This is a genomic window from Lysobacter olei, from assembly GCF_054777355.1.
Map to the genome: position 1 here is coordinate 54,711 of NZ_BAAHAT010000005.1, position 112,613 is coordinate 167,323.

The window sequence follows — 112,613 nt, forward strand, 5'->3', positions numbered from 1 at the left end:
CGCTGGTGACCAACGTGAAGGCCGCCATGCGCGCGCGCCTGGAAAAGCTGGAGTGGATGGGCCCGGCCACCAAGACCGAGGCCATGGCCAAGCTGGAAAACTTCGGTCTGAAGATCGGCCACCCCGAGAAGTGGCGTGACTACAGCAGCCTGGCCATCGCCAATGGCGACGTGTTCGGCAATGCACAGCGCTCGCGCCAGTTCGAGTGGGACTACCGCCGCGCGCGCATCGGCCAGCCGGTGGACAAGGCCGAGTGGGGCATGACCCCGCAGACGGTCAACGCCTACTACTCGTCGGTGAAGAACGAGATCGTGTTCCCGGCCGCCATCCTGCAGCCGCCGTTCTTCGACCCGAAGGCCGACCCGGCGGTGAACTACGGTGGCATCGGTGGCGTGATCGGCCACGAAATCATCCACGGCTTCGACGACCAGGGCCGCAAGTCCGATGGCAAGGGCGTGCTGCGCGACTGGTGGACCGCCGAGGACGCCGCGCGCTTCGAAGCGCAGGCCACCAAGCTGGGCGCGCAGTACGAGGCCTATCCGTTCCCGCAGTTGCCAGGCATGCACATCAACGGCCGCGTCTCGATGGGCGAAAACATCGGTGACCTGGGTGGCCTGACCATCGCGCTGGAAGCCTACCGCCGCTCGCTGGGTGGCCAGCCGGCCCCGGTGATCGATGGCTTCACGGGCGAGCAGCGCATCTTCATGGGCTGGTCGCAGGTGTGGCGCACCTTGTGGCGCGACGATGCGCTGCGTCAGCAGCTGGTCAACGGCACGCACTCGCCGGGTCACATCCGTGCGTTTGCGCCGCTGCGCAACATTGACGCGTGGTACGAGGCGTTTGGCATCACGCAGGCCGACCCGCTGTGGGTGGCCCCGAAGGACCGCGTGCGCATCTGGTGATGCGCGGGCGGTGACCGGCGAGGGGCCGCGAAAGCGGCCCCTTTGCTTTGGTGAGGTGGGTGACGCCGCAAAGTGGGCAGCCCAGCGAAGCGGCTGGACGCGCCGTTGACGCGGGCTTGGCTACGGTGGAGTCCGTTCGAGGCTGTGGTGGAGCCACCTTGGAAACCCCTTGGGATTGCATGGTCGTCGGTGCCGGCCCCGCCGGTCTGTCGGCCGCGCTGTACCTGGCCCGCTACCGGCGGCGCGTACTGGTGCTGCACGATGGCAAGGCCCGTGCCGCCCGCATTCCGTTGACGCACAACGTTCCTGGCTTTCCCGATGGCATTGCAGGCCCGGCCTTGCTTGAGCGCATGGCCGAGCACGCGGCCCGCTATGGCGCGGTGCTACGGCAGGCCGAAGTCGTGCGCGTGGAGCGGACCGACGGGCACTTCGTGCTGCATACGGCCGATGGCGACATGGTCGCAGGCGCCGCCCTCATCCTGGCAACCGGCCTGTGCCTCAACCAGATCCCGCTGCCCGACGCGGTGCATGAGGCCGCCATCCGCGCCAACGTGCTGCGATATTGCCCCGTGTGCGATGGATACGAGCACATCGACCGGCGCATCGCGGTGATCGGTTGCGATGCCAACGGCGCGGACGAGGCGCTGTTCCTTCGCCAGTACACCCCACATCTGACCCTGTTGCCCCGGGCCAAGGCCGAGTTGTCCGCGGCACGTCGCGCCGAGCTCGCCGCGGCGGGCATCCAGGTGGAGGACCGACCCGTGGCGCGCTACGCCCCGCACGCCGAGGGTTTCGACATTCACCTGGAAGGCGAAGCCACACCGATCGCGTTCGACGTGGTGTATCCGGCGCTCGGCGTCCGACAACGGACCGAACTCGCCGCGCAGTTGGGCGTGGCACTGGGCGAGGCCGGATGCGTGGCCGCGACCTCACCGTTGGGCACGGACGTGCCCGGCCTGTACTGCGCCGGCGATATCGTCGAAGGCCTGGACCAGATCAGCGTGGCCATGGGGCACGGCGCCGTCGCGGCGACCCGGGCGCACAATTGGCTGCGGGATCAGCCCGCGCGGGCCATGCACTGCCGATAGCGCTTTTCCACGCGCTGGGCGAACCATTCCGTGGTCAGGCGGCGGGTGATCTTGGGGCTGTGCAGGCGGATGCGCGGCATCATCGCGCGCGGAAGCGGCTTGCCGGTCTGGCGTTCGGCCATGGCGAAAACGCCCTTGTACAACTCCGTGTCCTCAAAGCGCAGGGCATGCCCCAGCTTCAGCGCGCGCCGGATCGCGGCATCGTCCAGGCCCAGCACGGGCGTCAGCGTGCGCGCCGCCAGTTCCGTTTGACCTGCTTCGTCGCGGCCCTGGCCGTGCGCGATCACGTCGCCATCCAGATCGAGCGGAATGCCACTGGCGATGCTGAGCGCGTTCTGGAACGCCGCGTTTCGGCTCGCGTAGAGCCCGGCGTTGAAGTCGGCGAATCGGTATCGCAGGTGCGGGTAGGAAGTCTCGTACGCCAGCAAGTGGGCAATGCCGAAGTACACGCCACCGCGGCGGCTGAACACCTCATCCCGGATCGAGCCCGTCATGGTGTAGGGGTAGGGCCGGGCATCGGCAAATGCTTCGGCAAACGCAATGCTCACCTGCATCGCGCCGCCGGTGCGCACCGGGTTGGCACGACCTAGCAGGCGGTTGCCGAGCGGCACCTTCGCGATCAGGCCCTCGTACAGCTGGCTGAGGTCCTGTTCGGTCCGGACCGCGGCCAAGTGCTCCGAGTAGGGACGACCGTCGGGCGCATCCATGGCCAGCGCCGCGGCCACGACGAAGCGCGGTACGCCCACGCTGGCAGCGCGGTCTTCGATCTCCTTGCGCGCGATGCGGGCGAGCCCAGGCACCGCGGGGTCGGCGTTGTAGCCGGTCTCCTGCTCGATCACCGCGAGCGCCGCGCACAGGTTGGGTGGCACCGGCCGGATGCCCAGTGAGGTGAAAGCCACCTGGATGTCCTGCGCCCAGCCGGCGCGGTCACGCAGGGTCACTGGCAGCAACCGGTTCACCTGCGCGCGGATCTCGGCGGGTGTGGCTTGCGGCTCGGGTTTGGAGCAGGAGGCCAGCCCGAACAGGCTGGCCAACAGGAGGAGGGGTGCGAAACGACGGACATGCATGCGCGCAACGTACCGGTCCGGGCAAAGGAATGCATCGAAGCGGCGTCCCGCTCACCTGCGACCGGCCTGGACTTGCCGATGCCGATGCCGATGCCGATGCCCAAGGGCTTCCACGGGCGGCTACATCACCGCCAGCGCCTGATTGGTGAAATGCCCCGGGAACTCCTCCGCGATCTGCACCTTGCGCTCGATCGACTCCAGGATGGTGGTCGCGAAATTCACCCCGGCCATGTCGCTGCACGACTGCAGGTTGCCCGGACTGAACACGTTCACCTCGAGGATGGTGTCGCCGATGATGTCGATGCCCACCAGGAACATGCCGTCGGCCAGCAGCTTGGGCCGGATCAGTTCCGCCACGCGCAGTTCGCGCTCGGTGATCTTCACCGGCACGGCCTTGCCCCCGGCGTGGATGTTGCTGCGGATGTCGTCCTTGGAGCTGACGCGGCGCATGGCGGCGTACTTGCCGTCCACGCACAGCGGTCGGCCGTTCATGAGGAAGAAGCGGATGTCGCCCTTTTCAGCTTCCTTCACGTACGACTGGGCGATGACGTAGCCGTCGCGGCTGATGGCATCGATCATCTGGTTGAGGTTGGCCGCCGTCTTGGCGTTCACCAGGAAGACGCCCTGTCCGCCCGAGCCCTGCAGCGGCTTCAGGACAACCTTGCCGCCGTGTTTCTTCGCGAACTTCTTGATGTCGTCTGGCATGCGGGTGATGAGCGTTTCGGCGCGCACCTCACGCGGGAACGACTGGAAGTACAGCTTGTTCATCGCATGCGATAGCGAGTCCGGGTCGTTCAGTACCAGCACGCCGCGCTCGATGGCGCGCCGCCCGAACTGGATGCCGGCGTCCTGGGCCCACGGCCGTTCGCTGGCATCGCGCGAGGGGTCGTTGCGCAGCATCAGGACGTCGATGTCGTCGATGTCGATCAGGCGGGTCCTCTTCGAGGCGGCCTGCATGTCCTTGAAGAATTTCTCGAGCGTCCGCGTCTTTGTCTTTGCGGCGGGCACAAAGCGGGCGTGAACCCGAAGCGCGTCATCCGGACTCAGCACGAAATCGCCGGGCGTGATGTAGCAGACGTCGTGGCCACGCCGCGAGGCCTCGTAGGCCAGCACCGTGGTGGTAAAGCGGGGATATTCGTCCTTGATGGTGTTGACGAAAAAGGCAACAAGCATGGCGGTCAGCCTCTCAGCAGGTCGATGAAGGGGATGCCCTCGGCAATCCTGGCGATGCGCGCCTGGCTGTCGGGGCGGGAAAGGAACTGGGGCACCACCAGGGGTGCGCGGAGGATGCCGCGCGCGCGCAGGTCGTCGACGATTGGGACGTGCCGAGGCGCGATCTTTCCGCACCAGAAGGGCGTCAGGTCCTGGGCCTTGCTCACCAGGTCGAACACCTCGGACATGCCGCGCAGGTAGATCGCATCCTTGGTCAGGCCGCCCGAGCGGTGCACCCGCGTGGCGATGGAAAAGGCGGTCTGCGGCTGGAAGCCATGGCGATCGCGCAGCAGGCGCCACGTGTCGATGAACTCGGCGCCCTCCAGCATGGCGTGCACCGCCACGACGCGCGCGGCCAGCAGGCGCATGCGTGCGCGCGTCAGCCCGCCCGCGGCGTACTCGGCGAACACGCCCAGCCCCTCCTGGATGCCCTCATAGGCCGCAAGGCCATTGCCGAACACCTGCAAGCCCTGCTGCCGTCCGTTGACACAGGTCAGCACGTGAACGCTGACCTCATGTTGCAGCAGCGCATCAAGGCGCGTGGCGGGCATGCGCGTGGCGCTTGAAATGAGCAGCGTGGTGCCGGAGACCATCAAGCCCGGCCCAAGGTCGTCGCGGACCTCGACCTGCGCACCGAATGCCGGTGCCGTTTGCTGGTATGCGCGCACCAGCGCCTCCGCGGCCTCCTTGATGCGCGGCGGGCCAATCATGGTCGGGTTGGTGGCGCGGTCTTCGGTGACGCCTTCCAGCACCGCTTCGGCCAGCTGCAGCAATGCCTTGTCTACTCCGCCGTAGAGCATGAGCGACGCGTGCCGGAACTCGGCGGTGTTGCGCGCGCGCAGTAATGTCAGTTGCAGGTCAAGCTCGTGCTGCTTCTCGCGGAAGACGGACTCCAGTACCGGGTCCTCGACCGCCCGCAGGTCGATCGAATACACGGCACGCTTGGCTTCGTCGACGTCTACCGAAAGCGGGCGATATCGGAACACGGGTGGCGTCCGTCCCTTGTCCGCCATGAAACCCGCGAATGCATCGCTGCTGTTGATCGGCGAAACCCCCAGCAGGAAGTCGAACGAGCGGCTGATGGCGTCGAGCGCCTCGTCCGCGGCCAAGGCGGCATCGTCGAAGGAACTTCGACCGAGTGAACGCGGGTGGGGCGCCGGTGCGCCCGTGGCTGCGATGAACGCGGCGAACGCTTTGAGCAGGGCATCGAACACCGCCGATTCCAGCATCTGGAACAGTTGCGGGTACTTCCGTTGACTGTGCGGCACCCGATAGACCTGCGGCACGCCCAGCGACAGGTGCGCCGTACCCGAATGACGCTCGAGCACCGCTGCCACCCCGGGTTCGACAACGGGGGATTCGACCGACTCGATCTTCGCCAACCGATCGTCCAAGCATAGGGTCGCCAGCGATTCCGCTAGCGCGAGGGATGCCGCGTGGCCGGCTTCACCGGGTGAGGTACCCACCAGGAACCGGAATCGCTCCAGCCGCGGGCTGTCTTCCTCGATGCGCTCATCCGCCGGCAGGTCGTACAGCGACACCAGCAGGGAGGCGGGAAAGGCAGCTTCGGACCATGTCAGCAACGCGTCCAGCCTGCCCATGGCGTCGGCATCGTTCGCCGGATCCCCGTTCCAGATCAGGCCCGCGGGGCTGATCGAGGCCAGCCGCAGCGCCAGCCCGCCTGCATCGGCGACTTTCCGATGAAGCACCGCGAAGGGTAGTGGACGGTCCAGGTGCAACCGGACGCCCGTGGTTTCCAGGCGGTAGGCTTCCGCACCGGGGAACTGTGGCGCGAAAGCCGGCGTCTGGCGGCGGACGGGGACGTCATGCATGGCCCAGCAACAGCCTGCGGCTGGTATCGGCCACGTGGGTGATCAGGTGCCGCATTGCGGCCACCGCTTCGCGGTCCGGCTGGCCCGTCCATTCGTCCATGAAGAACTTCTTGAATTCGACGGCGATGGCGCAGCCAACGCCCGGATAGTGCTGGTGCACGAAGCGCGTTAACGCACCCTTGCCCTGGAAGGCCACGTTCTCGCGCACATCCAGTCGCCGCCCCAGGAAGTCGAACTCCCGCATGGCTTCCATCACGGGGTCAAGCAGCCACGTCCAGTCCTCACGCGGCATGGAGAACGTGCCGATGTTGATGTCCGGTGCCTGCGCCGCTGGGGTGGGCGGCTCGGCCGGGCCGCCGCGTCGGTGGTTGTAGCTGTGCACGTCCAGCAGTACGAACGGTCCGCGGGAAGCCAGCTCATCCAGCATCTGGCGCATCATGGCGTAGAACGCGCGATGGTAACGAAGCGAGTCCTCGATCAGCGCCGACGTCGGTGGTTGTCGCCACACGTCCATGCCCCAGGACTGTTCCGGTGTGGCATAAACGGCTTCATCTTCGCCACGATTGAGGTCGCACTCAAAGCGCGACAGATTGGCAATGACGTGCGTGGGTACATCCCGCACCGCTTCGCCGGTGTACGGGTCTTCCTCGCGCAACCTGTCGGCATCATCCAGCGCCATGGCGGCACGTACCGCATCGCGCAGGCCGTGTCCGTCATGGATGGCCGTGGCGACAACACAGTCATCACTGCGTCGCACGTGCCACCACGGGACATGGTTGGAGGAAATGTCGGCCGTCATCACTATCATGAGCAGGGGAATCCACTGCCACGCTAGTGGGCGCCGCGTGCACGCCAGGTCTACGGAACAGTGTCATTCAGCCGTGATTGGGCCCCGCATTCACCGCGTCTTCGCATCGCTACCCGAACATGGAGTCGTCGTAAGGCCATTCATTTCCCATGCGCAGTTCCCCCGACCACTCGAACGACCCAGAGCCAAACTCGATCAAGGTCCGCGTCTTCCTGTTTGACAGCGAAGGCACGGACCGGGAAGTGACGTTGTCGGAGGTGCGCGTCGATACGTTGACCGAGCGCCAACTGCTGTGGGTCGACGTGGATGCGGCCGATGATTGCGACGCGGATGGCGTGGTCCGGCAGGTGGTCGACCAACTGCAGCTCGGCCCCGAAGCGGGCGACGTCCTGTGCGCATTGGACGGCCGCGCCGATTTGACCAGTTTCGGCGACTGGTTCCTGGCGCAGGCAGTGGCGGTGGAACACGAGGGTGGCCTGCGCTTCAAGGGACGTGGCTTGGCCATCGCATGTGGCGACAATCGCGTGGTCAGCCTGCATCGCGGTCCGCTGCGATTCCTGGAGGAGCTTCGCGGCCGCGAGCGGGCGGATACCCGTCTGGGCACGCTGAGCGCGGAGAGCTTCACCGCATCCTTGCTGGGTTGGCTGGTGGACAGCTACCTGCATGCGGTGACCGACTTCGAGGCCGCGGTGGATCGCCTCGAGGTCTCGGTGCTTTCGGCCCGGGCGCCGCGCGAATGCCTAGGTGACCTTGCCGCGCTGCGGCGGGGCGCCTCGCGGTTGCGGCGGATGCTGGCGCCGCATCGCCATGTCTTCGGCGCCATGGCGCGCCCGGACTTCCGCCCCGACGAAGGGGGGTTGGCGGACAAGCACTTCCGTGCGCTGGAGCAACGCTTCGAGCGGGCCATGGATGCCGTCGAGAATGCCCGCGACCTGGTCGTAGGAAGCTTCGAACTGTTCGCCACCCGGAGCGCGGAGCGCACCAACGACACCATGCGCACGCTGACGTTCGTGACGGTGCTGCTCGGCACCTTGTCGGTGGTGGCCGGCACGCTGGGCATGAACTTTGCTGCTCCGTTCTTTGACACGGGCGGGCGGGGATTCTGGCTGGCGTTTGCCGGGATGCTCGTGCTGGCGGCCGTGGCGCTGGTGGTCGCCCGGTGGCGGCGCTGGATCTGACGGACGCCAGTCGCTGAACGCCCGGTGTTGGCCGTCTGCGGCCACGCATGCCGTCGCGTCCGGTTTGACCCGCGTCAGGGCGCGCGAACGGCCACAGTCGCATGCTGCCAATGTGGCATGGCGAATGACAGGAGGATGCGATGGAGTTTCACGTGCATTTGGAGGGCGCCAGGCCTGACCTGCGCGCCATCGAGGCCGCCGTGCTCGGCACTGACCCGGCCGCACTCGTTGACCTGGATGCCACGGGCGAAACCTTGCGCGTGGCAGGCGCTTTCACAGGCGTGGAAGTGCTGATGCTGCTGCGTCAGGCCGGCTGTCCGGTCTCGCCACCCCAGGTGGAGCAGTTGCCTTCGATCTGCTGCGGCGGTTGCAGCGGCTAAAAGGACTACAGGGGGCGCACCCGCGCGTCCGGGCGGATGGACGCCTGGGTGGATTGCGCTGCAGACCCTTCAAAATCGGCCCGATCGCTAGTCGCTAAATGCCGACCGCCGACCGCCGACCGCCGACCGCTTTGCTTCAGTGCGCGGATGGTGATGCGTGCATGGCCGCGTTGAGCTGGTCGATCACCACGATCCAGTCGGCATCATCTACACGCTCCTCGCGCAGCAGTTGCGCTTGGGCGGGCGTCCAGATGGGGGCTTCTTCCAGCCGTACGCCATCCGGCAACGGGGCATGGGTGGCGAGGAACTGGCGGATGTCCGCATCGCTGTTGGGCAGCCCCAACTGTGCGAACAGCTCGGAAAAGGGGTGGACGGGATGTTCCATTGGGGGCTCCGTGCCGCGTTGGCGGGGTCAACGGATCCCAGCATACCGCCGAACGGATCAAGGCCGCATCAGCATCCTGCGCGATGCGGCCTTGCCGGGGAAAAGGTGCCGCATCCTTGCGGCTAGGTCGTCCTTCTTCGGGTCAGGGTGGCGCCGGGGGCGCTCAGGCAGCCTGTTGTTGCGCGGACGGCGCACCGACCAGGTGGCCGTACAGGTCCTTCGGGTCATCCAGTGCCGGGATGATCCCGGCATCGACGCCCAGACCCAGCTCCCGCGCGCAGTCGCGCAGCAGGCGCAGGGCCGAATAGTCTTCCAGCGCGAAACCGACCGAATCGAACACCGTGGTCTCGGTGGCATCGCGGCGGCCGTCGGCCTGCCCGGTCAGCACGCGCCAGAACTCGGTCACGGCAAAGTCGGCCGGGAGGTGCTGCAGGTCGCCTTCGATGCGGGTCTGCGGCTCAAACTCGACGAACACGCGCGAGCGTTGCAGCACGCCCGGGTGCAGTTCGGTCTTGCCGGGGCAGTCGCCGCCCACGCCATTCACGTGCATGCCCGGCGCCAGCATCTCGGGCGTCAGGATGGTGGCGTTGGTCTTGTCGGCGGTGACGGTGGTGACGATGTCCGCGCCGCGTACCGCTTCGCCGATGCTGCTGCAGTGGGTTACGCGCAGGGCGGGCGCGGCGGCCTGCAGGTGCGCGGTGAGCTTGGCGGTGGCGTCGGCATCCACGTCGTACAGCCGCACCTGTTCGACGCCCAGCAGGTAATGGAACGCCAGCGCCTGGAATTCGCTCTGCGCGCCGTTGCCGACCAGTGCCATCACCTTGCTGTCCGGGCGGGCGAGGCACTTGGCGGCCATCACCGAGGTGCCGGCGGTGCGCATCGCCGTGGTCAACGTCAGCTCGCTGAGCAGGGTCGGCATGCCGGTGGCCACGTCGGCCAGTACGCCGAAGGCCATCACGGTGGGAAGACCCTCGCGGGTGTTCTTGGGGTGGCCGTTGACGTACTTGAAGCTGTACTCGGTGGCGTCGGAGACCGGCATCAGCTCGATCACGCCCACGTCGGAGTGCGACGCCAGACGCGCGCACTTCTCGAAGTCCGGCCAGCGGCGGAAGTCGGCTTCGAGGTAGTCGACCATCCGCGCCAGCACCTGCGGGAGACCGTGCGTGGCGACAATGCGGGCGACATCGCGGGTGGTCAGCAGGGTGGTCATGGCGGTTCTCCGACCCAAGGGCGAGGGCGCATTGTGCGGAGGTCCTTGTCAGTACAAAACAGCATAAATGGCAGATAAGTGTCAGGAAGCTGGCAAAATGACATGGTTGCCTGCCATTATTCGCAAATGGACGATCTCGACCACCGGCTCATCGCCAAGCTGCGGCACAACGCACGCCTGTCCATCGCAGAACTCGCGCAGGGGTTGGGTGTGTCCCGCGGTACCGTCACCAACCGCATCGCGCGGCTGGAGCGCGACGGGATCATCGTCGGCTACACCCTGCGGCTGCGCCCGGATGCAGCGCCCGACGAGATCCACGCTTGGACCGGCATCGCCGTCGAGGGCAACCAGCAGGGCGTGATCCGCGCGCTACTGGGCGAGCCCGGCGTCGCGGCACTCCACGACACCAACGGCCGCTGGGACCTGCTGGCCGAATTGCGCGTGGGCTCGCTGGCGGAACTGTCGGCGGCGCTGGAGCGGATCCGGCGGATCAAGGGCGTCAGTGCGACCGAGACCAGCATCCACCTGCACAGCTTTCGCGGCTGACGGTCAGGGGCAGCGCACGCGCACCATGCCGTGCTCAAGGTCGCGCAGATGGCGCCCGTCTGCCGAGAGGGCAAAACGGTACACCGCCTGCCGCGTTTCGCCCTCGCCAGTGACGCGGGCGTTGATGCCCAGCGTGTCGCCGTCTACCTGGACCTGCTCGATGGGTCCGCTGCTCTCGTGGAACTGGATGCGGGCGTCGGATAGCACGAGGCGGCTTTCGTGGCCGGGCTGGGCGCACGCTTTGTCATCGAGGGCGTAAGTGCCCTGGAAACGGGGCGGCACGCCGGTGCTGGACGGCGGCCCCGGCGGGGAAGGCGGGTCAGAGACGGGCGGCGTCGCGGGCGGTGGCGGCGTGTCGCTCCCGGGCGCTCCTGGCGAGGGCGGGGCGGACGCTTCGGGTGCGACCGGCGTCGATCGCTCCTCGGAGGCGGGTTCGGTCGGGATCGGTGTATCCGGCTGCGCCGAACAGCCGGCAAGCGCCACGAAGGCCATGAGGGTCAACACGCGCGTCATGAGGATCTCCGGTTCGGGAGGCCTTACCGTGGCCGGACAGGCGTGAGCCTGGAGTCGACGGCTTGGGTCCGGCGCCCGTACCGGGCCGCGCGCACCGCCCGGCATCCCGCTCCCGGTTCAATTGCGGTTTGGGCTGGCGTCGTATGCTTGAATTCTCCAGACCCCATGACCCGGAGACAGCCATGGCCACCGGTTGGGCCGGCGACGGCGCCGTGCAGGACCAGATCGACGCGACCATCAAGGACGCCATCCAGCGGGCGCGTCGCCAGTTGCCGCAGGGGCCGGGACGCGAACGCTGCGAGGAGTGCGACGCGGTGATCCCGGAGGCACGCCGCAAGGCGATGCCCGGGGTGCGTCTGTGCGTGCCCTGCCAGGAGGCGCACGACCAGGAAGAAGCGGGCTTCAGCGGCTACAACCGCCGCGGCAGCAAGGACAGCCAACTGCGATAAAGTCCCGCTGCGCGGCGCGTGCCCGCAGGGGTATTCTGGCGCGCGCCACGGCACCGGTGGCCCCCGACCTCTTGCAGGATGCATGCGATGAACCTGGCGCTGTTCGATTTCGACGGAACGATCACGGTCAATGACACGTTCACCGCGTTCCTGCCGCATGCCCTGTCGCGGCGCCACATCCTGCTCGGCCGGATCGTGCTGGCGCCGGTGGTGGCGGGCTACAAGCTCGGCATCGTGTCCGCCCCCTTGATTCGTACCCTGGTCAGCGCATTCGCCTTCCGAGGCAAGGACGAGGCGACGGTGCGCGCGGCGGGCGAGCTTTACGCACGCGAGCACTTGCATCGTTTCGTGCGGCCGCAGGCGCTGGAGCGCATCCAGTGGCACAAGGCGCGTGGCGACCGGGTGGTGGTGGTCTCGTGTTCGCTCGATGTGTACCTCGCGGCGTGGTGCCGCATGCACGGCCTGGAACTGATCTGCAACGAGCTGGAAGCCAAGGGCGGCCGCCTGACGGGGCGCCTGCGCGAAGGCGATCGCGGCCCGTTCAAGTCGCAGCTGATCCTGGACCGCTACCGCCTGGGCGAATACGCCGACGTCTATGCCTACGGCGATACGCATGAGGACGAGGCCATGCTCGACCTGGCCAACCGCCGGTTCTATCGCTGGGAAGAGCTGCCGGCCTGAGCCCGCCAACCCGGTCAGCCGTTCGTCGCCCCATTTGCGGTCGATCAAGTCGCGGCGGCCCGGGTCGGGTAACGTTGCGCCACGACGTCCAGACGGAGGTGCGGCATGAAAGCGAATGTGGGTGGCATGGACAAGCTGGTGCGGATCGTGATCGGCGTGGCGCTCATTGCGTGGGCGGCCACCGGTGGCCCCGTGTGGGCCTGGATTGGCGTGGTGCCCTTGCTGACAGGTGTCTTCAACTTCTGCCCGCTGTATGCGCTGCTTGGCATGAACACCTGCAAGGCCCGGTCATAGCTTTGAAGCAGGGGAGGTCGGCCGGCGGCGCTGAGGGGCGCCGCCGGCCAGTTAATTGCGCATCCGCAGGGCGCGCGGAAGCGTGTCCGCGCAGTCGGCGGCGAGCTTCAGTGTGGCCAGGTCGTCGGCGCGGGTGACACCGCGGGTGAGGATGGCCAGGGGCAGTCCGGCCTCGCGTGCCATGCGGGCAAAGCGGTAGCCCGAATAGACCATCAACGATGAGCCCACCACGAGCATGGCATCGGCGTTGGCCAAGGCCTGCTGCGCGGCGCTCACCCGGTCGCGCGGCACGTTTTCGCCGTAGAACACCACGTCCGGCTTGAGCAGGCCGCCGCAGGCCTCGCAATCGGGCACGCGGAATCGATGGAAGTCGGCAAGCTCCAGGTCAGCATCGCCATCGGGCGCCGTGGCCGCCGTGAGGTGGCGCCAGTTGGGGTTGTGCCCGTCGAGCCGTCTTTGCAGCCGTTCGCGTGGCGTGCGTTCCCTGCAGTCCAGGCATACCACTTCGTCCAGACGCCCATGCAGGTCGACGACCTCCGCGCTGCCGGCGCGCTGGTGCAGGCCATCGACGTTCTGCGTGACCAGCGCACGTATGCCGCCTTCCGCCTGCCAGTGCGCGAGGGCGAGGTGCGTGGCGTTGGGCCGGGCGTCGGCAATATGCGGCCAGCCGATGAAACTTCGCGCCCAGTAGCGCGCCCGCGTCAGGGGATCCTGCACGAAGGCCTGGTAAGTGACCGGCGGCTTGCGCTTCCACGCACCATCCTCGTCCCGGTAATCGGGAATGCCCGAGCCGGTGCTGCAGCCCGCGCCGGTAAGCACGAACACGTTGCGGTGCTGGTCCATCCAGGCGGCCAACTGGTGCGCGGGATCGAGGGGGGCAGGGGCGGGCGTTGCCATGGCGTCATGCTACGTTGCAAACCTCGTGGGTGAGTGACGGCGGAGGCAAACGCGTGCGATCGATGTGGTTGGGGTTGTGCCTGCTGGCGGCGCCCTTGGCGGCGGCGCCCAAGCCGGACACCGTGGTCGTGCTGGTGCGGCACGCGGAAAAGATGTCCGATGGTTCGCGCGATCCATTGCTCACCGAGGTGGGCTGGCACCGTGCGCGGGCGCTGGTGGACCGGGTGGCCGACCTGCCCATCGCGGCGGTTTACGCCACGCCGTTCCGGCGCACACAGCTGACCGCGTGGCCCGTCGCCAAGGCACGCGGGCTGACGATCACCGTGCGACCGGCGGGGGAGCCCGCGGCGTCGCTTGCCGACGTGCTGCGCACCCGCCATGTGGGCCAGCAGGTGCTGGTGGTGGGGCATAGCAACACGCTGCCTGATCTGGCGCGGGCGCTGGGTGCGCAGGGCGTGGCGGACATGGACGAAAGCGAATACGACCGTGCCATGATCGTCGTCATCCCGGCCCAGGGCGAGGTACGGCTGCGACAGGAGCGGTGGCCGGTGCCATGAGGCCCGCTTCGCGCTAGGGTAAGGACGACACCGAAGGAGCCCGAAGCATGTGGGAGCACCTGACCGCCGTGCGTGACCTGGGACGGGTCCACGACATTGCCTCGATCCTGGTGCATTACGGTTTTGGCGACCTGGTCCGCCGATTGGGATTGGGTGCCGTGGTGGCGCGCGCCGGCAAGGTGCTGCCCCTGGCGCAGTTGTCGGAATCGGCCGCGCTGCCGGCGCCGGTGCGGGTGCGGCGCGCACTGGAGGACATGGGCCCGACGTTCGTGAAGTTGGGGCAGGTGCTGGCCACCCGCGTCGACCTGTTCCCGCCCGACTGGATAAACGAATTCGGCAAGCTGCACAGCCAGGCCCCCGCGGTGCCGTACGACGCGATCCACGCGCAACTCGTGGAGGACTTGGGCGGCGCGCCGGACGACGTGTTCCGCCAGTTCGACACCACGCCGATGGCGGCTGCATCCATTGCCCAGGTGCACCGCGCCACGCTCAAGGATGGCCGCCAGGTGGTGGTCAAGGTGCGTCGGCCGGGAATCCGTCCGGTCATCGAAGCGGATCTGCGGCTGCTGCATCGTGCGGCGCACTTGTTTGAAGCGCAGTTCCCCGAGTGGCGACAGTTCCAGCCCGTGGGCGTGGTCAAGCAGTTCCGGCAATCGTTGATGCTGGAGTTGGACCTGGCGGCGGAATGTCGGCACGCCGAGCGCATCGCTGCCAATTTCGAAGGCCATCCCGAGATCGTGGTGCCGCCGGTGCACTGGGATTTCACCAGCGAGCGCGTCAACGTGCAGGACTTTATCGACGGCATCCCGGTGGCGGATACCGCGGCGCTGGATGCGGCGGGCGTGGATCGCAAGCTGATCGCGCGCCGTGGCGCGCAGACCATCCTGAAGATGGTGCTGGAAGACGGGTTCTTCCACGCGGACCCGCACCCGGGCAACGTCTTCGTGCTGCCGGACTCGCGCATCGCGGTGATCGATTACGGCATGGTGGGCCGGCTGTCGACGGCGCGCCGCGACCAGATTGTGTCGCTGCTGCGCGGGTTGGTGGACCACGACGCCGATCGCGTCAGCGATGTGCTGCTGGAATGGACGGGCCAGTCCGAGGCCGACGAGGGGCAGCTGACGCAGGATATCGATGCCTTCGTCGACCGGTACCACGGTGTGCGCCTGGGAGACCTGGACCTCGCCGCGATGCTGCTGGAAGTCACGGCGCTGTTGCGTACGCACAAGCTGGCATTGCCCTCGGAGCTGGCGCTGCTGGTCAAGGTGTTCATCACGCTGGAAGGGCTGGGGCGCAAGCTCGACCCCGATTTCGACATGGCCAAGGAGGCCGCGCCCTTCCTCCGCGCCGTCATGTTCGGGCGCTATCGCCCTCGCGCAGTGGCGCGGCAGGGCTGGCATGTGCTGGGCGATACGGCGCGCTTCCTCGCGGGGTTGCCGCGCGACCTGCAGCGCATCGTCAGGGTGGTGCGCGGCGGCAAGCTCAAGGTCCATATCGACATCGACCACCTCAAGGAATTCAGTGCCCAGATCGACCACTCCGCCAACCGGCTGACGGTGGGCGTGGTCCTGGCCGCGTTGATCGTGGGCTCGTCCATCACGTTGACGGTGGAAGGGGGGCCGACCCTGCTTGGGTTGCCAGTGTTTGGCCTGGTGGGCTTCCTGGGTGCCGCGGTCGCCGGGGCGTGGCTGGTGTATTCGATCTGGCGGAGTGGCGGGGGGCGCTGAGCGTCGGTCGTGTGCGTGGACAAACGCACCGAGCCGCGTGATCGACGAGGTCAGTGAGTGACTGGAAAAAAGGACGCCCGGGCAAGCCGGGCGTCTTCTGAAGGGCCGGGGCATGGCCCCGCGTCATGGCAGTGCGATCAGTCCAGTGCCTCCAGCACCAGGATGGTCGCCAGGATGGCCGGCAGGATGGCCGGGGTGCCGCGGCGGTAGGTGCCGTAGCGGTAGGCCCCGTAGTAGCCATCGTCGTACCCGCGACGGAAACCCTGGCGGAAGTAGTGCCGGTAGGCGTCGTACGGCACGTAGTAGCCGTAATAGCCGTAGCTCGCATCCGAATACGCGTAGGAACTGCGGTAATCGGGACGCCAGCCATCCATGCGGTCGGCGCGGCCAGCCCAGTAGCCCTCTTCGTAGCCATGGCGCACCGCGTCACGCAGCAGGTCGGCGCCGTAACGATTGGTGTCGTAGCGGTAGCCGCTGAAGTAATAGCGGTAGCTGACAGGGGTGTAGAAGAACGGTTCGTTGTAGTAGTCCCAACGCCGCGTGCTGTAGCGGTGGTAATGGTCGCGCGAACGGCGGATGTAGTCGTTCTGGTAGCGGTATTGCGACGTGCGACGCTGGTCACGCAGGGTGCGGCTGTACTGTTCGGCGCGACGATCGTTTTCGCGCTGGGAGCGGCGGTAATCCTCCGCCTGGCGTCGCTGGGTCTCGATCAGACGGCGCTGCTGCTGGTCCGACAGGCGCTGGTCGACGCGCTCGCGGCGGGCTTCTGCACGGCGTTCGCGGTCGTCGGCGTCACGACGCTCCTGGGCCACGCGATCCAGATCGCGCCACGCCGGGTTGCGGTCATTGTCCTGGCGGACCACGCGGTCCTGCGGGCGACGCTTATCCTCTAAGGTGCGATCAGGTCGCGAGTCTTGCCCTTCCTGTCGTTCACGCCGGGACTCGGCGCGACGCTGCTGCGCGGCACGCTCGCGCTCCGCGAACTCACGCTGCTGCTGCTCCATCGCGCGCGCACGCTCGGCCCGCTCGCGTTCCTGCGCTCGCCCACGCTCCTGCGCCTGCTCGGCGCGGGCACGCTCATTGCGCTCGCGTTGCTCACGGTCAGCCTGCTCGCGACCCTGTTGGGCCACGCGCTCGGACCAACGCTGCTCGCGCTGGGCATCGCGGCCCTCGCGTACGGACTGCTGCTGCCAGCGGCGTCCGCTTTCGCTGGGTTCCGGGCCTGATTGCCGCTGCGACTCGGCACGCGGTCCGCGGGCGCCGCGTTCTGCGGCTGGGCGCGGCTCGGCGCGGCGCCCACGCGCCTGCTCGCGGGACTCCCTGGCTTGGCCAGGGGCGGGGCCGCGGTCTTCCTTCCGGTCCTCATCCCGTGCGCGACGGCCTTCGCCGCGTCGGGGTTGCTCGTTCTTGTCGTCGCCTTGCGCCTGCTGCGCGCCTGCGGGCGCCGCCATGGCAAGCAAGGTGCCGATCACCACCGCGAGAAGCATTCGCTGGCCGTAACCGTTCATTGTGTCTCTCCAGGATGGGTCACGGACCGCCCGCGCCCCTGATGTGCAGTTGGCGTGAAGACGCATGAACGGGCACTGACGTCAGCCGGGTCCTGCCAGCGGCGTGAAGAAAAGGTTCAGCTGGCGGTTGGCGTTTGGACAGGAAGGCGCCTGCACTCACACGCGCGGGTGTCAGTTGCCCCTGGCATGGACGCGGTCGCCGTCGGCGAGTGCACGATCCGGATGCACGACCACGATATCCCCGGCCTTGAGGCCCCGGCGGATCTCCGTCCACCCTTCGCCCTGCAGGCCCGTGGTGATCGGCGTGCGTCGTGCCTTTCCTTGCTCGATGCGGAACACGGCGGCGTCATTGTCATGGAAGAACACCGCGCTTGCGGGAATACGCAGGGTGTCGCGTGATTCGCGCAACACGAAGCGCGCATTGACGCGGTAAGCCTCGCCGAGCTGCTGCCACTGCGTGTGTGGACTGGTGATGTCCACGATCACCCACACACGCTGTTCCTCCACGCCCAGTGCGGAAACCTTGGTGAACCCACCGGGCTCGATACGACGCACGCGGCCCTGCAGGGGTTGGGTTTCGCCCCAGCGCACCAGCTCAACGTGCATGCCGGGGCGCAGTCGGACGGCATCGGACGACAGCACGTCCACTTCAATTTCCAGTCCGTCCGGGTCACCGATTTCCAGCAGCGGCTCGCCGGGGTTCACGGGGCGGGCACTCTCGTAGTGCCGGCGCAGCACCACGCCCGCGACGGGGGCGGTGAGTCGCAGCACGGCGTTGCCGCGCTCCCCGCTGCCATGGGCGAGTACGGCTTGTGCGGCGCTCAACTCGTGCTGCGCCGTGGCCTCAAGAAAGCGGGCGCTGCTGGCTGTGCGCTCGGCTTGCTCGGCGGCCACGCGGGCCTGTTCCGCAGTGGCAGCGGCCACCATCTGGTCGCGCTTGAGGCGCTGCAGTCGCTCGGCATCGGCCCGCGCCTGTCGCGCCTGCGCGGTTGCGGCAGCCGCGACTTCGCGGGCGGCGGCCGTTCGCGTGCGCGCGGCCGCGATGCGCGCCTGGGCCTCGGCGCGGGCGCGGGCATCCAGCGCAGGCGCGGTCAGCGGCTCCAGCGTCACCAGGGTTTGTCCGGGCTGCACCGCATCGCCCGGCTCAAGCTCAAGGCGCCGGGCGGTGGCGGCGATAGGCGCGGTGATCACGAAGCGGTCGCGCAAGCGGGTGCGGCCCTCGGCCTCGACCAGGTCGCGCACCGTGCCGGGGGCTACCCGTGCCGTATCCACCAACGCCGGTTTGGGCCACAGCAGCAGCGTCACGAGGGCGCCCACGACCAGCAAAGCCAGCAACCAACGAAGCAGACGGGCGCGAGTGGATACCGGCATCGAGGGATCATTCCTTGGTCTTCAGGGCCGCCACGAGGTCCAGACGATCCAGGCGGCGGCGCACCAGTGCCCCAGATAGTACCGTTGCGGCGAGCACGACGAGCCCGGCAAAGGCCAGTCCGGTCGCGCTGGGCGCAACCGGGATGCGAAACAGGTCGGATTGCAGGCCGCGCGCGAGCAGCGCGACCATGCCAACGCCCAGGATGAATCCCGGCAACAGGGCCATCACCGCCAGTGCGCCGAGTTCGCCCAGCAGCAGGCCGCGCACTTCCGCCCGCGTGTAGCCCAGCACCCGCAGGCTGGCGAGTTCGCGCCCGCGTTCGGCCAGGGTGATGCGGGCGGCGTTGTAGACCACGCCCACCGCGACGGCGCCGGCCAGCAGGGTGATGGCAAAAGTGAACGTGGACAGGCTGCGCGCCATGGTGTCGCGGAAACTTTGCACCATGGCCGTGCGGTCGGTGACGGACGCCACGCGGGGACGCCGCCGTAGCTCGGCCAGCACCGCCTCGCGATGCCGCGCATCCACCGACAACCAGGCGCCGGAGGCGACGTCTCCTTCGTTCAGCAGGGTATTGAGATAGGCATGCTGCGCGTAGGCACCGACGCCCAGGTATTCCTTGATGGTGCCAGCCACGGGCACCGACAGCGTCCGCCGGTGGCCTTCAAGGAACTGCACCTGCAAGGTGTCGCCAGCCCGGACCTGCAGCATCTCGGCAAGGTAGTCGGTCAGCAGCAGGCCTGCGCGTGGCAATGGCACCGGCTCGATCCGCGCGTCCAGCACGCGTTTGAGGTCGCCCTGCGCAGGCAGGCCCTGGATCGCGGTGCGGTACGTGCGGTGCCCGTGGCGCAGCGTGACGGCCGCCATCCGGAACGGCTCCACCGCCCGCACACCGGGCAGCGCGGCCAGTTCGGTGGCCGCCCGGCGGCCCGCCGGCTCGCTGAAACCCACGGCGAAGTCATCGCGCTGGGCGAAGCCGAACTGCACGTCGATCACGTGTTCGATCGACGAAGGCATGGCCCGCGACATGACCAGGATGCCGCAGGCCATGCCGATGCCCAGTACCGACAGCAGGGTGCGCAGGGGACGTCGCTCGAGGTTGCGCAGCACCATGCGGGCCGCCGGGTCCAGCAGCCGGCCGAGGCCCAGGCGCTCCATCAGCAGCGGGCGGAAGATCGCGGGCGCCTCCGGCCGCATGGCTTCCGCCGGCGCAAGGCGATGCACGCGCGCAAGTGCGGCAAACGTACCCAGTGCGCCGGCACTGACGGCGAACGCCATCGCCATCACCAGCAAGGAGGGATCCAGCGACCAGGTCAGGTAGGGGAATCGGTAGTATTCGCGGTAGATGTTGGCAATGGCGTGGCCGAACCAGGTGCCCAGCGCGAGGCCAGGCACGACCCCCACCGCGGCCATCATCAGCACCAGCTGCCCGTAGTGCACGGCGACCTGCAGGCGGGTGTAGCCAAAGGCCTTGAGCAGCGCCACCTGCTCGCGTTGCGAGGCCACCAGCCGCCCCAGCACCACGTTCAGCAGGAACGCAGTGACGCCAAGGAAGATGCCGGTGAACATCCGCGCCATCATCTGCAACTGGCGCAACTCCTCGTCCAGGAAGCGGTGCGACGGCTGCAGGTCGCGTCCGGAAGCTCCCGTGCCGCCGTACGGGGCGAGCAGTGGGTCGATGGCATCGATCACGTCGGCCACGCGCGCGCCCGGCTGGACCGTGACCACCAGGCTGTTGAAAGCGCCATCCATGTCGAAGGCCCGGGCGAGCGAGGCATGCGGCATCCACAGCACCGCGAAGCGCTCGAAATCCGGGAACACATCGCCGGGTTTCATCTGGTAAATGAACTCGGGGGAAAGCCCGATGCCAGAGATCTTCAGCTCCTGCCGGCGGCCGTTGAGGATCGCGACCAGCCGGTCCCCCTCGTGCAGTCCGTGGGCTTCGGCAAAGGCTTCGCCCACCACGGCCTCGTCGGGTTGGCTGGGCAGCCGGCCCGAACGCAGGTAAAGCCGGTTGAGTCCGCCGTGGCCCGCGGCGGGCAGCGAAATGAGTTCGGCGTTGATCGGGCCGGTGAACCCCGTGAGCTCGAGCGGCGCGAAACCCAGCACGCGTGCTTCCACGGTGCGCACACCGGGCAGGGCGCGCACCGTCTCCACCAGCGGCAACGGTGCGCGCTTGGCTTGGGCGAAGACGTCGGCAAAGCCGTACTCGGCGTAAAACAGCGCCCGCGTGCGGGACAGCGCGTTGTAGTTGCCCAGCGTCATCACCATGGTGCCGATGCCACCGACCATGACCAGCGCGATCGCCAGCACCTGGCCCCGCAGCTGCAGGAATTCCCTCAGCAGCTTGCGGTGCAGGGCACTCACCAGCGCAACCCCGAGGCCGGCTCGCGGTGGGCGTTGCGCTCCTGGCTGATGACGCGGCCATCGCTGAGGCGGATGACGCGGTCGGCCATGTGCGCGATGACCTCGTTGTGGGTGATGACCACCGTCAACGCGCCGGTCTCATGGTTGATCCGCTCCAGCGCCTGCAGCACCAGGATGCCGGTAGCCGAGTCGAGCGCGCCGGTGGGCTCGTCGCACAGCAACACCGCGGGCCGCTTGGCGATGGCGCGGGCGATGGCCACGCGCTGCTGCTCGCCGCCCGAGAGCTGCGCGGGGAAGTGGTCCATGCGCTCCTTCAACCCCACCAGCGCCAGTGCCTCTTCGGGCGCCATCGGCTGCTCGGCAATCTCGGTGACCAGCGCCACGTTCTCGCGTGCGGTCAGGCTGGGGATGAGGTTGTAGAACTGGAAGACGAATCCGACATGCTCCCGGCGGAATCGCGTCAGCACGGCCTCATCGGCGCCGGTGAGCGGGTGGCCCTCGCACTCGACCTCCCCACTGGTGGGCGCGTCCAGCCCGCCGAGAATGTTCAGGAGCGTGGACTTGCCGCTGCCGGAGGCTCCCAGCAGCACCACGAATTCGCCGGGGTAGAGGTCCAGGTCGATACCGCGCAAGGCATGCACGTCCACGTCGCCCATGCGATAGACCTTGGTCAGTCCGCGCGCGCGGAACACCGGGGCTGGTGAGTCCAAGGGGGCAGGGGCCGTGACCATGGCCCTACTGTACGGCCTCAGCTGTCGGCTTGGGTGCGCTTCAGCTCGTCGACCATGGCCTGCCGCATCAGGAACTTCTGCACCTTGCCGGTCACCGTCATTGGGAAGCTGTCCACGAAGCGGATATAGCGCGGGATCTTGTAGTGGGCGATGCGGCCCCGGCAGAACGCGCGGATCTGCTCCGCATCGCAGGTCGCGCCTTCGGCCAGACGGACCCAGGCACAGGTTTCCTCGCCGAATTTGGCATCGGGCACGCCGAACACCTGCACGTCGGCGATGGCGGGGTGGGTGTAGAGGAACTCCTCCACCTCGCGCGGGTAGATGTTCTCGCCGCCGCGGATCAGCATGTCCTTGACCCGCCCGACGATGCGGCAATAGCCGTCGGCGTCGAGGGTGGCGAGGTCGCCGGTGTGCATCCAGCCCTCGGCGTCGATGGCCTCGGCGGTGCGTTCGGGTTCGTTCCAGTAGCCCTGCATCACCGAGTAGCCGCGGGTGCACAGCTCGCCGGTGGTGCCGCGTGGCACGGTGCGGCCTTCGCCGTCGACGATGCGCACCTCCACGTGCGGGTGCACGCGGCCCACCGAGTCCACGCGCCGGTCGAGCGGATCGTTGCGCGTGGTCTGGAAGCTGGCCGGGCTGGTCTCGGTCATGCCGTAGGTGATGGTGATCTCCGACAGGTGCATGGCCTCGACCACGCGCTTCATCACCTCGATGGGGCAGTTGGAGCCTGCCATGATCCCGGTGCGCAGCGAGGACAGGTCGAACTCGGCAAAGCGCGGGTGCTCGAGTTCGGCAATGAACATGGTAGGCACGCCGTGCAGGCCCGTGCAGCGCTCGGCCTGCACCGTCTCCAGCGTGACCAGCGGGTCGAAGCCTTCGCCAGGGATCACCATGCACGCGCCGTGGGTCACGCAAGCCAGGTTGCCCAGCACCATGCCGAAGCAGTGGTAGAACGGCACCGGAATGCACAGCTTGTCCTGCTCGGTAAGGCTCATGGCATCGCCGATGAAGAAGCCGTTGTTGACGATGTTGCGATGGGTGAGGGTCGAGCCCTTGGGCGAGCCGGTGGTGCCGGAAGTGAACTGGATGTTGACGGCGTCGTTGGGCGACAGTGTGGCGGCCACCTCGCGCATGCGGGCGAGGGCGGCGGCGTCCTGGCACGCGGCGATCTCGTCGAAAGCGTGGGTGCCGGGCACCGATTCGCCGTCGCCCATGACCAGCACGTGGCGCAGGTCGGGCAGGGCGGCGGCATGCAATGCGCCGGGCGTGGACGTATCCAACTCCGGCGCCAGCTCGCGCAACATGCCGACGTAGTCCGAGGTCTTGAAGCGGCGCGGCAGCACCAGGGCCTTGCAGCCCACGTGGCGCAGCGCGAACGCCAACTCGTGGGTGCGGTAGGCCGGGTTGATGTTGACCAGCACCAGGCCGGCGCGCGGCGCGGCAAACTGCAGCAGCACCCATTCGGCCCGGTTCAGTGACCAGATGCCGATGCGGTCGCCGGGCGCCAGTCCCAGTTGCAGCAGGCCGGCTGCCAGGCGGTCCACGGCGGCATCCAATGCGGCGTAGTCCATGCGCACCTGCTGCGGGGGCACGACCAGTGCCGGCTGCCGTGGCCAAGTGCGGGCCACGCGCGCGAGCATGTCGCCGACGGTTTCCTCGATGAGCGGGACGCTGCGGTCACCAATGACGTGGCTGAGGCCAGGGTCGGGGAGCGTGCTCATCGTGTCAGGATAGCCGTGCCTGCAGGCCCGGCACGATGCGCCTTTGGTATCGAAAGCGGTCCCGGCCGCGGTCGTCCACTCAGGCAGCGACGTGTGAGTGGACGTCACTGTCGCAACAGCGAAGGCGGGCTCGTGTCTGTGGCGGTGTCGAAGCGCGCGAGTGGCGTCTCGTCAGGGCAGCGCTTGTCCGGGAAGCCGAACTCGCCGCGCAGCGCACGACCGCAATCGGCCAGCGCCTCGAACGCCGCGCCCGGCTGCATGCACTGGTTGTCGAAGGCGCGACCGAACGCATCGCGCCGGCGGGCGAAGTCCTCGCCGCACTTGCGCGCCACGCGGATGCGGTCGAGGTCTTCCTGGGCGGCGTTGGTGCCGGACAGCCCGTACTGGCGCAACTCTGCCTGGTCGAGAAGCAGCAAGTTGCGCGCCGGGATGGTCATCATGCGGTCGGCCAGGTCCGCACCCACGCCATTGCGCGACAGGTAGTCACGCAACTGCTGGGTAATGTCGCGCAGCTCGTCATTGAGTTCCACGCGGGTGGTGGCCGTGGACTTCAGTCGCATCAAACGGTGGATGCCCACCTTGCCGGCAATGGAGCGGGTGTCCCCCGCGGCCAGCACCAGCACGCAGGCGCTGTGGCACAGCGAGCCCTCGCGCACCCAGATCGACCAGCGCGATTCGGCGATCTGGTCGCCCACGCGGATCGCCTCCTCGACCTGGCCGCCAGCCGAGTCGATGTCGAGTACCCGGTTGCGGATCTCCATGCGGTCCGCAATCTCGGTGACGCGCGCCATCAGCGCCGTGAAGCCGGCGTCGATCTTGCCCCGGTAGCGCAGGCGCACCATGCCGGCCTCGCGGCACTCGGACAGCACGTCGACCAGGTTGAAGAACTCGAGCGCGCCGATGCGCTCGCCGTCGCCTTGCTGGTCGTAGTCGTAGTGGCAACTGACGCGGGCGGTGCCACTGTCTAACGTGGCGGGCGGCCAGTAGGTGAAGTCCGGCGTGGCCGGAGCCGGGGTTGTGGCGCGCAGGCCGGCGACCGGGGCTGCACTGCGGTCCTCACCGAGCGTGACCACCGGCGCCTGAACGGATGGCTCCGCGGTTGGCGCAGAGCCCGAGCACCCCGCCACGCAGGTGGTGAATGCCGTCGCCAACAGCAGCGGTAGCCAAGGTTTTGTCATGAAACACGCGACGCGGGGAATGGCGTCATTATTCTCCATGAAACGGCCTTAACCTACGCCTTCAGGACGCGCCTTGGCTAGACCGTCACGACTAACGAATAACATCGTCGCCATACGTTTTTGCATGGTGGTATCTGCGTGACAGTTCCCGCACCCAACGCGTCGCGTCCCGCCATGCCGCGCGCGATCGTGGCGCTGGGGCTGGTCAGCCTGTTCACCGACATGGGCTCTGAAGTGGTGCACAGCCTGCTGCCGGTACTGCTGGCCGGCAGCCTGGGCGCCAGCGCGCTGGTCATTGGCCTGATCGAGGGCACGGCCGAGGCCCTGGTGCTGGTGACCAAGGTGTTTTCAGGTTACATCAGCGACGCCGTCGGTCGGCGCAAGCCGCTGGTGCTGTTGGGTTACGGGCTCGCGGCGGCTGTGAAACCGCTGTTTCCGCTGGCCGATTCAGTGACCACCGTGACGACGGCGCGGCTGCTGGACCGCTTCGGCAAGGGCATTCGCGGCGCCCCCCGCGACGCGCTGGTCAGCGACCTGGTGCCGCGCGAAATCCGCGGGGCCGCCTTCGGGCTGCGGCAATCGATGGACACCGTGGGTGCATTCCTGGGGCCTCTGCTCGCGGTGCTCCTCATGCACGTGTTCGCCAATGACATCCAGACCGTGCTGTGGTTCGCGGTGGTGCCGGGGGTGGTCGCAGTCTTGCTGCTGCTCAAGGTGCCGGAGCCCGCGGATGGCACACGCAGTCCGACGCGCCTGCCGCTCACCCGCGAGGGGCTGGCGCACCTTGGTCGGCCATTCTGGTGGCTGGTCATGCTGGGGTTGGTGGTGGCACTGGCCCGGTTCAGCGAAGCCTTCCTGGTGTTGCGCGCGACCGATCGCGGGCTGCCAGTGGCGTGGGTGCCGATGGTGTTGGTGGTGATGAGTGCCGTGTATGCGCTCACGGCGTACCCTGCGGGCCTTCTGTCGGACCGACTGTCGCGCACGACTCTCCTTGCCCTGGGAATGGCCGTGCTGGCGGTGGCCGACATCGCGCTAGCGGTGTCCGATGGATTGGGTCTGCTATTCGTCGGCATCGCCCTGTGGGGGCTGCACATGGGGCTGACCCAAGGCATCCTCGCCAGCCTGGTGGCGGACGTGGCGCCGGCGGCGTATCGCGGCACGGCCTTCGGGGTGTTCAACCTGGTGTCGGGCGGCGGCCTGCTGATCGCCAGCGCCGCGGCGGGCGGGCTCTGGGACCTGCAAGGGCCGCCGGCGGCCTTCTGGATGGGCGCGGTGGTGGCCAGTATCGCAGCGCTGGCCACGCCGGCCCTGGCGCGCGCCATGAAACCGTCATCTGCCTGACCTAGCGTGCATCGGGATGAACATCCTGATGCTCTCGGACGTCTACTTCCCCCGCGTCAACGGGGTTTCCACGTCGATCCGCACCTTTGCCCAGGCACTCGTGCGCATGGGGCATTCAGTGACCCTGGTCGCGCCGGACTACGGTCCGGGCAGCGGGCAAGACCACCACGACGACGACGGCAGCTTCGAGATCATTCGCCTGCCCGCCCGGGTCATCTTCTTCGACCCCGAGGACCGACTGATCAAGGGCCGTGCGCTGGCAGACATCACCCGCCGGCTTGCCATGCGTGACTGGGACGTGATCCACGTGCACACCCCGTTCCGAGCCCACCAGCTCGGCGTGCGGCTCGCACGGCTGACCAGCGTGTCCGTGGTGGAGACATACCACACCTATTTTGAGGAGTACGTGGGTCACTACCTGCCGTGGCTGCCCGCCGGCCTGGCCCGATGGGGTGCGCGACGTGCGTCGCGGTACCTGTGCCACGGCGTGGACCACCTAATCGTGCCGAGCGCGCAGATGGAGGAGGTGCTGCAGCGCTATGGCATCAGCACGCCGCGCACGGTGATTCCGACCGGGATCGACCTGGCGGAATTCGCCGGTGGCGAGGGTGCGCGATTCCGTGACGCCCATGGCATCGACCACGATGTGCCGACGCTGGTGACCGTGAGCCGCCTGTCGCTGGAAAAGAACATCGGTTTCCTGATCCGGGTGGTGAGTCGACTGGTTCCGGAGTTTCCCGGGCTGCAGTTCCTGATCGCGGGGGAGGGGCCGGACGCCGGACGGCTGCGCCAGTTGGTGGCCGCGCTGGAATTGCAGGACAACGTGCGCTTCTTCGGCAACCTGGACCGCCGCACGTCGCTGCTGGACGCCTACCGCGCCGGCGACGTGTTCGTGTTTGCTTCGCCGACCGAGACCCAGGGGCTGGTGCTGATCGAGGCGATGGCGCTGGGCACGCCGATCGTGTCCACCGCGGTGATGGGTACGGCCACGGTGTTGCGCGATGCGCGGAGCGCGCGTGTCAGTGACGAGGACGAAGCCGCGTTCGCCGAGCATGTCGCCACGTTGCTGCGCGCGCCCGACGTGCGGCGCGCGCTGGCCGATGCCGGACCGTTGGACGCTCGCGCCTGGAGCACGGACGCCCTGATGACGCGCGTGGTGGACCTCTACGCCTCAGTGGCCCGGCCGTTGCCCGCGTTGGCGTAGCGGCATCCCCCGTGCGGGGGTGGGCAATGATGTCCTCCCGGGGACCCATTGCCCCGTTTGAATCAACAAAGACGACCGGCCGATGCCGCCGTGCCCCTCCTCCCCCCATGGCACGCGACGTCCGCCGGCGTCTTTTTCTGTGCGCGAGGGGAGCGTCGCGGTTATGGTGGCGACATCCGGCCCGGGAGGGGCGCCTTCGGCACATGCCGGGTTGCCGTGGGTGCGGAAGCCACCCACCAGTCACGTCACCCATGACTCCAGCCAAGCAGGGAAACTCGCCGGCGCGCGTGCTGTTCGCCAGCCTGATCGGTACCACCATCGAGTTCTTCGATTTCTACATCTACGCGACCGCCGCGGTCCTGGTGTTCCCCAAGCTGTTCTTCCCGGCGGGCGACCCGGCCACGGCGACGCTGCAATCGCTGGCCACGTTTGCACTGGCGTTCTTCGCGCGGCCGATCGGTTCGGCGGTGTTCGGGCATTTCGGTGACCGCATCGGGCGCAAGGCAACGCTGGTGGCGGCGCTGTTGACCATGGGGTTGTCCACGGTGGCGATCGGTTTGCTGCCCACGTATGCCAGCATCGGACTGGTCGCGCCGGCGCTGCTCGCATTGTGTCGCTTCGGCCAAGGGCTGGGGCTGGGCGGCGAGTGGGGCGGAGCGGTGTTGCTGGCCACCGAGAACGCACCGCCGGGCAAGCGCGCGTGGTACGGCATGTTCCCGCAGCTGGGCGCGCCGCTGGGCTTCTTCATGGCCACGGGCATCTTCCTGCTGCTGGGCGCAGTGATGGACGATGCCCAGTTCTTCGCGTGGGGGTGGCGCATCCCCTTTGTGGGCAGCGCGGTGCTGGTGTTCGTCGGCTTGTGGATACGTCTGCGCCTGACCGAGACGCCCGACTTCCAGCGCGTGCTGGACCGAGAAGAGCGGGTGCGGTTGCCCATGCTGGAAGTGCTGGCCTCTCACCCGCGCGCGTTGCTCGCAGGTACATTCGGGGCGATGGCGACGTTCGTGCAGTTCTACCTGATGACGGTGTTCGCGCTCAGCTGGGGCACGTCGAAGCTGGGCTATTCACGCGAGCAGTTCCTCTGGCTGCAGATGGTGGGCGTGGTCTTCTTTGCCCTGACCATTCCCGTGTCCGCGCTGTATGCCGACCGGGTGGGTGCGCGGCGCGCGATGCTGCTGGCGACGGCGGGCATCCTGGTATTCGGCCTGCTGTTCGCGCCGTTGTTCGTGGCCGGCAGCGTCTGGAGCACGTTGCTGTTCCTGTCGCTGGGGCTGGCGCTGATGGGCCTGACCTACGGGCCGGTGGGCACCATCCTGGCGGAGATGTTCCCGGCCGCGGTGCGCTACACCGGGGCGTCGCTGGCCTTCAACCTGGCGGGCATCTTCGGCGCCTCGCTCGCGCCGTACGTGGCGACGTGGTTGGCCGGGCGGTTCGGGCTGGCGTCCGTGGGGCTGTACCTGGCTGTGGCGTCGGTGCTGACGCTGCTGGCGTTGTTGGCCGTGCGGCCGGCGCGGGAGGGTCGAGGTGGAGGCTGGGGCGAAGGGATCGCACCAGTAGCAGGTGGAAATGGCGGCAGGGGCTGAGGCGGCTGAGGTGCCCGAGCTCAACGGGGCGCCTCCCCCGTATCGGCTGCGGCACTGGCCTTCGGCGGCGTAAAATACGCCCATGACCGTCAATATCGCCGCCTATCACTTCGCCACCGTGGACGACCCCGCGGCGCTGGCCGCGTCCGTCCGGGGTTGGGCCGAGGCGGGTGACCTACTGGGCACCGTGCTCGTAGCGCCCGAGGGCGTCAATGTGTTCCTCGCCGGCAGCGCGGAGGCCATCGAGGCGTTCCTCGTCCAATTGCGCGCCGATGCCCGCTTCGCCGACATCCTGGTCAAGTACAGTCACAGCGCCTCGCAGCCTTTCGCGCGGCTGAAGGTCAAGCTCAAGCGCGAAATCATCGCGTTCCGGCGCGACAACGCATCGCCATTGGTGGGGCGCGCACCGACCGTCACGCCCGAGGTGCTGGCGCGCTGGCTGGCGCAGGGCCATGACGACGGCGGCCGCCGCATCGTCATGCTCGACACGCGCAACCGCGAGGAATTCGAGTACGGCACCTTTGCCGGCGCGATGACGCTGCCCATCGACAATTTCACCGACCTGCCCGACGCGCTGGCCCCGCACCGCGATGGCCTGCGCGATGCCACCGTGGTCAGTTTCTGCACTGGCGGCATCCGCTGCGAGAAGGCGGCGCTGTGGATGCAGGCCGACGGCATGGACAACGTGTTGCAGCTGGACGGCGGCATCCTTGGCTATTTCGAGCAGGTGGGTGGCGCGCACTACGATGGCCGCTGCTTCGTGTTCGACGAGCGCGTGGCGCTTGACCCGCAATTGCTGCCGCTGGTGGATGCCGCGGCCTGAGGAGCAACCCATGATCCAACGTATTGATGCCGGTTCCCGCATGTCCGAGGCCGTGGTCCACAACGGCGTGGCGTACCTGGCCGGGCAGATTCCCGAGGATGCCACGCAGGACATCGAGGGCCAGACCCGTCAGGTGCTGGCGGAAATCGACGCATTGCTGGCCAAGGTGGGCAGCGACAAGAGCCGCCTGCTGCGGGCCGAGATCTTCCTGCGCGACATGACCGACTTCGCCGGCATGAATCGCGCTTGGGATACCTGGGTGGTGCCGGGGCATGCGCCGGCGCGGGCCACGGTGCAGGCGCACTTGGCCGACGCGGCGTGGAAGGTCGAGATCGTGGTGACCGCTGCAGTCGAGTGAACGAATCGCTGTTTGTTCGAAAGCTAGATTCGGCGGATCGTAGGGCAGCGGGCGACCGGCGATGGGTGCCAGTGCAGTGGCTAGCAAGGCGAGGACAGGCGGACCATCCGGCCCCGTCGTGGCCTGAGGGTAGGGTCTGCTCAGTCCCCGGGCAGGTTGCGTGACTGCAAGTAGGCCGCCGCCGCGCGACCCGCGCGCAATCCACTGGCATAGCACGCGGTAAGCAGGTAGCCACCGGTCGGCGCCTCCCAGTCGAGCATCTCACCGGCGCAGAACACGCCGGGGTGCTGCCGCAGCATCAGCCCGTCATCCAACGCTTCCAGGCGCACGCCGCCGGCGGTACTGATGGCTTCGGCCAGCGGACGTGGTTGGGTCAGCAGCAGCGGCAACCGCTTGATCGCGGTGGCGATGGCGTCGGGATCCTGCATGCCATCGCGGCCCAGCACCTCGTGCAGCAGCGCCGCCTTGGCACCAGTGATGCCGGCTTGTCGCCGCAGGTGTTCGCTGATGCTACGGCCCGCGCGCGGCTTGGCCAGGTCGCGCTTGAGTTGTTCCAGATCGCGGTTGGGCGCCAGGTCCAACCACAGACGTGCTTCGCCATTGACCGCGATGGCCTCGCGGAGCGGCGCTGACAACGCATAGATCAGGCTGCCCTCGATGCCGGTGGCCGTGAGCACGCACTCGCCCTGCAACGTGTGTTCAACGCCTTCTGCGTCGTGCCAGTGCGCGATCACCGGCTTGAGGGGCGCGCCCGCATGGCGTTGGGCGAGGTGCTCGCTCCAGCCCACGTCGAAGCCGCAGTTGGCGGGCTGCAGTGGCGCCACCTCCACGCCTTCCGCCGCCAGCACGGGTACCCAGGCGCCGTCCGAACCCAGTTCCGGCCAACTGCCGCCGCCCAGCGCCAGCACGGTGGCAGGCGCGGCGACGGCCAGCTCGCCATCGGGCGTGGCGAAGCGCAGCGCGCCGTCGTCGGTCCAACCCAACCAACGATGATGCACGTGGAAGCGCACGCCCTGTTCGCGCAGGCGACGGACCCAGCCACGGAGCAGCGGGGCGGCCTTGCGGTCCAGAGGAAACACGCGATCGGACGTGCCCACGTAGGTGTCCACGCCCAGCCCGCGTGCCCACGCGCGCAGCGCGTCGGCATCGAACTCGTCCAGCCATCGGCCCACCGCCTGCGCACGGCCGCGGTAGCGTCGGTCGAAGCCGGGGCGGGGCTCGGCGTGGGTGAGGTTGAGCCCGCCCTTGCCGGCAATCAGGAACTTGCGCCCCACCGAGCCCATGGCCTCGTACAGGTCGACCTCCACGCCAGCGGCGCGCGCCACTTCGGCCGCCATCAGGCCGGCGGGGCCGCCGCCGATGATCACCAGGCCGGGAGCGTTGTAGCGGGAGTCGGGCATGGTCGGGGCGCGCGGGTAGGCGCGCCATTATGCCGCGGAAGGCCCCGCGTGCCGTCCCTGGTATGCACCAGTGCGACTCCGTGGGTGCGGCCGGTGCGGTATCTTCGCCGGCTGGCACGACGCGCCCACTTCAAGGAATACGATCCGATGCGAACCCACCGCCTCGCCGCTTTGTTGGCCATCGCCCTGTGCGCCGCAGCCGTTCCCGCCTGGGCCGAACGCCCGGCCACGACCAGCGTGGCCGTGAGTGCCGGGCAGGGTGGGGCGGACGCGGTCAGCGCGACGGCATTGCCGGAACAGCTGCGTGACTTCGACGCCTACGTCGAACGCGTGCGCCAGCAGTTCAACGTCCCCGGCATCGCAGTGGCCGTCATCAAGGACGGCCAGGTCGTCCTGGAGCGCGGTTACGGCGTGCGCGAGATGGGCAAGGCCGCCACGGTCGACGAACACACCATGTTCGCCATCGCGTCCAACACCAAGGCCTTTACCGCGGCCTCGCTGTCGATCCTGGCCGACGAGGGCAAGCTGTCGCTGGACGACCGCGTCATCGACCACCTGCCGTGGTTCCGCATGGCCGACCCGTACGTGACCCACGAAATGCGCGTGCGCGACCTGCTGGCGCATCGCAGCGGCCTCGGCCTGGGCGCGGGCGATCTGCTGTACTGGCCCGGCACCGACTACACCACCGAGGAAGTCGCGCGGCGCCTGAAGGACGTGCCGCTGACCGGCAGCTTCCGCGGCCAGTACGCCTACGACAACATCCTGTACGGCGTGGCGCAGCTGGTGATCGAGAAGGCGAGCGGGCAGTCCTACGCGGACTTCCTGCAGACGCGCGTGTTCACGCCGCTGGGGATGGTCGAAACGCGCTACAACAGCGACCATCTCAAGCCCGGCGACAACGTCGCTACCGGTCACGCCAAGGCGGATTTCAAGGATCTTGAGCCGGTCGCACCGATGACCTGGCACAACGTGTCCGGTGCCGGCGGCCTGTATGCCAGCGTGCACGACCTGACCAAGTGGATGCGCGTGCAGCTCGATGGCGGCGTGATCTCTGGCGAAGGTGACAATGCCAAGCGGCTGTTCAGCGCCAAGCGGCAGAAGGCGATGTGGTCGGTGATCACGCCGATGAATATCGCCGAGGCGTCCGTGCCGGATCTGGCGGCGGCCAAGCCCAACTTCCTCGGTTACGGCGAGGGCTGGCAGTTGTCCGATTATCGGGGCCGCAAGCTGGTGTGGCACACCGGTGGCTGGCCGGGCATGGTCTCGCGCCTGACGCTGGTGCCCGAGCACAAGCTTGGCGTGGTGGTGCTGACCAGCGCCGAAGTGGGCGCTGCATTCAATGCGGTGACGATGCGCGCGCTGGACGCATTCCTTGATGCGCCCCGCACCGACTGGGTCGCGGCCTATGCTGCCGCGGTGGCCAAGGCCGAAGCCAAGGCAGACGAAAGCTGGCAGGCGCATGTGAAGGCGCGTGATACGCGCTCCAAGCCCTCATTGCACTTGGCCCGGTACGCCGGCACCTACCGCGACGCGTGGTACGGCGACGTGGCCATCGCGCAGGAGGGCGGCAAGCTGGTCATGCGCTTCGGTCGCACGAAATCGCTGGTGGGCACGCTGTCGCACTGGCAGCACGACACGTTCATCGTTCGCTGGAACGAGCGCTGGCTGAATGCCGATGCGTTCGTGACCTTCACCTTGGACGCCGACGGCAACGTGGCCGAGGCGCGCATCAAGGCCATCTCCCCGCAGACGGATTTCAGCTTCGATTTCCACGACCTGAAGCTGGTGCCGGTCAAGGCGGAGGCGGCCAAGGGCTGAACCCACGCGAGGGGAGGGGGCCGGGCTGCCCCGCCTTTCGCGAACTGCTTGGCGGGCACGTGCCCTCGCGGCACGTGCGATTGTCCGTTCTGACAGAACGCGTGGAGGCGCTTCGTCGCGTTACGGAGTCAATGCGGCTTTGCCGCGAGCAACTCCACCTCGAACACCAGCGAGGCGTTCGGCGGAATCACGCCGCCGGCGCCAGCGCGGCCATAGGCCATGTGCGACGGAATCAGCAGCGTGCGCTTGCCGCCCACGTGCATGCCCGCAACGCCGTCGTCCCAACCGCGGATCACGCGCCCGGCGCCGAGCAGGAAGGTGAATGGCTCGCCGCGGTCCACTGAGCTGTCGAATTTCTCGCCGCGCTTGTCGGGCCGGCGCTCGTCATACAGCCAGCCGGTGTAGTGCACGGTGACGTCGTTGCCGGACACGGCCACGGCGCCGCTGCCCACGCGCTGGTCGATGCGCTGCAACTCGGACACGGTGCCGCCCGGCGGCGGGCCGGGTTCGGTGCAGGCGGTAAGGGCAAGGCCCAGCAGGGCGGCGAGCAATGGGCGGATCAAAGTCATGCAGGGGAGCTCGATCAGGTGGGTCAACGTCCGGGCAACCGGCTGGGTTGGGGGGCGTGGCCGGTGGCAGGCTCGGAAATCGAAGGCGTGGTGTAGACCGTGCGGTGGCGGGGTAGAGGTTAGCCGGAAAGCGCGCAGGCAGTGCGCCTTGCCGTGGGCGTCAAACGGCAACTACCCTGCCGAAACGAAAAAACGGGGAAGTGCATGAGTTGGATTGGCATCGTGATCGTGGTGGTCTGCGTGTATCTGGCGCTGAAGGTGGCCGGGTTCGCGCTGAAGCTGCTGATGTGGGGCCTGGTGCTTTCGGGCCTCTATTGGTTCCTGGCCCCGATGCTGGGCTGGCCGGCGCTGGTCTAGCGCAGGACACGATCGATCGCGTCAGCGCGGCGGGTCAGGCCACCTCACCCGCGGCGTGCCCCGACGCCCACGCCCATTGGAAGTTGTAGCCGCCCAGCCAGCCGGTGACGTCCACCACTTCGCCGATGAAGTACAGCCCGGGCACCGCGCGTGACTGCATCGTGCTGGAGGAAAGGCCGTCGGTGTCCACCCCGCCCAAGGTCACCTCTGCCGTGCGGTAGCCCTCGGTGCCGCTGGCCACCAACGACCAGTGCTGCAGCACGTCTGCCATGGCACGCAATTCCGGCAGGTTGTATTGCTTCATCGGGCGGTTGACCACCCAGTGTTCGCACAGGCGTTGGGCGAAGCGCTTGGGCAGTGCGTCGCCTAGCACGGTCTTCAGTTCCGCGGCCGGGCGCTCGCGTTGCCAGCGCTGCAGCGTGTCCAGCGCATCCTGGCCCGGCAGCAGGTCCAGGTGAAGCTCATCCCCAGGCTGCCAGTACGACGATATCTGCAGGATTGCCGGGCCGCTGACGCCGCGGTGGGTCACCAGCATGAAGTTGCTGAAGCTCTGCCCGTTGCAGGTGGCGGTGACGGGCAATGCCACGCCGCTGAGGTCGGCCAGCCGCTCCTGGTGCTTGCCGCTGAGCGTGAGCGGCACCAGGCCCGCCCGGGTCGGCAGCACTTCGTGGCCGAACTGCCGCGCCAATTCGTAGCCAAAGCCACTCGCCCCCATGCTCGGGATCGACAGCCCGCCGCTGGCTACCACCAGCGATGTCGCGACAAACGCGCCGTGGGTGGTGTGCAGTCGGAAGGGCGCCTCGGCCGTCCCTTCCCCGTGCAGCACGCGCTCGATGCTGCAACTCGTCTCGATGCGCACGCCCGCGCTCGCACACTCGTCCAGCAGCATCTTCACGATGAGCTTGGAAGACTCGTCGCAGAACAGCTGGCCCAATTCTTTCTCGTGGTAGGCGATGCGGTGGCGCTCCACCATCTCGATGAAGTGCCATGGCGTGTAGCGCGCCAGTGCCGACTTGCAGAAGTGCCGGTTGGCTGACAGGTAGTTGGCCGGGGTCGTGCCGGTGTTGGTGAAATTGCAGCGCCCACCGCCCGACATCAGGATCTTCTTTCCCACGCGATTGGCATGGTCGATCACCAGCACGCGACGTCCGCGCTGCCCGGCGCTGATCGCGCACATCAGCCCGGCGGCGCCGGCGCCGATGATGATGACGTCGTAGTGCTGCATGCCCGTACGCTCGTCTGGCTCAGGCCATCTGCAGCCCGGACATCCCGCCCGCCGCCATGGCGGCTGACAGCATGCGGGCACGCGGTCGCAGCGCGACGTTGGTGCTCTCGCTCATCAGCTGCAGCTCACCGTCCTGGATCATGGCGGTCAGGCGCATGCTGCGTTCCAGCATCGCGCCGACGGCCTCGACGCTGGCGGCGTCGATGTCGATCACGCTGAGGTTCTTCAGCCGCCCCAGCCCAGCGGCGTTCTTGTCCCACCAGATGTCCGCGGCGCGGCCACCGTAGTTGACCACCAGCACCTGCTGCGAGCGGCCGCAGGCTTTGCGGATGCGCGACTCGTCCGGCTGGCCCAGGTCGATCCACAACTCGATGTCACCGGTGTAGTCGCGGCGCCACAGGTCCGGCTCATCATCGCTGCTCAGGCCCTTGCCGAACTCCAGCCGCTCGTCGGCGTTCAGGGCGAACGCGAGCAGCCGGACCATGAGGCGCTCGTCGGTTTCCGACGGATGTTGGGCGAGGGTCAGGTTGTGGGACGCGTAGTAGTGCCGGTCCATGTCGCTGACCTGCAGCTCGGCTTTGACGACGGTGGCCTTGAGTGCCATGGGAGCCTGCCGGCGGACGCCGGGAAAGAGAATCGGTCATTCTAGGCCATGCGCCCGCGTCCACCCGCCATCGATGGCCTTCCGGCCAGCCATATCCAGTTGCCCGAAGGCGCGTGGGAGACCGTGCTGGAGGCGCTGTGCGCGCTGTTTCCGGCGATTCCGGAGGCGACATGGCGCGATCGGTTCGCACGCGGGCGCGTGCTGGATGCCGCCGGTCACGCACTGGCGGCGGATGCGCCGTACAGGCTGGGGGCCGACATCCACTACTACCGGGAGGTGGTGGACGAACCGCGGATTCCGTTCGAGGAAGTCGTGCTTCACGTTGACGCGCACCTGGTGGTGGCCGACAAGCCGCATTTCCTGCCCGTGGCACCGGCCGGCCGCCACGTGCACGAGACCTTGCTGGGACGATTGATGCGGCGGCTCGACAATCCCCATCTGGTGCCGCTGCATCGACTGGACCGCGACACGGCTGGGCTGGTGCTGTTTTCGGCGAATCCGGGCTCGCGGGCGGTCTATCAGGCCCTGTTCCGTGACAAGCGGATCACCAAGGGCTACGAGGCGCTGGCGCCGGCGTTGCCCGGACTGGCGTTTCCGCGGGTGCATCACTCGCGGCTGGAAGCGGGCGAGCCGTTCTTCCGCATGCGCGAGGTGCCGGGCGCGGCCAACAGCGAAACGCACATCGACGTGGTCGAACGCAGTGAAGGCCTTTGGCGTTACTGGCTTGAGCCCATCACCGGGCGCAAACACCAGTTGCGTGTCCACATGGCGGCGTTGGGTGCCCCCATCGCCAACGACGCGACATACCCCGACGTGCGGCCCCAGCGCGAGGATGACTTCAGCCGGCCCCTGCAGCTGCTCGCGCGCACGCTGGAATTCGCCGATCCGATCGACGGGCGGACGCGACGCTTCGAAAGCGGCTTCCGGCTAGACCCACTCGCGTGAGGGCAGGGTGTAGCGGCGCTGCGGACGGCCCACCAGGTCGAGGAAACGGTTGAACACCGCATCGGCGTGCGCCTGCATCGGCGCGATGTGGGCGCGGGTGTGGGCGCGGATGGCCTCGGCATCCGTGGCGTGGCCATGCGCGGCCAGTTCCGCCAGGTAGGCGGGATTGGCCAGCCAGCGTTCGATGAGGGCCTGGTCCATCTCCAGGTGGAACTGGAAACCGTAGGCGTTGTCACCGTGGCGGAAGGCCTGCGGCTCGCAGTCGTCCGTGCGCGCGAGGTGCTTGGCGCCCGGGGGCACCTGGAAGCTGTAGCGGTGCCACTGGAACACCGGTGCCGCCTCGCCTAGGGGCGCCAGCACCGGATCGGCCTTGCCGGCGTCGGTGAGCTGCAGCCGGTGCCATCCGATTTCCGGCGTGGGGTGGCGTTGCACGGGCGCGCCCAGCACGTGCGCCAGCAACTGCGCGCCCAGGCAGATGCCGAGCACCGGGCGGCCCAGTTCCAGCATCCGCTCGATGGCGCGCATCTCCGTCAGCAGGTGGGCGCGGTGGGTGTGGTCTTCCACGTTCATCGGCCCGCCCAGCACGATCAGGCCGCGATAGCGGTCCACGTTGGGTTGGGTGTCCGGGTGCCGCTCGAAATTCTTGAAGCGGATGCGGTGCCCGCGCCGCCGGATCAGCGGGTCCAGCGTGCCCAGTGGCTCGGCGGCGACGTGTTGGAAAACGAGGAGGCGGGACATGGGGTCGGGCGTGGCGTACTGACGCCACTATGCCAAGTCCGCGGGTAGGGTTGGATAACGCCCGGTTGCTGGCTTATGCCAGATGGGCATGAGGGGCCGACAATGTCACCCCTTCGGCGCCATCGCAATCAGGACGATGGCGACAATGGCCAAGCCGATGGCAGCGCGGTTCCAGCGGCTGGTCTGCTCGCCAAACGCCAGCACGCCCACCATCGTGCCCAGCACGACCACGCCGATGTTCATCGCGGCGAACACCACCGACGGATTGTCGGGCAGTGCTTGGTGCGCGCGAACGTAGAACACGATGTTGCCGAAGTTCAGTACGCCCAGCAGCAGCCCGGCCGCGAGGTGGCGCAGGTCCAGTCGCGTCTCGCCACGCCAGTGACGGAACGCCTGCCACGCCAACATCAGCGCGAATGCGATGGCGAAGGCCACCTGCAGCGACGCCAGCGAAGGCGTGCCCGCCTGCGCGATGCGCTTGAGCAGCACGTCGACCACCGCGAAGCCCACCCAGACGCCCAGCAACAGACCCCAGCCGCCCTTGGCAGACGACTCGCGCCCCGGCCGCATGACGATCCCGGCCACGGCCAGCAACCCCAAGCCCAGACCGCCCAGGCGCAGACCATCCAAGCGCTCGCCAAACAGGGTGAACGCCGCCAGCAGGGACAGCAGCAGCGACAGCCGCTGGGCCACGTCGGTGCGCACGATGCCGGTGGCTTTAACCGAAGCCGCGAGCACCAGGAACAACGAGGGCAGCACGACCGCCAGCCCCAGCAGCGCCGCCCACGGCGCATCCGGTGCGCGCAGGCTGTCCAGCGAGGGCTGCAGCAGCCACGCGCACAAGGCGGTGGCGGCGAGATAGTTCCACGTGACCAGTTGGGCCACGTCCAGCCGGTGCCGCGGCGCCAGCTTGAGCAGCACGGAGACCAGCACGCTGCAGATCGCGCTGGCCAGGATCAGATGCATCGACGCCCCGCGGTCCAGCGGTCAGCCACGGGGGCGATCACGGCATCAGCGCGGCTTGAACGGCTTGCGGGGGCCTGCACCGTGCGGGCGACCGCCGGGGCGGCCGTCACGCGGACCCGCGCCGTGCGGGCGTCCCTCACGGGCACCGGCACCCTGCGGGCGCGGTCCACGCGGACGGAAGTCGTCTCCGTGCCCACCACGCGGGCGCTCGTCATGAGCGCGCGGCGGACGGCCCTCGTCGTGCCCACCGTGCTGCGCCTGGCGCCAGCCACCCTGACCCGGACGGCTGATGCGCAGTTGCTGGCCGGCCACGCGCACCTTCTTCAGGTGCTCCATGACCTCACGCGGCATGCCCTCGGGCAGGTCGATCAGGCTGTGGTCGTCGCGGATGTCGATGCGGCCGATGTAGCGGCTTTCCAGCTCGGCCTCGTTGGCGATGGCGCCGACGATGTTGCCCGGCTTGACCCCGTGCACGTGGCCGACCTCGATGCGGAAGGTCTCCATGCCCGCCTCGGCGGTGCGCGGCGCGTCGAATTCGCGCTCGTGGCGTGGGGCCGGTGCGGCGTCGCCGTGGTCGTCGAACATGGCCTCGCCGACGTTGGTCGGCGCGTGGTGCGTGGGCGGCGTGAACTGGCGCTCGGCGTGGCGCGGGGCGCGCTCGCGCTCGGCGAAAGCGCGGGGTTCGCGTGCCGGGCGCTCGTCGTGCTCGCGGAACTCGCGCTGCGGACGGGGGGCACGCTCGCGGTCACCGAACTCGCGCCCGCGCTGCTCGAACGGCGCCGCGCGCTCCGGTCGCGTCGGCGCGGCAAGCAGCAGCGGCGTGTCGCCCTGGAACAGCTTGGCCAGTGCCGCAGCGATTTCGATCGCCGGCACGTTCTTCTCGCGCTCATAGCGCTCGATCATTTCGCGGAACAGGCCAAGCTCGCTGCTCTCCAGCGCCTCGCCGATCTTGCCGAGGAAGCGGTTGACGCGCTGCTCGTTGACGGTCTCGATGCTCGGCAGCTCCATCGGCTCGATCGGCTGGCGGGTGGCGCGCTCAATCGCGCGCAACATGCCGCGCTCGCGCGGAGTCACGAACAGGATCGCCTCACCCTTGCGACCGGCACGACCGGTGCGGCCGATGCGGTGGACGTAACTCTCGGTGTCGTAGGGGATGTCGTAGTTCAGCACGTGGCTGATCCGCTCCACATCCAGCCCGCGGGCGGCCACGTCGGTAGCCACCAGCACGTCGATCTTGCCGTCCTTGAGGTTCTGGACGGTCTTCTCGCGCTGCGCCTGCTGCACGTCGCCGTTGATCGCCGCCGCGGACACACCGCGCGCCGACAGCTTCTCGGCCAACTCCTCGGTGCCCAACTTGGTGCGGGCGAACACGATCATCGCGTCGAACGGCTCCGCCTCGATGATGCGGGTGATGGCATCCAGCTTGTGTACGCCGCTGACCGACCAGTAACGCTGGCGGATGTTGGCCGCCGTGGTGGTCTTGGCCTTGATCGCGACCTCGACCGGGTCCTTCAGGTAGGTTTGGGCGATGCGCTTGATCGGCGCCGGCATGGTGGCCGAGAACAGCGCGACCTGGCGGGTCTCCGGGGTCTTCTTGAGGACGTTCTCGACGTCGTCGATGAAGCCCATGCGCAGCATCTCGTCCGCCTCGTCCAGCACGAGACAGCGCAGCTCGGACAGGTCCAGGGTGCCGCGGTCCAGGTGGTCGATGACGCGGCCCGGGGTGCCCACCACCACGTGCACGCCGCGCTTGAGCGCCTGCAACTGCGGGTAGTAGCTCTGGCCGCCGTAAATGGGCAGTACGTGGAAGCCCGGGAGGTTGACCGCGTACTTCTGGAAGGCCTCGGCCACCTGGATGGCCAGTTCGCGCGTCGGGGCGAGCACCAGAGCCTGCGGCTTGGTCTGCTTCGGCTCGATTTGCGCCAGCACCGGGAGGGCGAAGGCAGCGGTCTTGCCGGTGCCGGTCTGGGCCTGGCCGAGCACGTCGCGGCCTTGCAGCAGCGGCGGGATGGTCGCGGCCTGGATGGGCGAGGGCGTCTCGTAACCGACGTCGGACAGGGCCTTGAGCAGCGACTCGGGCAGGCCGAGGTCTGTGAACTTGACGGTGGGGGCGTCGGCGGAATTCGGGGATTCGGGCGTTGCGGGCGTCTCGGCGCTCATCGCATAAGTCTCGTTGGCGCCGGCGCAGCGCCGGTCGGGGATCGAACAGTTTACCTGTCTGCTGAACAGGGCGTGTTATTCGGCAGCCCGCGGCCGCGGACACGCCTGCTTCTGCAGACGGGCCCCGGCCGTTACGCCGGCCACGCAAAGGCCTGTGCAGCCGGGGTTTTGGCCTGCTGTGGGACACTGTGGGGCACGTATTTTCGACACCCGTCCCGCATGCGCCAGCTCCGTTTCGACAATGCCTTCCTGCGCGAACTGCCCGGTGACCCGGAGGTTGGCCCGCGCATCCGGCAGGTCGAAGGCGCCCTCTGGTCACGGGTGGCCCCCACTTCGGTGGCGGCCCCGGTGTTGCTCGCCCACTCGGCGGAAATGGCCGCTCGGCTGGGCTTCAGCGACGCCGATCTGGCTGATCCGGCGTTCGCCCGGGTCTTTGCCGGCAACGCGCTGTTGCCGGGCATGGACCCCTATGCCGCCAACTATGGCGGGCACCAGTTCGGCCACTGGGCGGGGCAGTTGGGCGATGGCCGTGCCATCACCCTGGGCGAGGCGCTCAATGACGCCGGGGAGCGCTGGGAACTGCAGCTCAAGGGCGCAGGCCCGACGCCCTACTCACGCACCGCTGACGGCCGTGCAGTGCTGCGTTCCTCCATCCGCGAATTCCTGTGCAGCGAGGCCATGCACCACCTGGGCGTGCCGACCACGCGCGCGCTGAGCCTGGTGGGCACCGGCGAGGGGGTGGTCCGCGACATGTTCTACGACGGCCATCCTGAGCTAGAGCCCGGCGCCATCGTGTGCCGGGTGGCGCCGTCGTTCATCCGCTTCGGCAACTTCGAGTTGCCGGCCTCGCGCGGCGATTTCGACCTGCTGCGGCGGCTGGCCGATTTCTGCATCCGCCGCGATTTCCCCGGGCTGCAGGGGCAGGGCGAGGCGCTCTACGCCGACTGGTTCGCGCAGGTGTGCGAGCGAACGGCCGTGCTGATGGCGCACTGGATGCGCGTGGGCTTCGTCCATGGGGTGATGAACACCGACAACATGTCCGTCCTGGGCCTGACCATTGACTACGGGCCGTACGGCTGGGTGGACGACTACGACCCCGACTGGACGCCCAACACCACCGACGCCCAGCGCCGGCGTTACCGCTTCGGCCAACAGCCGCAGGTCGCGTACTGGAACCTGGGGCGCCTCGCGGGCGCGCTGTCGCCGCTATTCGGTTCCACCGAGCCGCTGCAGGACGGACTCAAGCGCTACGTCGCGGCCTGGGACGCGGCCGAGCGCGATACCACCGCCCGCAAGCTGGGGCTGGTGGAAGCGCGCGACGAGGACATCGAGCTCATGCAGGACCTGCGCGTGCTGTTGAAGCAAGGCGAGGTGGACATGACCCTGTTCTTCCGCGGCCTGGCCGACGTAGACCCGGCCGCGCCAGCCTTGGCGCCGTTGCAGGAGACGTTCTACGACGACGCCAAACGCGGCGAGGTCGAGCCGGCGATGGTGGCCTGGTTGTCGCGTTGGGCGACCAGGGTGAAGGCCGACGCGTTGCCTCCGGCGGAACGTCGCGCCCGCATGAATGCCGCCAACCCGCGCTACGTCCTCCGCAACTACCTTGCCCAGCAGGCCATCGACCGGGCCACGCAGGGCGATGCATCAGGCGTGACCGAGCTGCTTGACGTGCTTCGCCACCCTTACGTGGACCAGCCGGGCCGCGCGCAGTTCGCTGCGAAGCGTCCTGAGTGGGCACGTACCCGTGCCGGCTGCTCGATGTTGTCCTGCAGTTCCTGAAACGCGGGGCTGTCCTTCCCGGGCCGCAGCCACGTCCTGAGAGACCGTCCCCCGGGACGCTTACACGCGATTCACCCCTTGCGCCGCATGCTCCGGTGGTCTGCCCCCGTGGCTTCCTGGACATCCGCCATGACTGGATTGCGTCCTTCAACGACCGGCTGGCGCCGGCTCCACCCCGGCCTGCTGGCCGTGCTGATGGCGACGTTGCCGCTGGTCGGATGCGTCACGCCTTCCAGCAACTACTCCGGCTACCCCGGTGACGGCTACGGCCAAGGCTATGGCAACGAGCGCGTTTTGGGCACCGTGCAGGAGTTAGACCTGCGGAGCAACCGGATCGTCCTCACGGCAGACGCCTATCGCTATGGCAGCGCCTCGTACGTGGACGTGTTCTTCGACCGTAGCACCCGCCTGTACTACCAGGGGCGCCAGGTCGACATGGCCGGGCTGGAGCGGGGTGACCGCATCAGTGTCGATGCCCAGCGCTCGGATGGCCGACTGTGGGCGCGCAGCATCGAGGTCGTGCACAACGTGCGCGACGGCCAGAATGGCAACTACTACGCAGGCGACCTGCGGGGGTCTGTTACCTATGTCGATACGCGTGCACGGGTGATCGAAATCACGCAAGGCGGGTATGCCGGTCGCCCTCAGCGGGTGCATTACGACGACCGCACCCGCGTGGAGTACCGCGGGCAATTCCTCCGGCCCGAGCAACTGGAGCGCGGTGACGTAATCCGCGTGCAGGCGCGGCCATCCGGAAACGACTGGTGGGCCGAGCAAATCTGGGTGGAAGTCGACGCGCGATCGCGCTGACGGTAACCATCGTTTAACGCGTACCGTCGCATGCTCGTAACCAAGCCGCCTTGCGGTGAACGCACGTCCGGGCACCGGGCTACCCCGGCGCGGGTCCGGCCGCGCAAAGGGACCTGCCATGAAGACCTGGATTCTCGTCGCCGACGAAGCCCGCGCCCGCTTGTTCGAAAGTGAGCGCATGGACGGCGAACTGCTGGAAGTCGCCGACTTCGTCCACCCCGACGCGCACCACGCCGATCGCGGCCACCGTGACCGCCTGCCCCGCGCCCAACAGAGCGTGGGTGGCGCCCGGCACGGCATCGAGCCGCGCACCTCATCCGAGGAGAAGATCGCCCGCGAGTTCGCCGCGGAGCTGTCGGATTTCCTCAATGAGGCCCGCGTGGCCCACCGCTACGACGAGCTCGTGCTGATGGCCGCGCCGGCGTTCCTTGGCTCGGTGCGGTCGGAACTGGACCCGCAGGTCGCCCGGATGGTGACCCATGCGCTGGACAAGCAGATCACCGACGCCAGCGTGGACCGCATCCGTGACGAGTTGCGCCACCTTCACTGACGGCTGACGCGGGGCAGGGCGCGCATCCCGGTACAATGCGCGCATGCCCCTGATCACCCTGCAGAACGTCGATTACAGCATTGGCGGCCCGTTGCTGCTCGACAATGTCGAGCTGTCCATTGAACCCGGCGAGCGCATTGCGCTGATCGGCCGTAACGGCGCGGGCAAGTCCACGCTGCTCAAGCTGCTGTCGGGCGACCTGCGCCCGGACGATGGCGAGGTGCGCGTGGAAGGCGGGGTGCGTGTCGCCAGGCTGGAGCAGGAGGTGCCCTCCGATGCTGGGGGCGATGTGTTCGACGTGGTCGCCGCCGGCATGGGCGAGCTGGGCCAGTGGCTGGCCGAATACCACCACCTGAGCCACGCCGACCAACTGGATACCGACAAGCTGGCGGCCGTGCAGGCGCGGATCGAAGCCGCCAATGGCTGGAGCGCCGACCAGCGCGTGGTCGAAACCTTGACCCGGCTGGAACTGGATGGCGAGCAGGCCTTCGCCGGCCTGTCGGGCGGCATGAAGCGCCGCGTGCTGCTGGCGCGTGCGCTGGTCTCCGCGCCCGACGTGCTGCTGCTGGACGAACCGACCAACCACCTCGACATCGAGGCCATCGACTGGCTGGAAGGCTTCCTCAAGGCCTGGCAGGGCGCGCTGGTGTTCATCACCCACGACCGCCGCTTCCTGCGCGCGCTGGCCACCCGCATCGTGGAGATCGACCGCGGCCAGGTCACCAGCTGGCCGGGCGACTGGGCCAACTACGAGCGCCGCCGCGAGGAACGGCTGAACGCGGAGGCGCAGGAGAACGCGCGCTTCGACAAGCTGCTGGCGCAGGAAGAGGTGTGGATCCGCCAGGGCATCAAGGCCCGCCGTGTGCGCGACGAAGGCCGCGTGCGCCGGCTCAAGGCCATGCGCGTGGAGCGCGCGCAGCGCCGCGAACAGCAGGGCAACGTGCGCATGGAAGTGGCGCAGGGCGAGTCCTCGGGCAAGAAGGTGGTCGAGGCCCGCAACGTGTCCTTCGACTACGGCGGCAAGCCGATGCTGAGGGCGCTGGACACCACCATCATGCGCGGCGACCGCATTGGCCTGATCGGCCCCAACGGCAGCGGCAAGACCACGCTGATCAAGGTGCTGCTGGGCGAACTGGCGCCGACATCGGGCGAGGTTCGCGTGGGCACCAACCTGCAGGTCGCGTACTTCGACCAGTACCGCTCCACGCTGCGCGAAGACTGGAATGCCCTGGAAAACGTGGCCGAAGGCCGCGACTTCGTCGAGATCAACGGCAAGCGCAAGCACGCCATCGGCTATCTGCAGGACTTCCTGTTCACGCCCGAGCGCGCCCGCGCGCCGATCACGCGGCTGTCCGGCGGCGAGCGCAACCGCCTGTTGCTGGCCAAGCTGTTCGCGCAGCCCTCCAACCTGCTGGTGATGGACGAACCGACCAACGACCTCGACGTGGAGACGCTGGAGCTGCTCGAAGAGCTGCTCGGCGAGTACGAAGGCACGCTGCTGCTGGTCAGCCACGACCGCGACTTCCTCGACAACGTGGTGACCTCCACGATGGTGATGGAGGGCGATGGCAAGGTAGGCGAGTACGTGGGCGGCTACAGCGACTGGCTGCGCCAGGCGGGCCCGACCCAGGCGCGCACGATCGGAGGCGCCAAGGCGCCGACCGGTGCACGTGTTGCAGCGGGCGACGTGCAGCCGGTTTCCGCTTCGACAGCAGTTGGGGCGGCTGCAGGCGATGCTTCTCCCGCTGCGACATCGCAGGCCGTGCCCGTGTCGGCGGGCAACGCGGCCGCACCGCCCAAGCGCAAGCTTAGCTACAAGGATGCGCGCGAGCTGGAGCAACTGCCCGCGCGCATCGAACAGCTCGAAGCCGAGCTGGAGGCGCTGACCACGCAGATGGGCGACCCCGCGTTCTTCCAGCGTGATGCGGCGACCGTGGCGACGCACACCGCACGTCTGGGCGAGACCCAGAAGTCCCTGGACGCGGCCTATGCGCGTTGGGCGGAACTGGACGGATGAGGCAGGGGTGATGCAACCGGGTGGCCAGTCCGGTGCGGGCAGGGCGGCGAAAGCGGCCCAGGCGCACCGTCTGTTCTTCGCCCTGATGCCCGACGACGCCACCCGTGAACACTTGCACGAGGCGGCGCAGCAGTTGAAGGCGACGCAACCCACGCGTGGACGGTGGGTCAATCCGCGGCGCTACCACCTCACGCTGCAGTTCCTTGGCGAATTCGACGGTTTGCCGACGGCGGTCGTGGCGCAGGCCCGCGCCGCCGCCGCCCGCGTACGCGCGGCTCCGTTCACCCTGTCGCTGGATCACGCCGGGAGCTTCCGCAACCGGGCGATTCCCTGGTGGCTCGGTCCCGGCGTGGACTCCCCGGGCTTGGGTGCCCTATGGCACGGACTGGGCGAGGCCCTGGCCGGTGCAGGCGTGCACGTGGCGGACGGGAAGGGATTCCGCCCCCATGTCACGATCGTGCGCGACGCCCGCACGGTGTTGCCCGCCACCGTGGTCACGCCCTCGATCGAGTGGCGTGTGGAGGCGTTCTCCCTGATGCATAGCGCACCAGAGGTCCAAGGGGCCTACACGTCGCTGGGCACGTGGCCGCTGGCGAGGTGAGGCTTCCAACGCGGGTTGCGCGGGCTTCAGCGCTGCCTGATGTTGAACCGCGGTGACTCGTCCAGATCACCCTCGGGGGTCAGTACCGCGTGGCTCCGACGGTCGCCATCCACCAGGACCGGGACCGGATCCTGGAACAGCGGGCGGCGCACGAACTGGATCTCCCAGCCAAAGCGCTCCAACTCGCTCAGGGTGAGCAACTGTGCCTCGTTGAGCTGCGTGCGCAGCAGGGATGCAGGCGCACTCGCCGTCCGCCGCCGCTCCTTGGTGCCGATGTCTGCCATTGGGGTTCTCCTCCTCTCCTGCAGTCACCTAACGCAGGGCGGGGGCAAGAGGGGACGTCCTTCGGCCGCGCCGCTCAGCGCGGGGCCTGGTCCACCCGCAGCACCGGATACAGGTTGAAGCGCCCGTCCCACGAGGAATGGCGTCGGGCGAAGAACTCCAGGCGTGCGGACGGACTGGCCGCAAACGACGGGTCCGCCTTGAGGCGGGCTTCGAACTCGGCCTTTACCCCCGGGTCCTTGAGCATCTCCCGGGCCACTTCCTCGGCCACGTAGTCCTCCATGTACTCCTTGCGCTCGAAGGCGTTGTTGAACCGACCCCAGGCGGCCATGGAGTCCGGGGCTTGCGGCTCCAGCAGTGCCATCAACAGCCGCGACTTGGGCTGGTTGATGGGCACGAACAACGCGCCGGCAGGAATGTCCATGCGCTCCGCGGCCCAGGCACCCTGGATCGTGAGCCGCTGTTGGCCCTCGACGGAGCCCTTGCCGGCCTCGGTGCTGGTGGCGCGGAACGCCTGCACCTGGGCTTGCGCGCTGACGGTGCCCACACGGCGGTAGGAGATGCCGTGGACGTCCAACTGGCGCGCCACTGCAGCAGCATGCGCGAGCGGCACTACATAACCGGCCCCCGGCGCCGGCACTTTCAGGGACGGCACGACCTCATCGCGCAGCGGCAGGCGCCAGATCTGCGGCTTGGTTTCGTCGTACCGGGTCATGAGCGCGCCCGACACCTCCGACGGCGTGCGGGTGTACGCATAGCCACGGTAGTCGATCGTGCGGGTCTTGTCGGTGGCCTTGTAATCCAGCGCGACCGGTTGCCCGGCGACGGCGGAGGCGCGGGCATCCGCAGCATGGGCTTCGCGTTGCCAGCGCCGGCCGTGCCGGGCGACCAGGTCCAGCACCGACAGTATGGTGTTGCGCGTGACCTTCACCCGGTGCGGGTACTCGCGCCAGGAATGGGTCTCCACCAGCATGCCCAGACGGTTGCGCTGCGCGATGTAGCTCTGCGAGAAGCGCGGCGGCGCCACGCCGTCAACGAAGCCCGAGGCCGGGTTGTCGTTCTCCTCGAATGACGGGTAGAACGGCAGCGGCAACGAGCCCTGCCTGGCCAGCGCGGCAATCACCCCGTCGCGCCATTCCAGGCCCGCCTTGCGCAGGCCCGCATCGCCGCCGTGCAACGGCTCGACCTGGATCGACACGTCGTGCTCGAACTTGGCGCCATCGGTGACATGCAGGTCCACGTAGGCGAGCGGGTCCCAACGGTTCACCAGCGCCAGCATCGCCCGCATTTCCGGCGTGTCGGCCTTCACGTAGTCGCGGTTGAGGTTGAGGTTCTGCGCGGTGGTCCGCCAGCCCATCTCCTCCGGCCCGCGCTGGTTGGGACGGTTCCAACGCGCGAACCGCTCGTGCCCGTCCACGTTGAACACCGGCACGAACAGCAGTACCTGCCGGTCCAGCACGCCCTTCCCGGTCTTGCCTTCCAGCAATTCCCGCAGCGCCAGGAAGCCGGCGTCCTTGCCGTCGATCTCGCCCGCATGGATGCCGCCTTGGATCAGGGTCACCGGCAGTCCCTTCTCCCGCGCAGCTTCCGGGGAGAAGGCGCCGGCCTTCGACACCACCAGCACCTGCATCGGCCGGCCCTCGGGTGTCGTGCCGAACGACTCACAGCGCACCGCGGCAGGGTAGGCGCGGGCAAATGCCTCGCACAGGCGGATCACTTCGTCGTAGCGGCCTGTGCGGACAAAGCCGGAGCGCTCGGAAAGCGTCACCAGGTCGGTAGTTTGGGGCGCTGCAGCGGCCGTCGCGGAGACGCAGGCAAGGAGGGCGGCGAGCAACGGCGAGGGCTTCATGCGGCGGGTCCATGGGAAAGGCAATCGCCGATGGTAAAGGGCGGGCGGAACGGGACCCCCTGCTGGAGGTCATGGCTGAGGGGCAGTCGGGCGGCAGAAGCCGGACGCCAACGGGGCCGCACAGGCGCGGATGCGGCCCATCGGCGCGCGTTGCCACGGAGAGGCCTGATACGGTCGATCACACTTGACCGGCCGAGGCCAACGGAAACATGAATGGGGCTGGGACGGGAATCGCCCCCCTCCAATGGGTTAGGCTTGGCCCCTTTGCACGAAACAGGGTCGTTTGATGTCGTCCACCACCAGCACCGTTGCCACCGCCGGCACCGGCCGCATGCCGCGGCAGATTCCCTACATCATCGGCAACGAAGGCTGCGAACGATTCAGCTTTTACGGGATGCGCAACATCCTGGTGCAGTTCCTGATCACCGGCCTGCTGTTGCAGCACATCACGGCGGGCAGCGAGCGTGAGTTGGCCGCCAAGGACCTGATGCATGAGTTCATGATCGGGGTCTACTTCTTCCCGCTGCTGGGCGGCTACCTGGCCGACCGCTTCTTCGGCAAGTACAACACGATCCTCTGGTTCAGCCTTATCTATTGCGCCGGTCACGCGTGCCTGGCCATTTTCGAGGAGAACCGCACGGGGTTCTTCACCGGGCTGGGCCTGATTGCGCTGGGCGCGGGCGGCATCAAGCCGCTGGTGGCCTCCTTCGTCGGTGACCAGTTTGACAAGTCCAACGAGAAGTTGGCGAAGGTCGTGTTCGACGCCTTCTACTGGATCATCAACTTCGGCTCGCTGTTCGCGTCGCTGCTGATGCCGCTGTTCCTCAAGAATTACGGTCCCAGCGTCGCGTTCGGCATCCCGGGCCTGCTGATGTTCGTTGCCACCTTCGTGCTGTGGCTGGGTCGCAAGAAGTACGTGATGGTGCCGCCGGCGCGCACGCGCGACCCGAATTCCTTTGGCAACGTGATCCGCACCGCGCTCAACACGCGCCGGGAAGGCGAGGGTGCGCCGGGGCGGGCGCTGGCCTTTGCCGGTGTCACTGTAGCCGTGGGCATGGTGCTGGGTTGGGCGTTGTCCTCGCTGGGGCTGGCCGCCTGGTGGCCGAAGGGCTTTGGTTTCGTCATCACCTTCTGCCTGGCGCTGGTGGTACTGGTGGCAGGTGTGGGGGGCGGCGCGTGGCTGCAGCTCGACCGCGCACGCGGCATTCATCCGGACGCCGCCATCGCCGGCGTGCGCAGCGTGCTGCGCCTGCTGGTGATCTTCGCGCTGGTCACGCCGTTCCACTCGCTGTTCGACCAGAAGGCCTCCACCTGGGTCATCCAGGGCAACGCGATGGCCAAGCCGGAGTGGTTCGTGGCCTCGCAGATGCAGGCGCTGAACCCGGCGCTGGTCATGATCCTCATCCCGTTCAACAACCTGGTGCTGTACCCGGCGCTGCGCCGCTTCGGCATGGAGCCGACCGCGCTGCGCCGCATGACTGCGGGCATCGCCTTCAGCGGCCTGGCGTGGATCGTGGTCGGCCTGATCCAGCTGAAGATGGACGGCGGTACGCCCATGTCCATCGTCTGGCAGGTGCTGCCGTACGCGCTGCTGACCTTTGGCGAGGTGCTGGTGTCGGCCACCGGGCTGGAGTTCGCCTACAGCCAGGCACCGCTGTCGATGAAGGGCGTGGTGATGAGCTTCTGGAACCTCACCACCACCATCGGCAACCTGTGGGTGCTGCTGTCCAACGCTGCCGTGCGCAACGACACGGTGACCGGGAGCATCGCGCAGACGGGGCTCAGCGAGACATCGTTCCTGATGTTCTTCTTCGCCGGCTTCGCGCTGGTGGCGGCGTTGGCCTTCGGCTGGTACGCGCGGCGCTATCCGCTGGTGGACAACTACCGCCCGGCGGCCTGACCGGATGCTGACGTTTGCCCTCATCGCGGTCACCGTCCTGGTGTCGTGGCTGGCCTTCGAACGGCCACGGTTGCTGGAGCGCCTGATCCTGTGGCCGCCGGCCATCGAGCGCAAGCACCAGTACGACCGGTTGCTGACCCACGGTTTCATCCACGCCGACTGGCAGCACCTGCTGTTCAACATGATCACCCTGTTCTTTTTCGGGCGGGTGATCGAACAGGTGGTCAGCGAGCTGATCGGCCCACTTGGGTTCGTGTTGTTCTACTTGTCGGCGATAGTCGTGGCGATCCTGCCCACGTACCTCCGGCACCGGCATGACGCGCGCTACCGCAGCCTCGGGGCGTCCGGCGCCGTGTCGGCGGTGCTCTTCGCGTTCGTTCTGCTGAATCCCTGGTCGCTGATCTTCGTGTTCTTCCTGCCGGTGCCGGCCATCCTGTATGCCGTCTTCTATGTCGGCTATTCCTTCTGGATGGATCGCCAGGGCACGGACAACGTCAACCACAGCGCGCACCTGTCGGGCGCGATCTACGGGGTCTTGTTCATGCTGTTGATGGAACCGCGTGTCATCGCGGTGTTCATGGAGCGGTTATTCAACCCTGCGTTCCTGCGCTGACCGAGGCGCTGCACGCCGTGGTCACCCGTGGGGTGCCACGGTACGCTGGTACCCCTCCGCTGTCCCAGGAGCCGACATGTTCCGTTCCGCGCCGGTCGTCCGCCACGATGCCGCCAACCACCGTTTCGTCACCACCGTCGACGGGGTCGACGGACGGCTGGACTATGAAGTGGAGGCCGGGGTCCTGGTCATCACCCACACCATCGTGCCGCCGGCCATCGGCGGTCGCGGCATTGCCAGCCACCTGGTCCAGGCCGCGTTCGACCACGCCCGGGCTTGCGGCCTGAAGGTGCGCCCGGAGTGCTCCTACGCCGACGTCTGGGCCAGACGCCACCACGAGACGGTGGGCGCTCTGTTGGCCTGATCACGCCGGCGTGCGCCGCGCCGCCGCCTGCCAACCCGGTGTTTCCCGAAGCGGGCCCACCCCCAAAACATGCAGCCGGGCGCGGTTTGTGCCAGCATGCGCGCCCCAATCCCGTTCCCGGCCGCCGCCCCCATGCGCCTGAACAAGTACATCAGTGACACCGGATTCTGTTCCCGCCGGGAGGCCGACCGCCTCATTGGCGAGGGTCGGATCACCGTCAACGGCATCCGCGCCCGGATCGGGGCGGAAGTGGGCGAGGGCGACGAGGTGCTGGTCGACGGCCAGAAGCTGCAGGTCCGCGTCGCGGCCAAGGGTCAGAAGAAGCACGTCTATATCGCCCTGCACAAGCCGGTCGGCGTGACCTGCACCACCGAGTCCGACGTGAAGGACAACATCGTCGACTTCGTGGGGCACGAGAAGCGCATCTTCCCGATCGGGCGCCTGGACAAGGACTCCGAAGGCCTGATCCTGCTCACCAGCAACGGCGACATCGTCAACGAGATCCTGCGCGCCGAGAACAAGCTGGAGAAGGAATACCTGGTTGCGGTGAACCACGCCATCACCGACGAGGTGCTGCGCGGCATGGCCCGCGGCGTGCCGGTGCACGGCCAGACCACGCTCCCATGCAAGACCGGGCGGCTGGGCAAGTTCGGGTTCCGCATCACGCTGGTGCAGGGCCTCAACCGCCAGATCCGCCTGATGGCCGCGCACTTCGGCTTGCGGGTGAAGAAGCTGGTGCGCGTGCGCATTGGCAACGTCAAGCTGGGCCATCTCAAGATCGGCCAGTGGCGCAATCTCACCGACGCGGAACTGCGCGGCCTGTTGCCCAACCGCACCGAGTGGTGACCGACGGGTCACGCTCAGGCCGTTGGCCACGATGGCCGGCGGCAACTGTCTGTATGCATTCATCACATCCCGACGTCTAAGGTCGGGCGCAACTCCGGCTGGTTTGGACAACGGACTGCCTCCCATGAATCGTCTGCTGATCGCCCCCTTGCTGGTTGCAGCGCTGGCCGCGTGCGAGCGCGAAAAGCCGGCCGCCGTGGCTCCGCCCGCTGCGACCGTCCCGCCCAAGCCCGTTGCCGTCGCTCCGTCAGCCCTCCAGGACGTGGTGGAAAGCCAGCCGGGGTACATGGTGGGCATCACGTTTCCAAAGTCGGCCGCGCGCTATCCGGGGCTGGCGGCCGAGATCAAGGCCTATGCCGACGCGGCCCGCGCCGAGTTGGTGAAGGCCGCCCAGGGACGGGGCAACGATGGGAGCGCCGGGGACATGTATGACCTGTCGCTGACCTTTACTGATGTCATGGAGACCCCCGACGTGGTGGCCGTGGCCGCCGATGGCAGCAGCTATACCGGCGGGGCCCACGGCAACCCGTTGCTGGCGCGCTTCGTGTGGTTGCCGAAGCAGAACCAGCGGCTGACGGCGGAACGGCTGGTGCCGGACGCGTCGAGTTGGAAGCCCATCTCCGACCTGGTGCGTGAGCAGCTCCACACCGCACTGTCCCAGCGCCTGGATGCCGATGCGCTGCCTCCGGCGGATCGGGCGCAAATGGCGCGCAACGCCGGCAAGATGATCGACGCGGGCACTGTCCCCGATGCGTCCAATTTCGCCCAGTTCGAGCCTGTGCCGGGGCCAGGCGGCAAGTTGTCGGGGTTGAAGTTCGTGTTCCCGCCTTACCAGGTGGGGCCGTACTCTGACGGTGTGCAATCCGTCCAGTTGCCGGCCGCCGCGCTACTGCCTTACATCGCCCCGGAATACCGAGACCTTTTCACCCCGTAAGTCCCGCCGGGGTATGCTCCCCGCAATGCCCACCGAGGACGTGGACGATGGCGGCCTTGCATCCGTTCGAGCGCAGGGTGTCCGGCTTGCTGGCGCTGGCCGACGTGCAAGTGGGCGGCGACCGCGACTGGGATATTGAGGTCCACAACCCCCGTCTGTTCGCGCGTTTGCTGGCCGACGGATCCTTGGGCCTGGGCGAGAGCTACATGGCGGGCTGGTGGGATACCCGCAACCTGGATGGGTTGCTGACCCGCCTGTTGCAGGCGCGCCTGGATGATCGCGTGCACGGCTGGCATTGGCTGCTGGACGGGTTGCGCGCGCACGTGACCAACCTGCAGACGCGATGGCGCAGCCGCGAAGTGGGTGAGCGTCATTATGACCTCGGCAACGACCTGTACCGCGCCATGCTGGGCCGCCGGATGGTCTACAGCTGCGGTTACTGGGCGCCTGCCGACGATCTGGATACCGCACAGGAAGCCAAGCTTGACCTGGTTTGCCGCAAGCTGGGCCTACGTCCCGGCATGCGCGTGCTGGACATCGGTTGCGGCTGGGGCGAAGCGCTGAAGTTCGCGGCTGAGCGTTACGGCGTCGTGGGTGTTGGCATCACCATTTCAAAGGAGCAGGCGGCGCATGCGCGGAAGCTGTGCGCCGGTCTACCCATCGAGATCCGCGTGCAGGACTACCGGGAGCTGCACGAGCCCTTCGACCGCATCTTCTCGATCGGCATGTTCGAGCACGTGGGCGTGCGCAACTACGGCACGTACCTCGACGTGGTGCGGCGGTGCCTGCGTGACGACCCTGCCACCGGGGGCGGCCTGTTCCTGCTGCACACCATCGGCAGCAATGAGTCGGTGACACATACCGACCCCTGGATCGCCCGTTACATTTTCCCCAACTCCATGCTGCCGTCCGCCGCCCAGATCGCCGCGGTCTGCGAACGCCGTTTCGTGTTGGAGGACTGGCACGGTTTCGGGCCTGACTATGACCTCACGCTTCAGTCGTGGCGTTCCAACATCGAAGCGGCGTGGTCGCAACTTCCCTCGCACTACGATGAGCGGTTCCGCCGCATGTGGCGCTTCTATCTCGCGGCATCGATGGCCACGTTCCGCAGTCGGCGCTCGCAGTTGTGGCAGGTCCTGATGTCACCGCGGGGTGTGCCGGGTGGCTGGGCTGCCGTGCGTTGACCGGGCGATCCTAGAACCGCAGGGTCGTGGTCGTGCCGCGGCCGGGGGCGGACTCGAAGCGCAGCGTCCAGTGCAGGTGCTCGCACAGGCGGGAAATCAGGTCCAGGCCGATGCCGCCACCGCCCCGGTCGCCGCCACCGCGCGCGAGCTTGGCGTAGATGGCACTGATTTCCTCCGGGCTCATGCCATGGCCCGGGTCGTCGATGATCACCGTCGCAGGGGCTTCCAGTCGAACGCGAATTTCGCCTCGGTCGCTGTTCTCGATGGCATTGCGCAGCAGGTTGCCGATGGCCGCCTGCACGATGACCAGAGGGGCCTGGATCTGCGAAGGCACCAGGGGGCCCACCTGCACGGATAGCGCCTTGTCGTCCAGCAGGTGGCGGTGGTCGTCCACGATCTCCGGCAGCAACTGATCCAGCGCGATGCGGTCGCTGGCCTTGCCCAGTTGTGCCGGATCCTTCGCCAGCACCAGCAGCAGGGAGATGAGTTGCTCCACGTGCGACGCGGTTCGCTGGATGCGGGACAGCCGCTGGTGCACGTCGGGTGTGGTATCCGGTTGCGCAAGCGCGATTTCAGCAGCGCCCGCGATCACCGCGATCGGGGTGCGCAACTCGTGGCTGGCGCTGTCGATGAAGGCCCGTTCACGCTCCACGAAGTGCTCGTTTCGCCGCAGGTAGCCATTGAGGGCGTCGGCAATGGCCATCAGGTCGCTGCTGGCGCCGCGGGGCAGGGTCACCTCCTGGCCAGGTTGGTCGGGCCGCAGATCCCCTATTTGCCGCGTGAAGGCGCTCAAGGGCCGCACCAGGTGATTCACACTGAGGGACACGGCCAGCCCCAGTAGCACGGTCATCGCCAGCGCGGCGCCCATGACGACCCACGCCAGATGTACCTCGTGGCGCTCGAAGTCGGTGATGTCGATGGTCAGCACGGTGCGCCGACCTGCGATTTCTCGGACCATCGCGGCGATGGGCCGCCCGTCGAGTGTCATGTCGTCGTGCAGGCCCGGGGACAGCGCCAACAGCGTGGGGGGGACCTCCCTTCCCAAGCTGCCGTCATACAGGCGCATCGACGCGGTGTCATGCCACGCGTAGCCGGGTTCTTCCGCGCGTCGCTCGGCCAGATGGTCCAGCTCTGACTCCAGCACAGCGCGCCACACCAGGCGTTCGGCGTACTCGTTGGTTATGGCGCCGTAGGCCATGACCGCCAGGGTCAGCAAGGTGAGGTAGGCCAGCATCCCCAGCAGGATGCGCTGGCGCAGGTTAGCCCCGGCCATGGTCTGCTTCCCCCGTCGGCTCTGCGCTCTCGCTACCCGGCCCCAGCCGGTAGCCAACACGGGGCAGGGTGTGGATCAACTTGACCGCGGCACTGCCGTCGACGCTCCGGCGCAGCTCATAGATGTGCGAGCGGAGCATGTCTCCATCGGGAGGACTGTCCCCCCAGAGCGCCTGTTCCAGTCGTTCGCGGGTCACCGCGGCGGGACTGGCCTGCATCAGCACCTCCAGCAGCTTGCGGCACGCCGGGTACAGGTGGAGCGCCCGACCGGCGCGCGAGACTTCCAGCGTGGTCAGGTCGTAGCGCAGGTCCGAGACCTCCAACACGCGGGTACGACCGCGACCCGTGGCGCGAGCCACGAGCGCCTCCAACCGCACCTCCAGTTCGGGCAGGGCGAAGGGCTTGGTTAAGTAGTCGTCGGCACCGGCGCGGAAGCCTGCGATCTTGTCCGGCAGGTCGTCGCGGGCCGTCAGCATCAGCACCGGGATGTCGCGACCCGCCTCGCGCAGGGCACGAACCACCTCGTGACCTTCCATGCGCGGCAGCATCCAATCCAGCACGATCGCGTCGTAGGGGTGGTTGAGGGCCAGGTGCAGGCCGGTGCGGCCGTCGGGCGCGGCGTCGAGCACGTGGCCTCGTGCTTCGAAGTACTCGAAGAGGTTGGCCACCAGGCTGCGATTGTCTTCCACCACCAATATCCGCATGGGTGCGGGCTTCCTCGCGCCAAGGCGCATGCAACAGTCGGTCGGGCAGTCTGCGGGGGTGGATGTCGGAACAATGTCCGGACGCCCCGCAACGGCCACATGGTGGGCGTCGGCCGCGGTGGCGGCAAGCGGGGACGATCGCGCGAGCAGCCCAGGGCAAGCCCATTCCGTGAACCACGTCGCCCGGCGCATAACAGGGCGTTTACAAGCCTCCGACGTAACTCCGACGCGCGGGAGACCACCATTGCCCGAACCTTGCATCGGATCGACACCTTGGGTCCCCCGTCCTTTATTCCATACCGCCGCCGATCCGGTGGACGGCAGTTGGCTGCCGAGGGACGCAATCCGCGGTTGGATACGGTGGTGGCGCACGCTGTCGGCTCGCAGGCAGCGCGCCGCGCGGGGCTGCCTTGGCCTGAACTGTGGGGTGTGTGGCTGTTGGGCCTTGCCTTGCTGTGGGCGATGGCTGCCAGCGATTTCGACTTTCGCTGGGCCAACTGGCTCTACGCACTGGAAGGGCATCGCTGGGCACTCAAGTCCGCATTCCTGACGGAGACGCTGGTGCACCGGGGTGGCCGCAGTCTGTCCACCCTGGCATGGTTGGGAGTGGTCGCCACGTGGGTCATGGCCTGGCGCCGGCCGGCCTATCAGCACCTCCGGCGTCCGCTCGGGATCCTGGCTATCTCGGTGCTGTTAGGCACGCTTGCCGTGGCATGGGTCAAGTCGTGGTCCGACATGGACTGTCCATGGGACCTGTTGCAGTACGGCGGGCATCGGCCCTTCGTCGGACTGTTTGAGCCAAGGCCCGCCGCACTCGGCCACAACCGCTGCTTCCCTGCCGGTCATGCCAGTGCCGGGTATGCGTGGGTGGCACTTTATTTCTTCTTTGCGAGCGCGCGTCCGGGCTGGCGCTGGCTGGGCTTGGCTTTAGGGGTGGTGATGGGATTGGTCTTTGGATTGTCGCAGCAGCTGCGAGGCGCGCATTTCGCCTCCCATGACGTCTGGGCAGCGTTGCTGTGCTGGACTTCTGCAGTGGTTGTCTGGCGGTTGGCGGGTCGACCTGGGGGCGTGGCATGAACGCAGTGGCGTGGTCCCGCGGCCGCCCCGGGGCGTGGCGCTGGCTGGCGGCGCGACCGGTCGTGACGATCGAGCGACTCGCCTGCATGGCGAGCCTGTATTTCTCCCTGCTGTTCAATGTGGCCTTCTGGCGCGCCGTTCTCGCCACCGGATCGCTGCACGGCGGCGGGGGCGTGCTGACCGGCGTGTCGATGTTCGTGGCCATCACCGCGTTGCACGCGCTGCTGTTGGGCGTTCTGCTCAATCGGTGGACGGCCAGGCCGACGCTTTCCGTGCTACTTGTGGTTTCCGGCGCCGCGGCCTATTTCGCCAGCGCCTACACCGTGTTCCTGGATGCGGACATGGTGCGCAACGTGCTGCATACCGACACGAAGGAATCCCGCGAGCTGTTCGCCCCGGGCATGCTGGCGTGGGTGGCCGCCACCGGCGTATTGCCCGCGGTGGCGCTATGGCGCGTGCGCATCGAGCGCCGGCCGATCGCGCAGGCACTTTGGCGGCGCACCTTGTGGATGGCGGGCGTCGCGGTCGTGGCCACCGTGGGCCTGTTGGCGTCGTTCCAGAACGTGTCGGCGCTGATGCGAAACCACAAGGAGCTGCGTTACCTCATCGCCCCTGGAAACTACCTGGTGTCCTTGACCCAGGTCGCGCTGGAGGACCATGCCGGCCCCGCGAAGCCGCGTGCCCCCATCGGGCTGGACGCGAAGGTGGTGGGACGTCCGGCGAGTGCCAAGCCGCGTCTGCTGGTCCTGGTGGTGGGCGAAACGGTGCGTGCCCAGAACTGGGGTCTCAACGGCTACACGCGCCAGACCACGCCCCAGCTGGCCGCACTCGCGCCGCTCAACTTTCCCGATGTGACCGCGTGTGGCTCTGCGACCGAAGTGTCGTTGCCCTGCATGTTCTCGCCGTGGGGCCGTGCGGACTACGACAAGGATCGCATCAAGCATTCGCAATCCCTGCTGCATGTGCTCGAACACGCCGGCATTGCCACCCTGTGGCGAGACAACCAGACCGGGTGCAAAGGTGTGTGCGAGGGGCTGCCGTTCGAGTCGTTCGAGCACGGCACCGTGCGTGGTGACTGCACCGCTGATGGGTGCATGGACCACGTGTTGTTGAGCGGGCTCATGGACAAGGTGAATCGCCTGCCGCGGGATGCGGTGGTGGTGCTGCATCAGCTTGGCAACCATGGCCCCAGCTACTACGCGCGTTACCCGCAGGGCTTCCGGCGCTTCACCCCGGCCTGTGAGACCTCGGAACTGGGCGACTGCACCCCGCAGCAGGTGGTGAATGCCTACGACAATGCCATCCTGCATACCGACGATTTCCTGGCCAAGGCGATCCGACTGCTGGCTTCGCGCAAGGACCGCGACACGGCGCTCGTCTACCTGTCCGACCACGGCGAATCGTTGGGCGAGAAGGGGCTGTTCCTGCACGGCGTGCCCTACGCGATCGCGCCGGACACCCAGATCAAGGTGCCGATGGTGATGTGGATGTCGTCCGGCATGGCGGCCAGCCGGGGCATCGATCTGGCATGCATGCGCGCGAGGTCCCGGCAACCGGCGAGCCACGACAACCTGTTCCATTCGGTTCTGGGCCTGTTCCAAGTGCGCACGCGCGAGTACAACCCCGGGCGAGACCTGTTCAATGGGTGCGCGGCGCCCGCCGCCTGAGCGGTTGGGCGAGGGAACACCGCCGCGCGGCGCGATGGGGCGGGCCCGTGGTCACCACGCGGGCTTCACGCGGCCAACACCCTGTTAAGGTGCATTGTTATGCAAGGTCGGCTTGGGGGCAGTGGGCCACCTTACGCCTTCGCACCGGGGACCGATGGACTACCACCAACTATTTGAGCAGTCCCCGAACCCGTACATGGTGCTGGATCGGGACCTGCGCTACGTGGACATGAACCAGGCGTACCTGGACGTGACCGGTCGCAGCCGCGAACAGCTGCTCGGCGTCCCGGTGTTCGACGCCTTCCCGGGCGATGGCACGGCCTTGGGCGATGAGAACGCGCGCATGCTGCGAGCGTCGCTGCGCAAGGTGCTGGACACGGGCAAGCCTGACACGCTGGGACTGATCCGGTACGGCATTGAGCGCCAGTCGGCCCACGGCCCGGTGATGGAAGACCGCTACTGGTCCGCGACCCATACTCCGCTGGTGGATGCCGAGGGTCGTACCACCCGCGTGCTGCAGCACACGGTGGACGTGACCGAGTTGCAGCGCCTCAAGGAAGCCCTGCGTGCCGCGACAATGCCGCAGGACGAAGCCGCGCGACTGGACAGGCTGGAGGGCGGCGTATTCCAGCGTGCCCAGAAGGTGCAGGCGGCCAACACGCAACTGGAAGAGCAGCGCACGCAGCTCATGAAGATGTTCGAGCAGGCGCCCGGTTTCATGGCGTACCTGCATGGCCCCGAACACCGCTTCATGCTGGTCAACCAAGCCTACTCGCAACTGATCGGCGACCGCGGACTGGTCGGGCTCACGCTGGTCGAATGCCTGCCTGAAGCGGCGGAGCAGGGCTACCTGCGCCTGCTGGATGAGGTGTTCGCCAGCGGAAAGCCCTTCCTGGGGCAGGGCATGCGGCTGGAGCTCCAGCGCACCCCCGAGCGAGGGGTGGAGCAGATCGTGGTCGATTTTGTCTACCAGCCCGTGCTGGATGCCGAGGGCCGGGTGACGGGCATCGTCGTGCAAGGCATCGACATGACCGCGCAGGCGGCCGCCCAGCAGGAACTGGCGCGCTACCATGCCGACCTCACCGAACTGGTGGAAGAACGCACGCAGGCGCTGAATGCCAGCGAGGCCGAGCGCCGCGCCGCCGAAGCCGCGCTGCTGCAGGCGCAGAAGCTGGAGGCCGTCGGCAAGCTGACGGGCGGGATCGCGCACGATTTCAACAACCTGTTGCAGGTCGTGGGAGCCAACCTCGACCTTGCCCTTGGCCACCAGGGGCTGTCCGCGCCGGTGAAGGAACGACTGGATGCCGCCGGGCGTGCCGTCCGGCGGGGCGCGCGTCTGGTGTCGCAGTTGCTGGCATTCGCGCGGAAGCAGCCATTGAACCCCACGGTGTTCGATGCTGGCGACCGGCTGCAGCGCCTTGGCGACCTTCTGCAGCGCACTCTGGGCGAGGGCACTGCCATCACCCTGGACCTGGACATCGATCCTGCCGTCGGCAACGTCGAAGCCGACCCGGTGCAGTTCGACAACTCCGTGCTCAATCTGGCGATCAACGCGCGCGATGCCATCCGCGGCATTGGGCGCGTTTCGATTCGTTGCCGCCGCGCTGACGGCGCCTCTGTCGGACGCCCAGGTGAGCCCATGGTGGAGGTGGTGGTCCGTGACACCGGTCGCGGCATGCCCCAGGAGGTGCTCGACCGCATCTTCGAGCCGTTCTTCACCACCAAGCAGGTGGGGCGCGGTTCGGGCCTGGGCATGCCCATGGTCTACGGGTTCATGCGCCAGAGCGGCGGCGACGTCCGCGTCGAAAGCACCGAGGGCGAGGGCACCACCGTGACCCTGTCCCTGCCATTGTCCGACAAGCCCGCCACACCCGTGGCGCCGGAGTCCGGGGACGCACGTCCCGGCCACGGCGAGAGGGTGATGGTGGTGGAAGACGACGATGCTGTCCGCGCCGGCTCCGTGCAGATGTTGCGTACGTTGGGCTACGACGTCTGTGAGGCGGCCGACGCCGCGTCCGCGCGGGCGCTGATCGATCGTGGCATCGTCCCCGACCTGCTGTTTACCGACGTGGTGATGCCCGGGCCGATGCGCAGCACGCAACTGGCTGCCTATGTGCGCGCGCGACATCCACAGGTGCAGGTGTTGTTCACGTCCGGTTTCGCCGAAGAGGCGCTGGCGAGGGACGGCGGCCTGGAGTCCGGTGACGAACTGCTCGAGAAGCCTTATCGCATGGACGTGCTGGCCCAGCGCGTGCGCCAGTTGCTGGATTCGCAGGTTCCAAAGGGGCCTGCGAACCCACTCCGCATCCTGTTGGTGGATGACTGCCCGGACGAGCGTTTCCTTACCAAGGCGCAATTGCAGTCATTGGGTCATGAGGTCGTTGCCGTCGCCATGCCGGACGAGGCTCTGGCACGGTTGGCCGAAGGGGGCTGGGACGTGTTGATGACCGACGTGGAGCTACCACTGTTCTCGGGTATCGAACTGGCCCGGAAGGTCCGCGAGCGCGATATTCCCGTTCGCATCGTCTTTGTCAGCGGCCACGACCCGGCGACGCTACTCGAACGTGGCGCAATGGGGGCAATACTGCCCAAGCCTTTCGACGCCACCCAGCTGGCCACTGCCCTGGGTGCTGCGGAGCCGGTCCCCGCACTTCACTAGTCCGTCGCGAGTCCGGTTCAACACACAAAAGAAAAGGCCGCCCGGATTGCTCCGGGCGGCCCCCCTTCACGTCTGACGAGGACGCGTGTTACTTGCCGGCGGCTGCGGTGCCACCGGTCAGGCCGCGCTTCTCCAGCAACGGCTCGATCTTCGGCTCGGCGCCGGTGAAGTCCTTGAACAGCTGCAGCGCGTCCTTCTTGCCGCCCTGCGACAGCAGGGTGGCGCGGAAGCGGTCGCCGTTCTCGACCTTCAGGCCGCCGTTGTCCTTGATCCAGCGGACGGTGTTGGCGTCCAGCACCTCCGACCAGATGTAGGCGTAGTAGCCAGCCGCATAGCCACCCATGATGTGGCTGAAGTACGGGGTCTTGTAGCGCGGCGGCACGGCGTCGAAGTCGGTGCCGTTCTGCTTCAGCGCGGCCACTTCAAACGCCACCACGTCCTTGGCGGTCGGCGCCTTGTCGGCGGTGATCTGGTGCCAGCGCTGGTCCAGCATCGCCGAACCCAGGTACTCGGTCGTGGCGAAGCCCTGGTTGAACTTCGACGCGGCCAGCACCTTGTCCAGCAGTTCCTTCGGCATCGCTTCGCCGGTCTGGTGGTGCTTGGCGTAGTTGGCCAGGATCTCCGGCCAGTCGGCCCACATCTCGTTGACCTGCGACGGGAACTCGACGAAGTCACGCGGCACGTTGGTGCCCGAGAAATACGGGTACTGCACGTTCGAGAACATGCCGTGCAGCGCATGTCCGAACTCGTGGAACATCGTGGTGACTTCGTCCCAGGTCAGCAGCGTCGGCTTGCCGTCGCTGGGCTTCGGGATGTTCTGGTGGTTGGCCACCACCGGCTTGGTCCCGAACAGGCCGTTCTGGTCGACGTACGAGTTCATCCACGCACCGCCGCGCTTGGAGGCACGGGCATACGGGTCGAACAGGAAGATCGCCAGCTGCTGGCCATCCTTGTCGAACACGTCATACACGGTGACGTCCGGGTGGTAGGTCGGCAGGTCGGTGCGCTGCTTGAAGGTGATGCCGTACAGCTTGGTCGCGGCGAAGAACACGCCGTTCTCCAGCACGTTCTTCATCTCGAAGTACGGCTTGAGCTGCGACTCGTCGAAGTTGTACTTGGCCTGGCGGACCTTCTCGCTGTAGTACGCCCAGTCCCACGGCTGCAGCTGGAAGGTCGGCTCGCCCTTGGCGGCCTGTTCCTTGTCGATCATGGCCTGCAGTTCGGCGGCCTCGGCCTTGGCGTTGGCCACGGCGGCCGGCGCCAGCTTGCCCAGCATGGCGTTGACGGCTTCCGGCGACTTCGCAGTCTCGTCTTCCAGCACGTAGGCGGCGTAGTTCGGGTAGCCCATCAGCGCGGCGCGGTCGGCGCGGAGCTTCACCACCTTGGCCACGATCTCGGTGTTGTCGTACTGGTTGCCGCGGCTGCCACGGGCGACCGAGGCGCGGTGCAGCTTCTCGCGCAGGGCGCGGTTATGCAGGTAGGTTTCCGGCGGCTGGCCGGTCGTGTTCTGCAGGGCCAGCACGTACTTGCCGTCCAGCTTGCGCTGCTTGGCAGCCTCGGCAGCGGCGGCAATGGCCTCGTCGGACAGGCCGGCCAGCTCTTCCTTGGTGTCCACGATCACCGCCGAGTCATTGACCTCGGCCAGCACGTTCTGGCTGAACTGGGTGCCCAGCTTGGCCAGCTCGGCATTCATTTCCTTCAGCTTGGCCTTGTCGGCGTCGGACAGGTTGGCGCCGGCGCGGACGAAATCGGTGTAGTAGCGCTCGACCAGACGCACGCCTTCGGCGTCCAGACCCAGCGTGTCCTTCTTGTCATGCAGCGCCTTGATGCGCGCGAAGAGCTTCGGGTCGAGACGGATGGCGTCGCTGTGCGCCGACAGCTTGGGCGCGAACTCGGCCTGCAGCTTCTCGCGCTCCGGGTTGGTGTCCGCACCGACCAGGTTGTAGAACACCGCCGCCGCGCGGCTCAGCAGGCGCCCGGACTTCTCCAGCGCCACGATGGTGTTCTCGAAGGTCGGCTCTTCCGTGCTGTTGGCGATGGCCGCCACTTCCTGCAGCTGCTCGGCCATGCCGCGCTCGAAGGCGGGGGCGAAGTGGCTGTCCTTGATCTTGTCGAAGTGCGGGTACTGCAGCGGCAGCGTGCTCTCGGCGAAGAACGGGTTGGCTTCCTGCTTCACGGCGGTCTCAGTGGCGGCGGGCTTGTCGGTGGACGGCTTGCACGCGGTGACAGTGACGGAGGTCAGCGCCACGGCGAGCGCAAGCGCGAGAGGGTGCTTCATTGGGTGGTGTCTCGAGGGCGGAAACGGAACCCGAAGCCTACCGGAAGCAGGGGCCCCGGGGCCCGTGACGAATGGCACGGGCGTCCACCCGTTCAGCGGGACTTCCGGCAGGGTGGACCGGTCCTGGGACGGGCTAGACTCGGTCGCGCATGCCGGGAAAGCCTGTCGACGGGCCCGCCGGAGACGAAAACCGCGTTGGACCGCAATACCACTCACAGGACGGGAGAGAGCATGAAGAAGTCAAGATCGGCATGGTCGGCCGGATTGGCCGCTTGTTTGGCGGTGATGGCCATGGACGTGCTGGCAGCGGAGACAACCCGCTACGTGGTGCTGGTGGACGGCGACAAGCAGGCGGGGCGCCAGGTGGTCACCACCGGCGATGACGGGGTGACGCATGTCGACTTCATCTTCAAGGACAACGGCCGCGGGCCCGAGCTGAAAGAGACGTTCACGCTGGCCCCGGACCACACCCTGGCCACCTACAAGGTGACCGGCAGCAGCACCTTCGGCGCGCCCGTCGAAGAGTCGTTCACACGCCAGGGGGGGCAGGCCTCCTGGAAATCGACGTCCGACCAGGGTGAGCAATCCGTGTCGGGCACCGCGATGTACGCCCCGCTGGGCGGTTCGCCGGCGATGGCATCGGTCAGCCTGGCGGCGCTGGCAAAGCGGCCCGATGGCAAGTTGCCGCTGATCCCGGGCGGCACCCTGTCCGCCCGCAAGGTCACCGAGATGGACGTGAGGCGCGGGCAGGAGACCCGCCGCGTGCAATTGATGGCGCTGACAGGCATCGGCCTCGTGCCGCAGTTCGTGTGGGCCACCGCGGACGCCCAGCCGCGCCTGTTCGCCGCGATCGTGCCGGGCTGGATGCAGCTGATCGAGGAGGGCTGGAATACGAATGCCCCGGCCCTTGAGCAACGCCAGAAGCAGGCGGAAGCCGAATACCTGTCCGGGCTCAACGCGCGCGTCTCGCACCCGCTCAAGGGCACGACGCTGATCCGCAATGCCCGCCTGTTCGACAGCGCCAAGGCCACCTTGGGCGCGGCTTCGGATGTGCTGGTCCGGGACGGCCGCATCGTGTCGATCCAGGCCGCGGGGGGCCGCGTGGCCAGGGCGGACCAGACCGTGGAAGCCGCCAACCGGGTGCTGTTGCCGGGCCTGTTCGACATGCACGGCCACATGGGCCGCTGGGACGGCGGCCTGAACCTCGCCGCCGGTGTCACCACCGTGCGCGACATGGGCAATGACAACGCCACGCTGCAGCAGATCATTGCCGAGGAGAAGGCGGGCACGCTGCTGGCCACCCGCGTCGTGGCCGCCGGCTTCCTCGAAGGCGAAAGCCCGATGTCGGCACGCAACGGCTTCGTGATCAAGACCCTCGAAGAGGCCAAAAAAGCCGTCGACTGGTACGCCGCCCATGGCTACGTGCAGATCAAGGTCTACAACTCCTTCCCCAAGGAGCTGCTGCGCGAAACCGTAGCGTATGCGCACGACAAGGGACTGCGCGTCAGCGGCCACGTGCCGGTGTTCATGCGCGCCCGCGACGTGGTGGAGCAGGGCTATGACGAGATCCAGCACATCAACCAGTTGCTGCTGAATTTCCTGGTGGAGGACACCACCGACACCCGCACGCTGGAGCGCTTCTACCTGCCGGCCGAAAAGGTCGCGGACCTGGATTTCGACAGCCCGGCCGTGCAGGACTTCATCGCGTTGCTGGCCAAGCACAAGACCGTGGTCGACCCGACCCTGACCACCTTCGACTTCCTCCGCCAGCGGGCGGGTGAGATGTCGAAGGCCTACGCGTCCGTCGCCTCGCACATGCCGCCGGATATCCAGCGTGGCCTACGCAGCGCCGAGATGAAGATTCCGGACGACGCCACGGCAGAGCGCTACAACCGCTCCTACGCCAAGATGATCGAATTCGTCGGCCGGATGCACCGTGCCGGCGTGCCGATCGTGCCCGGCACCGATGCCATCCCGGGGTTCACCCTGCAGCGGGAGCTTGAACTGTATGTGCAGGCCGGCATGACCCCGGGCGAAGCGCTGCAAAGCGCCACCTGGACGTCCGCCAAGGTCTCGCGGGTGCTGGAGGACCGGGGCACGATCGAGGTCGGAAAGCGCGCCGATCTGGTGCTGATCGACGGTGATCCGCTGGCCAACATCGCCGATATCCGCAAGGTGGCGCTGGTGGTGAAGGGCGACGTCGCCTACTACCCAAGCGAAATCCACGACGCCCTGGGGATCAAGCCGTTTGCCGAGCCGGTGACAGCCACCCGCACCGCGCGCTGACAACCGTTGACCGCTCCCGAGCCCCGGGTCCGGGGGCGCCCGGTTCCTGGCCACCCTGCAATAGGGCCCAGGGCGTAGTGGGGTTTTGGGTGGTGGCGCTGCGCCTCCGGTCGTTTGGGGCTGGGCAGGGACGCTCCCGACCAGACCGCCGAGTACGGGCTCGTTAACGTTGTTGTAACATCGGCCTGCTCAGCGAATCGCCACGCGCCCCGGCCGGGGGCGCCGGGCCGTCATGGGACGGCTCCATTCAGCCGTATTCCTCCGACCCTCCGGGTAGCGCCGCGTCCGCGGCCACCCCCTCCAGCGAGATCGCCCATGTCCGCACGCCATCCGAGCACCCGCACCCTCCGTCGCAGCGCCCTGGCGGCTGCCGTTGCCGTACTCCTGCCGTTCCAGGCCCTGGCCCAGTCCGCCAGCCAGCAGGACGAACCGACCGCCGCGCAGACCGAGTCCGACGCCAAGACCCTGGATGCGGTGCAGGTGACCGCCACCCGCAAGGTCGAAAATCTCCAGGACGTGCCGGTGTCCGTCACCCTGGTCAGCGCCGAGACACTGGACGTGCTGGCTTCGGGTGGCAATGACGTGCGCTTCATGTCCGGTCGCGTGCCCAGCCTCAACATCGAGTCATCGTTCGGTCGCGCCTTCCCGCGCTTCTACATCCGTGGCTACGGCAACACCGATTTCCGCCTCAATACGTCGCAGCCGGTGTCCCTCGTTTATGACGATGTCGTGCAGGAAAACCCGATCCTGAAGGGCTTCCCGGTGTTCGACCTGGATCGTGTGGAAGTGCTGCGTGGCCCGCAGGGCTCGCTGTTCGGCCGCAACAGCCCGGCCGGCGTGGTCAAGTTCGAGTCGGTCCGGCCGTCGCAGGAGCTGGGTGGCTACGGCAAGGTCGGCGTGGGCAGCGACAACATGTGGAACGTCGAGGGCGCGGTCGGCGGTGGCCTGAGCGACCAGTGGTCGGCGCGCGCCTCGGTGTTGTTCCAGCGCCGCGACGATTGGGTCGACAACACCTACCCGGGTCCGAACGACGGGTTCGAAGGGTATGACGAATCCGCCGCGCGCCTGCAGGCCCTGTACGAAGGCGAGGGTTTCGACGCGCTGTTCAACGTGCATGCGCGCCACCTCAACGGCACCGCGCGCCTGTTCCGCGCCAACATCATCAAGCCGGGCACGAATGACCTGGTCGACGGATTCGACGAGGACAAGGTCTCGCTGGATGGCGTGAACCATGCCGAGCTGGACAGCTTCGGCGCCAGCGCGCGCCTGAGCTGGGAGCTGGGCAACGGCTACCGGTTGTACTCCATCACCGGCTACGAGACGGTGGAAACCTTCAGCCGCGGCGACATCGACGGCGGTTTTGGCGCGGCATTCCTGCCGTCGTCGGGGCCGGGTCTCATCCCGTTTGCGTCGGAAACGGCCGACGGCATCCCCGACCACTCGCAGTGGACCCAGGAATTCCGCATCGAGTCCAACTACGACGGCGCGTGGAACTGGCAGGGTGGCCTGTTCTACTTCAATGAAGACTACGACGTCGAAAGCTTCAGCTACGACTCGCTGGCCGGCAACCAGCCGGACGGCTACGAGCGCGTGAACCAGACGAACGACGCCTGGGCCTTGTTTGGTGCCGTCACCTGGGAGGCGACCGACAAGCTCGAGCTTCGCGCGGGTGCCCGCTACACCTGGGACAAGAAGGACCTGACGGTCGAGGAATACTGGAACACCGGTTTCGTGCCCTGCGTGCTGGCCGGCAAGTGCACCTTGGCGCAATTGGCAGCCCAGGAGCCGGACGGCGACCTCTCGGCACATCCGGAAGACAAGAAGTTCAGCTGGGACCTATCGGCCACGTATGAAGTCAATGACGACGTGAACCTGTACGGTCGCGTCGCCACCGGTTATCGCGGCAGCAGCATCCAGGCGGCCGGCGCGTTCAATGCCAAGTCGGTGGCCGAGCCGGAAACGTCGACCGCGTTCGAAGCGGGCGTCAAGGCCGATCTCTGGGGCAAGCGCGCGCGCATCAATGCCGGCGTCTTCTTCTATGAGGTCAAGGACCAGCAGCTCACCGCGGTGGGCGGTTCGTCCAACGCCAACATCCTGCTCAATGCCGACAAGGCGACGGGCCGTGGCTTCGAGGTGGACTTCCAGACCTACCTGACCGATACCCTGCTGTTCACGCTGGGCAGCAGCTACAACGACACCGAGATCAAGGACGACGGCCTGGCCGTGTCGGTGTGCGCGCAGTGCACCGTGACCGACCCGCTCGATGGAAATGGCAAGGCGCTGATCAATGGCAACCCGCTGCCGCAGGCCCCGGACTGGACCCACAACCTGACCCTGCGCTGGGGCCTCCCGACCGACAACGGTGGCGAGTTCTACGCGTTCACCGACTGGGTGTATCGCAGCGAGCTCAACTTCTTCCTGTACGAGTCGAAGGAGTTTACCGCCAAGTCGCTGGTCGAAGGCGGCCTGCGCGTGGGCTACACCTGGGGCTACGGCAAGTACGACGTGGCGCTGTACGGCCGCAACATCACCGACGAGGTGCAGGTCGTCGGTGCCATCGACTTCAACAACCTGACGGGCATGATCAACGAGCCGCGCCTGTTCGGCCTGGAGTTCAAGGCCAACTTCTAAGCCGTTCGACGGTCGCGAAACTGGATGCCAGCGCGGGTTTCCGCGCTGGCGTCTTTTTTGGGCCGCCGCCGGCGGCGTATGCTGGAACACCCCACGGGAGACAGTGCCATGACGACCGCCTACGACTTCTCAGCCACCGACATCGACGGACAAGCCCGCGCCTTGGCCGAGTATCGAGGCAAGGTGCTGCTGGTGGTCAACGTAGCGTCCAAGTGTGGGTTCACGCCGCAATACGCCGGGCTGGAGAAGCTGTGGCGTGATTACGGCTCGCGCGGGCTGGTGGTGCTGGGGTTTCCGTGTGACCAGTTCGGGCATCAGGAGCCGGGCAACGAGGCCGAAATCAAGAATTTCTGCTCCCTGACCTATGACGTCTCGTTTCCGATGTACGCCAAGATCGACGTGAACGGTGACACCGCCCATCCGCTGTGGAAATGGCTGAAGGACGAGAAAAGTGGTTTTCTCGGCATAGACGCCATCAAGTGGAACTTCACCAAGTTCCTGGTCGGGCGCGACGGCCAGGTCCTCAAGCGCTATGCGCCGAACGACAAGCCCGAATCCATCGCGGCTGACATCGAGGCAGCACTCGCCTGATCAAAGGCGCAGCTCAGTTGGCGCTGCCTGCGTCATAGGGCGGCTGCGTCGTGGCCGCTTACTTCTCGACGAAGGCGCGCTCGAACACGTACTGGCCTGGCGTGCCGATCCGCGGTGCCGCAGTGAAGCCACGGCTGTCGAGCAGCGCGCGGAAATCGGCCAGCATCTGCGGGCTGCCGCAGATCATGGCGCGGTCGTGCTCGGCATCCAGCGGCTCGATGCCCAAGTGCTCCATCATCCGACCATCGGCCATGAGGTCGGTCAGGCGGCCGCGCTGGTCGTTGCCATTGAAGGTGAACGGCTCGCGCGACACCGCCGGGTAGTACTTGAGCTTGGCGGCGATGGTTTCGCCGAGAAACTCGTGGCGCGGCAGTTCGTTGACGATGTAGTCGCGGTAGGCCAGGTCGTCCGCGCCGCGCACGCCGTGGCACAGGATCACCTTGTCGAAGCGTTCGTACGTTTCCGGGTCCTTGATCACCGACAGCCACGGTGCAAACCCGGTGCCGGTGCCCAGCAGGTACAGGTTTCGGCCCGGATGCAGGTCGGAGATCAGCAGGGTGCCGGTCGGTTTGCGACCGATCAGGATCGTGTCACCGGGTTTGATGTGCTGCAGCCGTGAGGTCAGCGGCCCGTTCTGCACCTTGATGCTGAAGAATTCCAGCTGCTCCTCCCAGTTGGCACTGGCGATGGAGTAGGCACGCATCAGCGGCTTGCCGTCCACTTCCAGCCCGATCATGACGAACTGCCCGTTCTCGAAACGGAAACCGTCATCGCGGGTGGTGGTGAAGCTGAAATAGGCGTCCGTCCAGTGGCGGACGTCCAGCACGGTCTCGGTGCCGAAAGCAGATGACATGGGGAGAGGTGGGGGACAGCGGATGACCCCCCATTTTACGCCAGCTGCTCGGGCGGCTGCTAACCGGCCTCGGGCGGCCCGCCGGTGGCGGTCGGTGCAGGTCCGGCCCCAACGGCGCCGGCCAGCGCGGCCTCGCCCTGTCCGGGACGTTGCTTGTCGCGCAGCACCTCCCGCTCCACCGCCGCGATGTCTTCGCCTGCCAGGAGTCCGAGATCGGCGGCGTGGCGTGCAATGGCCGCGCTTTCGGCAACACGCAGCATGGGCACGCGTGTACCGGCGATGCGCTGGAGATGGCCATCGACCACGGTATCGAACGGCGAGTCGCTGTCCGGGTCGACGTCGCGGATGTAGATTGCGGCGATCCGGTCGCCAAACTCCAGCGCGGCCTCGGCATACAGTTCGGCGTCGGCCTGTCCCGAGTCCCCCAGCAGCACCCAGCGCAGGTGGGGGAACCGGTGGATCAGGTTGCGTGCCCGTTCCAGCTTGTGGCCATGTCCCGGCGTCTTCAGGAACTTACCCGTGTCGGTGCCAAGGTCCCGCAGGAAGATCGGTCCCGGAGGAATGCCGTTGAGCTCCATGAAGTCTTCGAGCAGGTCGTACAGGTTCCAGGGCGAGCTGGAGACGTAGAACAACGGATTGGGCCCCGAACCACCCACGCCACGCTGTAGTGCGTGGTACAGCGCTGCCACGCCGGCCAATGGCTTGCGGGTGCGCGCGTTGTGGAGGAAGGTCAGTTGCGCGGCCACCTTCCAGTTGGTGATGCCGCTGTGCAGGATGGTGTCGTCGATGTCGGAAATGATCCCGATGCGCGCCTGGGGCAACACGCGCAACACCGGCTGCGGCGTGACGAGTGCGCCGTCTGTCAGTGTCACGGTCGCGTTGTCCCACAGTCCGTCCGGGGCGCCGACCCCCGAGAGGGTGGCTTCGTAGTAACCCTCATGGTCCGAGGCGGTTTCAACTTCGCTTGCGCCCAGGCGGACGCGCAGGGCCGCCCCCGGCACCTCATCGCTCTCGAAGCGGCGCCAGGTGTCGAGCAGGTTGTCCCACCACCCGGCATCCTCCATAGGGCCGCCTTCTGGTTTGTCCGCCAGGACCCGGCCCATGACATGGACCGCGGTCTCGTCGCCGTACCCGCGATAGGCGGCAATGTGCAGCGGCGCGCCCAGCCCCAGCCGCGCGCGGAGTCGTTGCCTCGCGGCGTCCAGCCGGTCGTCGCCGGCGATGAATCCCTCGCGTAGCAGCTGGCCGGCGCGTTGCCGCCAGTCAGCCGTGGGGGGCACTTTGTTGTCGGGCTTGCTCACGTCCACCTCCTGCGTGCACCAGCGTGCGGGAAGGGGCGTCAACGGCGGGTCAGCGCGCGGCGGGTACCCCGGGCGGTGTGATGCGCAGCAGTCGGCCGTCATCCTCGTCCGTCACCACATACAACAGTCCGTCAGGTGTCGCGCGGACGTCACGGATGCGCTGCTCCAGCTCGGTCAGCAGCCGTTCCTCGCCGGTGATGCGCTCGCCATCCAGCGACAGACGGATCAGCGCGCGGCCCGACAGCGCCCCCAGGAACAGGCTGTTGTTCCATTTCGAGGCCGGCTGGTCGACGTGGAAGGCCATGCCCGACAGCGCCGGTGACTTCTCCCACACGTGGTAAGGCTGCTCCATGCCCGGCGCGGCGGTGCCCACGGCCTCGGGAATCTGCAAACCGGAGTAGTTGATGCCGTGGGTGATGACCGGCCAGCCGTAGTTCTTGCCCGCCTCGGGCAGGTTGATCTCATCGCCGCCGCGTGGCCCGTGCTCGCTCTGCCACACCTTGCCGCTGCGCGGATCCACGGCCATGCCCTGCATGTTGCGATGGCCATAGCTCCAGATTTCAGGGCGTGCGTCCTTGCGGCCGACGAACGGGTTGTCAGCAGGCACGCTGCCGTCCAGGTTCAGCCGCACCAGCTTGCCCTGCAGCATGTCCAGCTTCTGCGCCGTGGGCCGGTCGTTGCGCTCGCCCTGGCTGATGAACACGTGTCCCTTGCCGTCGAAGACGATGCGGGAGCCGAAGTGGTTGGGTCCTTCGAGCTTCGGCGCCTGGCGGTACACCACGCGCACATCCGACAACGTATCGCCCTGCAGGATGCCCGTCGCCACGGCGGTGCCGGCCGTGCCGTTCTCGCCCGGCTCGGCGTAGCTCAGGTAGAGCCGGTGGCTCTTCGGATAGTCGGGCGCCAGTACCACGTCGAGCAGGCCGCCCTGGCCGTGCGCGTACACCGCCGGGACGCCCTTGATGGGCGCCGAAACCGCGCCCGCGCCCGAGACCCGGCGCAATTGCCCCGGTCGCTCGGTGACCAGGAAGCCGCCTTCCGGGAGCGGGGCCACGGCCCAAGGGTGAGCCAGCCCACGCGCGATCTCCGTCACCCGGTAGGGGCCTGCGGCACTGGGTAGCTCGGACTGCTCCTGAGCGGCCGGGGCGGACCGCTCGGCGGCAGGCGCCGGTGCGTCTTCCCGCGCGCCACACGCGGCCAGGGGAGCGAGCAGAGCGGTGCAGGTCGCAAGGCGGATCACGGTATGGCGCATGTCACTTTCCTCGGAACGTTTAGCCGGGCCGGGCTGTGGTTGCGGCCAGCATAGCGTTGGTTTCCCGTCGATGCGGTTGGCCTGACCTTGGTCAAGGCACTTGAGCGCCCGTGCGATGAGCATGGCCACGACCTCCGGCCCTACGCCGGCCCCATTTGACGGAGACCGCCATGCTGTTCGATATCGCCACCTTGAAGGATGACGCCAGTGCCGGTGACATCACCCGGGCCATCCTGGCCCGCGATCCCACTGCCGAAATCACGGTGCAGCTCGCCAACCGATGCGTGCGTGTCGAGGGCCTGATCACCGAGCAGCAGGCGCTGGACGCGCTGCAGGGTGCCGGCCACTTCGCCACCAAGGCGCCGCCGCACAGCGGCGAGGGCAGCACCTGCTGCGGCGGGTGTGGCGGCTGAGTGCAATGCCGGGAGCCGCCCGCTGTGGCGGCTGAGTACCGTGTAGGGGCCGCCCGCAATGGCGGATGAGTGGCGTAACGGGGCCGCCGCGGTGGCGGCCCCACCGGCAAAGCGAACGCCCGAACCGGTCCGTTCCATGGGCGATGCGCGGGGGAGGTCCCGCGGGCGCTAAAATGACGCCCCCACTGCCAGCCACAGCCCGCCGTGTCCGCATCCAGCCCCGCCTCCCGCAATCCCGCCGATTTCCCGCCCGTCTCCATCAAGCAGGAAGACCTGATCCAGTCGATCGCCGACGGCCTGCAGTACATCTCGTACTACCACCCGGTGGACTACATCAAGAACCTCGCCGCCGCCTATGAGCGCGAGGAGTCGCCTGCTGCGAAGGACGCCATCGCCCAGATCCTGATCAACTCGCGCATGTGCGCCGAGGGCCACCGCCCGATCTGCCAGGACACCGGCATCGTGACCGTGTTCCTCGAAGTCGGCATGAACGTGCGCTGGGATGACGCCACCATGGCGCTGGAGGACATGGTCCACGAGGGCGTGCGCCGCGCCTACAACCATCCGGACAACAAGCTGCGCGCCTCGGTGCTGGCCGATCCGGCCGGCAAGCGCATCAACACCAAGGACAACACCCCGGGCGTGGTCAACGTGAAGATCGTCCCGGGCAATACCGTGAACGTGATCGTCGCGGCCAAGGGGGGCGGTTCCGAGGCGAAGTCGAAGTTCGCCATGCTCAACCCGTCCGACTCCATCGTCGACTGGGTGCTCAAGACCGTGCCGACCATGGGCGCCGGCTGGTGCCCGCCGGGCATGCTCGGCATCGGCATCGGCGGCACCGCCGAGAAGGCGATGCTTCTGGCCAAGGAAGCGCTGATGGAGCCGATCGACATCACCGAGCTGCAGCAGCGCGGCGCATCCAACCGCGCCGAGGAGCTGCGCCTGGAGCTGTACGAGAAGGTCAACGCGCTCGGCATCGGCGCGCAGGGCCTGGGCGGCCTGACCACGGTGCTCGACATCAAGGTCAAGGACTACCCGACCCATGCCGCCAACCTGCCGGTGGCGCTGATCCCCAACTGCGCCGCCACCCGCCACGCGCACTTCACCCTCGACGGCAGCGGCCCGGTGATGCTGGATCCGCCGTCGCTGGCCGACTGGCCGGAGCTGACCTACGACGCGTCCAAGGGCCGTCGCGTCAACCTCGACACCGTCACGAAGGAAGAAGTCGCTTCATGGAAGCCCGGTGAAGTGCTGCTGCTCAACGGCAAGCTGCTCACCGGCCGCGACGCCGCGCACAAGCGCATGGTCGACATGCTCAACAAGGGCGAGCCGCTGCCGGTCGACCTGAAGGGCCGCTTCATCTATTACGTCGGCCCGGTCGATCCGGTGCGTGACGAAGTCGTCGGCCCCGCTGGCCCGACCACCGCGACCCGCATGGACAAGTTCACCGAACAGGTGCTGGCGCAGACCGGCCTGATGGGCATGGTCGGCAAGGCCGAGCGCGGCCCCGCCGCCATCGATGCGATCAAGAAGCACCAGTCGGCCTACCTGATGGCCGTGGGCGGTGCCGCATACCTCGTGTCGAAGGCCATCAAGGCTGCCAAGGTCGTCGGTTTCGCCGACCTCGGCATGGAGGCCATCTACGAGTTCGAGGTGCAGGACATGCCGGTGACGGTGGCGGTCGACTCGCAGGGCACTTCGGTGCACAACACCGGTCCGAAGGAATGGCAGGCGCGCATCGGCAAGATTCCGGTGGTCGTGGCCTGACCCCGCTGCAAGGGCAAGTGCGAAAGGGTCGGCAGCCGTGCCGGCCCTTTTTCATGGCGGGCTATTCCCGCTGCGGGCCCCGGTATTCCAACGGAAAGCCATTCCCTCGAAGTCCATGGATGCATCGGACGAACAGCGAGATGCCCTGACGGCCTGGCCCAGTTCGCAGGCCGCTCAATACCATTCCAGCAGCGAGATGCCCAAGCCCACGTAGGTAGCGCGGTGGTTGTAGTCGATCAGGCTTTCGCCATATCCGTCGAACACCTGCACGTGCCCGCGGAACGAGCGGCTGATCGGAAAGCCCCAGTCGAATTGCAGGGCGCCGTGCGCATCCTCACCCGAGCGCAGCGAATGGCGTCCCATCAACGCGAATTCGTGGCCGCTCCAGCGACGCACCAGGGTGACGTCGGCACGACCGATATAGTTCTCGATGCCGGGGTTCTCGTCCTCGCGCGCCCCATCCGGAATGCGCCACCACGGTCGCACCGTCAGGGCCCAGTCATCCCGGTCCAGCCCGATGTTGACCATCAACCGGTTCCAGCTGCGGGAAACGGGGTCTGCCCGACCATTGGACTGGTGGTTGACGCCCACGCCCAACATCCGCCCGCGCCAGCCCAGCAGTGAGTAGTTGTTGCGGAACACCAGCATCACTTCGGGCTCGTAATTGGTCTCCCGGAAGGGTCGCGATTCCTCGCCGTTGTAGACCTGCCAGCGCGAACTCTGGGTGTAGGTGGTCCACAGGTCGCCGTTATCGCCAAACAGGTTCTCCGCCACCTTGGTCTTGAAGCTGAGTTGGAACTTGGCTTCGAGGTCGTCCAACGCCAGTGGCGCGCCCGGTTGTTCACCCGCGCGCGAGGAGGTGGGCTGCGTGTTGGCGCGGCTGGTCCAGAACACCGGGAACAGGTACACGGGCTTGTAGCCACGCAGATTGAACAGCCCCAGTTTGGAATCCTTGGCCAGTTCCCAGCGACCATCGAGCATCGAGCCCTTGCCCGCATTGGCAATGCGCCTGTCAAAGATCGAGTCGTGCTCGGAGCGGAACAGCTCGCTGAGCATGCGACGGCCATCCTCACGCTGCGCCGCCGCCTCGCGTTCGACGCGGTCGTATTCCGCGATGCGCTGCTTGGTCAGGCGCGCTTCGGCGGCTTCCTGGTCAGCCGTGCTCGGGGTGACCTTCCCGCGTCCCATCGCCTCGTCGTAGCACTTCAGGCGATCGGCGTCAGATTCGATGGACAGACAGGCAGCGGGCGAGGGCGGTGCTCCCGCCTCCACGTCCGAGGAGGCCTCCAAACCTGAGGCCAGCCCCGGCGACAACGCGACGCTCAGCGCCATCGCGTAGCTACCTCCGCGCAGCAGGCGGGCATGACGGCTGTTCATGACCTGCATCGCCACCGGCCGTGCATCCGTTACACCCACCACGCGAACGCGAACAGTCCGAGCATCCCAAAGGCCAGTCCCACCTTGAGGACGGTGCCCAGCAGAATGCCAAACCAGGTGCCCACGCCGACCTTGGCGGCTTGCCCCAGGTCGCGACGGTGGGCAAGTTCGCCTACCAATGCACCCACGAAGGGCCCCGCAAAAAGCCCGAGCGGGCCAAAGAAGAGTCCGGCCAAGGTGCCGAGCAACGCACCGCCCACCGCCCACTTGCTCGCTCCCACGCGCTTGGCCCCCATCGAGCCGGCGAGCAGGTCGATGCCCAGTGACAGCAGGGTCAGGATGCCCAGGGCGAGCAGCCAGCCCCAGCCGACGTACTGGAAGTCACCCGCCCATGCGGCCAGCACCATGCCCACGAACACCAGCGGAATTCCTGGCAATGCGGGAAGCACCGTGCCGGCGAGTCCCACCAGCATCAGGACGGCGGCCATCAGGTACAGGATCGTCTGCGTATCCAATTGGAACCTCGGGGTTTTTAAGGGGGTAGGCCGCTAGTTGCGGTGAGATTGTAATTTCATCTTCGGCGGGGTACCGTTCGGGCGCTGTGTTTGCCAAGGGTCACCGTTAACCGTGGCCCGATGCGGTAGATCAATCAGACCTGCAAGTCGATGTGGACGTTGTCGACCTGCACGTTCGATCCGCTACATCGTTGCACCTAGCGCCTCCTTGCAACCAGCACGTCACGAAAGGTGATGGACCAACCAACTCGTTTCAGGGAGCAAGTGAAAATGTCGCGTGAACAAGGTACCGTCAAGTGGTTCAATGATGCCAAGGGCTTCGGCTTCATCAGCCGTGAAAATGGCGAAGACGTGTTCGTGCATTTCCGCGCCATCCAGACCCAGGGCTTCAAGAGCCTGAAGGAAGGTCAGCAGGTTTCCTTTACGGTCGTCCAGGGCCAGAAGGGCCTGCAGGCCGACGCCGTGCAGCCGGTGTAATTCGGCGCACCGCCCAGGTGTCGCGTTCGCGCGGCGCCCGGCGATCGAAACCCGGCTTCGGCTGGGTTTTTTTGTGCCTGCCACGGTCCATGTAGCAGCTGCCAGAAGCAAGCAACGCCCCGTGCGGGGCGTTGCTTGCGAAACGTTCGGCGTAAGCGTTGCGGGAGCAACCAGGGCAGCTCCCGCAGCCGGACAAACATCAGTTCTGCGACGGCGAGTTCTCGGCAAAGTACTCGTGGTTGTCGGCGTTGTTCAGCGCGCCATCTGGATTGGTCGATGCCAGGTTCTTCGCGCCAGCCTGTCCATAGACCACGTCGTCCGTGCCGGCCACTGCGTTGAAGTGGCTCATTTCGTGGATCAGCGTGCCGGCCTTGGAGTCGGTGCCGGTCAGCGGGGCATTCCAGAACGCACGGCACACGAAGATTTCGTACGGCCGGGTCGGGTAGACGTACGCGTAGTAACTCTGGTTGCAGCCGCAGTTGATGGTGATCTGCCCGCTGCTCTGGTCCATCGCCGCGTCGATGTCGACGAAATGCTGTTCCGCCGTGTTGTAGCGCGAGGTGGTGTAGGCGCCAAACCAAGTCGTGTAGCGCGGGCCCACCGTTCCGGCATTGAGATAGCCCTTGGCATTCTCGGAGTAATTGCGCGCGGCGTTGATCGCACCGCCCAGGGTATTGATCTGGGTGGTGGAGCAGCCGGCGTAGCTGACGCCGTTGACCACGCTACCGCCGCCGCCGCCCGGCTTGCCCTTCGCGCTGGTGCCTGCCTTCATCGCGCCGAGTTGGTCGCTGCCGTCCACCCACAGCTTCAGCGGCACGCTCTGCGCCATCATCGGGTGGCCATTGGGGTGTTTCAGCATTTCGCCAGTGGAAAGCGACGCGAACTGCAGAGGCGCCTTGTACGTCACGGTGTAATCGCCGGTCTTCGACAGGTCATACGCTGCCGACAGGTCGACGACCACGCGCAAGGTTTCACCGGCACGCAGGATGGCGAAGTCTGCCGCGGCCGGCAGCGGACGCTTGATCATGGGGCCTTCGTACTGCACGGGCTGCCCGTCGCGCGTGACTTCAAACACCTTGGCCTCGATGAAGTCCGACGGCAGCTGCCACCTGGGCACGCGCACCGTGTGGCCGCTGGTGTTGGTCACCGAGACTTCAACCGCTCCAAGGAAGTCGGCCGCACTGCCGGTGGCGGCGGCAATGCTGACGCGCAGCGGGTTCTTGGTGGCGTTTGGCGAGGCAGCCGTGGCCGCGGCAATGGCACCGGCAAGCACGGCCGTCCCGGCCACGAGGGGTGCGATACGAAGGTTCATCCAGTCTCTCCCGAAGTATGGACGTCCGCGGTTGCGGACATCGCCGAAGATAGCGACTGGCAACAGAAGGCGCACCCTGCAATGCAGCAGGATGCGCCTGTTTTTTCAATGTCGCGGCCGGATCTTTGCTCTGACCGCCATCAGGGTAGGGAGGTGCCTGCGTGCGCGCGTTTCACTTCATCCTGCCTGCGTAACGCGCGCCCTTTCGGCCTGTCGATCAGCGCACCCAGGCGCGACCGTTGTAGACGCGCACGTACGTCCCCTCACGAATGCCGGAGACATCGCTCTGGGTCACGACGGTGGAGCGGCCATCGCTCATGCGCACGTAGACGTTGTAGCGTGCACCGCTGACGCGGTTCTGGATGGCGTTGCCAGCCACGGCCCCGGCAACGGCGCCCGCGACGGTGGCTGTGTTCTGCCGGCCCTTGCTTTCGTCGTCGGCCAGCTCGCGTCCGGCGGCTGCACCCACGATGCCGCCAAGCACGGCGCCCGTTGCGTTCGGAGCGCGGCTACCAGAGACCATTTCGATGCGGGTCACGGTGCCGCAGTCATAGCAGCTTGCGGTGCTGCTGCCATAAGGCGGCGCGCTCGTGCTGTAGCCGGGAGACGTGGCGCAGCCCGCGAGCGCCGACACGGCCAATGCCGCCGCGCCCAACAACTTCAGATTGACCGTGTTCATTGCTCACTCCTTCGCCTTGGGGATCGGGTCACGGCCGGTGCCGTGCAGCCGTAACCTAGGCCGAGGGGAGTGAACATCGCTTCAATTCGGCCACCGCGGCCGCAAGCGGTTCAGCGTGCGGCCATCCGGGGTTCAGCCACGGAAGTCCTGGTGGCAGGCCTTGCAGGCGCCGCCCACGTCCTTCATCAGGGTCTGCACGCCCGCGCAATTGAGCGGCGGCGAGGCCAGCGCGGCGTCCAGGGTCCCGCGCATCTTGCTGGCCGCATCGCCAAAGCGTGCGTCATCGCGCAGGCCCGGGAACGCCGGCTCCAGGTCGTTGGCCAGCGTGCGCAGCGACTGCACATGCGGCAGGGTGTCGGTCGGACCGCAGCGGTTCTGGTCAACGCTGGCCTTCAGCTGGCCCATGTGCCACTGCTGCACGAACATCACGGCCTCGGGGAAGTGGTCCTTGCGCGCATTCAACGCCCGCAGCGCCATCACCGCGGCTACCACGCCGATCATCAGGCCCACCAGGAAGAGGAACAGGTAGCGCGCGCCCTGGCTGCTCTTGGCCGGGGTTGCAGGCGTTGGGGTCGGGGTGCTCATCCGTCGTCTCTCCATGGGCGAAGTTGCCCGGACGATAGCACGGGCCTAGCGGGGCCGAGATTGGCGCCCGCTACAATAGGAGGCATGAGTACCCCTGTTCTTGACCCGGTCTGGACGGACCGCTTTTCCGGTGTCGACCGCTTGTATGGCGTCGGATCGCTGGCCCGTTTCGCTGCTTGCCGCGTGGCCGTGGTGGGCATGGGTGGCGTTGGTTCATGGGTGGTGGAAGCCCTGGCCCGGACCGGCGTCGGCCATCTCACGCTGATCGACGCCGACGACATTTGTGTCTCCAACACGAATCGCCAGCTGCCGGCCCATGCCGGCCAGTTCGGCCGTGCAAAAGTGGAGGCGATGGCCGAGCGCTGCCGCGCCATCAACCCGCACATCGACGTGGCGCCAGTTGCAAGCTTTCTCACGGCTGGAAACCAGTCCGAACTGCTGGACCAGGGTTTCGACCTCGTGGTGGACGCGTGTGACAGCTTCCGCAGCAAGGTCGAGATGATCGCGTGGTGCCGTCGCCGCAAGTTGCCGGTCATTGTCGTCGGCGCTGCCGGCGGTCGCACCGACCCCACACTGGTGCGCGTGCGTGACCTGTCGCGCACCGAGCACGATGCCATGCTCGCGCTGATCCGCAAGAAGCTCCGCGCCGAGTTCAATTTCCCCAAGAACAAGGACCGTTACTTCGGCGTTTCGGCCATCTATTCGCTGGAGAACGTGCGGTACCCGCAGGCGGACGGCACGGTGTGTGGCCTCCGTCCGCAGGTGGCCGGCGATGCCGCGCTCAAGCTTGATTGCGGCGCGGGCCTAGGAGCGGCGACGCACATCACGGGTGCGTTTGCATTTGCGGCCGTGGGCCGCGCATTGGAAATCCTGCTCAAAGGACGCGCGAAGGCGGCCTGACCTGGGGCGCCCCGGCAGGGCGTCATTCGCTCGCGTGGCGCCCGGGGGTCAAGACGTCTGGGGCAAACCGAAAAGTCGTTCCGCATTGCGGCTGCTCGCGGCCGCCAGCGCTTCCGGCGACTCGCCACGAAGGTCCGCCGCCGCTTCCAGGATGCTGGCCAGCCGAGCCGGCTCATTGCGCTGGCCCCGGATGCCTGCGTCCGGCTGGTCCGGAGAATCGGTTTCCAGCATCAGCATTTCGACGGGCAAGGTGGCGACCAGGGTCCGCAGCCGATTGGCACGCTCATACGTGATGGGGCCACCGAGGCTGACCAGGAACCCGAGCGCGAATAGCCGGTCGGCCTGGTCGCGACTGCCCGGGAAGCTGTGCACCACGCCGCGCAAGGGGCCAAACCGCCTGATCGCGGCGATCACCTGGTCGACCGCCCGACGGGCATGCACGATCACCGGCAGGTCATGGTCGCGAGCAAGTCGCAACTGTCCTTCGAAGAAGGTGGCCTGCGCGGTGGGATCCAACCCTTCGACGAAGAAATCCAGCCCGCACTCTCCCACCGCCACCGGGCGCTCGCGTTCAATCCAGTCGTTCAATTCCCGAAGGTGGGCGGGGCGATGGGATTCCAGGTACATCGGATGCAGGCCATACGCCGGGAACAATCCCGGATGGTCGCGACAGATGTCGCGCAACTTGGGCCAACTGGCCGCGTCTACGGCGGGCAGCACCTGCCGTGTAACGCCGGCCGCGCGTGCGCGTGCGATGACCGCCTCGCGGTCAGCATCGAACTCGGGTGCATCCAGGTGGCTGTGCGTATCGACCAGCATGGCGGTATCAGCCCCGGGGCGAGCCCGCGGACAGGCCGTTGCTCGCCTTGCGGTTCTTCCAATTGGCCAGCAGCAAGGTGCCCAAGCCAAGCACGATCTCGTCGACGAGCGGGATTGGATCGAAGGGCCACAGCACGCTGATCGCGAAAGCGAAGGCGGTGACCTTGAACAAGGTGGGATAGCGCAGCTTGCGGGCCCAGCCGAGCAGCGGAAGGAGTAGGGGGTTGGCCATGGCGCATTTGTACGACGAGTTTGTGCGCACGCTATCACGCCATCCGTGCCCCGTTCACATTTGCGACAGCCTGACGGCGCTGGCTATGTACTTGTTCAGGTTCGGGGTGATGCAATGCGCCCAACACAACCGCGGGCTTGTCCCGCCGCAGGAGGCTCCATGAACAAGAACATGCTTGCAGTTGCACTTGCGTCCCTGCTGGTCGGCGGCGTGGCCGTGGCAGCCTATAACAGCTTCCGTAGCGACGCCCCGCAGGACGCCCAGTTCGCCACCGCGACAACCGGCGAGCCTGCACCGTCCATTGGCATGGACGCCAACGCAGACGGTGCGATCAATCCCAACCAGGTTGAGTACGCTGACGTGCTCAACGTGAAGCCAATCAACGAGAAGCAGGCGCAGTATGCGACTGTCCTCGGCACCGAGGCGATCCGCGAGACGAGCACCACGAACACGCCGCGCGAAGTGTGCAACGACGTGGTGGTGCAGGACCGCGCCCCGGAACGCGACGGCAACGTGGGCGGTACCGTCGCCGGCGCGCTGATCGGCGCGGCCGTCGGCAACCAGGTGGGCGGCGGCGATGGCCGCAAGGCCGCCACGCTGGCCGGTGCCGTCGCCGGCGGTTACGTCGGCAACCGCGTCGACCGCAACCACGTGGGTGGCAAGGTGACCTCGCGGACCGAGCGCCAGTGCCACACGGTCACCGACACGTCGCAGTCCTCCAAGGTGGTGGCCTACAACGTGACGTACCGGAACCCGGACGGCACCACGGGCACCATGCGCACGAGCAGCAAGCCGGGTAGCCGCATCTCCCTGGGTAGCGAGAACGCCGTGGTGGGCTACGACGTCACCTACCGCTACCAGGGTCAGGAACAGACCGTGCGCATGGATGAGCGCCCGGCCGGCGACCGCCTGCCGGTGGTCAACGGCGAGGTCGTCACCCAGACCGCGGCCGCCGCTGGCTCCAACAGCAACGGCTGAGTCCTGCCGGTAACGCGGGCGGCTGCGGGACGAGGGCCGTCCCGCAGCAAGACCCTCCCCGCAGACGGGGCCGGACCATCCGGCCCCGTTTTGTTTTGCGGCCCGGAGCGGGGTGCCGTCCGCCTTCACGCACCGTTACAATGGCAACCTTCCATTGCCCGTTGCCGAGTGCGTCCATGGCCCTGAACCCGTTTGACCTGTTCGACGTCCGCTCCCTGCTCACCGAAGAAGAGCGCGCCGTGCAGGACACCGTGGCGCGTTTCACCAACGAGCGCGTGCTGCCGATCATCGGCGACGCCTTCGACCAGGGCCGCTTCCCCAAGGAGCTGGTGCCGGAAATCGCCGAGCTGGGCCTGCTGGGTTCCTCGCTGCCGGAGAAGTACGGTTGCGCCGGCCTCAATGGCGTCAGCTACGGCCTGATCTGCCAGGAGCTGGAGCGTGGCGACAGCGGCATCCGCAGCTTCGTCAGCGTGCAGAGCTCGCTGTGCATGTACCCCATCTACGCCTACGGCTCCGAGGAACAGCGCATGCGCTGGCTGCCGGACATGGCCGCGGGCAAGGTCATCGGCTGCTTCGGCCTGACCGAGCCGCACGGTGGCTCTGACCCGGGCAACATGAAGACCAACGCCAAGCGTGATGGCGCGGACTGGGTGCTCAACGGCTCCAAGATGTGGATCACCAACGGCAACCTGGCCGACATCGCCATCGTGTGGGCGCAGACCGACGACGGTATCCAGGGCTTCATCGTCGAGAAGGGCATGCCCGGTTTCACCGCGCAGGAAATCAAGCACAAGATGTCGCTGCGCGCCTCGGTCACCAGCGCGTTGTTCTTCGACAACGTGCGCGTGCCGGAGGCCAACCGCCTGCCGAACGTGAAGGGCCTGAAGGGTCCGCTGGGCTGCCTGACGCAGGCCCGCTACGGCATCACCTGGGGTCCGATCGGCGCCGCCATCGCCTGCCTTGAGGAAGTGCTGGGCTACACCAAGGAACGCATCCTGTTCGACCGCCCGGTGGCGGCCACGCAGAGCGCGCAGATCAAGATGGCCGAAATGGCCCGCCGCATCACTCTGGCGCAGCTGCTGGTGTTGCAGTTGGGTCGCCTGAAGGATGCCGGCACCATGCAGCCGGCCCAGGTGTCGCTGGCGAAGTGGAACAACTGCCGCATGGCCATCGACATCGCGCGCGAGTGCCGTGACCTGTTGGGCGGCGCCGGCATCACCACCGAGCACTCGGCGATCCGCCACGCGCTCAACCTCGAGTCGGTCATCACCTACGAAGGCACCGAGACGGTGCACCAGCTGGTGATCGGCCGCGAGCTGACCGGCATCAACGCGTTCTGATTCCCGGCCCGCGCCGGCGAGGCGCGGGCAAGAACCTGCGCCCCGCGCCGGCACGGCCATTGCGACGTGCGGGCAGGCGCGCCTTACCGAGCCTCTTCCGCATGTTCGCCACTGTTCCCAACCCCATTCCGGCCCGCATGAAGGGCCTCAACCGCGCCGAGATCTGCGACGTCAACTTCACGGAATTCGTGAAGGCGTGGGACGGCCAGCGCCAGGCGCGACCGGCGCCGGGCGAGGCGATCCTCGACGGCAGCGCGCTGGACGCGCAGGGGTTTCGCGAGCTGTTCGAATCGCAGCTGATCAGCCGCCACCTCGACCTGATGGCGCGCGTGCTGCGTGTGCAGAACAAGGTCTTCTACACGATCGGTTCCTCGGGCCACGAGGGCAACGCCATGGTGGCGCGCGCTGCGCGGCACACCGATCCCGCGTTCCTGCACTACCGTTCCGGCGGCTTCATGGCCGAGCGCTTCCGCAAGCTGCCGGGCATGGATCCGATCATGGACTCGGCGCTGTCGTTCGCGGCCAGCAAGGACGACCCGGCCAGCGGCGGCCGCCACAAGGTGTGGGGCAGCAAGCCGTTGTGGGTGTTGCCGCAGACCTCGACGATTGCCTCGCACCTGCCCAAGGCGCTCGGCACCGCCGTGGCTATCGAGACCGGCAAGCGCCTGGGCACGCAGCTGCCCATTCCCGACGACAGCATCACCATTTGCTCGTTCGGTGACGCCTCGGCCAACCACGCCACCGCCCAGACCGCGTTCAATGCGGCCTCGTGGACCGCGTACCAGAAGTTGCCGGCGCCCGTGCTGTTTGTGTGCGAGGACAACGGCATCGGCATCTCGGTCAAGACGCCGACCGGCTGGATTGCCGAGAGCATGCGCAATCGCCCCGACCTGGATTACTTCTTCGCCGATGGCCTGGACCTGGCCAACGGCTACGGCCAGGTGCAGGCCGCGGTTGAGCATTGCCGCCGCACACGTCGCCCGACCTTCCTGCACCTGCGCACCACGCGCATCATGGGCCACGCGGGCACCGATTTCGAGATCGAGTGGCGCAGCGTCGAGGAACTGTGTGCGGTGGAAGCCACCGATCCGCTGCTGCGCTCGGCGGCCATCGCCATCGAATCGGGCCTGATGAGCAAGGACGAGGTGCTGGCGCTGTACGAGGCCACCCGCCAGAAGTGCTTTGCCGCGGCCGAAGAGGCCGATCGCCGTCCCAAGCTGGACAACCTGGCCGACGTGGTCGCGTCACTGGCCCCGTACACCCCGGCCAAGGTCGAAGCCGAGGCCAAGCGCGCCGACTATGCGGACCGCCGCCTGGCCGCGTTTGGCAGCGAGGCCAAGCTGCCGGAGAACCAGCCGCCGCGCCACCTGGCCATCCAGATCAACCAGGCGCTGCACGACATCTTCGCCAAGTACCCCGACACGCTGCTGTTCGGCGAGGACGTGGCGCAGAAGGGCGGTGTGTACACCGTCACCAAGGGTCTGCAGAAGGCCTTCGGCGCCCGTCGCGTGTTCAACACGCTGCTCGACGAGACAATGATCCTGGGCATGGCGCAGGGCTTCGCCAACGTCGGCATGCTGCCCATCCCCGAGATCCAGTACCTCGCGTACTTCCACAACGCCTGCGACCAGATCCGCGGCGAGGCGGCCAGCCTGCAGTTCTTCAGCAACAACCAGTACGCCAACCCGATGGTGGTGCGCATCGCCGGCCTGGGTTACCAGCGTGGCTTCGGTGGCCACTTCCACAACGACAACTCGATCACCGCGCTGCGCGACATCCCGGGCCTCGTGGTGGGCTGCCCGTCGCGTGGCGATGACGCCGCGACCATGCTGCGTACCCTGACCGCGCTGTCCAAGGTCGATGGCCGCGTCAGCGTGTTCCTCGAGCCGATCGCGCTGTACATGACCAAGGACCTGTACGAAGCGGGCGACGGCCAGTGGCTGACGCAGTATCCGGCACCAGGCGAGGCCATGACGCTGGGCGAAGGCCGCGTGTACCTGCCCGAGAGCGGTGGCAATGGCGACGACCTGGTGATCTTCAGCTACGGCAATGGTGTGCCAATGAGCCTGCGCGCCGCCCGGCGCATCGAACAGAAGCACGGCTGGAAGGCGAGGGTGGTGGACCTGCGCTGGCTGGTGCCGCTCAACGAGCAGTACATCCGCGAGCAGGCGAAAACCGCCAAGCGCATCCTGATCGTGGACGAAGGCCGCCACAGCGCCGGCGTGGGCGAGGGCGTCATCACCGCCATCGCTGAGGGCGGCTACAGCGCGCGTCCGTTCCAGCGCGTGGTGGGGGTCGACACCTACACCCCGCTGGCGGGTGCCGCGTTCCTGGTCATTCCGGCCGATGACGACATCGTCGCGGCGGCTGACCGGTTGGTCTGAGGCGACTTGCGGCTGGCGGCCTGGATAGCGTCGCCTGCCGTTGGGTGCTGGTCGTCAGCAAGGCAACCCGCGGCCCGGGTAGGGCGGGTTGCCGGTTGCCTGCAGGTCGACGCCGCGGTGCCTGGGGCAGTCAACTGCCAGGCGCGTCAGCAGCGCGTTGAGGCTAGCGGGCCAAGCCTCCCAGCAGCGCGGCCTCCGTGACGGGCGCCGCGCCCAAGGTCAGCGCGGCGGATGCGTCACGCTCCAAGGGCACCACCGCCAATCCGATCGATCCTGCTTCATCGCGAGCTGAGGCCACGACAGTGCCCAGCGCACTGCCCGCCGCAAGCAACTCGGCGCCTGCATCCAGCGACGCAGTGCTCTCCACCAGCATCAGCCCACGCTTCACCTTGCCCAGGAAGTGGGTCCGCGCGACGATCTCCTGGCCCGGGTAGCAGCCCTTCTTGACGCTGAAGGCCTTCAGGCGCTCAAGCGACAGTTGCTGCGGCGTCCAGTGTTCGGCCTGGCTCGCAGGCAGGCGGGGCAGGCCATGGCGCAGGTCTGCCGCCGCCCATGCGGCATCGAAGGTCGGCGAGGGCGTGCGCGGCGATGCCGAGATGGACAGCGTCCTCGGGCCGCCTTCGCCACTCATGTCCAGTTCCGCTCCCACCGCACCGCCCGTCGCGTCGGTCGTGACGGCCGCCATCGCCGCTGATGCGACGACAGGCGCATCCAGCCGACCCGCGACGTACAGATCCTCGCGCAACGCAATGGCGACCTTGCTCCGGAACACAAAGCGTTTCAGCGCATCGGCAAGCGGCCGAGGGTCCGCATCCGGCACCACCAGCCACAGCGTTTCCGCGTCCACGCGCAGCAGGGCGAACAGCGCAACCACGCGCCCCTTGGGGGTCAACCAGCCATTCCACTGCCACTGCCCATCGGCGAGAAGGGTCACGTCGTTCATGAACTGCGCCTGCGCAAACGCCACGGCGTCCCGCCCCGAAAGGGTTATAAGACGATGGTTGGAGAGGGCACAAAGCCCGTCAGGCGTAGCGTGCGACTTGTCTGGCATGGGTTCGAGGCTTAACATTTAGGGCTCAGATGATAGGTCAAAGCGCTCACGACGCAGCTTCCGAACCCTCGCCCACGGCCGAGCCGGTCACCAAGCCCGACACGACCCAGGACACGCCCAAGCCCACGCCAGTGGAGCACGGCGGCCGCGAGGGGCTTGACCCCGTCCGCTACGGCGACTGGGAAAAGAGCGGCCGCTGCATCGACTTCTGACGCCGACCCGCATCCCGCACTTCCCGCCGATCCATCGTCTTGCCACGCGGCCCCGCCGCCCAGCCGAGAGACACCGCACGCTCATGGCCGATAACCCACGCGTTCGCGAACGTCCCTTGTCGCCACACCTGCAGGTTTACCGCTGGCAGGTTCAGATGGTGACATCGATCCTGCACCGCGCCACCGGTGTCATCCTTTTCGTCGGCAGCCTGCTGATCATGGGCGCGTTGCTCAAGCTCGCCGCTGGTCCCGAGCAGTGGGCCGAAGTCGCCGCCTGCGCGACCTCGCCGCTGGGCTTCCTGGTGCTGTTCGGGTGGAGCTGGGCGCTGGCCTACCACCTGCTCAACGGCATCCGTCACCTGGTGCAGGACGCCGGCTACGGCTACAAGGTCGAGGCTTTCGTCCGCAGCAGCTGGACCAGCATCTTCGGCAGCCTCGCGGTTACCGCACTGATCTGGATCGTCGCCATGATGCAGCGAGGTGGTGCATGAGCGCCCACAAGTCCCGTCTCCGCAACCCGCTGAAGACCGCGCGTGGCCTCGGCTCCGCGAAGGACGGCACGCACCACTTCATCGTCCAGCGCATCACCGCCGTCGCGCTGGTGTTCCTGGGCCTGTATGTGCTCGGCCTGGTCGTGTTCAACGCCGGTGCCGACTATGCCACCGTGCGCGCCACCGTCGCCAACCCGTTCAATGCCACCGTGCTGGTCGCGTTCCTGGTGGCGATGTTCTGGCACGCCCAGCTGGGCCTGCAGGTCATCGCCGAGGACTACGTGCACACGCCGGGCCTGGCCGTGGTCACGCAGCTTCTCATCCGCTTCGTCTGTGCCCTCGCTGCGATCGCCAGCGTGCTGGCCGTCATCCGCATCGCGCTGGGCGGCCTTTAAGCCGTCGCCGCCCTAGCTAGAGGACACCGATCCATGGCATCCGCCTACAAGATCCAGGAACACACCTTCGACATGGTGGTTGTCGGCGCCGGTGGCGCCGGCCTGCGCGCCACCTTCGGCCTGGCCCAGAAGGGCCTGAAGACCGCGTGCATCACAAAGGTCTTCCCGACCCGTTCGCACACCGTGGCAGCGCAGGGCGGCGTGGCCGCGGCGCTGGCCAACATGGGCGAGGACGACTGGCGCTACCACTTCTTCGATACCGTCAAGGGTTCGGACTGGCTGGGCGACCAGGACGCCATCGAGTACATGTGCAAGGAAGCAATTCCGGCCATCATCGAGCTCGAGCACTACGGCGTGCCGTTCTCGCGCACCGACGACGGCAAGATCTACCAGCGTCCGTTCGGTGGCATGACCACCCGTTTCGGCGAAGGCCCGCCGGCCCAGCGCACCTGCGCCGCGGCCGACCGCACCGGCCACGCCATCCTGCACACCCTGTACCAGCAGTCGCTGGCGCATGACGCGCAGTTCTTCATCGAGTACTTCGCCCTCGACCTGATCATGGACGAGCACGGCGCCTGCCGCGGCGTGCTGGCCCTCGACATGGCCGAAGGCACCCTGCACCTGTTCAAGGCCCAGGGCACGGTGCTGGCCACGGGCGGTTACGGCCGCGCTTACTTCTCGGCAACCTCGGCCCACACCTGCACCGGTGACGGCGGCGGCATGGCGCTGCGCGCCGGCCTGGGCATGCAGGACATGGAGTTCGTGCAGTTCCACCCGACGGGTATCTACGGCGCGGGCTGCCTGATCACCGAAGGCGTGCGCGGCGAAGGCGGCATCCTGCGCAACAGCAACGGCGAGCGCTTCATGGAGCGCTATGCCCCGAGCGTGAAGGACCTCGCCCCGCGCGACATGGTCAGCCGCTCGATGACCATCGAAATCCGCGAAGGCCGCGGCGTCGGCGAGCACAAGGACCACATCCTGCTCGACCTGACCCACCTCGGCCCCGAGGTCATCCACGAGAAGCTGCCGGGCATCGCCGAGTCGGCGCGCATCTTCGCCGGCGTGGACGTCGAGAAGCAGCCGATCCCGGTGATCCCGACCGTGCACTACAACATGGGCGGCATCCCGACCAACTACCACGGCGAAGTCGTGCAGCTGCGCGACGGCAACCCCGACGCGGTGGTGCCGGGCCTGTACGCGATTGGTGAAGCCGCGTGCGTGTCGGTGCATGGCGCCAACCGCCTGGGCTCCAACTCGCTGCTCGACCTGGTGGTGTTCGGCCGCGCCGTCGCCAACCGCGCCGCCGAGACCGTCAAGCGCGATGGCAAGCAGGCCAAGCTGGCCAGCGACGCCTGCGACAAGGCGCTGTCCCGCCTGGACAAGCTGCGCAACGCCAACGGCGGCACGCCGACGTCGGTCATCCGCGACAAGATGCAGCGCACCATGCAGGCCGACGCCGCGGTGTTCCGCACCGGCGAGACGCTGGCCGAGGGCGTGGCCAAGATGCGCGAGATCCACGCGTCCTTCGCCGACGTCAAGGTCACCGACCGTTCGCTGATCTGGAACTCGGACCTGATCGAGACCTTCGAGCTGTCCAACCTGCTGGACCAGGCGCTGGTGACGATCGTCTCGGCCGAGAACCGCAAGGAATCGCGCGGCGCCCACGCCCGCGAGGACTTCCCGGACCGCGACGACGCCAACTGGCAGAAGCACACCCTGTGCTCGGTGGACGAAGCCGGCAACACCAAGATCGACTACCGTCCGGTGCACATGTACACGCTCAGCGGCGACGTCGACGTCATCCCGCCGAAGAAGCGCGTTTACTGATCTGGAGCGAGCACACCCGTGGCCGAATTCAACCTCCCGAAGAACTCGCAGATCCAGAAGGGCCGTCACTGGCCGACCGCCGGTGCCAAGCAGCCGCGCACCTTCAAGGTCTACCGCTGGAACCCCGACGACGGCATGAACCCGCGCGTGGACACCTACGAGGTGGACATGGCGACGTGCGGTCCGATGGTCCTGGACGCGCTGATCAAGATCAAGAACGAGATCGACCCGACCCTGACCTTCCGCCGTTCGTGCCGCGAGGGCATCTGCGGTTCGTGCGCGATGAACATCGACGGCACCAACACGCTGGCCTGCACCAAGGCGATCGAGGATTGCGGCAAGGGTGAGGTCCCGATCTACCCGCTGCCGCACATGGAAGTGGTCAAGGACCTGGTTCCGGACCTGACCCACTTCTACGCGCAGTACGCGTCGATCAAGCCGTGGCTGCGCACGCAGAGCGCGACCCCGTCCGACCGCGAGCGCCTGCAGTCGCCGGCAGACCGCAAGAAGCTCGACGGCCTGTACGAGTGCATCCTGTGTGCCTGCTGCTCGACCAGCTGCCCGAGCTACTGGTGGAACGGTGACCGCTACCTCGGCCCGGCCATCCTGCTGCAGGCCTACCGCTGGATCATCGACAGCCGCGATGAGGACACCGGTGCCCGCCTGGACGACCTGGAAGATCCGTTCAAGCTGTACCGCTGCCACACCATCATGAACTGCGCCCGCACCTGCCCGAAGGGGCTGAACCCGGCGCAGGCCATTGGTGAGATCAAGAAGCTGATGCTGGCGCGTCGAGTCTGACGCAAACCGCCTGTTGTGCTCCGGGCCCGCCACGTGCGGGCCCGGTTGTTTTTGGGGCGATGGAAAGCCCAGCAAGTCCCGGTCGGCAGATCCGCCAGCCAAGGGGCACTCCCGTGGCGCGGTGCGGGTATAGTCCTGCCACGCATGGTCGCCCCGATCATGGAACCACGGAGAGCAGCGATGGATGACCGCGCGATTTTCCTTCCCGCACTGGCCATGGCCGCGCTGACGTTTGTGGTCTGGTGGCGCATGTATTTCATGCGTATCGGGCAGATGAAGCGGGATCGCATCCATCCGCAGAAGGTGGCCACCTCCGCGCAGGCCACCGCGCTGCTGACCGACAGCCGTGCCGCTGACAACTTCCGCAATCTGTTCGAATTGCCGGTGCTGTTCTACGTGGCGTTGGTGGTGGCCGACCGTATCGGCATGGTCGACAGCATCAGCCTGGGGATGGCGTGGATCTTCGTGGCGCTGCGCGTGGTGCACAGTGCGATCCACGTGACCTACAACAAGGTCATGCATCGCTTCATCGCGTATGTTGCCGGCGGCATGGCGCTATGGCTGCTGTGGGCCTATCTGGCGATCGGCCTCCTGACCGGTTGATTGGAACTTGAGATGACCGATACCCCCCTCGCTGACGATGACGCCGAACTGCGCCGCCTGCGCTGGAAATGCCGCCGCGGCATGCGCGAGCTCGACCAGATGTTCGACCGCTACCTGACCCGCTCATGGCGGCAGGCGCCTACCTCCGAGCGGGAGGTCTTCCTACGGCTGATCCAAGTCGAGGACGATAGGCTGTGGCACTGGTTCATGGGGCACGAGGCCGCCAGTGACACGGAACTCGACACGCTCGTCCAACGGATTCGCCAGCTGCCACCTTGAGTGGGGGCCGTCGCGCCAGCTGGCGCTGATGCTCCTGCTGTTGGGTGGGCTTGCGGTGGTGGCGCTGCTTGCAAGCGACCTGCCGCGAGGGTGGGCCTGGCTGGGGGCGCCCCTGGCGCTGGCCTATGCCGCCTGGTTGGCCCGATGCGAGTTGCGCAAGCCGTGGCGGACGTTGCAGGTCCCAGGGTTGCCGCCCGTACGGCAAGGGGAAGAGGCTGGCCCGCTGGAGCCACCGACGCTGGACGGGCATCCGTTGATCGCGTTGGAGGTCCGTTGGCGGGGCGCGGCTGCCTTCCTGCGGTGCCGGGGGCAGGATGGGCGACCGTTCCGGACGGTGCTGTGGCCCGACGTCACCCAAGGGGCAAGTCGCCGTGAACTCCGGCTGGCCCTGCGTGATCGCGAGACTTCGCCGTCACGCCCTTCGGTGGCACCATAGCCGCCATGTTCAAGCCCATCCCCGTTGCCATCGGCCTGCGCTACCTCCGCGCCAAGCGCCGTAACGGCTTCATCTCCTTCATCTCGCTGGCGTCCATCCTCGGCATTGCGCTGGGCGTGGCGGCGCTGATCACCACGCTGGCGGTGATGAGCGGCTTCCAGCGCGAAATTCGCGACCGCATGCTGCAGATGGTCGCCCACGCCACGGTCAGCGGGTACGGCGAGCCGGTGCATGATTGGCAGCACGCCGTGAAGTTGGCCGCCGCGGACAAGCGGGTCGCCGGTGCAGCGCCCTACGTCGAGAAAGAGACATTGCTGACGGGCGCTCGCAACCAACCCGCGATGGTGCGCGGTGTCGTACCCGCGGAAGAACCCAAGGTCTCGGTCATCGCCGACCGGATGGCCCAGGGCAAGTTCGGCTCGCTGCAGCCGGGCAGCTTCAACATCATCCTCGGAAAGGAGCTGGCGCTGTGGCTGGGCGTTGGGGTGGGGGACAAGGTCACGATGATGACGTCCGACTTCCGCAGCACTCCGATGGGTGCGCTGCCCCAGCTGAAGCGCTTCACGGTCAGCGGCCTTTTTGAGGCCGGCTACAACGAGTACGACAAGGGCATGGCCTTCGTCCACATGCAGGACATGCAGCGCGTGCTGCGCATGGGCGACGGCGTGACCGGCGTGCGCCTGAAGCTGCATGACATGGACCAGGCGTGGAATGTGGCGCGTGACCTGGCGCTCAACCTGGGCGACGTCTACCGCGTCAGCGACTGGACCAGCGAAAACGCCAACATGTTCCGCGCGCTCAAGATGGAGAAGACCCTCATCGCGGTCCTGTTGTCGCTGATCATTGCGATGGGCGCCTTCAACCTGGTGTCCTCCCAGGTGATGTTGGTGACCGACAAGCAGGCTGACATCGCCATCTTGCGTACCTTGGGGCTTTCGCCGGGCGGCGTCATGCAGGTGTTCATGGTGCAGGGCTCGCTGATTGGCGTGATCGGCACGGTGCTGGGCGTGGTGGGTGGCGTGCTGTTGACGTTGAACCTGGAGCGCATCCTGTTCGGCATCGAGATGCTGACCGGCTACCAGTTGCTGCCTGCCGACGTGTACTACGTCACCGGGCTGCCAACGGATCTGCAGGGCAGTGATGTCATCATGATCGCGGCCATCGCGCTGGTCATGGCGTTCCTCGCGACGATTTACCCCGCGTGGCGTGCGGCGCGCACGGCACCTGCAGAGGCGCTTCGCTATGAGTGACAACGTGAGCGCATCGAAGATGAACCAGTCCTCCGCCGATACCGTGCTGATGTGCCAGGGTCTTGGCATGACCTATGCCGAGGGCAAGATGCGCACCCCGGTATTCGACGGGCTGGACCTGGCCGTGCGCAAGGGCGAGACCGTCGCCATCCTTGGCGCGTCGGGTGCTGGCAAGAGCACGCTGCTGCACCTGCTGGGCGGGCTGGACAAGCCCACCGCGGGCGAGGTGTTCGTGGCCGGCCAGCAGATGAGCACCCTGTCGGACAAGGCACGCGGCACGCTGCGCAACCGCGCGCTCGGCTTCGTCTACCAGTTCCACCACCTGCTGCCCGAATTCACAGCGCTTGAAAACGTGATGCTGCCAGTGCTGCTCAGCGGCGCTGACGTGGCGGAGGGGCGCAAGCGCGCCTCTGCATTGCTGGAGGCCGTGGGCCTGGCCCACAGGCTGCAGCACAAGCCAGGCGAACTGTCCGGTGGTGAGCGCCAACGGGCCGCAGTGGCACGCGCGCTGGTCAACAATCCGGCCTGCGTGCTGGGCGACGAGCCCACCGGCAACCTGGACGAGAAGACGGCCGCCACCGTTTTCGATCTGATGCTGGGCCTCAACCGGGAGCAGGGCACCAGCCTGGTGCTGGTCACGCATGATCGCCGCCTGGCGCGTCGCCTGGACCGCGTGATGGAGCTGCACGAAGGGAAGCTCCGGCAACTGGCGCCAGACGAGGTCTAGTCGACCATGGAATTCGCGGCAAGGACGCCGCCCTTCGGAGTCACCACCGCGGCCGCGCTGGTGTGCGGTACCGCCGCAGCGCTGTTGTGGCCAACCGCCTTTGGCATGGGCCCGAGCGTGCTCGCGCTGCTGGTCGGCGGCGCGCTGTGGTGGAAAGCGGCGCAGTGGCGTTGGGTCGGAGCCCTGCTGGTTGGCATCGGCCTGTCTGGCGCGCATGCGACGCAGGTGCTGACCGAACAATTGCCTGCGGCATGGGAGAAGCGGGTGGTGACGCTCACCGGGACCGTGGACGACCTGCCCGAGCACGAAGTGCGGCAGACGCGGTTTCTGTTCAAGGTCGATCGCGACGTGTCGCAGCCGGAGCCGCTGCGCGGGCGTCGGCTGCGCGTGTCCTGGAGCGACGCCGACGCCACCCAGCGAGGCAGTGTGCAGGCGGGTCAGCGTTGGCGACTGAGAGTGCGGTTGAAGGCGCCCCGTGGTCTGCGCAATCCCGGGGGTTCGGATGCCGAGAAGCATGCATTCGCGTGGCGCATTACCGCCAACGCCCAGGTGCGCCACCCGAAGACCGCCGAGCGATTGGGAGAGGCGGTGGGCTTGCAGGCATGGCGAGAGCGGGTGTCGATGCGTATCGCCGCAGCCATTCCCGGTGACACATCCCGTTTCGTCCGTGCGTTGGCGATTGGCGACACCCGTGCCATCAGCGATGACGACTGGGCATTGCTCCGGGCCAACGGATTGACCCACCTCATCGCCATTTCGGGCTCGCACGTCGCCGTGGTTTCGGGGTTCTTCGCGGCGCTGGCGTTTGGTTTGTGGTGGCTGCTGCCTGCGCTGGGGGTATTTCTGCCCCGTCGGGTGGCGGCCGCGCTCGCGGCAACGGCGGGTGCCTTGGCCTACACCGCCGCGGCCGGCTTTGCGGTGCCCACGGTGCGAACGGCGTTGATGATCGCGGCTGTCTCGCTGGCACTGGGCGGACGTCGCCGGGTGTCGCCCTTCGATACCTTGGCGCTGGCGGGGATTGTGGTCGTGCTGTATGACCCGCTGTCGGTGCTGGGAGCGGGCTTCTGGCTCAGCTTCATGGGCGTCGCGTGGTTGATGTGGTGCCTTCCCCAGGGAGGGCGCCAGCCGGTGCGGGAGTTTCTGTCGGCGCAGGGCGTGGCGACCATCGGCCTGTTGCCGATGGCCGTGCTGCTGTTCGGGCAGGTTTCGATGGCCGGACCGGTGGCCAACCTGGTGGCCGTGCCATGGTGGAGCCTGGTGGTCGTGCCGCTGTCGCTGATGGGGGGCGCACTGGAATCGTTGCTTCCCGGGCTGGGCGTCTGGCCCCTGCGGGCCGCGGCCTGGTGCTTTGACCTCAGTTGGCCGCTGTTTGAATGGCTGGGCAACAGCCCTTTTGCGTTGTGGTGGGTGGCCGAGTCGCGCTGGTTCGCCCTGCCGCTGGCGTTGCTGGGGGCGTTCTGGTTGTTGCTGCCGCGCGGTGTGCCCGGTAAGCCGCTTGCCCTGCTGCTCTGGCTGCCCTTGTTGTGGCCCGACCGGCGGTTGCCGGCCCACGGGGTGGCCGAGGTCACGGTCATCGACGTGGGCCAAGGCCTGTCGGTGCTGGTGCGGACGGCGAGCCACAGCTTGCTGTACGACACCGGCCCGGCCATGAGGGACGGCTTCGACGCCGGCGAGCGGGCCGTGCTGCCGACGTTGCGTGCCAAGGGCGTGTCTTGGATCGACCGGGCCGTGCTCAGCCACGGGGACAATGACCATGCGGGTGGACTGGAGGCGGTCCGCGCGGCCTACCCGTTGCCGTCACTGCTGGGGCCGGAAGGCAGCGGCATCAAAGGTGCCCGCAATTGCGTCGCCGGGGACAGCTGGGACTGGGACGGCGTGCGTTTTCGCTTCCTGCACCCGACTCCGTACTTTCCCTACCTGGCCAACGATTCCAGTTGCGTGCTGCGCATGGAGACCCGGCAGGGGGTGCTGCTGCTCACCGGTGACATCGGCGACATCATCGAGCGCGAACTGGTCCGCCGTGAGCCCTCGGCGCTGGTGGCCGACGTGGTGGTCGTGGCCCATCACGGCAGCGAGACCTCTTCCGATCCGGCTTTCGTCAAGGCGACCCAGGCCCGGCACGCCATCATGTCCACTGGCCACGGCAACCTGTTCCGGCACCCGCGGCCCGCCATCGTCCAGCGCTGGCGCGACGCGGGCGCCACGGTGTGGGACAGCGCCCGCACGGGCGCGATCACATTCAGGTTGGGCGAAGGTGTGCCCGTGCCCGAAACGCGACGGGCAACACACCGTCGCCTGTGGGACGCCGAACAGCGCTTGGAGCAGGGCCGGGCTGGGCTATCCTATCGGTCGGATTGAGACGGCCGCGTGCCGGAGGTTTGCGAGTGCTGGAACTGGTCAAGGCAGGCGGTTGGCCCATGATCCCGCTACTGATGCTGTCGGCGCTCGCGCTGGCCCTGATCGTGGAACGCGCATGGACCCTGCGCCGCAAGGTCGTGATTCCGCCGGGGCTGGGCAAGGAAGTGCGTGACTGGGCCGGCGGCGGCAAGCTGGACCCCACCCACATCGACACCCTGCGCCGCACCTCGCCGCTGGGTACGCTGCTCGCCGCGGCGCTGGACGTGCGCAACCGTCCCCGTGACCAGATCCGCGAGCGCATCGAGGACGTGGGCCGCCACCTCGTCCACCGGATGGAGCGCTACCTAAACACGCTCGGCACGATCGCCGCCGCCGGCCCGCTCCTGGGCCTGTTCGGCACCGTCGTGGGCATGATCCAGATGTTCCTGGGCATCCTCGACCACGGCATCGGCGATGTGAACCAGCTGGCCGGCGGCATCGGCAAGGCGCTGGTGTGCACCGCGGCCGGCATGATCGTGGCGATCCCGGCGCTCGTCGCCCACCGCTGGTTCCGTGGCCGCATCGCCGAATACATCGTCGACATGGAGTCCGAGGCCATCGCGCTACTGGACACGATCGAGCCGCGTCCGGCCTCGGCCAAGGTGGCGCCTGGCGCCCACGGCATCACCCCGCCGGTGAGCGCGAGCTGACGCATGCGGATTCGCGACCACCGCGCCGACGACGAGCCGGAGATCAACCTGGTCCCGATGATCGACGTCATCCTGGTGTTGATCATCTTCTTCGTGGTTACCGCCACGTTCGACGCACGCAGCGTGCTGAAGCTGGAATTGCCGCGTGCCACCGGCGAGGCCAGCGACTCCAACCAGGCGCTGTCCATCCTCGTGAACGCCAACGGCCGGTACTTCGTGCACGACCGCGAGGTGCTGCGCGATGATCTGGATTCGCTGAAAGCCACGATTGCGGAAGTCGCCGGCAACGACCGCGAGCGACCCGTGCTGCTGCGTGCCGATGCGCGTACCCCGCACCAGGCGGTGGTGACGGCGTACGACGCACTCGGCCAACTGGGCTTCCGCAAGGTGATGATCGCCACCGCGCCCACGCCCAAGGCACCCGCTGGGGCGCGTCAATGAGCGACGCGTCTTCGTCGTGGGAGACCTATCGACGCCTGATTTCTTTCGCCCGGCCGTACCGGGTGTTGCTGCTGGTAGGCCTCGTGGCTGCACTGGTGGAAGCGGCCGCCGCGGGCGCATTCACCATGCTGATGAAGCCGATCGTCGATGAGACCTTCATCAGCAAGAATGCCCAGCTGAGCCTGATTCTGCCGCTGCAGATCGTGGGCCTGTTCGTGGTGCGCGGCATCGCGGGCTATATCACCGACATGAGCATGGCGCGTTCCAGTCGTGGCATCGCCCGCGACCTGCGCGTGCAGGTGCTGGGCAAGTACCTGCGCCTTCCCGGGCTCCGCTTCGACAGCGAGCCTGTGCCGTCCATGCTGACGCGCCTGGGATCGGACAGCGACCAGATGGCCGCTGCCGCCATCGACGCGATGAAGGTGATGATGCAGCAGGCACTGCAGGTGCTCTTCATGCTGGCCGTGATGTTGCACACCAGCTGGAAGGTCACCCTGGCCATCCTGGTATTGGCACCGCCGCTGGCCTGGGTGATGGACAACGTGGGCCGCCGCTACCGCCGCATCAGTCATCGCATCCAGGAGAGCAGCGGGCAACTGCTGCAGTTGGCGGACCAGTCCTTGTCCAACCAGCAGGAGGTCAAGGTCTACGGTGCGCAGGACGCGGAGCTCAACCGGTATGCCGGGCAGGCCAACACCCACCTGCGCCTGAGCATGAAGGTGGAGTCCACCCGCAGCATCTCCTCGGCGATGGTCCAGTTGATGGGCTCCGTGGGGCTCGCCGCGTTGCTGTTCATGGCCGGCCGCGAGGCCGTGGCCGGACGCCTCAGCGCAGGCGGCTTCGTGGTGTTGATGACCTCGATGATGGCCATCATCCCGGCGATCAAGCAGCTGACCAACGTGCAGGGCATGCTGCAGCGCGGCGTGGCGTCGGCGCAGCGGCTGTTCTCGGTGCTGGATGCGCCGGACGAGCCTGACCGGGGCACCCAGGCGCTCGCACGCGCGCAGGGCCTCGTGGAGTTCCGTGATGTCACCGCCCGCTACCCGGGGCAAGCGCAGCCGGCACTGGCGAATGTCAGCTTCGTCGCGCGCCCGGGCACCGTGACCGCCATCGTGGGCCGTTCCGGCAGCGGCAAGTCCAGCCTGATCAAACTCATCCCCCGTTTCTACGAGGCCGAGTCCGGGCAGATCCTGGTGGATGGGCAGCCGGTCGAACGTTATCGCCTGGCCGATCTGCGCCGTCAGATTGCGCTCGTAGGCCAGCAGGTCATGCTGTTCGACGGCACCGTCGCGGCCAACGTGGCCTATGGTGAGATGGAGCAGGCACCGCCCGAAGGGCTGGAGCGCGCCATCCGCGGCGCCAACGCCATGGAGTTCGTCGAGCGGTTGCCGGAGGGCGTTCAGACGTCCATCGGCATCAAGGGTGGTCGCCTTTCCGGCGGCCAGCGCCAGCGCCTCGCCATCGCCCGGGCCATGCTCAAGGACGCGCCCATCCTGATCCTGGACGAAGCCACCGCCGCGCTGGACACCGAGTCCGAACGCCTGGTGCAGGACGCGCTGGAACACCTGATGCCGAACCGCACCACGCTGGTCATCGCGCACCGCCTGTCCACCATCGAGCACGCCGACCAGGTGCTGGTGATGGACGAGGGCCGCATCGTGGAACGCGGCAGCCACGCCGAACTGCTGGCCCGCGACGGGCTGTATGCCCACCTTCACCGCATGCAGTTTCGAGAGGCGCAATGAGCGGACCGCAAGGCGCGCCCCGCGATCATCATCCGGCGTGGTGGTATGGCGACACGCCCGTCCCCTTGCATGCCCGACTTTTTGCCGCCCTGTATGGCGTGGTGGGGGCGTTGCGCCGCCGCCTCTACCGCATGGGGTTGTTGCGCCGCCGTCACCCCGGTATCCCTGTCGTGGTGGTGGGCAACATTACCGTCGGTGGGGCTGGCAAGACGCCGCTCACGATTGCGCTGGTCGAGCGCCTGCGTGCCGAGGGGTGGAACCCGGGTGTGGCAACCCGCGGCTACGGTCGCGACAACCCCCGGCGGGCCCTCTGGGTCGAGCCCGGCACAACGCCGCGGGAAGGGGGCGACGAGCCCGCGCTCATCGTGCGCCGGACGGGGGTTCGCCTGCGCGCCGATGCGCGCCGCGCTGAGGCGGCGCTGGCGCTGGCGAAGGCCGGCTGCGACATCGTCGTTTGCGACGATGGATTGCAGCATTACGGATTGCAGCGCGACGTCGAGATCGAGGTCATCGATGCGCGCCGGCGCTATGGCAACGGCCAGTTGCTGCCCGCCGGTCCATTGCGCGAACGGCCCGCGCGGGCGCGCCTGTGCGATTTCCGGGTGGTGAACCTCGGCGGACCCGGCACCCCCACGCTGAACGGGGAAACCGGCTTTGGTGAGTGGCCGATGCGTCTGCGTGCCGAACGTGCGATTCCGCTCGCCGGCGGACGGGCTCGCAACCTGTCCGACTTCGCGGGGCAGCGCGTGCATGCCGTGGCCGGCATCGGTGATCCAGAGCGCTTTTTCAACATGCTGCGTGGCTTCGACATTGCGGTCGTGCCCCATGCGTTCGCGGACCACCATCGCTACACCCGCGCGGACTTCGAGTTCGGAAGCCGCCTGCCGGTGCTGATGACAGAGAAGGACGCGGTCAAGTGCGCGGAATTCGGTAGCGACCTGTTTTACAGCGTGCCGATCGACGCCGAGTTACCCGAGGCCTTCTGGGTGGCCTTGCTCAATCGCCTTTCCCAAGCCCGCACTTCCCATCACCAAGCCGCGCCATGACCGATTTCGTTGTCGCCATTCCCGCCCGTTACGCCGCCTCGCGCTTGCCTGGCAAACCGTTGCGCCTGCTGGGTGGTGAGCCCTTGGTGCTGCATGTGGCCCGCCGCGCACTGGCTGCTGGCGCACGCGAGGTCTGGGTGGCTGCCGATGACGAACGCATCGCCACTGCCTTGGAGGGTTGTGGCGTGCAGGCGGCCATGACCTCAGTCGACCATGCCTCGGGCACCGACCGCCTGGCCGAGTGCTCCACGATCGCGGGTTGGTCCAACGACACCATCGTGGTCAACCTGCAGGGTGACGAGCCATTCGCGCCCGCGAGCGGCATCCGCCTGGTGGCCGAGTTGGTACGCGACAGCGGCGCCCCGATGAGTACGTTGGCGGCCCCGATCACCGACGTCGAAGTACTGTTCGACCCCAACGCCGTCAAGCTGGTGACGGCCCAGAGTGGCGATGCGCTTTACTTCAGCCGGGCGCCCCTGCCGTGGCCGCGCGATGCCTTCGCCAAAGACCGGACGTTCCTGCCCGACGACGACGTGTGGATGCGGCACATCGGCATCTATGGCTACCGTGCGGGCTTCCTGCGCCAGTTTGCCGCGATGCCACAAGGGCGGCTGGAGAAAGTGGAGTCGCTGGAACAACTTCGCGTGCTCGAGGCCGGCCACCGGATTGCCGTGGCCATGACCCCTGAGCCGTTCCCGCCCGGCGTGGACACGCCCGAAGACCTGGCCCGGGCCGAAGCGCTGGTCACCAGCCGGAGCCACTGACGATGAGCGAACCCGTGCGGTTGCTGGTGGTGTGCCTCGGCAACATCTGCCGGTCACCGATGGGTGAAGGCGTCCTGCGGGCCCGCATCGAGGCGTCAGCCTTGCGTGGTCGCGTATTGGTGGAGTCTGCCGGAACCGGCGATTGGCACGTGGGTCAACCGCCGGATCGGCGGGCGATCGCGACGGCCGCGCGCCATGGCGTGGACATCGGTGGCCTGCGTGCGCGGCAGTTCCGTCGCCGCGACGCCGAGGCGTTCGACTGGCTGCTGTGCGCGGACCGCGACAACCTGTCCGACGTCCGGGCGCGCATCGATCCCGCCTTGCACGAACGAACGGCGCTGTTGCTGGAGTGGAGCGGGGTGGCCGAAGCGGACGAAGTCCCCGATCCCTATACGGGCGGGACCATGGAGTTCGAGCACAGTTGGTCCCTGCTGGAGCGCGCCGCCGATGGCGCCATCGCGCGCCTGTTGGGCCGCCAGGGGCAATGGCGCTGAGTCCGGCACGCACCGGCTGCCGGATGCTTGCCCTGACGCATAATCGGCCCCAGATGACGTATCGATGCAGGACCCGATGACCACCGACGTGCCTCCATTCGACGGCAAGGCCTTCGTTCGAACGCTCAGCACCGCGCCAGGCGTGTACCGGATGATCGCGGGCGATGAATCGGTGCTGTACGTCGGCAAGGCGGGCGCGCTGAAGAACCGCGTGTCCAGCTATTTCAATGCCACGCCCAAGTCGGCGCGCATCATGTCCATGCTGTCGCAAGTAGCGCGCATGGAGGTCACGGTCACGCGCACCGAGGCCGAGGCATTGATCCTCGAGAACGAGCTGATCAAGTCGCTCAAACCGCGCTACAACGTGCTGCTGCGCGACGACAAGAGCTACCCGTACGTGCTGCTGACCAATGAAACCTGGCCACGCATCGCGATGCATCGTGGTCCGCGTGCCGTGCCGGGTCGCTACTTTGGCCCGTACCCCAGCGTGATGGCGGTCCGCGACACGCTCAATCTGATCCACAAGCTGTTCCGCCTTCGCAACTGCGAGGACAGCGTGTTTCGCAACCGGTCGCGACCGTGCCTGCAGCACCAGATCGGGCGCTGCACCGCACCGTGCGTTGGGTTGGTGCAGGCGCGCGATTACGCCGAGAGCGTTCGCCGCGCCACGCTGCTGCTGGAAGGTCGCAGCGATGAGCTGACCGGCGAATTGACGAAGGCCATGGAGGAATCCTCCGAACGGCTGGATTTCGAGAACGCGGCGCGCTTGCGCGACCTCATTGCCTCCATCCGTACCCTGCAGGCGCGCCAGTACGTGGATGGCCGGGCAGCCGACCTGGACGTGCTGGCGATCGCCATGCACGGCGCCCAGGCCTGCGTGCTGCTGCTGGCGTTCCGCGACGGTCGAAACCTCGGTACCCGTGCGTTCTTCCCCCGCACCAACGGCAGTGACAACCCGGAAGAAGTGCTCGCGGCCTTCGTTTCGCAGTACTACGGCGAGCAGAATCCGCCGCGCGAGATCATCCTGGACCGTGACATCCCCGACCGCGAGATGATCGAACAGGCGCTGTCTGCGTCCAGCGACCGGCGGGTGCAGATCCGTCACAACGTGCGCGCCGAACGCGCCGGTTACGTCGACCTGGCGCGGCGCAATGCCGAGATGTCGCTGGCCGCCGAACGCACCAGCCACGCCGCCCAGCATGCGCGCGCGCAGGCACTGCGTGAACTGCTGGACATGCCCGAGTTGCCAAAGCGCATCGAGTGCTTCGACATCAGCCACACCATGGGCGAGGCGACCGTGGCGTCCTGCGTCGTGTTCGATGCCGAGGGGCCGGTGCGCGGCCAGTACCGCCGTTTCAACATCACCGGGATCGAGCCCGGCGACGACTACGCGGCCATGCACCAGGCCATCTATCGCCGCTTCAGGCGTGCGATGGAGGAGCGGGCATCCGTGCTGGAGGGCACGCGCGGAGCGGAGGCGCGCGGCCAAGCAGAAGGAGCCGAGGTCCCATGGAGGGCCGACGTCATGGAGGCGACGGGCGAGGCCAGCGTGAATGGTGCCAAGGCACCGTCACGCAAGCACCCGCGCGCGTCCTCCGAGCTGGGGGTTCTTCCGGACATCCTGCTGATCGACGGCGGGGCAGGGCAGGTCGCCCAGGCCCGGGCCGTACTCGAGGAGCTGGGGGTCGAGGGCGTATTGCTGGTGGGGGTCGCCAAGGGGCCCGAGCGCCGCCCCGGTGATGAGGAACTTCTGCTCCCGGACGGCCGCTCGGTGCGTCCCGGCGCGGAGTCGCCCGCGCTGCAACTGATCCAGCAAGTGCGTGACGAGGCGCACCGTTTTGCCATTACCGGGCATCGGGGCCGTCGCCAGAAGGCCCGGAGTGTCAGCCGTTTAGAGGACATCCCCGGCATCGGCCCCCGCAGACGCGCTAACCTGTTGAAGCACTTTGGCGGCCTGGGGGGGCTCAAGGCCGCCGGCGTTGAGGAAATTTCCCGGGTCGAGGGCGTCAATGCCGCCCTTGCCGAGCGGATCTATGCGACCCTGCACGGACTGGAATCGCGGAGCGAATGATGAAGTTGACGGTACCCACCATCCTGACCCTGCTGCGGATCGTGATGATCCCGGTCTTGGTCGCGGTGTTTTATTTGCCGTACAAATGGACCGGTTTCGCCGCTGCCTTCATCTTCGCGTTTGCGTCCATCACCGATTGGCTGGATGGATGGATCGCGCGGCGTTACAACCAGCACTCCGCTTTCGGCGCGTTCCTGGACCCCGTCGCCGACAAGTTGATGGTGGCCACGGCATTGCTGTTGATCGTGCAGAAGCACCCCACGCCGTGGATGGCGTTGTGGGCCGCGGTGATCATCGGCCGCGAGATCGCGGTGTCCGCGCTTCGTGAATGGATGGCGGAGCTTGGGCAGCGCGCCAAGGTCAAGGTAGCCACGATCGGCAAGCTCAAGACCGTCGTGCAGATGGTGGCGCTGACCGTGCTGCTGTACTCGGCGCCCGATCGATTGGGCGATCCGCTGACGCTGCTGTTCAAGCTGGGTGACTGGATGCTGGCTGTCGCCGCGTTGCTGACGTTGTGGTCGGGCATGGCCTATCTGCGTGCCGCGTGGCCCAGCCTGCGCGCGGATGTGAAAACCAGTTGACATACTGCGTTCCATGCCTAAAATGGCGCTTCCTCTGCGGGAATAGCTCAGTTGGTAGAGCACGACCTTGCCAAGGTCGGGGTCGCGAGTTCGAGTCTCGTTTCCCGCTCCAGTTTCAAGGGGTTTTACCCCGAGACAAGGCCCCGGAATCGGGGTTTTGTTTTTTCAGCGATTGCATCGTGTGAATGGTGCAATCGTGGCTGCAGGCGGTATGCTGTGGCCTGTCGCGAAAGCGAACGTCATCCGGCCGGGTGGCAGAGTGGTTATGCAGCGGACTGCAAATCCGCGTACGCCGGTTCAATTCCGACCTCGGCCTCCAACTTCAGGACCCCGCTTCGGCGGGGTTCTTTTTTTGTTCGGATGGATGCCTGTTGCGACCTGGTGGCTTGGCGTTGCAGTCCAGTCGGACTGAATGACAGGAATGCAGCAGACGCTATTCACAAACAGGATTTTTGCTGTAGAATAGCGGACCACGCGGGAATAGCTCAGTTGGTAGAGCACGACCTTGCCAAGGTCGGGGTCGCGAGTTCGAGTCTCGTTTCCCGCTCCAAATTCAGGGGTTCACCCCACATAAAGCCCCGCGCTCGCGGGGCTTTGTCGTTTTCCCGCCCAGAGTCACGTCCCGAGTCAGCTTCGGGGTCGGTCTGCTTCGTTCCGGGCTCGGTTGGCGCGCGATCTTAATGCCGGAAAAGGGCGCGGATAGGTGTTTGGCCTGTCGCCAAGGCACTTGCCTTTAGCTTATGCTTCGACAATGCTAGAAAGATGGAAATAAAAGATGCCGTCAGTCGCTTGTCCGCCCTCGCGCACCCCTCTCGCCTGGCTGTCTTTCGCCAGCTGATGGAGCTGGGGCCGGAGGGCGCCTTTCCCGGTGACTTGAGCGAGGCATTCGATTTGCCGGCTGCGACGCTATCGTTTCATTTGAAGAATCTCGTGCAGGCGGGCCTGATCGAGGCCGGGCACGAAGGACGTCACATTCGTTATCAGGCCAACTTTCGCGCAATGCAGGAGCTGGTCGATTTCCTGACCCAGAACTGCTGTGGCGGCGACCCTTCCAGATGCGCTCCAGACGGCCGGGTGCCGACGAGCACGGTCCGCGTGAGGTCGCGTGCCGGCTGATCGACCGGTCTTCTCCTTGCCCCAACACCCCTCAACTTCATTACCGAGCTCGAAGCATCATGACCATCCGCGTGGGTATCAACGGTTTTGGCCGCATGGGTCGGCTGACATTGCGTGCGGCCTGGGGCAACCCTGAATTTCAGTTCGTGCACATCAACGACCCAGCGGGCGACGCCGTAACCCTGGCGCACCTCGTCAATTTCGACTCCGTCCACGGTCGTTGGGCGCATGAGGCGACCGCGGAAGGCGACGCGATCCGCATCGATGGCCGCCGTATCCCCGTGACGCGCAACAAGGAGCTTGGCGCCACCGATTGGTCAGGTTGTGACGTGGTTATCGAGGCCTCCGGCAAGTTCCGCAAACCCGACGTGCTGCAGCCCTATCTGGACCAGGGGGTGAAGCGGGTCGTCGTCACGGCGCCCGTCAAATCCATGGGCGCGCTCGACGTTGTGGTGGGTGTGAACCACCAGCGCTTCGATCCGGAACGCCACCGCATCGTTTCGGCGGCTTCGTGCACCACCAACTGCCTCGCGCCGGTGGTCAAGGTGATCCACGAAGGGCTCGGGATTCGCCATGGCAGCCTCACCACGATCCACAGCCTAACCAACACCCAGGTCATCGTCGATGCGCCGCACAAGGATCTGCGCCGCGCGCGGTCGTGCGGAAGCAGCCTCATTCCCACCTCGACGGGCTCTGCCACAGCGATTGCGGAGATCTTTCCCGAGCTCAAGGGGCGGTTGAATGGCCATGCCGTCCGCGTTCCGCTCACCAATGCGTCGCTGACCGACTGCGTATTTGAGGTCGAGCGTCCGACCACCGTGGAAGAGGTCAATGCCCTGTTGCAGGCAGCGGCCCAGGGTGAGCTCGCCGGGATACTGGGCTATGAGACACGGCCCTTGGTCTCCATCGATTTCCTGCACGATCCGCGCTCCAGCATTGTCGATGCGCTCTCGACGATGGTCACCAATGGGACGCAGGTGAAGATCTATGCTTGGTATGACAACGAATGGGGCTACGTGAACCGTACCGCCGAGCTTGTGCAACTTGTCGGTAGGGCAGGCTGAAGCCATGCGCTCGCGGCTGTCCCAGGATGTCCGGCAGTACCTGCTCGTCACGGGCAACTACTGGGCATTCACGCTGACCGATGGCGCGCTCCGCATGCTGGTGGTGCTGCACTTCCACCAGCTGGGGTACAGCCCGTTGCAGGTGGCGTTGCTGTTCCTGTTCTACGAGGTCTTTGGTGTCATCACCAATCTGGTTGGCGGGTGGTTAGGGGCCCGCATCGGTCTCAACCGCACCATGAACCTCGGGCTGGGCCTGCAAGTGGTCGCCCTGTCGATGCTGATGGTGCCGGCGGGATGGCTCACCGTCCCCTGGGTGATGGCCGCACAGGCCTTGTCCGGCATCGCCAAGGACCTCAACAAGATGAGTGCCAAAAGCAGCATCAAGCTGCTGGTGCCGCAGGGGGCGCAAGGCACATTGTTCCGATGGGTGGCCGCGCTCACGGGGTCGAAGAATGCGCTGAAAGGCGTTGGGTTCTTCATTGGCGGCGCGCTGCTGGCCTCCGTTGGCTTTACGGAAGCCGTGGCCATCATGGCCGGGGCGCTGCTGCTTGTATGGGGCTTCAGCCTGGCGCGGCTGAACCGCGACATGGGCGTGGCAAAGTCAAAACCGAAGTTTCGCGACGTATTGTCGAAAAGCCGGGCGATCAATTTGCTGTCTGCCGCGCGCATGTTCCTGTTTGGTGCTCGGGATGTGTGGTTCGTCGTGGCGGTGCCCGTGTTCATGGCCACCAACCTTGGCTGGGACTTCTGGACGATTGGCGGTTTCATGGCGCTTTGGGTGATCGGCTACGGCGTCGTCCAGTCGCTGGCGCCTTACCTGACGGGCAAGCGTGGCGGTCACGTGCCGGATGGGCGGGCCGCCTTCGCGTGGGCCATCCTGCTTGCGGGAATCCCTGCGGCGATGGCATTTCTGCTTGCGCAGGGGCAGCCCCCGCAGACCGTGCTGGTGGTCGGTCTCGCAGTCTTTGGCGCCGTGTTCGCGATCAATTCCTCCTTGCACAGCTATCTCATCGTCAGCTACGCAACCGAGGATGGAGTGTCTTTGGACGTGGGCTTCTATTACATGGCCAACGCGTTGGGTCGCTTGCTGGGCACGGTGTTGTCAGGGTGGGTATTCCAGGCCCATGGCTTGTCGGCGTGCCTGATCGTCTCCGCGGTCCTAGTTGGGCTTGCGGCATTAGTCTCTGTAGCATTGCCACGCCACGCGGTCGACGCTGCTGCGTGAGGCCGTCCGCTGCGGCCCTGCTGCCCGGTCGAATTGCACTTCAGGCGCGTGTAGAATCCATGCGGCCGGCGTGTTTGCGCGCCGCGCTCCATCTGCCCGGATGGTGAAACTGGTAGACACAAGGGACTTGAACAATTTGAGCCCTCTGGGGGAAACGCCAGGGGTGCATTCCGTCAAAGTCGGCGAACGCCCTGGTCACTTGAGTGCCGAGCCAACGCCGAGCCAAGCCTTTGGGCAACCAAGGGAAGGTGTAGAGAGCAGACGGCGGACGCCTACGGCTGCAAGGCTACGGTGAAGGCGTGCTCCAGACCACGAACAGTGCTTGCACTGGCGGCGAAAGCCGAAGTGGTAAGAAAATCCCTCGGAGGCGACTCCGTGCCGGTTCGATCCCGGCTCCGGGCACACCCGCATTTCCTTCCGGTCCTTGGATTACGAATTCGGTGATCCGGGCAGTATCCTCACGGGATACCGTGACGATAGGGAGTGTCCATGACCCGTTATGCCCCTTACGCCATCAGCGTGGTGCTTGCCGCGCTGGCGTGCTATCTGGCCGTGCGCATGGGCGGGTTGTGGTGGGTCGGTGTGGCGCTGTTTGGCGGTCTTGCCGCGCTGGGAACGGCCGATGTGCTGCAGCGGCGCAGTACCTTGCGGCGCAACTACCCGTTGCTGGCGCATTTCCGGTACAGCCTGGAGTCCATCGGCCCCGAGCTGCGTCAATACTTCTTCCAGTCCGATACCGTGGAAGTGCCGTATTCAAGGCAGCAGCGCGCACTGATCTACCAGCGGTCGAAGTCGGTGAACGACGTACTTCCCTTTGGCAGCCAGCAGGATGCGTACGCGCACGATTACGAATGGATCAACCATTCGATGGCGCCGACACCGCATCGCAGCCACGATTTTCGCATCATCATCGGCGAGCAGTGCGCGCAGCCGTATTCGGCCAGTGTGTTCAACATCTCGGCGATGAGCTTCGGGGCGCTTTCGGCCAATGCCATCCGCGCGCTCAACAAGGGCGCCAAGCTGGGCAACTTCTACCATGACACCGGCGAGGGATCGATTTCGCCCTACCATCGCGAACACGGTGGCGACCTGGTGTGGGAAATCGGCTCCGGCTACTTCGGCTGCCGGAACGATGACGGCAGCTTCAGCGAAGAGCGGTTTGTCGCCAATGCGCGGGACCCGCAGGTCAAGATGATCGAAGTGAAGCTCTCCCAAGGCGCCAAGCCGGGCCATGGGGGTGTACTTCCGGCGGCCAAGGTGAATGCGGAGATCGCGGCCACGCGCGGTGTGCCGCAGGGGATCGACTGCATTTCACCCTCGCGCCACAGTGCGTTCAGCACGCCAAAGGAGTTGCTCGCTTTCGTGGCGCGCCTGCGTGAACTCTCCGGTGGAAAGCCGGCCGGTTTCAAACTGGCCATCGGGCATTCGTGGGAATGGTTCGGCATCGCCAAGGCCATGGCCGAGACCGGCATCCTGCCGGACTTCATCGTGATCGACGGGGCGGAAGGCGGGACGGGCGCCGCGCCTGCGGAATTCATTGACCATGTCGGCGTGCCGATGCATGAGGCGCTCATGCTGGTGCACAACACGCTGGTCGGACTGGAGTTGCGCGATCGCATTCGCATCGGAGCGGCGGGCCGCATCAGCAGCGCCTTCGACATCGCCCGCACGCTGGCCATGGGGGCGGACTGGTGCAATGCCGGGCGAGGTTTCATGTTCGCACTCGGCTGCATCCAGTCACTGAGCTGCCACACTGACCATTGCCCGACCGGGATCGCCACGCAGGATCACGCCCGCTGGAAGCATCTGGATGTGACCGACAAGGGGCAGCGGGTCCTGAACTTTCACCAGAACACGATGAAGGCGCTGCGGGACCTGCTCTGTGCCGCGGGGCTGGAGCATCCCGACCAGCTGGGGCCCGAGCACATTCTGCGGCGCGTGTCGGCGGTGGAAGTGCGGTCGCTCGCCGCGCTTTACGCGTTCCTCAAGCCGGGCGACCTGGTGGGTCGCATTCCCGCGCATGCGGTGTTCCAGCAGTTCTGGGCTGCAGCTGACAGTGAAAGTTTTTCAGCCCCTGCCAGCGTGCAATCCCTGCGCAGGTCCAAGCTGGTGTAGGTGCCGCGGCTCGAGGCCCGTCAATCGAGCAGTTCCAGCACCTTCTCTGGGGGGCGTCCAATGACGGCCCGGCCGCGGTGCACGAACACCGGCCGCTCGATGAGGCGAGGGTGGGCTGCCATGGCTGCGATCAACGTGGCTTCGTCCAGCGACGGGTCCTCGAGGCGCAGTTCCTTGAATTCGGACTCGCCGGTGCGCAGCAGTTGGCGGGCGGGCAGGCCGAGCAGGGCCAACAGCGCGCGCAACTCAGCCGCCGAAGGCGGTCTGTCAAGGTAATGGACGACCTCCGGTGCGAGCCCGCGGGCCTCGAGCAGTTCCAATGCGCCACGTGATTTGGAGCAGCGCGCGTTGTGGTACAGGCGGGTCACGTTGGACAGGTCGGTCATCGCGAAATCCTCCAAACGCAAAAAGCCGGCACAGGGCCGGCTTGGTGCTTGAAACTGGTGGGCGGTGCAGGGATCGAACCTGCGACCCTTGCCGTGTGAAGGCAATGCTCTACCGCTGAGCTAACCGCCCGGGTTGGGCTGCGCAGTATACGCACGTAATTTCAGGCTGCCAAGGGGGCTGAACGAAATTGACGGGCTCCAGCGCCCTCGATGGACGTGGTTAGCGGATACTCGAGACGCGGCGGTCTCCCCCCTGCGCCAAGGTGGGGCGATGCTGGATGGCACCCAGGACCAGTGAAAGGGTGAACGGCCGCGCCAGGCGGCGCGATCCGTTGACAGAATAGTCCCCGTGCCATGCACTGGTCGCCTGATGGGGCGGCGATCTGATACCCCGGTCGAACAGAGGAGGAGCGGATGCGGTTCTCGATGGATGTGGAAGGTGCCCGGGTCGCGATCATCGGCCTGGGCTACGTGGGGCTTCCCTTGGCCGTGGAGTTTGGCAAGCAACTCGACACACTGGGGTACGACATCAATGCCGCTCGCGTCGACGAACTGCGGCAGGGGCGGGACAGCACGCTGGAAGTCGAGAGTGAGGAGCTGAAGCAGGCCTCGCGATTGGGCTTCACGACCCGTCTTGAGGATCTGGTTTCCTCCAATACCTACATCGTCACGGTCCCGACGCCGATCGACCAGGCCAAGCGTCCGGACCTGCGCCCGTTGGAAGGCGCCAGCCGGGCGGTGGCGCAGGTCCTCAGGCCAGGGGACGTGGTGGTGTTCGAAAGCACCGTGTACCCGGGGTGCACGGAGGAAGTCTGCGTGCCGCTGCTGGAACAGGGGTCCGGGCTGAAGTTCAACCAGGACTTCTTCTGCGGTTACAGCCCCGAGCGCATCAACCCGGGCGACAAGGAGCATCGGGTCAGTACCATTCGCAAGGTGACCTCAGGCTCGACCCCGGAGGTCGCCGAGTATGTCGATGCCCTCTATCGTCGGATCGTCACCGCGGGTACCCACAAGGCGCCCACCATCAAGGTGGCGGAGGCTGCGAAGGTGATCGAGAACACCCAGCGCGACCTCAACATCGCGCTGGTCAACGATCTGGCGATCCTGTTCAACAAGCTGGGCATCGACACGCTGGACGTGCTGGAGGCGGCCGGTACCAAGTGGAACTTCCTCCCGTTCCGGCCGGGCCTGGTGGGTGGCCATTGCATTGGCGTCGATCCCTATTACCTGACCCACAAGGCGCAGGAAGTGGGGCACCACCCCGATGTCATCCTCGCGGGGCGGCGCACCAACGATGGCATGGGCGGCTACGTGGCGGGGCAGGTCATCAGGCTGATGGTATGCAAGGGCATCAACCCAGTGTCATCCCGGATCCTCGTGTTGGGACTCACCTTCAAGGAGAACTGTCCCGACCTTCGTAATACCCGCGTGGTGGATATCGTCCACGCCCTCCATGAGTACTGCACCCAGGTCGACGTGCACGATCCCTGGGTGAGCGCCGAGGAGGCCCGGCATGAGTACGGTTTGGAGCCGATCTCCGATCCTGCGCAGGGGACTTACGACGCCATCATCGTGGCGGTGGGGCATGACCAGTTCCGGCGGCTCGGGGCCGAGGGAATCCGGGCCTTCGGAAAGCCGGCGGGCAACGTGGTGTATGACGTCAAATACGTGCTGCCC

At 67.1% G+C, this 112,613-nt stretch carries 103 protein-coding genes, 4 tRNA genes and 1 pseudogene (2 of these 108 cut by a window edge); 69 read left to right on the forward strand and 39 right to left on the reverse strand.

Going from position 1 to position 112,613, the window contains the following annotated elements; genetic code table 11:
• A protein-coding gene (locus tag ACYVBS_RS08605) for a M13 family metallopeptidase (protein ID WP_460823092.1) crosses the window boundary here: on the forward strand, positions 1-902 show its 3' portion. 1,225 nt of this gene lie to the left of the window's left edge; only the last 902 of its 2,127 coding nucleotides appear in the window; the start codon falls outside the window, past its left edge; the stop codon is at positions 900-902.
• A gap of 179 nt (positions 903-1,081) precedes the next feature.
• Positions 1,082-1,990 (forward strand): NAD(P)/FAD-dependent oxidoreductase, encoded by a 909-nt coding sequence (locus ACYVBS_RS08610; protein WP_460823093.1) that lies wholly within the window; start codon positions 1,082-1,084, stop codon positions 1,988-1,990.
• Here the strand turns inward: ACYVBS_RS08610 and ACYVBS_RS08615 are convergent.
• The 4 genes from ACYVBS_RS08615 to ACYVBS_RS08630 form a co-directional block, all read right to left on the reverse strand.
• Positions 1,960-3,057 (reverse strand): DUF1615 domain-containing protein, encoded by a 1,098-nt coding sequence (locus ACYVBS_RS08615; protein ID WP_460823095.1) that lies wholly within the window; start codon positions 3,055-3,057, stop codon positions 1,960-1,962. The genes ACYVBS_RS08610 and ACYVBS_RS08615 overlap by 31 nt on opposite strands.
• A 120-nt stretch (positions 3,058-3,177) precedes the next feature.
• On the reverse strand, positions 3,178-4,230 hold the full coding sequence (locus ACYVBS_RS08620) for a glutathione synthetase (RefSeq protein ID WP_460823097.1): 1,053 nt from the start codon (positions 4,228-4,230) through the stop codon (positions 3,178-3,180).
• A 5-nt stretch (positions 4,231-4,235) separates the two neighbouring features.
• A complete protein-coding gene (locus ACYVBS_RS08625; RefSeq protein ID WP_460823098.1) occupies positions 4,236-6,101 on the reverse strand; it encodes a flavohemoglobin expression-modulating QEGLA motif protein in 1,866 nt (621 codons plus the stop codon).
• Positions 6,094-6,909, reverse strand: coding sequence for an N-formylglutamate amidohydrolase (locus ACYVBS_RS08630; protein ID WP_460823099.1), 816 nt, complete (start codon positions 6,907-6,909; stop codon positions 6,094-6,096). Before ACYVBS_RS08630 ends, ACYVBS_RS08625 begins: the two co-directional genes overlap by 8 nt.
• 149 nt (positions 6,910-7,058) lie before the next feature.
• Here ACYVBS_RS08630 and ACYVBS_RS08635 point away from each other — a divergent pair, with 149 nt between their 5' ends.
• Both ACYVBS_RS08635 and ACYVBS_RS08640 read left to right on the forward strand, forming a co-directional pair.
• On the forward strand, positions 7,059-8,087 hold the full coding sequence (locus tag ACYVBS_RS08635) for a magnesium transporter CorA family protein (protein ID WP_460823101.1): 1,029 nt from the start codon (positions 7,059-7,061) through the stop codon (positions 8,085-8,087).
• A gap of 152 nt (positions 8,088-8,239) precedes the next feature.
• Entirely contained in the window at positions 8,240-8,467 is a 228-nt protein-coding gene (locus ACYVBS_RS08640) for a hypothetical protein (protein WP_460823102.1), read from the forward strand.
• 136 nt (positions 8,468-8,603) lie between these two features.
• Here the strand turns inward: ACYVBS_RS08640 and ACYVBS_RS08645 are convergent, their stop codons facing one another.
• Positions 8,604-8,852, reverse strand: a complete 249-nt coding sequence (locus tag ACYVBS_RS08645) for a DUF2789 domain-containing protein (RefSeq protein WP_460823103.1) — start codon at positions 8,850-8,852, stop codon at positions 8,604-8,606.
• Positions 8,853-9,015: 163 nt separating this feature from the next.
• Positions 9,016-10,062: an ornithine cyclodeaminase gene (locus ACYVBS_RS08650; RefSeq protein WP_460823104.1), complete on the reverse strand. Its 1,047-nt coding sequence runs from the start codon at positions 10,060-10,062 to the stop codon at positions 9,016-9,018.
• Between the two features lie 126 nt (positions 10,063-10,188).
• Here ACYVBS_RS08650 and ACYVBS_RS08655 point away from each other — a divergent pair, with 126 nt between their 5' ends.
• Positions 10,189-10,608, forward strand: a complete 420-nt coding sequence (locus ACYVBS_RS08655) for an Lrp/AsnC family transcriptional regulator (RefSeq protein ID WP_460823105.1) — start codon at positions 10,189-10,191, stop codon at positions 10,606-10,608.
• A 3-nt stretch (positions 10,609-10,611) separates the two neighbouring features.
• Here the strand turns inward: ACYVBS_RS08655 and ACYVBS_RS08660 are convergent, their stop codons facing one another.
• Positions 10,612-11,121 carry a hypothetical protein gene (locus tag ACYVBS_RS08660; protein ID WP_460823107.1) on the reverse strand — a complete coding sequence of 170 codons (510 nt, stop codon included), beginning with the start codon at positions 11,119-11,121 and terminating at the stop codon, positions 10,612-10,614.
• A 182-nt stretch (positions 11,122-11,303) separates the two neighbouring features.
• On the opposite strand from ACYVBS_RS08660, the gene ACYVBS_RS08665 reads away from it, so the two are divergent.
• The 3 genes from ACYVBS_RS08665 (at position 11,304) to ACYVBS_RS08675 (ending at position 12,545) form a co-directional block, all read left to right on the forward strand.
• Complete coding sequence (locus ACYVBS_RS08665) at positions 11,304-11,570, forward strand: DksA/TraR family C4-type zinc finger protein (RefSeq protein ID WP_460823109.1); 267 nt, start codon at positions 11,304-11,306, stop codon at positions 11,568-11,570.
• 87 nt (positions 11,571-11,657) lie between these two features.
• Entirely contained in the window at positions 11,658-12,251 is a 594-nt protein-coding gene (locus ACYVBS_RS08670) for an HAD family hydrolase (RefSeq protein ID WP_460823110.1), read from the forward strand.
• A 105-nt stretch (positions 12,252-12,356) separates the two neighbouring features.
• Complete coding sequence (locus ACYVBS_RS08675) at positions 12,357-12,545, forward strand: YgaP family membrane protein (RefSeq protein WP_460823111.1); 189 nt, start codon at positions 12,357-12,359, stop codon at positions 12,543-12,545.
• A 51-nt stretch (positions 12,546-12,596) separates the two neighbouring features.
• On the opposite strand, the gene ACYVBS_RS08680 is transcribed toward ACYVBS_RS08675, so the two are convergent.
• Positions 12,597-13,442 (reverse strand): NAD-dependent protein deacetylase, encoded by an 846-nt coding sequence (locus tag ACYVBS_RS08680; protein WP_460823112.1) that lies wholly within the window; start codon positions 13,440-13,442, stop codon positions 12,597-12,599.
• A 62-nt stretch (positions 13,443-13,504) separates the two neighbouring features.
• On the opposite strand from ACYVBS_RS08680, the gene ACYVBS_RS08685 reads away from it, so the two are divergent.
• Positions 13,505-13,999, forward strand: a complete 495-nt coding sequence (locus tag ACYVBS_RS08685; RefSeq protein WP_460823390.1) for a phosphoglycerate mutase family protein — start codon at positions 13,505-13,507, stop codon at positions 13,997-13,999.
• Between the two features lie 47 nt (positions 14,000-14,046).
• Positions 14,047-15,726: an ABC1 kinase family protein gene (locus ACYVBS_RS08690; RefSeq protein WP_460823114.1), complete on the forward strand. Its 1,680-nt coding sequence runs from the start codon at positions 14,047-14,049 to the stop codon at positions 15,724-15,726.
• Between the two features lie 137 nt (positions 15,727-15,863).
• Here ACYVBS_RS08690 and ACYVBS_RS08695 read toward each other — a convergent pair whose 3' ends face one another.
• From ACYVBS_RS08695 to ACYVBS_RS08720, 6 genes are all read right to left on the reverse strand, one after another.
• Positions 15,864-17,234, reverse strand: coding sequence for a hypothetical protein (locus ACYVBS_RS08695; protein ID WP_460823115.1), 1,371 nt, complete (start codon positions 17,232-17,234; stop codon positions 15,864-15,866).
• 171 nt (positions 17,235-17,405) lie between these two features.
• Positions 17,406-18,605, reverse strand: coding sequence for an efflux RND transporter periplasmic adaptor subunit (locus tag ACYVBS_RS08700; RefSeq protein WP_460823116.1), 1,200 nt, complete (start codon positions 18,603-18,605; stop codon positions 17,406-17,408).
• Between the two features lie 7 nt (positions 18,606-18,612).
• The gene (locus ACYVBS_RS08705; protein ID WP_460823117.1) at positions 18,613-20,970 is read right to left on the reverse strand and encodes an FtsX-like permease family protein; all 2,358 of its coding nucleotides are present in this window, start codon (positions 20,968-20,970) and stop codon (positions 18,613-18,615) included.
• Positions 20,967-21,701 carry an ABC transporter ATP-binding protein gene (locus ACYVBS_RS08710; RefSeq protein ID WP_460823118.1) on the reverse strand — a complete coding sequence of 245 codons (735 nt, stop codon included), beginning with the start codon at positions 21,699-21,701 and terminating at the stop codon, positions 20,967-20,969. The genes ACYVBS_RS08705 and ACYVBS_RS08710 overlap by 4 nt, the downstream gene beginning before the upstream one ends.
• 17 nt (positions 21,702-21,718) lie before the next feature.
• On the reverse strand, positions 21,719-23,422 hold the full coding sequence (locus ACYVBS_RS08715) for an AMP-binding protein (protein WP_460823119.1): 1,704 nt from the start codon (positions 23,420-23,422) through the stop codon (positions 21,719-21,721).
• Between the two features lie 104 nt (positions 23,423-23,526).
• Positions 23,527-24,600, reverse strand: a complete 1,074-nt coding sequence (locus ACYVBS_RS08720) for a COG3904 family protein (RefSeq protein ID WP_460823120.1) — start codon at positions 24,598-24,600, stop codon at positions 23,527-23,529.
• A 138-nt stretch (positions 24,601-24,738) separates the two neighbouring features.
• On the opposite strand from ACYVBS_RS08720, the gene ACYVBS_RS08725 reads away from it, so the two are divergent.
• The 5 genes from ACYVBS_RS08725 (at position 24,739) to ACYVBS_RS08745 (ending at position 29,909) form a co-directional block, all read left to right on the forward strand.
• Complete coding sequence (locus ACYVBS_RS08725; RefSeq protein ID WP_460823121.1) at positions 24,739-25,941, forward strand: MFS transporter; 1,203 nt, start codon at positions 24,739-24,741, stop codon at positions 25,939-25,941.
• A 16-nt stretch (positions 25,942-25,957) separates the two neighbouring features.
• Positions 25,958-27,145 (forward strand): glycosyltransferase, encoded by a 1,188-nt coding sequence (locus ACYVBS_RS08730; protein WP_460823122.1) that lies wholly within the window; start codon positions 25,958-25,960, stop codon positions 27,143-27,145.
• Between the two features lie 251 nt (positions 27,146-27,396).
• Positions 27,397-28,728 carry an MFS transporter gene (locus ACYVBS_RS08735; RefSeq protein ID WP_460823123.1) on the forward strand — a complete coding sequence of 444 codons (1,332 nt, stop codon included), beginning with the start codon at positions 27,397-27,399 and terminating at the stop codon, positions 28,726-28,728.
• 82 nt (positions 28,729-28,810) lie between these two features.
• Complete coding sequence (locus tag ACYVBS_RS08740; protein WP_460823125.1) at positions 28,811-29,551, forward strand: sulfurtransferase; 741 nt, start codon at positions 28,811-28,813, stop codon at positions 29,549-29,551.
• A 10-nt stretch (positions 29,552-29,561) separates the two neighbouring features.
• Positions 29,562-29,909 carry a RidA family protein gene (locus ACYVBS_RS08745; protein ID WP_460823126.1) on the forward strand — a complete coding sequence of 116 codons (348 nt, stop codon included), beginning with the start codon at positions 29,562-29,564 and terminating at the stop codon, positions 29,907-29,909.
• A gap of 140 nt (positions 29,910-30,049) precedes the next feature.
• Here the strand turns inward: ACYVBS_RS08745 and ACYVBS_RS08750 are convergent, their stop codons facing one another.
• The gene (locus ACYVBS_RS08750) at positions 30,050-31,309 is read right to left on the reverse strand and encodes a TIGR03862 family flavoprotein (protein ID WP_460823128.1); all 1,260 of its coding nucleotides are present in this window, start codon (positions 31,307-31,309) and stop codon (positions 30,050-30,052) included.
• A 147-nt stretch (positions 31,310-31,456) separates the two neighbouring features.
• Here ACYVBS_RS08750 and ACYVBS_RS08755 point away from each other — a divergent pair, with 147 nt between their 5' ends.
• Positions 31,457-33,127 (forward strand): serine hydrolase, encoded by a 1,671-nt coding sequence (locus ACYVBS_RS08755; protein ID WP_460823130.1) that lies wholly within the window; start codon positions 31,457-31,459, stop codon positions 33,125-33,127.
• A 128-nt stretch (positions 33,128-33,255) separates the two neighbouring features.
• Here the strand turns inward: ACYVBS_RS08755 and ACYVBS_RS08760 are convergent, their stop codons facing one another.
• Positions 33,256-33,687: an FKBP-type peptidyl-prolyl cis-trans isomerase gene (locus tag ACYVBS_RS08760; protein WP_460823392.1), complete on the reverse strand. Its 432-nt coding sequence runs from the start codon at positions 33,685-33,687 to the stop codon at positions 33,256-33,258.
• A 213-nt stretch (positions 33,688-33,900) separates the two neighbouring features.
• On the opposite strand from ACYVBS_RS08760, the gene ACYVBS_RS08765 reads away from it, so the two are divergent.
• Positions 33,901-34,053, forward strand: coding sequence for a hypothetical protein (locus ACYVBS_RS08765; protein WP_460823131.1), 153 nt, complete (start codon positions 33,901-33,903; stop codon positions 34,051-34,053).
• Between the two features lie 34 nt (positions 34,054-34,087).
• Here ACYVBS_RS08765 and ACYVBS_RS08770 read toward each other — a convergent pair whose 3' ends face one another.
• Together ACYVBS_RS08770 and ACYVBS_RS08775 are read right to left on the reverse strand one after the other, a co-directional pair.
• Positions 34,088-35,278, reverse strand: coding sequence for a BaiN/RdsA family NAD(P)/FAD-dependent oxidoreductase (locus tag ACYVBS_RS08770; protein WP_460823133.1), 1,191 nt, complete (start codon positions 35,276-35,278; stop codon positions 34,088-34,090).
• A gap of 19 nt (positions 35,279-35,297) precedes the next feature.
• Entirely contained in the window at positions 35,298-35,882 is a 585-nt protein-coding gene (locus ACYVBS_RS08775) for a YaeQ family protein (protein WP_460823135.1), read from the reverse strand.
• Between the two features lie 48 nt (positions 35,883-35,930).
• Here ACYVBS_RS08775 and ACYVBS_RS08780 point away from each other — a divergent pair, with 48 nt between their 5' ends.
• Positions 35,931-36,827: a pseudouridine synthase gene (locus tag ACYVBS_RS08780; protein WP_460823136.1), complete on the forward strand. Its 897-nt coding sequence runs from the start codon at positions 35,931-35,933 to the stop codon at positions 36,825-36,827.
• Here the strand turns inward: ACYVBS_RS08780 and ACYVBS_RS08785 are convergent.
• The 3 genes from ACYVBS_RS08785 to ACYVBS_RS08795 form a co-directional block, all read right to left on the reverse strand.
• Positions 36,810-37,565 (reverse strand): type 1 glutamine amidotransferase, encoded by a 756-nt coding sequence (locus ACYVBS_RS08785; RefSeq protein ID WP_460823137.1) that lies wholly within the window; start codon positions 37,563-37,565, stop codon positions 36,810-36,812. The two genes, ACYVBS_RS08780 and ACYVBS_RS08785, sit on opposite strands and share 18 nt — an antisense overlap.
• Positions 37,566-37,670: 105 nt before the next feature.
• On the reverse strand, positions 37,671-38,531 hold the full coding sequence (locus ACYVBS_RS08790; protein ID WP_460823139.1) for an EamA family transporter: 861 nt from the start codon (positions 38,529-38,531) through the stop codon (positions 37,671-37,673).
• 45 nt (positions 38,532-38,576) lie between these two features.
• Positions 38,577-40,691: a DEAD/DEAH box helicase gene (locus ACYVBS_RS08795; RefSeq protein ID WP_460823140.1), complete on the reverse strand. Its 2,115-nt coding sequence runs from the start codon at positions 40,689-40,691 to the stop codon at positions 38,577-38,579.
• 219 nt (positions 40,692-40,910) lie between these two features.
• On the opposite strand from ACYVBS_RS08795, the gene ACYVBS_RS08800 reads away from it, so the two are divergent.
• The 5 genes from ACYVBS_RS08800 to thpR all read left to right on the forward strand — a co-directional run bounded on the left by ACYVBS_RS08800 (position 40,911) and on the right by thpR (position 46,448).
• Positions 40,911-42,470 (forward strand): protein adenylyltransferase SelO, encoded by a 1,560-nt coding sequence (locus ACYVBS_RS08800; protein ID WP_460823141.1) that lies wholly within the window; start codon positions 40,911-40,913, stop codon positions 42,468-42,470.
• Between the two features lie 129 nt (positions 42,471-42,599).
• Positions 42,600-43,280 carry a DUF5666 domain-containing protein gene (locus ACYVBS_RS08805; RefSeq protein WP_460823142.1) on the forward strand — a complete coding sequence of 227 codons (681 nt, stop codon included), beginning with the start codon at positions 42,600-42,602 and terminating at the stop codon, positions 43,278-43,280.
• A 118-nt stretch (positions 43,281-43,398) separates the two neighbouring features.
• Complete coding sequence (locus ACYVBS_RS08810) at positions 43,399-43,830, forward strand: host attachment protein (RefSeq protein ID WP_460823143.1); 432 nt, start codon at positions 43,399-43,401, stop codon at positions 43,828-43,830.
• Positions 43,831-43,873: 43 nt separating this feature from the next.
• Entirely contained in the window at positions 43,874-45,847 is a 1,974-nt protein-coding gene (locus ACYVBS_RS08815) for an ATP-binding cassette domain-containing protein (protein WP_460823144.1), read from the forward strand.
• 10 nt (positions 45,848-45,857) lie between these two features.
• Entirely contained in the window at positions 45,858-46,448 is a 591-nt protein-coding gene (gene thpR / locus ACYVBS_RS08820; protein ID WP_460823393.1) for an RNA 2',3'-cyclic phosphodiesterase, read from the forward strand.
• 26 nt (positions 46,449-46,474) lie between these two features.
• On the opposite strand, the gene ACYVBS_RS08825 is transcribed toward thpR, so the two are convergent.
• Both ACYVBS_RS08825 and ACYVBS_RS08830 read right to left on the reverse strand, forming a co-directional pair.
• Entirely contained in the window at positions 46,475-46,732 is a 258-nt protein-coding gene (locus ACYVBS_RS08825; RefSeq protein WP_460823145.1) for a hypothetical protein, read from the reverse strand.
• A 74-nt stretch (positions 46,733-46,806) separates the two neighbouring features.
• Positions 46,807-48,579, reverse strand: a complete 1,773-nt coding sequence (locus tag ACYVBS_RS08830; RefSeq protein ID WP_460823146.1) for a M14 family metallopeptidase — start codon at positions 48,577-48,579, stop codon at positions 46,807-46,809.
• Between the two features lie 286 nt (positions 48,580-48,865).
• Here ACYVBS_RS08830 and ACYVBS_RS08835 point away from each other — a divergent pair, with 286 nt between their 5' ends.
• The 6 genes from ACYVBS_RS08835 (at position 48,866) to cfa (ending at position 54,420) form a co-directional block, all read left to right on the forward strand.
• Positions 48,866-50,479, forward strand: coding sequence for a POT-type proton-dependent oligopeptide transporter (locus ACYVBS_RS08835; RefSeq protein WP_460823147.1), 1,614 nt, complete (start codon positions 48,866-48,868; stop codon positions 50,477-50,479).
• 4 nt (positions 50,480-50,483) lie between these two features.
• On the forward strand, positions 50,484-51,092 hold the full coding sequence (locus ACYVBS_RS08840) for a rhomboid family intramembrane serine protease (protein ID WP_460823148.1): 609 nt from the start codon (positions 50,484-50,486) through the stop codon (positions 51,090-51,092).
• Between the two features lie 76 nt (positions 51,093-51,168).
• Positions 51,169-51,456: a GNAT family N-acetyltransferase gene (locus tag ACYVBS_RS08845; RefSeq protein WP_460823149.1), complete on the forward strand. Its 288-nt coding sequence runs from the start codon at positions 51,169-51,171 to the stop codon at positions 51,454-51,456.
• A 96-nt stretch (positions 51,457-51,552) separates the two neighbouring features.
• Positions 51,553-52,302, forward strand: coding sequence for a pseudouridine synthase (locus tag ACYVBS_RS08850; protein ID WP_460823150.1), 750 nt, complete (start codon positions 51,553-51,555; stop codon positions 52,300-52,302).
• 124 nt (positions 52,303-52,426) lie between these two features.
• Positions 52,427-53,236 (forward strand): DUF3298 and DUF4163 domain-containing protein, encoded by an 810-nt coding sequence (locus tag ACYVBS_RS08855; protein ID WP_460823151.1) that lies wholly within the window; start codon positions 52,427-52,429, stop codon positions 53,234-53,236.
• Positions 53,237-53,283: 47 nt separating this feature from the next.
• Positions 53,284-54,420 carry a cyclopropane fatty acyl phospholipid synthase gene (cfa, locus tag ACYVBS_RS08860; RefSeq protein WP_460823152.1) on the forward strand — a complete coding sequence of 379 codons (1,137 nt, stop codon included), beginning with the start codon at positions 53,284-53,286 and terminating at the stop codon, positions 54,418-54,420.
• 10 nt (positions 54,421-54,430) lie between these two features.
• Here the strand turns inward: cfa and ACYVBS_RS08865 are convergent, their stop codons facing one another.
• On the reverse strand, positions 54,431-55,693 hold the full coding sequence (locus ACYVBS_RS08865; protein WP_460823153.1) for a sensor histidine kinase: 1,263 nt from the start codon (positions 55,691-55,693) through the stop codon (positions 54,431-54,433).
• Positions 55,680-56,396, reverse strand: a complete 717-nt coding sequence (locus ACYVBS_RS08870) for a response regulator transcription factor (RefSeq protein ID WP_460823154.1) — start codon at positions 56,394-56,396, stop codon at positions 55,680-55,682. Before ACYVBS_RS08870 ends, ACYVBS_RS08865 begins: the two co-directional genes overlap by 14 nt.
• Before the next feature lie 324 nt (positions 56,397-56,720).
• Here ACYVBS_RS08870 and ACYVBS_RS08875 point away from each other — a divergent pair, with 324 nt between their 5' ends.
• The 3 genes from ACYVBS_RS08875 (at position 56,721) to ACYVBS_RS08885 (ending at position 61,799) form a co-directional block, all read left to right on the forward strand.
• Complete coding sequence (locus ACYVBS_RS08875; RefSeq protein WP_460823155.1) at positions 56,721-57,473, forward strand: phosphatase PAP2 family protein; 753 nt, start codon at positions 56,721-56,723, stop codon at positions 57,471-57,473.
• Positions 57,470-59,140 carry a phosphoethanolamine transferase gene (locus ACYVBS_RS08880; RefSeq protein WP_460823156.1) on the forward strand — a complete coding sequence of 557 codons (1,671 nt, stop codon included), beginning with the start codon at positions 57,470-57,472 and terminating at the stop codon, positions 59,138-59,140. The genes ACYVBS_RS08875 and ACYVBS_RS08880 overlap by 4 nt, the downstream gene beginning before the upstream one ends.
• A gap of 154 nt (positions 59,141-59,294) precedes the next feature.
• Positions 59,295-61,799, forward strand: coding sequence for a response regulator (locus ACYVBS_RS08885; RefSeq protein ID WP_460823157.1), 2,505 nt, complete (start codon positions 59,295-59,297; stop codon positions 61,797-61,799).
• Positions 61,800-61,887: 88 nt separating this feature from the next.
• On the opposite strand, the gene ACYVBS_RS08890 is transcribed toward ACYVBS_RS08885, so the two are convergent.
• On the reverse strand, positions 61,888-64,077 hold the full coding sequence (locus ACYVBS_RS08890) for a M3 family metallopeptidase (RefSeq protein ID WP_460823158.1): 2,190 nt from the start codon (positions 64,075-64,077) through the stop codon (positions 61,888-61,890).
• Positions 64,078-64,308: 231 nt separating this feature from the next.
• On the opposite strand from ACYVBS_RS08890, the gene ACYVBS_RS08895 reads away from it, so the two are divergent.
• The 3 genes from ACYVBS_RS08895 to ACYVBS_RS08905 all read left to right on the forward strand — a co-directional run bounded on the left by ACYVBS_RS08895 (position 64,309) and on the right by ACYVBS_RS08905 (position 69,585).
• Positions 64,309-66,363 carry an amidohydrolase family protein gene (locus ACYVBS_RS08895; protein WP_460823159.1) on the forward strand — a complete coding sequence of 685 codons (2,055 nt, stop codon included), beginning with the start codon at positions 64,309-64,311 and terminating at the stop codon, positions 66,361-66,363.
• Between the two features lie 315 nt (positions 66,364-66,678).
• Positions 66,679-68,994 carry a TonB-dependent receptor gene (locus ACYVBS_RS08900; RefSeq protein WP_460823160.1) on the forward strand — a complete coding sequence of 772 codons (2,316 nt, stop codon included), beginning with the start codon at positions 66,679-66,681 and terminating at the stop codon, positions 68,992-68,994.
• Positions 68,995-69,102: 108 nt separating this feature from the next.
• Positions 69,103-69,585 carry a glutathione peroxidase gene (locus tag ACYVBS_RS08905; RefSeq protein WP_460823161.1) on the forward strand — a complete coding sequence of 161 codons (483 nt, stop codon included), beginning with the start codon at positions 69,103-69,105 and terminating at the stop codon, positions 69,583-69,585.
• A gap of 58 nt (positions 69,586-69,643) precedes the next feature.
• Here the strand turns inward: ACYVBS_RS08905 and ACYVBS_RS08910 are convergent, their stop codons facing one another.
• Genes ACYVBS_RS08910 through ACYVBS_RS08920 form a run of 3 tightly spaced genes read right to left on the reverse strand, consistent with a single transcriptional unit; the run spans position 69,644 to position 72,991 of the window.
• Positions 69,644-70,438, reverse strand: a complete 795-nt coding sequence (locus ACYVBS_RS08910) for a ferredoxin--NADP reductase (protein ID WP_460823162.1) — start codon at positions 70,436-70,438, stop codon at positions 69,644-69,646.
• A 59-nt stretch (positions 70,439-70,497) separates the two neighbouring features.
• On the reverse strand, positions 70,498-71,739 hold the full coding sequence (locus tag ACYVBS_RS08915) for an App1 family protein (protein WP_460823164.1): 1,242 nt from the start codon (positions 71,737-71,739) through the stop codon (positions 70,498-70,500).
• A 49-nt stretch (positions 71,740-71,788) separates the two neighbouring features.
• On the reverse strand, positions 71,789-72,991 hold the full coding sequence (locus ACYVBS_RS08920) for a PQQ-dependent sugar dehydrogenase (RefSeq protein ID WP_460823165.1): 1,203 nt from the start codon (positions 72,989-72,991) through the stop codon (positions 71,789-71,791).
• A 170-nt stretch (positions 72,992-73,161) separates the two neighbouring features.
• On the opposite strand from ACYVBS_RS08920, the gene ACYVBS_RS08925 reads away from it, so the two are divergent.
• A complete protein-coding gene (locus ACYVBS_RS08925; RefSeq protein WP_460823166.1) occupies positions 73,162-73,404 on the forward strand; it encodes a hypothetical protein in 243 nt (80 codons plus the stop codon).
• A 204-nt stretch (positions 73,405-73,608) separates the two neighbouring features.
• Positions 73,609-75,171 carry a fumarate hydratase gene (locus tag ACYVBS_RS08930; protein ID WP_460823167.1) on the forward strand — a complete coding sequence of 521 codons (1,563 nt, stop codon included), beginning with the start codon at positions 73,609-73,611 and terminating at the stop codon, positions 75,169-75,171.
• Positions 75,172-75,345: 174 nt separating this feature from the next.
• On the opposite strand, the gene ACYVBS_RS08935 is transcribed toward ACYVBS_RS08930, so the two are convergent.
• Both ACYVBS_RS08935 and ACYVBS_RS08940 read right to left on the reverse strand, forming a co-directional pair.
• Positions 75,346-76,548, reverse strand: a complete 1,203-nt coding sequence (locus ACYVBS_RS08935; RefSeq protein WP_460823169.1) for a phospholipase A — start codon at positions 76,546-76,548, stop codon at positions 75,346-75,348.
• Between the two features lie 29 nt (positions 76,549-76,577).
• Positions 76,578-77,063, reverse strand: coding sequence for a DUF456 domain-containing protein (locus ACYVBS_RS08940; protein WP_460823170.1), 486 nt, complete (start codon positions 77,061-77,063; stop codon positions 76,578-76,580).
• 270 nt (positions 77,064-77,333) lie between these two features.
• Here ACYVBS_RS08940 and ACYVBS_RS08945 point away from each other — a divergent pair, with 270 nt between their 5' ends.
• The gene (locus ACYVBS_RS08945) at positions 77,334-77,540 is read left to right on the forward strand and encodes a cold-shock protein (RefSeq protein ID WP_460823171.1); all 207 of its coding nucleotides are present in this window, start codon (positions 77,334-77,336) and stop codon (positions 77,538-77,540) included.
• Positions 77,541-77,739: 199 nt separating this feature from the next.
• On the opposite strand, the gene ACYVBS_RS08950 is transcribed toward ACYVBS_RS08945, so the two are convergent.
• The 3 genes from ACYVBS_RS08950 to ACYVBS_RS08960 all read right to left on the reverse strand — a co-directional run bounded on the left by ACYVBS_RS08950 (position 77,740) and on the right by ACYVBS_RS08960 (position 80,116).
• Complete coding sequence (locus tag ACYVBS_RS08950; protein WP_460823172.1) at positions 77,740-78,852, reverse strand: M35 family metalloendopeptidase; 1,113 nt, start codon at positions 78,850-78,852, stop codon at positions 77,740-77,742.
• Between the two features lie 217 nt (positions 78,853-79,069).
• Positions 79,070-79,531, reverse strand: a complete 462-nt coding sequence (locus ACYVBS_RS08955) for a glycine zipper 2TM domain-containing protein (protein ID WP_460823173.1) — start codon at positions 79,529-79,531, stop codon at positions 79,070-79,072.
• A gap of 132 nt (positions 79,532-79,663) precedes the next feature.
• A complete protein-coding gene (locus tag ACYVBS_RS08960) occupies positions 79,664-80,116 on the reverse strand; it encodes a hypothetical protein (RefSeq protein ID WP_460823174.1) in 453 nt (150 codons plus the stop codon).
• A gap of 84 nt (positions 80,117-80,200) precedes the next feature.
• Between ACYVBS_RS08960 and ACYVBS_RS08965 the strand changes: the two genes are divergently transcribed.
• On the forward strand, positions 80,201-81,016 hold the full coding sequence (locus tag ACYVBS_RS08965; protein ID WP_460823175.1) for a tRNA threonylcarbamoyladenosine dehydratase: 816 nt from the start codon (positions 80,201-80,203) through the stop codon (positions 81,014-81,016).
• A gap of 48 nt (positions 81,017-81,064) precedes the next feature.
• Here the strand turns inward: ACYVBS_RS08965 and ACYVBS_RS08970 are convergent, their stop codons facing one another.
• A complete protein-coding gene (locus tag ACYVBS_RS08970; RefSeq protein WP_460823176.1) occupies positions 81,065-81,835 on the reverse strand; it encodes a TatD family hydrolase in 771 nt (256 codons plus the stop codon).
• A gap of 7 nt (positions 81,836-81,842) precedes the next feature.
• The gene (locus ACYVBS_RS08975; RefSeq protein ID WP_460823178.1) at positions 81,843-82,067 is read right to left on the reverse strand and encodes a DUF6116 family protein; all 225 of its coding nucleotides are present in this window, start codon (positions 82,065-82,067) and stop codon (positions 81,843-81,845) included.
• Between the two features lie 159 nt (positions 82,068-82,226).
• On the opposite strand from ACYVBS_RS08975, the gene ACYVBS_RS08980 reads away from it, so the two are divergent.
• From ACYVBS_RS08980 to ACYVBS_RS08990, 3 genes are all read left to right on the forward strand, one after another.
• Entirely contained in the window at positions 82,227-83,045 is an 819-nt protein-coding gene (locus ACYVBS_RS08980; protein WP_460823179.1) for a glycine zipper 2TM domain-containing protein, read from the forward strand.
• Between the two features lie 176 nt (positions 83,046-83,221).
• On the forward strand, positions 83,222-84,385 hold the full coding sequence (locus tag ACYVBS_RS08985; RefSeq protein WP_460823180.1) for an acyl-CoA dehydrogenase family protein: 1,164 nt from the start codon (positions 83,222-83,224) through the stop codon (positions 84,383-84,385).
• A gap of 101 nt (positions 84,386-84,486) precedes the next feature.
• A complete protein-coding gene (locus ACYVBS_RS08990; RefSeq protein ID WP_460823181.1) occupies positions 84,487-86,769 on the forward strand; it encodes a thiamine pyrophosphate-dependent enzyme in 2,283 nt (760 codons plus the stop codon).
• A gap of 163 nt (positions 86,770-86,932) precedes the next feature.
• On the opposite strand, the gene ygfZ is transcribed toward ACYVBS_RS08990, so the two are convergent.
• A complete protein-coding gene (ygfZ, locus tag ACYVBS_RS08995) occupies positions 86,933-87,820 on the reverse strand; it encodes a CAF17-like 4Fe-4S cluster assembly/insertion protein YgfZ (protein ID WP_460823182.1) in 888 nt (295 codons plus the stop codon).
• Positions 87,821-87,849: 29 nt separating this feature from the next.
• Here ygfZ and ACYVBS_RS09000 point away from each other — a divergent pair, with 29 nt between their 5' ends.
• From ACYVBS_RS09000 to ACYVBS_RS09125, 26 genes and pseudogenes are all read left to right on the forward strand, one after another.
• On the forward strand, positions 87,850-88,032 hold the full coding sequence (locus ACYVBS_RS09000) for a DUF1674 domain-containing protein (protein WP_460823183.1): 183 nt from the start codon (positions 87,850-87,852) through the stop codon (positions 88,030-88,032).
• An 83-nt stretch (positions 88,033-88,115) separates the two neighbouring features.
• Positions 88,116-88,523, forward strand: a complete 408-nt coding sequence (sdhC, locus tag ACYVBS_RS09005; RefSeq protein ID WP_460823184.1) for a succinate dehydrogenase, cytochrome b556 subunit — start codon at positions 88,116-88,118, stop codon at positions 88,521-88,523.
• Entirely contained in the window at positions 88,520-88,918 is a 399-nt protein-coding gene (gene sdhD / locus ACYVBS_RS09010; protein ID WP_460823185.1) for a succinate dehydrogenase, hydrophobic membrane anchor protein, read from the forward strand. Before sdhC ends, sdhD begins: the two co-directional genes overlap by 4 nt.
• A gap of 33 nt (positions 88,919-88,951) precedes the next feature.
• Entirely contained in the window at positions 88,952-90,745 is a 1,794-nt protein-coding gene (sdhA, locus tag ACYVBS_RS09015; RefSeq protein ID WP_460823186.1) for a succinate dehydrogenase flavoprotein subunit, read from the forward strand.
• 18 nt (positions 90,746-90,763) lie between these two features.
• On the forward strand, positions 90,764-91,546 hold the full coding sequence (locus ACYVBS_RS09020) for a succinate dehydrogenase iron-sulfur subunit (RefSeq protein ID WP_144814151.1): 783 nt from the start codon (positions 90,764-90,766) through the stop codon (positions 91,544-91,546).
• Positions 91,547-91,726: 180 nt separating this feature from the next.
• Positions 91,727-92,149 carry an MAPEG family protein gene (locus ACYVBS_RS09025; RefSeq protein WP_460823187.1) on the forward strand — a complete coding sequence of 141 codons (423 nt, stop codon included), beginning with the start codon at positions 91,727-91,729 and terminating at the stop codon, positions 92,147-92,149.
• 12 nt (positions 92,150-92,161) lie between these two features.
• Positions 92,162-92,428, forward strand: a complete 267-nt coding sequence (locus ACYVBS_RS09030; protein ID WP_460823189.1) for an FAD assembly factor SdhE — start codon at positions 92,162-92,164, stop codon at positions 92,426-92,428.
• A gap of 28 nt (positions 92,429-92,456) precedes the next feature.
• Positions 92,457-92,864 (forward strand): hypothetical protein, encoded by a 408-nt coding sequence (locus ACYVBS_RS09035; RefSeq protein ID WP_460823191.1) that lies wholly within the window; start codon positions 92,457-92,459, stop codon positions 92,862-92,864.
• Between the two features lie 5 nt (positions 92,865-92,869).
• Positions 92,870-94,114, forward strand: coding sequence for a lipoprotein-releasing ABC transporter permease subunit (locus ACYVBS_RS09040; protein WP_460823192.1), 1,245 nt, complete (start codon positions 92,870-92,872; stop codon positions 94,112-94,114).
• 19 nt (positions 94,115-94,133) lie between these two features.
• The gene (gene lolD / locus ACYVBS_RS09045) at positions 94,134-94,841 is read left to right on the forward strand and encodes a lipoprotein-releasing ABC transporter ATP-binding protein LolD (RefSeq protein WP_460823394.1); all 708 of its coding nucleotides are present in this window, start codon (positions 94,134-94,136) and stop codon (positions 94,839-94,841) included.
• 6 nt (positions 94,842-94,847) lie between these two features.
• Positions 94,848-97,332, forward strand: a pseudogene (locus ACYVBS_RS09050) (DNA internalization-related competence protein ComEC/Rec2); the annotation flags it as partial.
• Positions 97,226-97,888: a MotA/TolQ/ExbB proton channel family protein gene (locus tag ACYVBS_RS09055; RefSeq protein WP_460823194.1), complete on the forward strand. Its 663-nt coding sequence runs from the start codon at positions 97,226-97,228 to the stop codon at positions 97,886-97,888. The pseudogene ACYVBS_RS09050 and the gene ACYVBS_RS09055, both read left to right, overlap by 107 nt.
• Positions 97,889-97,891: 3 nt before the next feature.
• Positions 97,892-98,329, forward strand: coding sequence for an ExbD/TolR family protein (locus ACYVBS_RS09060; protein ID WP_460823196.1), 438 nt, complete (start codon positions 97,892-97,894; stop codon positions 98,327-98,329).
• On the forward strand, positions 98,326-100,074 hold the full coding sequence (gene msbA, locus ACYVBS_RS09065) for a lipid A export permease/ATP-binding protein MsbA (protein ID WP_460823197.1): 1,749 nt from the start codon (positions 98,326-98,328) through the stop codon (positions 100,072-100,074). The genes ACYVBS_RS09060 and msbA overlap by 4 nt, the downstream gene beginning before the upstream one ends.
• Positions 100,071-101,120: a tetraacyldisaccharide 4'-kinase gene (gene lpxK / locus ACYVBS_RS09070; RefSeq protein ID WP_460823199.1), complete on the forward strand. Its 1,050-nt coding sequence runs from the start codon at positions 100,071-100,073 to the stop codon at positions 101,118-101,120. The genes msbA and lpxK overlap by 4 nt, the downstream gene beginning before the upstream one ends.
• A complete protein-coding gene (gene kdsB, locus ACYVBS_RS09075; RefSeq protein WP_460823200.1) occupies positions 101,117-101,884 on the forward strand; it encodes a 3-deoxy-manno-octulosonate cytidylyltransferase in 768 nt (255 codons plus the stop codon). Before lpxK ends, kdsB begins: the two co-directional genes overlap by 4 nt.
• Positions 101,885-101,898: 14 nt before the next feature.
• A complete protein-coding gene (locus ACYVBS_RS09080; protein ID WP_460823396.1) occupies positions 101,899-102,378 on the forward strand; it encodes a low molecular weight protein-tyrosine-phosphatase in 480 nt (159 codons plus the stop codon).
• 76 nt (positions 102,379-102,454) lie between these two features.
• Positions 102,455-104,449 (forward strand): excinuclease ABC subunit UvrC, encoded by a 1,995-nt coding sequence (gene uvrC, locus ACYVBS_RS09085; RefSeq protein ID WP_460823201.1) that lies wholly within the window; start codon positions 102,455-102,457, stop codon positions 104,447-104,449.
• The gene (pgsA, locus tag ACYVBS_RS09090; protein ID WP_460823202.1) at positions 104,449-105,030 is read left to right on the forward strand and encodes a CDP-diacylglycerol--glycerol-3-phosphate 3-phosphatidyltransferase; all 582 of its coding nucleotides are present in this window, start codon (positions 104,449-104,451) and stop codon (positions 105,028-105,030) included. Before uvrC ends, pgsA begins: the two co-directional genes overlap by 1 nt.
• Positions 105,031-105,066: 36 nt before the next feature.
• Positions 105,067-105,142 (forward strand) — tRNA-Gly (locus ACYVBS_RS09095).
• A gap of 133 nt (positions 105,143-105,275) precedes the next feature.
• Positions 105,276-105,349: transfer RNA gene (locus ACYVBS_RS09100), tRNA-Cys, on the forward strand.
• A 155-nt stretch (positions 105,350-105,504) separates the two neighbouring features.
• A tRNA-Gly gene (locus ACYVBS_RS09105) sits at positions 105,505-105,580 on the forward strand.
• 212 nt (positions 105,581-105,792) lie between these two features.
• The gene (locus tag ACYVBS_RS09110) at positions 105,793-106,146 is read left to right on the forward strand and encodes an ArsR/SmtB family transcription factor (protein ID WP_460823203.1); all 354 of its coding nucleotides are present in this window, start codon (positions 105,793-105,795) and stop codon (positions 106,144-106,146) included.
• Positions 106,147-106,205: 59 nt separating this feature from the next.
• Complete coding sequence (locus tag ACYVBS_RS09115; protein ID WP_460823205.1) at positions 106,206-107,210, forward strand: ArsJ-associated glyceraldehyde-3-phosphate dehydrogenase; 1,005 nt, start codon at positions 106,206-106,208, stop codon at positions 107,208-107,210.
• 4 nt (positions 107,211-107,214) lie between these two features.
• Positions 107,215-108,435 (forward strand): organoarsenical effux MFS transporter ArsJ, encoded by a 1,221-nt coding sequence (arsJ, locus tag ACYVBS_RS09120; RefSeq protein WP_460823206.1) that lies wholly within the window; start codon positions 107,215-107,217, stop codon positions 108,433-108,435.
• Positions 108,436-108,924: 489 nt separating this feature from the next.
• Complete coding sequence (locus ACYVBS_RS09125) at positions 108,925-110,550, forward strand: FMN-binding glutamate synthase family protein (RefSeq protein ID WP_460823207.1); 1,626 nt, start codon at positions 108,925-108,927, stop codon at positions 110,548-110,550.
• Positions 110,551-110,570: 20 nt separating this feature from the next.
• Here the strand turns inward: ACYVBS_RS09125 and arsC are convergent, their stop codons facing one another.
• Together arsC and ACYVBS_RS09135 are read right to left on the reverse strand one after the other, a co-directional pair.
• Positions 110,571-110,936: an arsenate reductase (glutaredoxin) gene (gene arsC, locus ACYVBS_RS09130; protein ID WP_460823208.1), complete on the reverse strand. Its 366-nt coding sequence runs from the start codon at positions 110,934-110,936 to the stop codon at positions 110,571-110,573.
• A 55-nt stretch (positions 110,937-110,991) separates the two neighbouring features.
• A tRNA-Val gene (locus ACYVBS_RS09135) sits at positions 110,992-111,066 on the reverse strand.
• A gap of 284 nt (positions 111,067-111,350) precedes the next feature.
• On the opposite strand from ACYVBS_RS09135, the gene tviB reads away from it, so the two are divergent.
• Positions 111,351-112,613 carry the 5' portion of a Vi polysaccharide biosynthesis UDP-N-acetylglucosamine C-6 dehydrogenase TviB gene (gene tviB, locus ACYVBS_RS09140; protein WP_460823209.1) on the forward strand. The gene runs 27 nt beyond the window's last position, so 1,263 of the gene's 1,290 nt are visible here — the first part of the coding sequence; its start codon is at positions 111,351-111,353; its stop codon lies off the right edge, out of view.

Coding starts and splice junctions, on each gene's coding strand:
- ACYVBS_RS08610 (WP_460823093.1), top strand. CDS start 1,082: ATGGTCGTCGGTGCCGGCCCCGCCGGTCTGTCGGCCGCGCTGTACCTG.
- ACYVBS_RS08615 (WP_460823095.1), bottom strand. CDS start 3,057: ATGCATGTCCGTCGTTTCGCACCCCTCCTCCTGTTGGCCAGCCTGTTC.
- ACYVBS_RS08620 (WP_460823097.1), bottom strand. CDS start 4,230: ATGCTTGTTGCCTTTTTCGTCAACACCATCAAGGACGAATATCCCCGC.
- ACYVBS_RS08625 (WP_460823098.1), bottom strand. CDS start 6,101: ATGCATGACGTCCCCGTCCGCCGCCAGACGCCGGCTTTCGCGCCACAG.
- ACYVBS_RS08630 (WP_460823099.1), bottom strand. CDS start 6,909: ATGATAGTGATGACGGCCGACATTTCCTCCAACCATGTCCCGTGGTGG.
- ACYVBS_RS08635 (WP_460823101.1), top strand. CDS start 7,059: ATGCGCAGTTCCCCCGACCACTCGAACGACCCAGAGCCAAACTCGATC.
- ACYVBS_RS08645 (WP_460823103.1), bottom strand. CDS start 8,852: ATGGAACATCCCGTCCACCCCTTTTCCGAGCTGTTCGCACAGTTGGGG.
- ACYVBS_RS08650 (WP_460823104.1), bottom strand. CDS start 10,062: ATGACCACCCTGCTGACCACCCGCGATGTCGCCCGCATTGTCGCCACG.
- ACYVBS_RS08655 (WP_460823105.1), top strand. CDS start 10,189: ATGGACGATCTCGACCACCGGCTCATCGCCAAGCTGCGGCACAACGCA.
- ACYVBS_RS08660 (WP_460823107.1), bottom strand. CDS start 11,121: ATGACGCGCGTGTTGACCCTCATGGCCTTCGTGGCGCTTGCCGGCTGT.
- ACYVBS_RS08665 (WP_460823109.1), top strand. CDS start 11,304: ATGGCCACCGGTTGGGCCGGCGACGGCGCCGTGCAGGACCAGATCGAC.
- ACYVBS_RS08670 (WP_460823110.1), top strand. CDS start 11,658: ATGAACCTGGCGCTGTTCGATTTCGACGGAACGATCACGGTCAATGAC.
- ACYVBS_RS08675 (WP_460823111.1), top strand. CDS start 12,357: ATGAAAGCGAATGTGGGTGGCATGGACAAGCTGGTGCGGATCGTGATC.
- ACYVBS_RS08680 (WP_460823112.1), bottom strand. CDS start 13,442: ATGGCAACGCCCGCCCCTGCCCCCCTCGATCCCGCGCACCAGTTGGCC.
- ACYVBS_RS08685 (WP_460823390.1), top strand. CDS start 13,505: ATGTGGTTGGGGTTGTGCCTGCTGGCGGCGCCCTTGGCGGCGGCGCCC.
- ACYVBS_RS08690 (WP_460823114.1), top strand. CDS start 14,047: ATGTGGGAGCACCTGACCGCCGTGCGTGACCTGGGACGGGTCCACGAC.
- ACYVBS_RS08695 (WP_460823115.1), bottom strand. CDS start 17,234: ATGAACGGTTACGGCCAGCGAATGCTTCTCGCGGTGGTGATCGGCACC.
- ACYVBS_RS08700 (WP_460823116.1), bottom strand. CDS start 18,605: ATGCCGGTATCCACTCGCGCCCGTCTGCTTCGTTGGTTGCTGGCTTTG.
- ACYVBS_RS08710 (WP_460823118.1), bottom strand. CDS start 21,701: ATGGTCACGGCCCCTGCCCCCTTGGACTCACCAGCCCCGGTGTTCCGC.
- ACYVBS_RS08715 (WP_460823119.1), bottom strand. CDS start 23,422: ATGAGCACGCTCCCCGACCCTGGCCTCAGCCACGTCATTGGTGACCGC.
- ACYVBS_RS08720 (WP_460823120.1), bottom strand. CDS start 24,600: ATGACAAAACCTTGGCTACCGCTGCTGTTGGCGACGGCATTCACCACC.
- ACYVBS_RS08730 (WP_460823122.1), top strand. CDS start 25,958: ATGAACATCCTGATGCTCTCGGACGTCTACTTCCCCCGCGTCAACGGG.
- ACYVBS_RS08735 (WP_460823123.1), top strand. CDS start 27,397: ATGACTCCAGCCAAGCAGGGAAACTCGCCGGCGCGCGTGCTGTTCGCC.
- ACYVBS_RS08740 (WP_460823125.1), top strand. CDS start 28,811: ATGACCGTCAATATCGCCGCCTATCACTTCGCCACCGTGGACGACCCC.
- ACYVBS_RS08745 (WP_460823126.1), top strand. CDS start 29,562: ATGATCCAACGTATTGATGCCGGTTCCCGCATGTCCGAGGCCGTGGTC.
- ACYVBS_RS08750 (WP_460823128.1), bottom strand. CDS start 31,309: ATGCCCGACTCCCGCTACAACGCTCCCGGCCTGGTGATCATCGGCGGC.
- ACYVBS_RS08755 (WP_460823130.1), top strand. CDS start 31,457: ATGCGAACCCACCGCCTCGCCGCTTTGTTGGCCATCGCCCTGTGCGCC.
- ACYVBS_RS08765 (WP_460823131.1), top strand. CDS start 33,901: ATGAGTTGGATTGGCATCGTGATCGTGGTGGTCTGCGTGTATCTGGCG.
- ACYVBS_RS08770 (WP_460823133.1), bottom strand. CDS start 35,278: ATGCAGCACTACGACGTCATCATCATCGGCGCCGGCGCCGCCGGGCTG.
- ACYVBS_RS08775 (WP_460823135.1), bottom strand. CDS start 35,882: ATGGCACTCAAGGCCACCGTCGTCAAAGCCGAGCTGCAGGTCAGCGAC.
- ACYVBS_RS08780 (WP_460823136.1), top strand. CDS start 35,931: ATGCGCCCGCGTCCACCCGCCATCGATGGCCTTCCGGCCAGCCATATC.
- ACYVBS_RS08785 (WP_460823137.1), bottom strand. CDS start 37,565: ATGTCCCGCCTCCTCGTTTTCCAACACGTCGCCGCCGAGCCACTGGGC.
- ACYVBS_RS08790 (WP_460823139.1), bottom strand. CDS start 38,531: ATGCATCTGATCCTGGCCAGCGCGATCTGCAGCGTGCTGGTCTCCGTG.
- ACYVBS_RS08795 (WP_460823140.1), bottom strand. CDS start 40,691: ATGAGCGCCGAGACGCCCGCAACGCCCGAATCCCCGAATTCCGCCGAC.
- ACYVBS_RS08800 (WP_460823141.1), top strand. CDS start 40,911: ATGCGCCAGCTCCGTTTCGACAATGCCTTCCTGCGCGAACTGCCCGGT.
- ACYVBS_RS08805 (WP_460823142.1), top strand. CDS start 42,600: ATGACTGGATTGCGTCCTTCAACGACCGGCTGGCGCCGGCTCCACCCC.
- ACYVBS_RS08810 (WP_460823143.1), top strand. CDS start 43,399: ATGAAGACCTGGATTCTCGTCGCCGACGAAGCCCGCGCCCGCTTGTTC.
- ACYVBS_RS08815 (WP_460823144.1), top strand. CDS start 43,874: ATGCCCCTGATCACCCTGCAGAACGTCGATTACAGCATTGGCGGCCCG.
- thpR (WP_460823393.1), top strand. CDS start 45,858: ATGCAACCGGGTGGCCAGTCCGGTGCGGGCAGGGCGGCGAAAGCGGCC.
- ACYVBS_RS08825 (WP_460823145.1), bottom strand. CDS start 46,732: ATGGCAGACATCGGCACCAAGGAGCGGCGGCGGACGGCGAGTGCGCCT.
- ACYVBS_RS08830 (WP_460823146.1), bottom strand. CDS start 48,579: ATGAAGCCCTCGCCGTTGCTCGCCGCCCTCCTTGCCTGCGTCTCCGCG.
- ACYVBS_RS08835 (WP_460823147.1), top strand. CDS start 48,866: ATGTCGTCCACCACCAGCACCGTTGCCACCGCCGGCACCGGCCGCATG.
- ACYVBS_RS08840 (WP_460823148.1), top strand. CDS start 50,484: ATGCTGACGTTTGCCCTCATCGCGGTCACCGTCCTGGTGTCGTGGCTG.
- ACYVBS_RS08845 (WP_460823149.1), top strand. CDS start 51,169: ATGTTCCGTTCCGCGCCGGTCGTCCGCCACGATGCCGCCAACCACCGT.
- ACYVBS_RS08850 (WP_460823150.1), top strand. CDS start 51,553: ATGCGCGCCCCAATCCCGTTCCCGGCCGCCGCCCCCATGCGCCTGAAC.
- ACYVBS_RS08855 (WP_460823151.1), top strand. CDS start 52,427: ATGAATCGTCTGCTGATCGCCCCCTTGCTGGTTGCAGCGCTGGCCGCG.
- cfa (WP_460823152.1), top strand. CDS start 53,284: ATGGCGGCCTTGCATCCGTTCGAGCGCAGGGTGTCCGGCTTGCTGGCG.
- ACYVBS_RS08865 (WP_460823153.1), bottom strand. CDS start 55,693: ATGGCCGGGGCTAACCTGCGCCAGCGCATCCTGCTGGGGATGCTGGCC.
- ACYVBS_RS08870 (WP_460823154.1), bottom strand. CDS start 56,396: ATGCGGATATTGGTGGTGGAAGACAATCGCAGCCTGGTGGCCAACCTC.
- ACYVBS_RS08880 (WP_460823156.1), top strand. CDS start 57,470: ATGAACGCAGTGGCGTGGTCCCGCGGCCGCCCCGGGGCGTGGCGCTGG.
- ACYVBS_RS08885 (WP_460823157.1), top strand. CDS start 59,295: ATGGACTACCACCAACTATTTGAGCAGTCCCCGAACCCGTACATGGTG.
- ACYVBS_RS08890 (WP_460823158.1), bottom strand. CDS start 64,077: ATGAAGCACCCTCTCGCGCTTGCGCTCGCCGTGGCGCTGACCTCCGTC.
- ACYVBS_RS08895 (WP_460823159.1), top strand. CDS start 64,309: ATGAAGAAGTCAAGATCGGCATGGTCGGCCGGATTGGCCGCTTGTTTG.
- ACYVBS_RS08900 (WP_460823160.1), top strand. CDS start 66,679: ATGTCCGCACGCCATCCGAGCACCCGCACCCTCCGTCGCAGCGCCCTG.
- ACYVBS_RS08905 (WP_460823161.1), top strand. CDS start 69,103: ATGACGACCGCCTACGACTTCTCAGCCACCGACATCGACGGACAAGCC.
- ACYVBS_RS08910 (WP_460823162.1), bottom strand. CDS start 70,438: ATGTCATCTGCTTTCGGCACCGAGACCGTGCTGGACGTCCGCCACTGG.
- ACYVBS_RS08920 (WP_460823165.1), bottom strand. CDS start 72,991: ATGCGCCATACCGTGATCCGCCTTGCGACCTGCACCGCTCTGCTCGCT.
- ACYVBS_RS08925 (WP_460823166.1), top strand. CDS start 73,162: ATGCTGTTCGATATCGCCACCTTGAAGGATGACGCCAGTGCCGGTGAC.
- ACYVBS_RS08935 (WP_460823169.1), bottom strand. CDS start 76,548: ATGAACAGCCGTCATGCCCGCCTGCTGCGCGGAGGTAGCTACGCGATG.
- ACYVBS_RS08945 (WP_460823171.1), top strand. CDS start 77,334: ATGTCGCGTGAACAAGGTACCGTCAAGTGGTTCAATGATGCCAAGGGC.
- ACYVBS_RS08950 (WP_460823172.1), bottom strand. CDS start 78,852: ATGAACCTTCGTATCGCACCCCTCGTGGCCGGGACGGCCGTGCTTGCC.
- ACYVBS_RS08955 (WP_460823173.1), bottom strand. CDS start 79,531: ATGAACACGGTCAATCTGAAGTTGTTGGGCGCGGCGGCATTGGCCGTG.
- ACYVBS_RS08960 (WP_460823174.1), bottom strand. CDS start 80,116: ATGAGCACCCCGACCCCAACGCCTGCAACCCCGGCCAAGAGCAGCCAG.
- ACYVBS_RS08965 (WP_460823175.1), top strand. CDS start 80,201: ATGAGTACCCCTGTTCTTGACCCGGTCTGGACGGACCGCTTTTCCGGT.
- ACYVBS_RS08970 (WP_460823176.1), bottom strand. CDS start 81,835: ATGCTGGTCGATACGCACAGCCACCTGGATGCACCCGAGTTCGATGCT.
- ACYVBS_RS08975 (WP_460823178.1), bottom strand. CDS start 82,067: ATGGCCAACCCCCTACTCCTTCCGCTGCTCGGCTGGGCCCGCAAGCTG.
- ACYVBS_RS08980 (WP_460823179.1), top strand. CDS start 82,227: ATGAACAAGAACATGCTTGCAGTTGCACTTGCGTCCCTGCTGGTCGGC.
- ACYVBS_RS08985 (WP_460823180.1), top strand. CDS start 83,222: ATGGCCCTGAACCCGTTTGACCTGTTCGACGTCCGCTCCCTGCTCACC.
- ACYVBS_RS08990 (WP_460823181.1), top strand. CDS start 84,487: ATGTTCGCCACTGTTCCCAACCCCATTCCGGCCCGCATGAAGGGCCTC.
- ygfZ (WP_460823182.1), bottom strand. CDS start 87,820: ATGCCAGACAAGTCGCACGCTACGCCTGACGGGCTTTGTGCCCTCTCC.
- ACYVBS_RS09000 (WP_460823183.1), top strand. CDS start 87,850: ATGATAGGTCAAAGCGCTCACGACGCAGCTTCCGAACCCTCGCCCACG.
- sdhC (WP_460823184.1), top strand. CDS start 88,116: ATGGCCGATAACCCACGCGTTCGCGAACGTCCCTTGTCGCCACACCTG.
- sdhD (WP_460823185.1), top strand. CDS start 88,520: ATGAGCGCCCACAAGTCCCGTCTCCGCAACCCGCTGAAGACCGCGCGT.
- sdhA (WP_460823186.1), top strand. CDS start 88,952: ATGGCATCCGCCTACAAGATCCAGGAACACACCTTCGACATGGTGGTT.
- ACYVBS_RS09025 (WP_460823187.1), top strand. CDS start 91,727: ATGGATGACCGCGCGATTTTCCTTCCCGCACTGGCCATGGCCGCGCTG.
- ACYVBS_RS09030 (WP_460823189.1), top strand. CDS start 92,162: ATGACCGATACCCCCCTCGCTGACGATGACGCCGAACTGCGCCGCCTG.
- ACYVBS_RS09035 (WP_460823191.1), top strand. CDS start 92,457: ATGCTCCTGCTGTTGGGTGGGCTTGCGGTGGTGGCGCTGCTTGCAAGC.
- ACYVBS_RS09040 (WP_460823192.1), top strand. CDS start 92,870: ATGTTCAAGCCCATCCCCGTTGCCATCGGCCTGCGCTACCTCCGCGCC.
- lolD (WP_460823394.1), top strand. CDS start 94,134: ATGAACCAGTCCTCCGCCGATACCGTGCTGATGTGCCAGGGTCTTGGC.
- ACYVBS_RS09060 (WP_460823196.1), top strand. CDS start 97,892: ATGCGGATTCGCGACCACCGCGCCGACGACGAGCCGGAGATCAACCTG.
- msbA (WP_460823197.1), top strand. CDS start 98,326: ATGAGCGACGCGTCTTCGTCGTGGGAGACCTATCGACGCCTGATTTCT.
- lpxK (WP_460823199.1), top strand. CDS start 100,071: ATGAGCGGACCGCAAGGCGCGCCCCGCGATCATCATCCGGCGTGGTGG.
- kdsB (WP_460823200.1), top strand. CDS start 101,117: ATGACCGATTTCGTTGTCGCCATTCCCGCCCGTTACGCCGCCTCGCGC.
- uvrC (WP_460823201.1), top strand. CDS start 102,455: ATGACCACCGACGTGCCTCCATTCGACGGCAAGGCCTTCGTTCGAACG.
- pgsA (WP_460823202.1), top strand. CDS start 104,449: ATGAAGTTGACGGTACCCACCATCCTGACCCTGCTGCGGATCGTGATG.
- ACYVBS_RS09110 (WP_460823203.1), top strand. CDS start 105,793: ATGGAAATAAAAGATGCCGTCAGTCGCTTGTCCGCCCTCGCGCACCCC.
- ACYVBS_RS09115 (WP_460823205.1), top strand. CDS start 106,206: ATGACCATCCGCGTGGGTATCAACGGTTTTGGCCGCATGGGTCGGCTG.
- arsJ (WP_460823206.1), top strand. CDS start 107,215: ATGCGCTCGCGGCTGTCCCAGGATGTCCGGCAGTACCTGCTCGTCACG.
- ACYVBS_RS09125 (WP_460823207.1), top strand. CDS start 108,925: ATGACCCGTTATGCCCCTTACGCCATCAGCGTGGTGCTTGCCGCGCTG.
- arsC (WP_460823208.1), bottom strand. CDS start 110,936: ATGACCGACCTGTCCAACGTGACCCGCCTGTACCACAACGCGCGCTGC.